Genomic DNA, 111,754 nt, shown 5'->3' on the forward strand with positions numbered 1-111,754 from the left:
TCGACTACATCCGCGGCCAGGGCGACGCCGAGGCCGAGGCCGACCGCTACGAGGCCGTGCTCCGCGAGGCGCCGCTGGACCTGGTCTGCATGGGGATCGGCGAGAACGGCCACCTCGCCTTCAACGAGCCGTACCAGGCCGACTTCGATGATCAACGCTGGGTGCGGATCATCACCCTGACCGAGGAGTCACGTCGGCAGCAGGTCGGTGAGGGGCACTTCCCGGACATCGCCAGCGTGCCGGCGACCGCGATCTCGCTCACCGTCCCGGCCCTGCTCGCCGCGACCCGGGTCCAGATCTGCGCCCCCGAGTCGCGCAAGGCCGACGCCGTGCACGCGACCCTGACGGCCCCGATCTCCAACGCCTGCCCGGCCACGATCCTCCGCCGGACGGCCCACGCCACCCTCTTCCTCGACCCCGACTCCGCCAGCCGCCTCCCCTGAACCCCGAGTTGTCAGAACCAGGGCACGCCAGAGCGTCCCCTAGTTCTGACAAGTCGGGGTTTGGGGTCAGGTGGGGGCGGGGCCGGTGGAGCTGCGGACGACCAGGCGGGTTTCCAGGCGTACGACCTCGCCGGGGTCGGCGCCGTCGATCAGGGCCAGCAGGGCGTCGACGGCTGCGCTGCCGGCCTCCGCGCCCGGCACGTGGACGGTCGTCAGAGTCGGGTACGCCATCGCCGACATCGGGCTGTCGTCGACGCCGATCACGCTCACGTCCTGCCCGGTCCGGACGCCGCGCTCGGTCAGCCGGGCGATCACGCCGAGGGCGATCAGGTCGTCGTAGGCGATCACTCCGGTCGCCTCGCCGGCCAGCACCAGGTCGGCCGCGTGCACCCCGGACTGGATCTGCGGCTCGAACGGTCCGAACTCGATCATGCTGATGCCGTGCCGCCGGCAGGCCAGCTTGATCGCCTTCTGTCGCTGGGTGTTCGACCAGGACCGGCGGGGCCCGTTGAGGTAGGCAATGGTCCGGTGGCCGAGCGCTGCCAGATGATCAACGGCCTGGTCCATGCCGTCGGCCGAGTCGATGATCACGCTGGTGCCGCCGGGCACCTCGCGGTTCAGGAAGACGACCGGCTGCAGTGCGACCAGGTCGGCCAACCGCTCCTGCGGGGTCCGGGCCGAGGCGATCAGCAGGCCGTCCGACCGCTTGCGCATCACCCGGGCCCGCTGCAGTTCGTCCGCCGGCCGCTCGTCGATGTCGGCGATCAGCACCGTCTTGCCCTTGGCCAAGGCGCGCGCCTGCACCGCCTTGATGATCGGCGGGAAGAACGGGTTGGCGATGTCGGGCACGAGCAGGCCGATCAGGTCGGTCCGGCCGGCGGTCAGCGACCGGGCCGACTGGTTGGGCTCGTAGCCCATCTCCTGCGCGATCTTCAGCACCCGGTCCCGGGTGGCCGGGTTGACCTTGTCGGGATCGGACAGGGCGCGGGACACCGTCGAGCCGGAAAGCCCCGCCGCCGCGGCGACGTCTGCGAGCCTCACGGCCATCTCGATTCCTCCTGCGTCCGGGGTTGCAGCAAACGTTTGCAGCACCCACGGTAGCGGTCCCGGCCCGTCCGGTCGCGGCTCAACGGGGCCGCGGCCGGGTCATTTCCGCGGTCCGACGTTCACCTCACCGGCGCGGGCCGACCGCCACAGGTCGACGCCACCGTCGGCCGCGTACTCGTCGATCGCCTCGATCTCGTCGTCGGACAGCGCCAGGTTGTCCAGCACCGCGACGTTCTCGTCCAACTGCTCGACCGAGGAGGCGCCGATCACCAGCGACGTGACCCGCTCGTCCCGGAGTGCCCAGGCCAGGGCCAGCTGGGCCAGGGTCTGGCCGCGCCGGCCGGCGAGATCGTTCAGCCCGTTCAGCCGGCGCAACATCTCGTCCGACAGCCAGTCCGGATCGAACGACTTGCCCTGGGTGGCGCGCGAATCGGCCGGAATGCCGTTCAGATAACGGCCGGTGAGCAGGCCCTGGGCCAGCGCGGTGAAGCCGATCACGCCGAAGCCCAGCTCGCCGGCCGCGTCCAGCAGGCCCTCGTTCTCGATCCAGCGGTTCAGCATCGAGTAGGACGGCTGATGGATCAGCAGCGGCGTACCAAGATCATTCAGGATCTGCACCGCCTGCCGGCTCCGCTCCGCGTCGTAGGAGGAGATGCCGACATAGAGCGCCTTGCCCTGCCGGACCGCGGTGTCCAGCGCGCCCATCGTCTCCTCCAGCGGCGTGGTCGAGTCCAGCCGGTGGGAGTAGAAGATGTCGACGTAGTCCAGATTCATCCGGCGCAGCGACTGATCCAGCGAGGCGAGGACATACTTCCGCGACCCGCCGCCCTGACCGTACGGGCCGGGCCACATGTCCCAGCCGGCCTTGGTCGAGATGATCATCTCGTCCCGGTACGGCGCGAAGTCCTGCCGCATCAGCCGGCCGAAGTTGATCTCCGCCGAGCCGTAGGGCGGGCCGTAGTTGTTGGCCAGATCATGGTGGGTGATGCCGACGTCGAACGCGCGCCGGGCGATCGCCCGCTGGGTTTCGAACGGCCGGTCGTCGCCGAAGTTGTGCCAGTAGCCGAGCGACAGGACGGGCAGATCGAGGCCGGATCGCCCGGTCCGTCGATATTGCATCGATCCGTCGTAGCGCTCGGGGGCGGCGACATAGCTCATGTACGGGATCCTCTCCGGGGCAACCGTGCTGACCTGAATGCGGTCGTGGTTACGCTACCCCGGTGACAGATCCAGGCCCGCAGCTGATCGGAACCGTCGTCCCCGCGCTCGACACCGAGCGGCTGCGGCTGCGGCCGCTGACGACGGATGATCTTGACCCGGTCCACGGCTATCTCTCCCGTCCCGACGTCTGCCGGTTTCTGCTGCACGAGCCGCGATCCCGCGAGCAGGTGGCGGAAAGCCTGGCCCGCGCCGTCGCCCGGACGGCGCTCGCGGCCGACGGCGACGGTGTCCGGCTGGCGGTGATCCGCCGCGACGATGATCAATTCCTGGGTGAGGTCGTGCTGATGGTCGAGTCGGCGGCCGGTGCCGGTGCCGAGATCGGCTGGGTCTTCCATCCCGATCATGCCGGCCGCGGCTATGCCACCGAAGCCGCCCGAACTCTGCTCGACTTCGCCTTCGAGGCCCTGAACGCCCACCGAGTGATCGCCCGGTTGCACCCGGACAACGAGGCTTCGATCCGGCTCTGCCGCCGGCTCGGCCTGCGCCAGGAGGCCCATCACGTCGGCAACTGCTGGATCCCCGACCGCGGTGTCTGGGAGGACACCGGCGTCTTCGCGATCCTGCGCCGGGAGTGGGCCGGCGGCTGATCTTCAGGCCCGGGCCAGCCGCGCCAGCGCCGCGATCCGGCCGGCCGCGAACGGGTCCATGATCACTCCCATCCCGGCGGTGACCAGAGTGCCCTCGTGCAGCAGCATCAGGTCGCCGGCCACTGCCGCCGGATCTTCGGCACCGGCGTCGTCGGCGATCACCCGGAACAGTTCGAGCATCCAGCGCTTCTGCCCGACGATCACCGGGTACGCCGGGTGGGCCGGGTCGCTGATCTCGGCGTGGGCGTTGATCATGACGCAGCCCTTGCCGCCCCGTTCGGCGGTCCAGTCGGCCGCGGCGTCGAAGATCACCGCCAGTCGTGCCGCCGGATCGTCGCCGGCCGCGGCCAGTCGCTCCTCCAGGTAGACCCGCCACTGCCGGTCCCGCTCGGTCAGGTAGGCCACCACCAACCGCTCCTTCGACCCGAACCGGTCGTACAGCGTCTTCTTCGTCACCCCGGCCCGCTCGGCGACCGCCTCCACCCCGACCGCATGGATCCCGTGCGCGTAGAAGAGCTCGGTGGCGGCGCCCAGGATCGCTCGCGCCTTGGGCGTCCAGTCGATCGTCTCCGTCATGGTGGCCATAGTACACCGATCGGTATAGTCTGCGGAGATGATGACTATACCGATCGGTGTACTTTTGGGCCGGCGCGGTCTCGTGGTGGCGGGGTTGTCCGTGGTCTTCGTGCTCTGCTGGTCGTCGGGATTCATCGGCGCCAAGCTCGGGTCGGCGGACGCGTCGGTGCTCACGATCCTGATGTGGCGGTTCCTGCCGCTGGCCCTGGTGCTCAGCCCCCTCCTCCTCCGGGTGCCGGCCGGACCGGGCTCATCCCGGACGGCCGGGGTGCTGCGGCAGGTCGCCGTCGGCGCGCTGTCCCAGACCGGGTACGTGCTCACGGTCTACTGGGCGATCGGGCTGGGTGTCAGCACCGGGACCACGGCCCTGGTCGACGGCATCCAGCCGCTGGTGGTGGCCGCGCTGGCCGGCCCACTGCTCGGCGCGGTTGTCACCGGGCGGCAGTGGTTGGGTCTCGGGCTCGGCCTGGTCGGCGTCCTCGTGGTCACCCTGGCCGACGCGTTCGCGCCGGGTTCGAGGGCGCCAGGCTGGTCGTACCTGCTGCCCTTCGTCGGCATGCTCTGCCTGGTCGCGGCAACCTTCCTCGAGCGCCGGGCCCGGGTGGTGATGCCGCCGCTGCGGGTGCTGGCCATCCACTGCCTCACCTCCGGGGTGATCTTCACCGGCCTGGCCGTCGCCGCCGGGCAGGTGGTGCCGCCGCTGACGCCGGGCTTCTGGATCGCCCTCGCCTGGCTGATCGTGCTGCCGACCTTCGGTGGCTACGGCCTCTACTGGCTGCTGCTGCGACGGCTCGGCGTCACCGCCGTGAACACGCTGATGTTCCTGGTGCCACCCGTCACCGCGCTCTGGGGTGCCGCCCTGTTCGCCGAACCGCTGACGCCGCTGACGATCTCGGGTTTCGTCGTGGCCCTGGCGGCCACCGCCCTGGTGACCGTACCGTCATCGGATCGGCGCCGAGCTCCGGCGACCTGCTCGGGCGTGACCGGGTCGACGGTGGCGTGCCACCGGAGTTAGGGCGCGTGCCCCCGATGGGATTCGAACCCATACTTGGGCGGGTTTAAGCCGCCTGCCTCTGCCGATTGGGCTACGGGGGCCGGTCGCGCCGATCCTAATCGGGTTTCCCACCAGGTCCGGGACGGTTTTCGTTCCCCGGTCCGCAACCCGCTTGCGCAGGTGGAATGCCACAGCCTAGGATGGTAAGCGTTTTCCAGTATGTCCACGGCGAAGGATCTCGATGGCGACGCGCAGCTACACAGTGATCATGAACGGGGTGACCGGCCGGATGGGGTATCGGCAGCACCTCCTCCGCTCCATCCTTGCCCTGCGGGACGAGGGCGGCGTCGTGCTGCCGGACGGTGACCGGATCACCGTCGAGCCGGTGCTCGTCGGCCGGAGCACCGAGAAGCTGGCCCGGATCGCCAAGGAGCACGGCGTCGAGCGCTACACCACCGACCTCGACTCGGTGCTGGCCGACCCGACGGCGACGATCTACTTCGACGCCCAGGTGACCAGCGAGCGGGTGAAGTCGATCTTGAAGGCGGTGCAGGCGGGCAAGCACGTCTACACCGAGAAGCCGATCGCCGAGACCGTCGCCGAGGGCACCGAACTGGTCCGCGCGGCCGAGTCCGCCGGCGTGATCAACGGCGTCGTGCACGACAAGCTCTATCTGCCCGGCCTGCTCAAGCTGAAGCGGCTGATCGACGCCGGCTTCTTCGGCCGGATCCTGTCGGTCCGCGGCGAGTTCGGCTACTGGGTCTTCGAGGGCGACCTGATCCCGGCGCAACGGCCGAGCTGGAACTACCGCGCCGAGGACGGCGGCGGCATGGTGCTGGACATGTTCTGCCACTGGAACTACGTGCTGGAGAACCTGTTCGGCAAGGTCCAGGCGGTGATGGCCAAGGCGGTCACCCACATCGATCAGCGCTGGGACGAGCAGGGCAAGCCCTATCAGGCGACGGCCGACGACGCGGCGTACGGGATCTTCGAGCTCGACGGCGGCATCATCGCCCAGATCAACTCCTCCTGGGCCGTCCGGGTGGACCGGCCCGAGCTGGTCGAGTTCCAGGTCGACGGCACCGAGGGGTCCGCCGTGGCGGGGCTGTTCGGCTGCCGGATCCAGCACCGGACCCAGACCCCCAAGCCGGTCTGGAATCCGGACCAGCCGACCGACCAGGACTTCCGCTCGCAATGGCAGCAGATCCCGGACAACGACGAGTTCGGCAACGGCTTCCGGGCCCAGTGGGAAGAGTTCTTGATCAACGTCGATGCCGGTCAGCCGCACCGCTACGACTTCGCGGCCGGGGTGCGCGGGCTGCGGCTGGCCGACGCCGGCTACGCCTCGTCCCGCGAGGGCCGACGGATCGAACTCGAGCCATGACCGTCGTGCGCGGTTCGTCCATCGCACTGCCGCAGGCCGGCGGCGGCTGGCGCGAGGTCGAGCTGAAGCCGCCGCGGCCGTGGGTTGATCATCCCGAGCCCTATCGCACCCGGGTCGCCTTCGCGGCGGCCCACGTGATCGCCGACCCGCGGGGCGAGAACGTCCCCGGCGCTCCGGCCGCGGTCGACTGGGATGCCACCCTGGCCTTCCGCCGGCACCTGTTCCGTTACGGGCTGGGCGTCGCCGAGGCGATGGACACGGCCCAGCGCAACATGGGCATCGACTGGCCGGCGGTGCAGGAGTTGATCACCCGCAGCGCGGCCCAGGCCCGCGAGCTCGGCGCCCGGATCGCCTCCGGCGCGGGCACCGATCACCGGCCGGACGCGGCGACGATCGACGACGTGATCGCCGCCTACACCGAGCAACTTGCTTTCGTCGAGAGCACCGGTTCGCAGGTGATCATCATGGCCTCCCGTCAGCTGGCCGCCGTCGCGGCAACGGCTGACGACTACCGCCGGGTGTACGACACGTTGCTGACCCAGGCTAGCGAGCCGGTGATCCTGCACTGGCTGGGGGAGGCGTTCGACCCGCAGCTGCGCGGCTACTGGGGATCGACCGACATCCCGACGGCGACCGCGACCTTCCTGGAGTTGATCAAGGACCACGCGACCAAGATCGACGGGGTCAAGGTGTCATTGTTGTCCGCTGATCATGAGCGGGGCCTGCGAGCGGCGCTGCCGGCCGGGGTGCGGCTCTACACCGGTGACGACTTCAACTACCCGGAGTTGATCAAGGGCGACGGGACGCACCACTCCGACGCGCTGCTCGGTGCCTTCGCGGCGATCGCTCCCGCCGCCTCGGCCGCGTTGTCGGCGCTGGACGACGGCGATGCGACGGGCTACGACGCGGCGATGCAGCCGACGCTGGAGCTGAGCCGGCACCTCTTCGCCCGGCCGACGTTCTACTACAAGACCGGGATCGCCTTCACCGCCTGGATTTCCGGCCTCCAGGAGGGATTCACCATGATCGGCGGACTGCAGTCGGCCCGGTCGCCGATCCATCTGGCCCGGATCGTCGAGCTGGCCAACGAAGCCCGGCTGCTGCCGGATCCCGACCTGGCCGCACACCGGCTCGGCCTGGTCCTCGACGCGGCGGGGCTGCACCGATGACCGCGCCGGACCGGCTGTCCCGGCTGTCGCTGAACCAGCGGACGATCGCCAACGCCGACCTGGCCGAGGCGATCGCCGCCGCCCGGGCCGCCGGGCTGTCCTCGATCGGGCTCTGGCGGGAACCGGTCGCCGCGGTCGGGCTCGACCAGGCCGAGGCGATGATCAAGGAATCCGGGCTGCGGGTCTCCTCGCTGTGCCGCGGCGGCTTCTTCACGGCCGCCGCTCCGGCCGACCTCGAACGGGCCCATCGCGACAACCGGGCGGCGATCGAGGAGACCGCCCGGCTCGGCGCCGCGACCCTGGTGCTGGTGCCCGGCGGCCTGCCGGCCGATGATCGTGATCTTGCCGCTGCCCGGGCCCGGGTGGTCGCCGCGATCGAGCGGCTGGTGCCGTATGCCCGGGAGCACGGGGTCACCCTCGGCCTCGAACCGATGAACCCGATCTACGCCGCCGACCGTGGCGTGATCTCCACCCTGGCCCAGGCCCTGGACATCGCCGAACGGTTCGAGCCGACCGACGTCGGGGTGATCGTCGACACCTTCCACCTGTGGTGGGAGCCCGGCATCGAGGCCCAGCTCGGCCGCGCCGGCGAGCGGATCCTCAGCTATCAGATCTCGGACTGGATCACGCCACTGCCGCCGGACACCCTGCTGGCCCGCGGCATGATGGGCGACGGCCACATCGACTTCGCCGCCTTCACCCGCGCCGTCGCCGCCACCGGCTACGCCGGCGACATCGAGGTCGAGATCTTCAACGCCGACGTCTGGGCCCAGCCCTTCGACGACGTGCTGCGCACGATGAGCGAGCGCTACCTCGAGCTGGTCGAGCCCCACCTGTCCTCGACTTGATCGACTTTCGGGTGTTTCGCTCCCTGAGCCGGTCGAAGGGCGAGCCAGACGGTGCCCGTTGCCGAGTTCTTCGGTGGTGTCGCCGATCTGACAACGGTTTGCCGAAACGGCCCGAAACCGGCCCGATCCGCAAACGAGTGTCAGATTTGCGACATCGTTCGCCGCACAGTCCGCACCACCCACGCGGCGTCCCAGGTGAGCTGATCCCAGGTGAGGTGGATGATGCGCCACCCCTGCGCGGTCAGGTCGCTCCACTTCCGGCGGTCCTTCTCGAACTGGTCGCGGTCGGAGTGGTAGGCGTAGCCGTCGATCTCGATCGCGAGCTTGAGTCGTCGCCAGGCGACGTCGATGAAGTAGACGGCACCAGGGCATCGCACTTCGACATTGGTCCGCCAGCCGGTGATGCCGCCGGACCGAAGTACCGCGTGACCGAGCCGTTCGGCGGCGGACCAGGGCTCGTCGCGCGAGTCGAACAGGAGCCGGCGGCGGGCGACATTGCCCGGCCGATTCGGAGTCAGATCGAGTGCCCGATGCAGCTCGGCCAGGGTGGCGGCGCGGGTGAGCAGCACCCGGTCGATCCCGTCCGCGCCGAGGTCGAGGGCGGTGAGAGCGGGCACGGTGATCGGGATGGAGGTGAACGGCGCCGGAGCGGGCGCGACCAACTCCGCCGGGATCCGCTCTCGACGAAGACTCATGCCGGGCACCGCTGACCGTGCGACCGGTCCGATCATGGCCACCGTGCCGATCTTGATCTCGGGCCAGAAGCTCAACCGGGCCGCGGCCGCACCGCTGACGACGCCGCCCGGCGCCCACTGCGCGGCCGCCTTGATCCGCAGCACCGGATCCTCCCGGTAAGCGGACGGGAGATAGATGCCAGGAGCCACGCAGGCGAGATGACCCCGCGCCGCGAGTCGCTGCAGCCGACGGGCCAGGGCCCGATCGGTGCCAGCCATCAGGACACCGCCGTGAGCTCGGGCGAGGGATTCGATCTCTTCCATGACGGGGAATCTGTGCGGCCCGGACCAATTGGTTCAGGGCCAGGAATATCTGTGGATGACCCAGAGCTGTAACACCTGGCTGTGGACATCGGCGCCGATCCGGACGACGATGGTTCTTAGCCGATTCCCAGGACCGAGCGATCGGACCCACAGACGGGGTTGCATAGACTGTGGTCTCGTTCAGTCCGGCGCCAGTAGCGCCGGGTAACAGGAGGAAAGCCAAGGATGTTGCGTAGTTCGAACCCTGTTCTGTCTCGGCAGGACGCGTTCACCCCGGGGTCACCGCAGGGCTACGGACAGGCGGGCGGTTCGCCCGAACCGCAGGGCTACCACGGCTATGGCGGCGGCGTGCAGTCGCCGACGAGCACCGAAGGTCGGATGTCCTTCGACGACGTCATCACCAAGTCTGTGATCACGATCGGCCTGGTCATCGTCACCGCCGCGGCGTTCATGTTCGGTCTGATGACCGGCGTGATCCCGGGCGCGTTCTTGCTGCCGGCTCTGGTCGTCTCCGGCCTGGTCGGGTTCGGCGTGGTGCTGCTGGTGGTCTTCAAGCGGAAGGTGTCGCCGCCGCTGGTGCTGGCCTACTCGGTGATCGAGGGCGTCTTCGTCGGCGCGCTGAGCTTCATCTTCGAGATGAACTACCCGGGCATCGTCGTGCAGGCCGTGCTCGGCACGTTCATGGCGGCCGGAATCACCCTGGCCGCGTACAAGATCTTCAACATCCGGGTCACGCCGAAGTTCCAGAAGATCGTCATCCTGGCGACCCTCGGCTTCGCGGCCGCCCTGTTGTTGAACTTCGTGTTGTCGATCTTCGGCATCAACCTGGGCATGCGCTCCGGTGTCACCGGCGAGGTCAGCTTCCTCGCGATCGGCATCTCGCTGCTCGGCGTGGTGCTGGGAGTGCTCAACCTGGTGCTGGACTTCGACTACATCGAGAAGGGCGTCGCGATGGGCGCTCCCGCCAGCGAGTCGTGGCGCGGTGCGTTCGGTCTGACCGTTACCATGGTCTGGCTCTACATCGAGATCCTGCGCCTCCTGTCCTATTTCCGACGGTAGCCATCGCGCACGTCTCCCCCCTGCTTGAGGGTCGTTACTCCGACGGGAGTGGCGGCCCTCGCCAATTTTCCGGATAGATTGCCGCCCGTGGAGTACGTGAACTCGCTGATCGACTTGGTCGGCAACACCCCCTTGCTGAAGCTGTCGACGGTGACCGAGGGGCTGCGGCCGTTGGTGCTGGCCAAGGTCGAGTACCTCAATCCGGGCGGCTCGGTGAAGGACCGGATCGCGGTCAAGATGATCGAGGCGGCCGAGGCCGAGGGCAAGCTCCGGGCCGGCGGCACCATCGTCGAACCGACCAGCGGCAACACCGGGGTCGGGCTGGCCATCGTCGCGCAGTCCAAGGGTTACCGCTGCGTCTTCGTCTGCCCGGACAAGGTCAGCGAGGACAAGCGGAACGTGCTCGCGGCGTACGGGGCCGAGGTGGTGGTCTGCCCGACCGCGGTCGAGCCCGATCATCCCGATTCCTACTACTCGGTGTCGGATCGGCTGGTCCGCGAGATCGAGGGCGCCTGGAAGCCGGACCAGTACAGCAACCCGAACAACCCGGCCAGCCACTACGAGAGCACCGGCCCCGAGCTGTGGCGGCAGACCGAGGGCAAGATCACCCACTTCGTGGCGGGCATCGGCACCGGCGGCACGATCAGCGGCACCGGGCGTTACCTCAAGGAGGTCTCCGGCGGTCGGGTCCAGGTGGTCGGGGCCGACCCGGCCGGCTCGGTCTACTCCGGCGGCAGCGGCCGGCCCTACCTGGTGGAGGGCGTCGGCGAGGACTTCTGGCCGGCCAACTACGACCGGACCGTCTGTGACCGGGTGATCGAGATCTCCGACGGTGACTCGTTCGAGCTGACCCGGCGGCTGGCTCGGGAGGAGGCGCTGCTGGTCGGCGGTTCCGCCGGTATGGCGGTGGCCGCCGCGCTCAAGCTGGCCGCGGACGTGGACGACCCGGACGCGGTGATCGTGGTGCTGCTGCCGGATTCCGGCCGCGGCTACCTGACGAAGGTGTTCAGCGACGAATGGCTGACCCGGTACGGGTTCGGGCCGCGACCGGAGAACGGCCGGGTGGTCGGTGACGTGCTGCGGGAGAAGACCGGCGCGCTGCCGTCCCTGGTGCACACGCACCCGGGCGAGACGATCGCCGAGGCGGTCGAGATCCTGCGTGAGTACGGCGTCTCGCAGATGCCGGTGGTCCGGGCCGAGCCGCCGGTGATGGCGGCCGAAGTGGTCGGCTCGGTCAGCGAACGCGGCCTGCTGGAGCAGTTGTTCACCCACCAGGCCGGGCCGGCCGACGCGGTGGAGTCCGTCCTGGAACCGGCGCTGGTGACCCTCGGCGCCTCCGAACCGGTTGCGGCCGCGGTCGACCTGCTGGTGGAACACGACGCGCTGCTGGTGCTGGACGACGGCAAGCCCGTCGGCGTACTGACCCGGCAGGACCTGCTCGGCGACATCCGCTGAAGCCGACTTGTCAGAACTGAGTTGTGCCCTGGGGCTCCTCAGTTCTGACAACTCGGTGAGGGGAGGGGGTTACTGGCCGACTCGGCCGTCGATGCGCTCCCGGAGCAGGTCGGCGTGTCCGATGTGCCGGGCGTACTCCTCGATCAGGTGCACCAGGACGTCGCGCAGCGGGTCGCCCTTGACCCCGGTGTGCCCCAGGTCCGAGACCTGCTCCAGGTAGGCGTCGCCGTAGGCCACCTCGTCCCGCCACTTCTGCCAGGCCTCCTCGACCAGGGCCGGGTCGGCGGCGGCGTCGTTGAAGTCGGCGTCGGGCTCGTCGCCGTACAGCTGCGGAGCTCCCTCGCCGGCCAGCCTGTTGCGGAACCAGTCCCGTTCCACCTGGCCGAGGTGACGGATCAGGCCGAGCAGCGACATCGTGGACGGCGGCACGGACCGGCGGGCGAGTTGCTCGGCGTCCAGCCCGGACGTCTTCAGTTGCAGGGTGATCCGGTAGTTGCGGAGATAGCCGACCAGGGTCGCCCGCTCGCCGACGAACGGGCCATCCTCCCGGGGGTCGTCGTCGGGGCCGACCCACATGTCCCACCAGCCGAAGGATCGTTCCGGCAACGTCTCGTTCGTCTCCGTCATGGGCCAAGTCTTCGGGCCCGCAGGGATGCGTCGCAACCCGGTTTCGGTCAAGATCGACCTGTGGCATTCACAACGGTGTGGCTGGATCCGTCCGACCCGAGCGAACCGTTCCAGGGCTGGGGGACCGCCCTGGCCTGGTTCGGGCATGCCACCGGCGGCTGGCCGGAGCCGGTGCGCGGCCGGCTCGCCGATCTGCTGTACGGCCGCGACGGGCTCGGCTTCACCATCGCCCGCTACAACATCGGCGGCGGCGACGGCCGGGAGACCGAGCGGTATCTGCGGCCGGGCGCCGATGTGCCCGGCTGGTGGCGCCGGCCGGCCGGCGTCGGGCCGGTGCCCGAGGACCCATGGCCGAAGAGCGGTGCGCCGCACCACGGCCTCGCCGCGCCGACGAACCCCGGCCGGCCGGGCCCGGATTACCGGGACTGGTGGGATCCGGCGGAGGCGATGCACTGGGACCCGGCGGCGGACCCGAATCAGCGGTGGTGGCTGCGGGCCGCCCGGGATCGCGGCGCCGACCTGTTCGAGGCGTTCTCCAACTCGCCGCCGTACTTCATGACCGCCAGCGGCGTCGTCTCCGGTCACGCGGACGGCAATCACAACAACCTGCGGTCCGATCAATATCGCGCCTTCGCCCGCTATCTGGTCGGCGTGACCCGGCGGTTGATCGAGACCGACGGCATCCCGATCCGGACCCTGTCGCCGACGAACGAGCCCAACACCCCCTACTGGCATGCCTTCAACCGGCAGGAGGGCTGCCACTGGGATCCGCGGGCCCAGTCCAAGATCATCACCGTGCTGGCCGAGGAACTGCGGGCGGCCGGACTGGACCGGGTGATCATCGCCGGCCCGGACGAGACGAACCCGGTCGGCTTCGCCGCGGATTGGGCGGGGTGGACGCCGGAGGCGCGGGCGGTGGTCGGCCAGTTGAACACGCACACGTACGACATCCACGGGCGCCGGGCCGTCCGTCGGATCGCTGCCGAGGCGGGGAAACCGCTGTGGATGTCCGAGGTTGATCTTGGACCGGCCGGCCTGCCTCGGGACGACGACGACATCCGGGCCGGGCTGGCCCTGGCTCGCCAGGTGGTCGGCGACCTGACCGAGCTCCGGCCGCGGGCGTGGGTGTTCTGGCAGGCGATCGAGGACCGCCGGAACATGATCGAATCCGACCAGAACTGGGGGCTGATCCAGGTCGACTTCGCCACCGTGGATCCGGCTGCGGAGCCGATCAAGCCGAACATGAAGTACTGGGCGCTGGCCCAGTTCTCCCGGTTCATCCGGCCGGGGGCGGAGTTGATCACCACCCGCAGCGACACCGGCGCCGAGGACACCGTGGCCGCGCTCGGCCCGGAGCCGGATCGGCTGGTCGTCGTGCATGTCAACAGCCGGCCCGAGACGGCGACGCTCCGGCTGGACCTGTCCGGCTTCCCGCGGCTCGCCGCGACCGCGTCGGCCCGGCGATGGACCACGGCAGCTGGGCGGCGGGTCGAGGAAGATCATCCGGTGCGGGTGACGGCGACCGAGACCGAGATCCCGGTCGCGGCCCGTTCGGTGACGACCGTCGAGCTGACCGGGATCAGCGCGGACCTGCTGTCCCATCGATGATCAACTCGTAGCGGACCGGCGAGGTCGTCAGGGCGCCACGATCGGTCGGTGTTTGCGTTAACCCCAGCGCTAGACTCCCTCCGAGTTCGGAGGTGTGCGGATGGTCGCCAGACGACCCTCGATGGCCGACGTGGCCCGGCGGGCGGCCGTGTCCGCGCAGACCGTGTCCCGGGTCGCGAACGGGCGGACCAACGTCGACGCGTCGACCCGGAGCCGGGTGCAGCAGGCGATGGCGGAGCTCGGCTATCGGCCGAACCGGGCGGCTCGCGCACTCAAGGCCGGGCGCTTCCATGCCATCGGCGTGATCACCTCCTATCTGACCTCGTACGGCATGATGCGCACCCTGGACGAGATCGTGCTCGCCGCGACCGCGGCGCAGTATTCGATCACCCTGTTGCCGATCACCGCCACCCGCGGCGGCGTGTCCGGAGCGATCGACCGGCTGAGCGAGCAGGCGGTGGACGGGATCATCGTCACCATCGAGCCGCACCTGCTGGTCGGGGCGGAGGTGACGCTGCCGGACGACGTACCGATCGTCGTGGTCAACTCGGGCTCCGGCGAGGCGCTGAGCCAGATCGACTCCGATCAGGCCGGCGGCGCACGCCTCGCCACCCGGCACCTGCTCGACCTGGGGCACCGCTCCGTCTGGCACCTGGCCGGGCCGGCGGAGTCTGCCTCGGCGGCCGACCGGACCCGCGGCTGGGCCGAGACCCTGCGCGCCGCCGGCCTCGAACCGCCGCCGGTGCTGGTCGGCGACTGGACCGCCGAATCGGGTTATCGGCAGGGCGCCGCGCTGGCGGAGCGGGACGACGTGACGGCCGTGTTCGCGGCCAACGACCAGCTGGCGCTCGGCCTGATCCAGGCGCTGCACGAGGCGGGCCGCTCGGTGCCCGGCGAGATCAGCGTGGTCGGCTTCGACGACCTGCCCGAGTCGGCCTACTTCTGGCCGCCGCTGACCACCGTCGCCCAGGACTTCGCCGAGATCGGCCGCAACGCCGTCGCCCTGCTGCTGGATCGAATCGAGAGCCCGGCCGGCGGCGCGCTGGGCGAGCGGGTGATCGAGACCCGGCTCGTGCTCCGGCAGAGCACCGCGCCTCCGGCTGGGTGAAAGTCTGGGTCGCGATCTCGGCAGGGCGGTGCTGGGTGCCGCGGGGTTTGCGGTCGTCGATCGGAGGCCGTTGGCAGCGAGGGGAGGTTCCGGTGTGGGCCGGGATGCGCCTAGCGGTGGGACCGGACGGGGGCCAGCACGGACCTGATCAGCGCGGCCCAGCGGGGTGCCCAGGGCACGTCGGTCCACCGGTCCAGCGGCAGCCAGCGGGCAGCCGAGGTGGTGCCGTCCAGGTCGTGGATCACCGGGTCGATCGGGTCGGGGCAGCTTCCGCGATAGATGAGTCGGACCGTGTGCAGGTCTTCCAGTTCGCCCTGTCTCGTCACTCCGAGCCGGCGACCGCTGCCGACCGCGATCAACTCCGCCACGTCGACTCGCTGGCCGGTCTCTTCGTAGGCCTCCCGCGCGACCGCGGCTGACGGTTGCTCGTCATCCTCGATGCCGCCGCCGGCCAGTCCCCATTGGCCGGGGACGCCGGTCAGGTGGGAGAACTCGGTCGCCAGCAGGCCGCGGGTCGACGTGATCAGACCGTACGCGGCGACGCGGCGCCGGACCACCGGTGGGCCGGCGATCTGTTCCGGACGGGCGTCCTGCTGAGCCGGCTCGGGCCGGGCCGGCTCGGCCGGAGGTGCCGGGGTGACGGCGAGGTCAAGTTCGAATTCGCCGTCCGGGGCGCGGCGGGCGGCGAGTGGCCGGGCCGTTGCGTAGCCGTGGGCTCGGGGAAGGCCGAGGGGGTCGACGCCGTGGTCGAGTTCGCTGCGGAACGCGACCCGGTGGTTGTCGTACCCGATGATCCGCACCGGGCGATCCTACGAGGCGCCGCCGGCCCCCGGGTGGCGGCCGTTGGAGCGGCCGTTGGGCGATCGGCGGTCGACCGCGTGGCCGTTGACCGAATGTCCGTTGATCGGCCGGCCGACCAGGGGTTGGAGGACCGAGGGGAGGAGGGTGTCCCAGCCGCGGCGCCAGGGGAGGGTCGGCCAGTCGGCCAGGGGGAGCCAGCGGGCGGCGGAGGTGGTGCCGTCGACGTCGTGCACGACCGGTTCGTCCGGGTCGGCGCAGTGGCCGCGGAAGACGAGCCGGACGGCGTGGAAGTCTTCCAGCCGTCCGTGTGGCGACCGGCCGATCCACTGGGAGCTGTGCACCAGGATCATGGCGTCGACCTTGACCCGCTGACCGGTCTCCTCGAACGTCTCGCGGATCACCGCCTCGATCGGCTCCTCGCCGTCCTTGATGCCGCCGCCCGGCAGGCCCCAGTCGCCCGCGGCGTTGGTCCGGTGCGAGTACTCGGTGACCAGCAGCCCGCGGTCGGAGGTGATCAGCCCGTAGCCTGCGACCCGCTGCCGGGCCACCGGCAACTCGCCGTTGCGAGCCAGGTGATCGAGGTCCAGGCCGGGGTCGATCGGCGTCGGCCCGGCCGACCGCGGCCCGGCCACCGGGGTGGGGGTGACGCTGAGCTCGAGCTCCAGGTCGCCGTCGTCGGCTCGCCGCGCATCGATCGGCCGGAGCGTGGCGTACCCGTGGGCCAGGCCTGCGGTGAGCGGATCGGAACCGTGTCCGAGAGGGGTGCGGAAAGCGAGCGTCCCGTCGTCGTACCCGATGATCCGCATGGGGCACCAGCCTACCGGCGCGACCCGACAATGTCCGCCGGGTAGCCTGCTGCCCGAGACAAGGAGGCGCCGCGGATGATCGCCGTGTTGGCCGGGATCGTGATCGGGCTGGGCCTGGTCGGCACCGGCTGGGGAGTCACCACACTGGCCCTGAAGAAGCCGGTCGGGCGGGCGCAACTGATCGCGAACGGCGTCCTCGAGCTCGCCGCGCTGACCCAGGCGGTGATCGCGGCGGTCCTGCTCACCCAGGGCTATCGGCCGGTCGAGTTCGGCACGACCGTCGGCTATCTGATCGCTTCGGTGATCGTGGTGCCGCTGGGTCTGGCCTGGGCCATCAGTGATCGGAGCCGGTTCGCCGGCGGCGTGCTCGCGGTGGCCGGGTTCGCGGTGCTGGCAATGACCCTGCGGCTGCTGCAGTTGTGGAGCGGGCAGTGACCGAGCCGGAGACCGAACATCGGCCGAGGAGCACCCGCTCCGGGCCGGGCCGGATCCTGGTCGCGGTGTACGGCCTGTTCGCGCTGTCCGCCGGCGCCCGGGCCGGCCTGCAGCTGGTGACCCGGTTCGACGAGGCGCCGCTGGCGTACCTGCTGTCGGCGGCGGCCGCCGCGATCTACCTGGTCGCGACCATCACCCTGGCCCTCGGCTCGCGCGCCTCGCGGCGGATCGCCTGGATCGCGGTCGGCACCGAACTGCTCGGCGTCCTCACCATCGGCACCCTCAGCCTGGTCGACCCGGCCGCCTTCCCGCACGCCACCGTCTGGTCCGGCTTCGGCATCGGCTACGCCTTCGTCCCGCTCATCCTCCCCATCCTCGGCCTCCTCTGGCTCCGCCACACCCGCCCCTAAACCCCGACTTGTCAGAACTAGGGGAGGCTCTGGCGTCCCCTAGTTCTGACAAGTCGGGGTTGGGTGGTGGGTCAGTCGCGGCGGTGGAGGAGGCGTTCGAAGGGGACGGGGGAGTCGTACGGGTCGGGGTCGGCCGGTGGGGTCGCGCCGGTGATCATCGCCGCCAGCTCGCCCGCGGCGCGCTCGATCCGCTCGGTCAGGTGCTGGTCGGTGCCGGCCGCGGCACCGCGGACCTGACCCCAGTCGTCCGTCGCGGCGAAGACAGCGGTCGGCGCCGTCGGCGCGCGCAGGTAGCTGAACAGCGGGCGGACCGCGAATTCCAGCGCCAGCGAGTGCCGCGCGGTGCCGCCGGTGGCCCCGATCAGCACCGGCTTGCCGGCCAGCCGATCCGGATCGACGATGTCGAAGAACGACTTGAACAACCCCGAGTACGAGGCGCTGAAGATCGGCGTGACCGCGATCAGGGCGTCGGCCTCGGCCAGTTCGTCCAGCACCGCCTTCAGGTTCGGGCCGGCGAATCCGGTCAGCAGGTGATCGGTGATCTCGTGCGCGTACTCGCGCAGGTCGATCGCCTCGAGCCTGACGTCGTGATCACCGAGCGCCCGCCGGGTGGCGTCACCGAGCCGGTCGGCCAGCAGCCGGGTCGACGACGGCTGGCTCAGGCCGGCCGAGATCACCATGATCTTGTCCGTCATGCGGGGCTCGTCTCCGTCTCCGGGGTCGTCGTGGTCGTCGTCTGATCGGTCGCCTGCTGATCATGATCGGCGGCGGCGAGCCGGGCCGCGTGGGTGGGGCCGTCCGGCACGTGCGCCGGTCGGAGCGCGTCGAATTCCTTGCGCAGCACGGGAACCACCTCTTCGCCGAGGATATCCAGTTGCTCGAGTACGGTCTTCAGCGGCAGCCCGGCATGATCGGCCAGGAACAGCTGCCGTTGGTAATCGCCGAAGTGTTCCCGGAACGTCAGCGTCCGCTCGATCACCTGCTGTGGACTGCCGACGGTCAGCGGGGTCTGGGCCATGAAATCCTCCAGCGACGGTCCGTGGCCGTAGACCGGGGCATTGTCGAAGTACGGCCGGTATTCGCGGATCGCGTCCTGCGAGTTGGGCCGCATGAACACCTGGCCGCCGAGCCCGACGATCGCCTGATCCGCCTTCCCGTGCCCGTAGTGCTCGAACCGGCGGCGGTAGAGCTCGATCAGCCGCTGGAAGTGATCGGTCGGCCAGAAGATGTGGTTGGCGAAGAAGCCGTCGCCGTAGTAGGCGGCCTGCTCCGCGATCTCCGGGCTGCGGATCGAGCCGTGCCAGACGAACGGCGGCACCCCGTCCAGCGGCCGCGGGGTCGCGGTGAAGGACTGCAGCGGCGTCCGGAACTCGCCCTCCCAGTCGACGACGTCCTCCCGCCACAGCCGGTGCAGCAGGTGGTAGTTCTCGATCGCCAGCGGGATCCCGTTGCGGATGTCGGCCCCGAACCAGGGGTAGACGGGGCCGGTGTTGCCGCGGCCCATCATCAGGTCCACCCGGCCGTCGGCCAGGTGCTGCAGCATCGCGTAGTCCTCGGCGATCTTGACCGGATCGTTGGTGGTGATCAAGGTCGTCGCCGTGGACAGGATGATCCGCTCGGTCTGCGCGGCGATGAAGCCGAGCATCGTGGTCGGCGAGGACGGCACGAACGGGGGATTGTGATGCTCCCCGGTCGCGAACACGTCCAACCCGACCTCCTCCGCCTTGAGCGCGACCCGGACCATCGTCTTGATCCGCTCCGCCTCCGACGGCGTACGCCCGTTGGTCGGATCGGTGGTGACATCACCGACACTGAAGATCCCGAACTGCATCTCGTCTCCTCACGACCCATTTAGTTTACCATTCAACAACCTACGCCCTCCCCAACGCCCCAACCCCACCCCCTATTCCGCCGACCCGTCACATCCGCGGCCCTTTGGCGGCGTGTCGAAGCGGAGGTGACGGGTCGCCGGGGCGACAGCGGCTCCGAACGCCCGGGTTCTCGGGGAGAAGGTACGGGGCGGGGTCCGCGTTCGGGTCGGGATCGGGGTTCGGGCGGGACTGCGTCCATCGGCCCAGGCTCGGTGGGCAGCACACCGAAGGGGTGCTCACCTGCCGATCAGTCGTCACGGCAACTCCAGTTGACGCGGCGGTCGCGCATGCTCCTGGTGCCCGGTCGGCTCGCACTCCGCGTCCTCTCGTCCGGATTCCCCTCGGCCTTGCGGCGCCACCAGCCGCGGCCGAGGTCATCAGACCCCGCCGCGCATGTCGTGCCACCCGGTCCGCCTGCGAGGTCGTGCCACTGGTCCGCCCGGAACGTCGTGCCACCAGACCCCCGACTCCGTGCGCCGGTCCGCTCGAGCTTCTCCGGGAACCGGGCCGACTTGTCGGGGCCCAATCCGCCGCCGGTCTGTGCGCTGACGTCGTGCCACAAGTCCCGCCAGAAGCCCGCGACCCGTCACATCCGCTGCGACACGCCGCCAATAGGGCCGCGGATGTGACGGGTCGGCGGACTTAGGGGAGGGGGACGGTGGTGATGGTGAGGTTGTGGGGGGCGATCCGGGCGAGGGTGTCGGTGGGGGCGCGGTCGGTGACGATCAGCTCGTCGATCATGTCCCAGCCGCAGACCCGGTGCAGCGAGGCGTCGGCGAACTTGGTGCTGTCGACCAGCAGCACCCGGTGCCGGGCCGAGCGGAGCATCTCCAGCTTGAGTGCGACCACCGACTCCTCCTGGTGATAGATGCCGTCGGCGTCGACGCTGGTGGTGGAGATGAACAGGGAGTCGGCGCGCAGGGCGCGGATGGCCTCGACGGTGCCGACACCGAGGAAGGATTCGTGGCTCGGGTCGTACTGGCCGCCGAGGGCGGTGATGATCACTCCCGGCTCGCCGGCCAGCTTGTTGATCACAGTCAGCGAGTTGGTGATCACTCGCAGTTCTTCCAACCCGGACAGCAAGGACGCGATCGGCTCGACCGTGGTGGAGTCGTCCATCATGATCGTTTGATTCGGCTGGATCCGCGGCGCGGTGAACCGGCTGAGCGCCTGCTTCTCCTCGACGGCGAGCCGGCGCCGGATGGCGGCGGAGATCTCGTGGCTGCGGGTCCGGACGACGGTGGCGCCGCCGTGGAACTTGCGGACCGCGCCGCGGCGCTCCAGCTCGTCCAGGTCGCGGTGCACGGTCATCACCGACACCTCGAACTCGTCGGCCAACTCCCGGGCCTGCGCCGTGCCGCGCACGGCGAGCCGGTCGAGGATGGCTTCCAGGCGACGTCGCCGGTGGTTGGGCATGGCGCTCCTTCGGGTCCGCCACCATGGTCACCCGGCGGACGAATTCACACCGGGATTTGTGAAGAATAACAGTTGTCGAACAGGTGAACTCTCGTCGTCAGACGTCAATCCCGAAGCGGTCAGATCGGCTCGACCAGGGTTGAATGCCCGTGATTCAAGGGAAATCCGGGGTCAGGTGATCAATGAACCCGAAAACACCGGCCGAGGGAACCTGTTGACCAGCTTCACACTCAGGTGTGAAGATACCGCCGTGACCGCCACAGCGCCGCCGCTCGGCCGGAGCCAGGGCTCGCCCGCCGAGCCGTCCCGGATCGCCTCCCGTAGGCGTCTCCGGTGGCGCGGCTACGGCTTGTTCGCCCTCTTCGCCTTCCCCAATCTGATCTTGATCGCCGTGTTCGCGTACGCGCCGGTGCTGGGCAACCTGTACCTCAGCCTGACCAGGTGGGACATGATCTCGCCGCAGCCCACGTTCGTCGCGCTGGAGAACTACACGGACCTGTTCACCGACGCCAACTTCGGCCGGGTCGCCATGGTCACGCTGATCTGGGTGGTCACCATGGTGCTCGGCTGCGGCGCGATCGGGCTGGCCTTCGCGGTCCTGTTCTCGGCCCGGCTGCGTGGCGGCGGGGTGGTGACCACAGTGGCGTTCGCGCCGCACGTGCTGTCCGGGGCCGCGATCGCGGCCATCTGGCTGTTCATCTTCGATCCGAACTACGGCCTGCCCCGCGCCGCCTTCGAGCTGGTCGGCGCGACCTCGCCGGCCTGGACGACGTCGACCACCTGGGCCCTGCCGGCACTGTTGATCGTGTCGGTCTGGAAGAGCGTCGGCTTCGTCGCGCTGATCTATCTCGCGGCCCTGCAGGGGATCCCGCACGAGGTGCGCGAGGCCGCGCTGCTGGACGGCGCCGGCCCGTGGCGCGGCTTCTGGCACGTGATCTTCCCGCTGCTGTCGCCGACCACCTTCTTCGTCACGGTGACCACGATCATCAGCGCGTTCCAGTCCTTCGACGTGATCGCGATGATGACCGGCGGCGGCCCCGGCGGCGCAACCACCACGCTGAGCTGGTTCATCTACGACCAGGGCTTCCGCAACTTCGACGCCGGTTACGCGGCCGCCGGCGGCATGGTGATGTTCCTGATCCTGTTGGTGGTGACCGCCGTGCAACTGCGGTTCGTGGAGCGAAGGGTGCACTACTGATGGCCACGCGAACCGAAGTGCCCGGGCTCGCCGACCCGACCGCCACCCCGCCCGAGGCCGGATCCGCTCCGGCCGGCGGGCGTCGCCGCGTCACGCCGGGCCGGGTGATCAACTACATCCTGCTGGTCATCGTCGGTCTGATCTTCCTGATCCCGCTGTACTGGCTGCTGACCGCCGCCCTCAAGCCGAGTGCCGACATCTACAGCTGGCCGCTGACCTTCTTCCCGCGGGCGCTGGAGCTGGGCAACTTCGCCCAGGCCTGGGCCTCGGCGCCGTTCGGGCGCTATCTGCTCAACTCGGCGATCATCACCCTCGGCGGCGCCGCCCTCAAACTGGTGCTGGCCGTGCTCACCGCGTACGCCTTCGCCTACCTCCCGTTCCCGGGCAAGAAGGTGCTGTTCCTGCTGATGCTCGGCGCGTTGATGGTGCCGGGCCACGTCACCCTGTTGATCAACTTCATCACCGTCGGCCGGCTCGGCCTGGTCAACTCCTACCTCGGCATCATCCTGCCCGGCGTCGCCTCCGCCTTCGGCACCTTCCTGCTGCGGCAGCACTTCCTCACCCTGCCGCGGGAGGTGCTCGAGGCGGCTGAGCTGGACGGGGCCGGGCACCTGCGCCGGTTGATCAACTTCGTCATTCCGATGGCCCGGCCCGGGGTGATCACGGTGGCCCTGCTGGCCCTGATCGACGAGTGGAACGGCTTCATCTGGCCGTTGATCGCCACCAACTCCGACGAGATGCGGACCCTGACGATCGGGCTGCTGTTCCTGAAGGCCAACGAGGGTGTGGACAACTGGGGCGCGATCATGGCGGGCACGATCTTCGTGGTGACGCCGATGCTGATCCTGTTCCTGATCGCCCGGCGCTACATCGTGTCGGGCCTGGCCGGAGCGTCGATCTCGCGATGAGGACGGACATGATCACACAGCGTTCGACCGTCACACCGGGCTCGACCCAGGCGGCGGCGATGGGCCGGCGCGGATTCCTGGCCGGGATGGGCGCGCTGGCGGCGGTCCCGCTGGTCGGCTGCACCCAGCTCGGGGTCGGCTACTCCCAGCCCAGCGGCAGCATCCCGGGCGAGTTCGCCAACCGGCTGCGGATCGTCTTCTGGAGTGCGTTCACCGCGGACAACCTGCCGATCCTCGCCGGCCTGATCGACCGCTTCAACCGGAGCCAGACCGACATCTACGCCGAGGTGCAGACCTTCGACAGCTATGACGGCGTCGATCAGAAGCTGGCAGCCGGCCTGCAGGCACGACAGATCCCGGACCTGGTGATCTTGTCCGACATCTCCTGGAACCGTTACTTCCTCAACGACACGCTGGAGCCGTTGAACGACTACTTCGACGACTCCTTCGGGCCGGAGGCGTTCCATGATCGACTGATGGCCGAGGGCATCGTCGACGACGTGATCTACTGGACGCCGTTCGCCCGGTCGACCCCGCTGCTCTACGTCAACCCGGAGATCCTGGCCGCGGCCGGGCTGCCGGAGCGGGCGCCGAAGACCTGGGACGAGTTCCGGGGCTGGGGCCAGCAGTTGGCCGGGGTGACCTATCGCGGTGGCACACCGCGGATGCGGGCCTTCACCGGCGGTGACGACTGGTATTTCCAGGGCCAGGTGTGGAGCTTCGGCGGCGGCATCTCCGACGGCTTCGAGATCGTGCTGGACTCGCCGGAATCCCTGGCCGCGGCGCGCTTCGACCACGACCTGATCCACGTGGACAAGTCCGGCTACCTGGCCCAGAGCCACGTGAACGACTTCACCAGCGGGATGGTGGCCTGCATCGAGGGTTCGACCGGCACCCTGGCCAAGATCACCAAGGCGTCGCCGTTTCCGGTGCTGGCCGGCTTCCTGCCGCAACAGACCCAGATCGGCGTGCCGTCCGGCGGCTCCGGCCTGGCGATCATGAAATACGCCGAGCCGGAGCGCAAGCAGGCTGCTTTCGAGCTGATCAAGTTCCTGGCCGCCGAGGAGCAGTCGTCGGAGTGGACGGTCGGCACCGGATACATGCCGGTGACCAAGGCGGCGATGGGTTCGGCCGCGATCTCGAAGATCGTCGCGGAGAACCCGAACTACGCGGTCGCCGTGCGGCAGTTGGAGATCGCGACCGGCCCGGACACCGTACGCAAGTACGTCCAGACAGCGATCCAGAAGATGAAGACGGCGATCCAGCGGATCTACGGCAGCCCGGAGGACCCGGACGTGATCATGAGGGGCACCGCCAACGATCTGCGACGCAGCACCGACCGTATCCTGAAGCAGTATCCGAACAAGATCTCCCGCTGATCGATGATGGAAGCGAGCTGTTCACGGTGAACCCGATCACGGTCACCGGCCATCGCGGTGCGATGGCCCACGCCCCGGAAAACACGGCACCGAGCCTGGCCCTGGCCCAGCAGCACGGCGCCGACGAGATCGAGCTGGACATCCGGCTCAGTTCCGACGGCGTGCCGGTGGTGATCCACGACGCCACGCTGGCCCGGGTCACCGACGAGGCCCGGTCAGATCTGGTGGCCGACCTGACCTGGGCCGAGCTGGGGGCGGTCGAGCTGGCCGGGGGAGCCCGGTTGCTGCGGTTCGAGGAGGTGCTGGAGCAGACCGAGCTGCCGCTGCAGGTCGAGCTCAAGGCCCCGGGCGCGGCCGAGGTGGTGGGTACGGTGCTCGATGAGCGGACCGCGGATCGGGACCGGTGCCTGCTGACCAGCTTCCACCTCGACTACTTGATCAAGGTCGGCGAGGTGATGCCGTGGGCGAACCGGGGCTTCATCGTCTTCGACTACACCGAGGAGGCGCTGGCGCAGGCGGTCGAGCTCGGCGCACAGACCCTGTTCTCCGGCTGGCCCGGACTGACCGCCGAGGCGGTCGAGCGGATCCATGATCAAGGCCTGCGCGCTGGGGGCTGGCTGCTGGACGACGAGCCCCGGGCCCGGCTGGCGGTCGAGGTCGGCGTGGACGCGGTCACCGCCGACGATCCGCGAGCGGCTCGGGCGTGGCTGGACGCTGCTCGAGCGGAAGCAGCGGCGTAGCTTCCACAGCATGCCGGGCCTGCCGTTCGACGGCGACGACGGTGAGTGCCGCGGCGATGAAGACGACCTGCAGCATCGTCCGCGGGATCGGCTGACTGAGCGGATCGGTCGCGATCCCGGCGAAGGTCGCGTACAGGTTGGCCGGCAACATCACGATCAGCAGGGCCGCCAGACAGCCGGCGGCCAGTGGTGCGGTCCGCCGCAGCAACAGCCCGGCCGCGCCGGCCAGCTCGAGCACGCCGGTGATCGTCACCAGCAGTGCCGGCTCCGGCAGCATCGGCGGCACGTACGTGATCAGTTCCTGCCGCATGCCGACGAAGTGGGCGACGCCGGTCAGCGTGAACATGGCGGCGAGGCCGCCGCGCAGCGGCACCGGCCAGCGGCGCAGCGGCCGGACGCCGGCCCGGCCGAGTCCGTACAGGATGGCCGTCACGACGACCAGGGCGATCAAGGGTTCCATGGTGACTCCTCGGGTCGAAGCTGATCAGTGGGTCGGGCGGCCGGCGGTCGCTCGAGTGCTGCCACCGCCCAGTCGCTGCCGGGCCGTGTTTCCCTTGCTGAGCACGGGAATGCGGCGGGTCGCGCGGGCGAGGCCGAGCTCCGGCGTGTCGCTGTAGACCGACTCGGCCCGCTCGACGATGAAGGTCTCGTGCCAGACCCCGACGGCACCGGGCGCCTTGCGAGCCCGGGTGTTGAACGCCGTCCAGGCCGGCCGGTGGCGCGCGTCGGAGTCGGTGGCGTAGGCGTACAACTTGTCCAACGAACTCCAGTACTGGATCAGCGTCGGATGGATGCCTTCCAGGGTCAGTCGGTAGCCGAGCATGCCGGACTCCGGATCGGTGGCCAGCTCGCGCAGCATGCCCGGCATCGCCCGGAACACCGGAGCCCAGAGGTCCGGCCGCCACGGCTTGTTGATCGTCATGCCGATCAGGAACACCACGAGTTCGCCGTCGTAGGAATGGGTGGCCCGCCCGGTGAGTGCCTTCGACATCGTTGAGCCTCTCTCGCTTACACCCCACGAAGTTCTTCTCCTCCGCTGCGCTCCCCTGAACAACTTCGCGGGGGCCCCGGGGTAATATTGGATACTGCTACTCTCCAATATTAGAGAGTAGAGCTATCCAATGCAAGGGGCATGCCGATGCGGATCTCGGAACTGAGCCGGTCCAGTGGGGTCGCCGTGGCGACGATCAAGTACTACCTGCGCGAAGGGCTGCTGCACGAGGGGGAGCGGACCTCGGCCACCCAGGCCCGCTACGACGACTCACACCTGGCTCGGCTCGGCCTGGTCCGGGCCCTGCTCGGGGTCGGCGGCCTGTCGATCGCGGCGACCAAGAACGTGTTGGCCGAGCTTGATCATCCGCCGGAGTCGATGCACGAGCTGCTCGGCTCGGTGACCCATCAGTTGGTGCCGGAGATCAAGGAAGAGCTCGATCTGGCCGAGGCCAGGACGCTGGTCGACGAGCTCGGCTGGTGGTTCGAACCCGATCATGACGACCAGTTGCGACCTCTGGCGGCCGCCCTGGCCGGGATGCGCGCGGCGGGCTTCGAGCTGTCCGATCTGGAGTTGATCAACTACGGCCGGGCGATGCACGAGATCGCGGCGGACGAGGTGGCCCGGGTGCCGACCGACTCCCAGGAAGCGGCGGTCCGGTACGTGACTCTCGGCATCGTCCTGGTCGAGCCACTACTCCTGGCCTTGCGCCGGCTGGCCCAGGTCGACGTCTCGGCGCGCCGCTTCGAGAAGGGTCAGGCCACGTCGGGCTGATCGCTCATCGGGATGATCCGGGCCGACAGGTCGGGATCGTACGGCGCGGTGTCGAACGGATACATCGGCCGGCTGATCCGGTGGTGCCCGAGCCGGACCAGGTCCTGATCGACGCCGCCCGGGGTCAGGGCCAGCATCCACCCCCGGGCCAGCGCGAACAGCTCCGGCTCCAGGTAGCCGATCTTGACGATGATCAGATCGGTGGCTCGCGGGTCGATGCCGTTGCGGGTGAAGTCGGCTTCGTGGTGGTACGGCTTGCGCCGTTCGGTGATGATCACGTCCAGGCCGCCGACCCGGAGCACCACCTCGGTGATCGCATCCGGATCCTCGGTCGCGATGTGCCGCACCTCGCCGGTCAGCTCCACCGGCCCGGCCGGCCCGGCGTCGACCTGGGCCCCGACCTGGACCGTCACCGTGGCGCCGACGCCGGCCGCGACGCAGGCCCGGATCGCTTCCGGGTCGGGGATCGAGGCATAGGTGGCGCTCACCCGGCCGGCGGCGATCTCCTCGCGGCGCAGCAGTTGATCAAGGGTCCAGGTGACATCGCCGGCGCCGCCGGCGGTCGGGTTGTCGCCCGAGTCGGAGATGAAGTACGGCCGCTCGGGGCCCGCGATCGCCGTGTCCAGGCAGGCGGCAAGATCATCGGCCGGCGCGACGAAGGCGAACTCGTCGTGCCGTTCCCAGATCGCGGCGGCGAGCTGCTCGGCCTCCCGGCTGATCACTTCCTGATCATCGCCGGTCACCATCACGACGCACTGGTTCCGCGGCTCGTCGGCCCAGGCATAGCCGATCCAGATCGCGGCATCGAGCACCCCGTCCTTGGCCTCGATCTCCGGGACCTTGGCGTACAGGCTCTTGGCCGGCTCGATCCGGGTGCTGGTCTTCTCGCCGGGCAACAGGATCGGCACCGGGATCCAGGCCTTGAGCGGTCGCCGTCGCTCGGCCGGCAGGGCCAGCCGGGTGATCAGGTTGCGGACCGCACGCTCCTTGGTGTCCAGCGCATCCTCGTGCGGCGCCATCCGGTAACAGGTGAGCAGGTCCAGCGTGTGCGCCAGCCGGCGGGACACGTTGCCGTGCAGGTCCATGCCGGTGCTGATCACGACGTCGGGCCCGACCGCCTCCCGGACCGCGACGGCCAGATCGCCCTCGGCGTCGTCCAGTCCGATCACGCTCATCGCGCCGTGGATGTCGAACACGAGGCCGTCCAGCGGTCCCGCGGCACGCAGTCCGGCCAGGATCTCCTGTTTCAGCTGCCGATAGTCCTCGGCCGGCACCGGTCCGCCGGGAATCGCCCGGCCCTGCAGGATCGGCACCCACTCGGCGGCCTCGGCCAGTGACCCGCCGGCCGACCAGAACGGCCGGGTCTGGAGGATCTCGGCGCCGCGCTTGGGCCGGAAGGACTCGACGGTCGTCCGGGCCGGGGAGAAGGTCGACGACTCGACGGCGAGCCCGGCGATGGCGATCCGGGGGAGACGGGCGGGCGACTCGGGCATCGGGCACTCCTGGCGATCGGCGGCGGTCCCTCATGATTTCATCCGTGGTCCGGGTGCCTCCGGCCCACCTCCCGCTCGGGCGTAGCATCGCGCCGATGACGGCCTTCACCGGTTTCAGCACCGAAGCCCTGGACTTCTACGACGATCTCGAGCTGGACAACACGCGGTCGTACTGGACCCGGCACAAGGCCGTCTATGACGAGCAGGTACGCGTTCCGATGGCCGCCCTGATGGCCCTGCTGGAGCAGGAGTTCGGGCCGGCGAAGATCTTCCGGCCCTACCGCGACGTCCGATTCGCCAAGGACAAGACGCCGTACAAGACCCACCAGGGGGCCTTCGTGCGGACCGCCGAGGCCACCGGTTGGTACGCCGACGTGAGCGCGGCCGGGGTCCGGGTCGGGGCCGGCTTCTATTCGGCGGGCCCGGATGCTCTGGCCCGGTTCCGGCGGGCGGTCGGCGACGGCGTGCACGGCCCGGCGCTCGAACGGCTGCTGGCCAAGCTGCGCCGGGCCGGCTGGGAGATCGGCGGCGATCAGCTGAAGACCTCGCCCCGGGGATTCACCGGTGATCATCCCCGGATCGAGTTGCTCCGGCATCGTTCGCTGGTGATCAACAAGTCGTACGGGTTCGAGCCGGTCATCCATTCCGCCGAACTGGCGGACCGGATCCGCCGGGACTGGCGGCAGGCCCGGCCGCTGGTCGACTGGGTGGCCGCCAACGCGACCGGCTGAGCACCCGGGGAATACACCGGGCCGCTCCCGCATTTAGCTTGGCATCGAACTACTTGATGGCAAGCTGATTGGAGTGATCGAGATGTCCCAGTACGACGAAGCCTTCCTCTTCCTGGCACCGGAATCGACCGGGGTGGTGCGCAAGGAGTTGCGGCACAGCGGTGGGGTGACCGGCCTGATCTGGATCCCGGACGGCACGGCGGCCGCCGGGGTGGCCGCGGAGCTGGCGGCGGACGGCACCCGGCTGTTCGAGCTCTACCGCGGCTTCGACCTCGCCGCAGCCGCGCAGGTGATCGAGGCGGTCGACGGCCGGGCCCCGGTGGGGGTGCCGCTCGGGGCGCCGCCGGTCCGGCACTCGGTGACGATCTTCGGCGACGAGGGTGCCGACCCGGCCACGGATCGGTTGGTCCACCAGCATGCCGACGGTGGCACCACGACGGTGATCGGCGCCCCCAACGCCGACGTGATCGCCGTCGCGGAGCGCGAGGTGGCGGCCGGCGCCGAGCTGATCCAGGTCTGCGGCGGGGAGTCGCTGACCACGGCCGCCCGCGTCGCCGCGGCGGTCGGTGACCGGGTCCCGGTGACGCTGACCAGCTGGCCGTTCGAGTCGATCACCGGTGCCGCCGCGTACAAGGCCGCCTACGAGAAGGCCAACCCCGCCTGACTCCCCGGCTCAGGACTCGAGCGGGAGAACAATTCGCTTGAGGGTGGCGGCGAGGGCCGTGCGCTGGCGCTCGGAGAGCGGAGCGAGGATCTCCTCGTCGACGGCCAGGACGGCGTCCAGGGCTTCGGTCGCGAGCCGCTCACCCTTGCGGGTCAGGCTGATCCGGATCGCCCGCCGGTCGTCGGCATCGGCCCGGCGCCGGACCAGGCCGCGGTCCAGCAGTCGATCGAGCCGGGCGGTCATCGCGCCGGAGGTGACCAGGGCCGATCGGGCCAGGTCGCGGGGGTGCGTGCCGCCATGATCGTTTCGCCGCCGCAGGGTGTTGATCACGTCGAAGTCGGCGTAGGACAGGCCGAGCGGCGCCAGGGCGGCGGTCAGCCGTTGTTCGGTCCGTTCGGCGCCGCGCAGCAGCCGGCCGATCACCTGCAGCACGGAGACGTCCAACTCGGGAGCGGCCTCGGCCCACTCGGCCACCATGCGATCGACTTGATCATCCGGCACGGTCCGAGGGTAGCGCTGTTCGTTCCCTGAGCCTGTCGAAGGGCAGGTCGGGTTGTGGTTCCGGAGCGGGGGGATGGGCAGTGAACGGGCTTGCCCCCTTCGACAGGCTCAGGACATGCTTCGACAGGCTCAGGGAACGGAACAAGCGGCCCTGCGACAGGCTCAGGGAACGGAACGGCGGCTCAGCGTTGGGGCGGGCCGGTCCTGATGCGGCGGAGCAGGTCGGCCGGGGTGACCTCTGAGCCGTCCTGCAGCCACCAGGTGACGCCGACCTCTTCGTACGCCTCGGCGCGGGCCGCATCCGGTGCCCAGGCGGGATTCGGCGACCAGATCACGAAGTCGGCGCCCGGGCGGCCGCCGTCGCGTTCGAAGTCGGCCCGGATGGTGATCAACTCCTCCGGGGTGGGGATCCGGAAGTCGTCGGCGGCGTCCCGGATCTGCGGAAACAGCCCGTCCGCGCCGGCGGCACCGCGGACCGGACCCTTGCGCGGCCAGAAACCACTGGTCCAGATCGGCACCGTTGTCGGCGGGAATCGCACGTCGGTCACCTGGAAATGATCACCGCTGTGCTCGACCGGCTCACCGGACAGCAGCCGAGCCAGCACCGGCGCACCCTCGTCCAGTCGGGCGGCCAGCACCGAGCGCTTCGCCGGCTCGCCCCAGCGGGAGTAGTCCCAGCCCACGCCGGTGCCCAGGCCGAGGATGAGCCGGCCGCCGGACAGCGACTGCAGGGTGCTCGCCTGCAACGCCAGGGTGCCCAGCCTGCGCCGGGGCAGCGGCGTCACCAGCGGTCCGAGCTTGATCGCGGTGGTCGTCTGCGCGATCGCGGCCAGCACCACCCACGGATCGGCGAACGGCGGTTCGTAGGTGTCCGGGGTGACCAGGTCCCACATGAAGAAGCCGTCCCAGCCGGCGTCCTCGGCGGCGACCGCGAGCTCACGCAGCGTGGCCGGGTCGCCGTACGGGCCATAGGACGGTACGTACACTCCATAGCGCATGCGGTAGGCAGCGCTCGGCACCGCCGGGTTATTCCAGGTCACCCGGGAGGCGTGGTGCCGAACGATCATTTCGACCTCCGAAGCAATAGTCGGCGCTGGGACTGGACTTCAAGTGCGTTTGAAGTTCTACAGTCGGTGCCATGTCGAACCAGACCATGATCAACAACCAGGGCACCTGGCGGGAGCTGCTCACCGGGCCGTTGGCTCCGATCGCCGCCGTCCTGGCCGGCGGCGTGCTGATCGAAGCCAGCAACGTCTACCTGACCACCAGCCTGCTCCCGACCATCGTCGAACAGATCGGCGGGATCGAGTTCTACGCCTGGACCATGACGGCCTTCCTGGTCGCCTCGGTGATCATGGCGATGCTGGTCGGTCGGCTGCTCACCACCCAGGGGGCGGTCCGGTCCTACCTGCTGGCCCTCGGCCTGTTCGCGGTCGGGTCGCTGATCAGTGCGGCCGCCGTCGCGATGCCGATGCTGCTGGTGGGGCGGGCTGTCCAGGGCCTGGGTGGCGGTCTGCTGGCCGGTCTCGGCTACGCGTTGATCCAACGAACCCTGCCGGAACGGCTGTGGACCCGAGCGGCGGCCCTGGTGTCGGCGATGTGGGGCATCGGCAACATCATCGGTCCGGTCGTCGGTGGCCTGTTCGGTCAGTTCGGTGCCTGGCGGGCGGCGTTCATCGTGCTCGCCGCGATCTCGGTCGCGCTGGCCGGCGTGGTGCTCAGGTCGATGCCTCGGACCGAGCGTTCGGCGTCCAAGGAGGCGGTGCCGGTGGGGTCGCTGGTGCTGCTGACGACGGCGGTCGCCGCGGTCAGCGTCGCCAGCATCCTGCCCAGCCTGGTCGCGACGGTGGTCGTCGTCCTGATCGGCGCCGGCCTCACCGTGGCCTTCCTGGCCTGGGAACGGCGGTCCCGGTCGGCGGTGCTGCCCAAGCTGGTCTTCGAGGCCCGGTCGCCGCTGAAATGGGTCTATCTGGCGGTCGCGGTGCTGGCCTTCGGGATCGGGACCGAGGCCTTCCTGCCGCTGTTCGGCCAAGAGATCGGCGGCCTCGATCCGTTGATCGCCGGACTGCTCGGTGCCGCCCTCTCCTTCGGCTGGTCGCTGACCCAGATGATCAGCGCCGGCGCCCGGACCGGCCGGGTGCGGCTCTTGATCACCGCGGGTCCGCTGCTGCTGGCCACCGGTCTGCTGGCGTACGGGCTGCTGCAGCGGGAGGACGCCGGTGCCGTGTTGATCGCGGGCTGGTTCGTCACCCTGTTCGCGGCCGGGGCCGGCATCGGCATGGCCTTCCCGCACCTGACCGTCGCCGCCCTGGGCAGCACCTCCGACGAGGAGCAGGGAGCCAAGGCGGCCGCGGCGATCAACACGGTGTTGATCATCGCCAACGCGTTCAGTGCCGCTCTCGCCGGTGTGCTGGTCAACCTGGGATCGCCGTCGATCATCCGTTCGGCCCAGCTGCTGATGATCGTTTTCGCGGTGATCATCGCCATCGGGGCCATCCCGGCGCGGCGCGCCGTCCGCCCGGCCGAGGTGGCCTCCGGCTCCGACTAGCCTGGGTCCGGACCGCTGCGGGCCGGCCGGGCGGGTGAAGGAGGTCGGGAACCAGATGGCGAAGACTTACCGGATGGACGGCACCCAGCGGGTGATCAACGGGATCTACCGCTGGTTGACCGACCGTGGGCTCGGCGCGGAGTTCCGGCAGATCCTGACCGTTCGCGGCCGCCGCTCCGGTGAGCCGCGGTCGCTGCCGGTCGACGTGCTCGAGGTCGACGGATCCTCCTGGCTGGTCTCGCCGTACGGGCTCGTCAACTGGGTGCACAACGTCCGCGCGGCCGAGACCCTCACCCTGCGCCGGGCCGGCGCCGAGACCTCCTGGCGGGCGAGCGAGGTGACCGGCGCCGAGGCGGTGCCGGTGATCCGCGCCTACCTGCACGCGGTGCCGGTGACCCATCCGTACTGGGACGTCACCGAGGCCTCGAGCGACGCCGAGCTCACCGCCGCCCTGCCGAAACACCCGGTCTTCCGGCTCACCCCCGAGCCCTGATCCGGGGAGGTCGTAGGGCCCGTCGCGGGTGACCGCCAGGCTGCCGAGCCCCCGGACCTGCAACAACGCTGATCGCCGTTCCCCTACGATCACCGGCCATGACCACTGCGGACTCTTCTGAGCCATCGGCGCGCCCCCGGCCTCCGGGGGCACCGACGATGTTCAACGGCTCCACCAGCCACGGCTTCTTCGGACAGCGGCGGATTCGTCATCCGAGCGAGACCAAGCTGTTGGTGATCGGCCTCCTGATCGGACTGATCGGCTTGGCGATCGTCGCCACCACGGCCGCCGCCGCACCAGCGGGCGGCGTCTGGGATGCGATCCCGGAGCCCTTCGGCACTCCGCTGTCGCTCGCCCTCCTGGCCCCGATCCCGATCTGGGTGTTTCGGGCCCTGGAGTACGGGAAGCTGCGGACACAGGCGGTCCGGATGACTCCGAGTCAGTTTCCCGAGGGCTATCGGATGGTCGCCGAGGCAGCGCGGACGTTCGGCCTGCGGCGGGTGCCGGATGCCTATGTGACTCTCGGCAACGGCACGATCAACGCCTTCGCCGTCGGTCATGGCTTCCGGCGGTTCGTCGCCGTGAATTCGGACCTGTTCGAGGTCGGCGGCCAGGCTCGCGACCCGGAGGCCCTCCGGTTCGTGATCGGGCACGAGGTCGGGCACATCGCGGCCGGCCATACCTCCTATTTCCGGCTGGTGTTCACCACCCTGTTGCGTCAGCTTCCGATTCTGGGCCCGGCGTTCTCCCGGGCCCAGGAGTACACGGCGGACAACTTCGGCTACCTCGCTGCGGCGCCCGGGGCTCCCGGCGTGATGGGTACGCTCGCGGCGGGCAAATACCTGAACGCGCACGTGAACTTCCACGAGTTGTGCGACCGGGCCGCGACCGAGAAGGGCCTGTGGGTCCACGTGGTGAACTGGCAACTCAGTCACCCGCCGAGCACCTGGCGCGCGAACGCCCTGCGAGACCGGTCCCGTCCCGGGCGGATATGGTTCCGGCCCGGGTTCGGCGGTGGCCGCAAGACGCAGTTCGTCGCGGCTCTCCCGGCCGGAGGTGCCCGGTCCGGCCGCTACCCGACGCCGGACGAGGCGATCGCGTTGCTCGACCGGGCGGCCGCCGACGGCACCGTGCGCGAGCAGCAGTTCGGCCGCTTCCCCGGCGTCGACTACTCCCAACTGCCGGGGATCCGGGACCTGCAACTGGCCCAGCCCGCGCTGTCCCGGAGCGCCGACGCCGGACCCGTGCCCAGCGATCCGGGAGCCGCCTAGGCGGCCCCCTGATCCGCGCGGTTCGCCGATAGTAGTTGCGGAAGCTACTACGGTGCCCTAAGCTCGTCGTACGTGATCGAACGACTGGCCGAGCTCGGCTTCTCCAGCCAAGAGGCTCGGGTCTACCTGGCGCTGCTGCAACATCCGTCCGCCACCGGTTACGAGGTGGCCAAGAGTGCCGGGCTGCAGCGGGCCAACGTCTATCAAGTGCTGTCCGGGCTGACCGACCGCGGCGTCGTCGACCGGGTCAGCGACGGCACCCCGGCCCGGTTCGTGGCCCATCCGCCGGCCGCCGTGCTGGGCCGGATCAAGCGGCAGACCGCCGAACGGGCGGACAGCCTGATCGCCGATCTCGCCGCCGTGGCCGCGCCGCGGGAACAGGCCGGCTTCTTCAGCCTGCGCGACCGGGAGACGGTGATCGACCGCGCCGCCTCGCTGGTCGCCGACGCGCGCTCCCGGGTCGCCGTCTGCGCCTGGGCCGATGATCTTGAATGGCTCGCCCCCGGCCTGCGGGCCGCGGCCCAGTCCGGCCGCCAGGTGGTGATCAACGTCTTCGGCGAGACCGAGATCGACTTCGCCGAGGTGTATCGGCACGAGGCCCCGGACCGGACCGTGGGCGGGCAGCTGTTGATGTTGGCCGTCGACTTCGGCACCGCGTTGGTCGCGTCGCTGGACGAGCCGGTCGGCGCCGTGGTCACCGAGCACCCGGCGCTGGTCGGCCTGGTGGAGAAGGTGATCCGGGACGAGGCCTACCTGGCGGCCATCTACGAGCGGTTCGGTGATCAACTCGAGGACGAGTTCGGCGCCCACCTGGTCCGGCTGCGGACCCGGCTGCTGCCGCCCGACCGGGCCGAGGAATTGATCTCCCTTGTGGGGTTCGGCGCCACCGACGACGCGGTGGCGGACATCTTGTCAACCGAGGAGCAAGCATGAGTGCAACGATCATCGTAGACGCCCTGTGGGGCGATTCGGGCAAGGGCAAGGTCTGTGCCCAGCAGTCGATCCGGCACGACGCCGAGCTGGCCGTCCGGGCCGGGGTCGGCACCAACGCCGGCGCCAGCGTGACCACCGACGACGGCCGGTTGATCAAGGCCCGGCAGCTGCCCACCGGCTGGCTCAACCCGGGCACCCGGGTCGCGGTCGGCTCCGGCGTGCTGGTCGACCCGGAGGTGTTCGCCGGCGAGCTGGACCGCTTCGACCTGGCCGACCGGGTGCTGGTCGACCGTCGCTGCGCCGTGATCACGCCGGAGCACATCGCCGCCGAACGGGCCGACGCGCACCTGATGGCCACCGTCGGCTCCACCGGCACCGGCAACGGCCCCGCCCGCGCCGACTTCGTGCTCCGCCGGGCCGGCCAGGCCGGTGATCATCCGGAGCTGGCACCGTATGCCGGCGACGTCGCGGTCGAGGTCAACCGGGTCGCCGCCAGCGACCGGCTGGTGATCATCGAGGGATCGCAGGGAACGTTGCTGTCGCTCGCCTTCTCCGCCGACTATCCCTGCGCCACCTCCGACAACTGCACCAGCGCCGCCGCGATGGACGACGTCGGCCTGAACTGGCGACTGGCCACCGACGTGATCATGGTGGTGAAGGCGATGCCGTCCCGGGTCGGTGAGGGGCCGCTGCCGTACGAGATCAGTGCGGCGGAGGCGCAGCGCCGGGGGATCGCCGAGCACGGCGTCGTCACCGGCCGGCCGCGGCGCAAGGCCGACCGGCTCGACCTGGAGCTGCTGGCGTACGCGACGATGCTGAATGGGCCGACCAAGATCGCGCTGACCTTCATCGACCACTTCGACCCGTCGATGCGCGGCGCCCGGGACGCCGCGGCGATCACCCCGGAAGTCAGGCAGCTGATCGGCCGGGTCGAAGCGGTGACCGGCGCCCCGGTCACGCTGCTCGACACCGGGCACCGGCTCGGCGACGTGATCGAACTCGCCGCCTGACCTGCGACTAGTCGAGCAGGAAGCCGCGGAGCTGCTCGGCGACCGGCTCCGGAGCGAGCCAGAACGCACCGTGATCCTGGCCGGCGAGCGTCAGCACCGTGACGTTCGGCAGCAGGGCGGCCAGGGCGTCGGCGCAGACCCGGAAGTAGGGCTCGCTGTTGCCGCCGACGGCCACCGCGATCGGGGCGTCGATCGACCACCGGTCGGTCGGCAGCGGCTTGCCGTCCAGCAGCCCGCGGAGGATCCGACCCTCGTAGGCATAGGTGTGGGCGTAGCGGGCCATCTCGTCCCAGGACGGGTCCTGCTTCATCGGCTCGAGATATTCGGCGGGAACGCCGATCAGCTCGGTCATCATGTACTCGACGGCATCGCTGCGCCGGTCGGCCGCGACCAGCTCCGACACGTGCTCGACGTAGGCGGCGGGCGCCGGCGGCCGGGAGTCGTCGACGATGAACGGCGGATCGTAGAGGTAGACGCCGGTCACCCGATCGCCGAGCGCGCTCGCCGCATCGAGGGTGATCGCGCAACCGCCGGAACCACTGGTCAGGGCCGCGGACCCGCCCGCGATCTCAACCAGGGCAGCGATGTCCTCGAGTTCACGGGCCGGGTCGTAGGGCTGCGGGTCGCCGCTGCCGCCGCGGCCACGACGGTCGAAGGTGATCACCGTGAAGTCCTCGGCCAGGATCTTCGCCAGGCCGGCGACCCCGGTGTGATCTTCGGCGACGTTGCTGATCACGATGATCGCCGGGCCGGAGCCGGTCTTCTCGTAGGCGATCGTGGTGCCGTCGGCGGAGGTGATGGTCTGCATGATCGTTTGTCCTTTGGTCGGGTCGAGCAGGTCGTCGAGTCGGTCGAGAGCCTCGGCATAGCCGTCGGCCATCTGCAGCTCGACCGCTCGCCGCAGGGCCCGGCCGTCGGGGAAGGTCGTCAGGACCTCGACCCGGCAGCCGGTGCCGGCGACGGCGAAGGTGACCGTGGTGGGGAAGGTGCCGGTCCCGTCGGGTTGCCAGGCCTCGTCGGCGAAACTGTCCTCGTAGGCCAGTTCGGTGTCGGGGACGACGCGGCCGTAGGTGGCGACGCCGCGGACCGGTTCGGCCGATCCGTCCGCCGGTGCGATCTGGAACCGCCACCGGCCGCCCGGTCGCACCTCCATTTCGTACACGGTCGCGGCCCAGCCCGCGGGCCCCCACCACTGCGCGATCGCGTCGGCGTCGGTCCAGGCCCACCATGCCCGCTGCACCGGAGCGGCGTAGCGGCGGCTGACCTGGATGGTGTTGCGTGACCGGTCGATCACGATGCCGTCTTCCGGCATGTCTGAACTCCTCACTGTTCCGGCTCGTCGAGGAAGGAGCCGAGGCGGTCCATCCGGTCCGACCACAGGCCGGCGAATCGCTGCGTCCAGTCGCTCAGCTCACGCATCGCTTCCGGGCGTAGCCGGTAGATCCGTTGCTGGGCCTGCTTGGTGGCCTCGACGACGTCCGCCTCGCCGAGCAGCCGCAGGTGCCGGGACACCTGTGGCTGGCCCAGCTCCAGGGCGTCGACGATGCCGCCGACCGACTGCGGGCCGTCCCGGAGCAACTCGACGATCCGGAACCGGGTCGGCTCCGAGATCGCCGTCAATCGCCGTTGCAGGTGGTCGACCATGACGAGAACATACACTCATCTGTATATACATACAAACGCATATACGATGGGCGGTCCTAGGATCTCCGGTCCCCTCGACCGGACCGGCCGGCGCCTGGCAAGATCACGACGTGAACGCGATTCTGACCACCGGTCGGCTGTCGTTCGAACCCATCACCCGGTCCGACATCGACATCCTCACCGAGCTGGACTCCGACCCCGAGGTGATGCGGTTCATCGACCGCTTGCCCACCCCGCGGAAGGCGATCGCGTCACAGGTCGAGGGGATCCTGGCCGAATACGAGCGGACTCCCGGCTTCGGCCAGTGGGTCGCGCGCAACCGGGACAGCGGCGACTTCCTCGGCTGGTTCGCCCTCCGGATCGGCGACGAGCCGGGCCACGGGACCCTCGGCTACCGGCTCCGGCGCACCGCCTGGGGCCGGGGGCTCGCGTCGGAGGGCGGCCGGGGGTTGATCGATTACGGGTTCGCCGATCGCGGCCTGGACCGGATCACGGCCGACACGATGTCGGTCAACGAGCGGTCCCGCCGGGTGATGGCCGCGGTCGGGATGCGGTATCTGCGTACGTACCACGAGCAGTTCGACGATCCGCTGCCCGGCACCGAGCTGGGCGAGGTCGAGTATCAGATCACCCGGGCGGAGTGGCAATCCCGGCGATCACCGTCAACTACCCTCGGCTGATGGAGCTGCGCGCCGTCGACCTCGGATCCGGTACGGCCGACGCGCAGGCGGTCCAGGAGTTGATCGACGAGCTGGAGCAGCGTCCCTGGGTCGAGCTGGCGGCGGAGTGGCATCTGGAGTCCCGGGTGCTCGCGGCCTTCGCCGAGCAGGGTCCGGCCGTCGGCCTGCTGCGGTACGTGATCCAGCCGATCGGGCCCGATCAGAGCTGCCAGCTGTCGATCATCGACGGCGACACCCTGACCGAGGCCAGGATCCTGGCCTTCGGCACGCGTCCCGATCACCGGCGGCAGGGGATCGGCCTGGCCCTGCAGCGGCGGGCGATCGCCGAGGCCAGGGCGGCCGGCTGCTGGCAGGTGCGTTCGCACAGCGCCGGCGGCTATCGGGCCAACCACCGGCTGAAGTTCCGGCTCGGCTTCGCGTTCCAGCCGGAGGTCCGTGGTGGTGACGACCGCGGCGGCTACTTCATCCTGCCGCTGCAGCACCGCTGACGGACCGACGAGAAATTCTCCGAGGTCGTTGTCGATCCGGCGGCCGTCCCGTTCGACCTGGGGGAGAAAGGGTCGAAGAACCGGCCCGGAACCCTCGAGAGGATCGACATCATGGGCAAGCTGATCAGCACCTTCTTCATCTCCCTGGACGGCGTGGTCGAGGCCCCGGAGACCTGGCACATGTCGTACTTCAACGACGAGATGGGGGAGATCATCGGCGCCGGAATGGCGCAGAACAAGGCCTTCCTGTTCGGCCGGGCCGGCTACGACGGCGGCGCCGCCTACTGGCCGACCAGCACCGACGAGTACGCCGACTACTTCAACAAGATCCGCAAGTACGTGATCTCCTCCTCGCTGCAGGATCCGACCTGGAACAACACGGTCGTGGTCCCGGGCGACGCGGCGGCCGTGCAGCAGGTGAAGGACGACACCGACGGTGTGATCTGCATGAACGGCAGCGCGATCACCACCCGCTGGTTGCTGGCCGAGGGCCTGATCGACGAGCTGTGGCTGCTGCTGCACCCGGTCACCGTCGGCCAGGGCCAGCGGCTGTTCGAGGGCGACGCCCCGGCGCACCGGTTGGAGCTGGCCGAGAGCAAGGCCCTCTCCACCGGCGTCACCTTCCTGAAGTACCGCCCGACCCGGTGATCATCGCCGGTCCTCGGGGTGCTCGACCATGATCACCGTCGTACGTGATCATCAACGGCCGAACAGTCGGCGGGCGTTGCCGTGCCTGATCCGGGACTTCTCCTCGGCCGTCAGGTCCAGCCGGTCGAGCGCCTCGAGGGTCCGGGCCAAGGTGAACTGGGGATGGTCCGAGCCCAGCAGCACCCGGTCGATGCCGACGTTGCGCAGGGTCCAGACGAACTCCGCCTCGATCGGTGAACCCGCCGCGAGGACCACGGTCGCCGAGAGGTCGAAGTAGAGCGTGTCCGGGAGCAGATCATCGGCCGTGCGGGCCAGCGCCAGGACGTTCCAGAAGCGGAAGTTCAGGCCGCCGAGGTGGGCGAAGATGAAGATCGTCTTCGGTGCCTGCAGGGCCAGATTGAACAGCCGCTCGCTGTCCCCCGGCAGGATGCCGGCATTGTCGAACAACACCGTCAGCCCGAGTTCGCCGGCCGCGCGGACCAGGGTCAGCACCCGCGGATCGGCTGCGTCGAACCGCTGGGTGTGCGGGTGCAGCTTGAGCACCGTGATGCCGCGGCCCGCCACCCGGGTCAATTCGTCGGTCGCGGACGCGTCGTAGGGGTGGACGGTGGCGGCCGGCACCAGGTCAGGATGTCCGGCCGCGAGGGTGATCATGCCGTCGTTGCCCGTCCGCAACTGCGCCGGTTCGCCGGCCAGCGCCTGGTGCGGGCCGCCGAACCACAGGCCGCACAAGCCGATCAGTTCGATCCCGGACGACGCGACGTCGGCCCGGTAGGCCTGCAACGAAGTCTCCCCGTCAGGGAGATGGACATGGCAGTCGAAGACCGGGGTCGGGCTGAGATCGGAGATCGCGCCGGTGCGAGGTGAGGACACGATCGCCAGGATAGGCACCGGAGCCGGGTCGGGTGCGCAGTCGGGCACTGATCAGCCCGCGACCGCCGGCCCTGGTCGAGGCCAGCACCAGTGCAGAATGTCAGCAAGAACCCCGTGACAGAAGGCAGATCGGCGTTCCTGCATTCTGTTGACATGGAAGTGCAGGACCAGGTGGTGAGCTCTCAGACGGGGCTTGTCGTCGAGCACCGTGCATCGGAGTCGCCGTACATCGAGCGGGTCTGGCGCAGTCGCAGCCACGACGTGGGACAGATGCTCGCCGTCGCCAATCCGCGCGTGGGGTTGGTGAGCTGGTGTCACCGCGGGAAGCTCAGCGTTTCGATCACCGGCCCCGAGTCGGGCGGCAGCCGGGCCGAGGTGCCCGAGGACGCGACCTTCTTCGGGATCGACTTCGCCCTCGGCGCGTTCCTGCCGCACCTGTCGGGGACCAGGCTGCTGGACCGCGAGATCTCGATCCCCGACGTCTCCGACCGGTCGTTCCACCTGGCCGGTAGTCATTGGCAACATCCTGATTTCGACACTGCGGAACTCTTCGTCCAGCGGCTCGTCCGGGAGGAGATCCTGGGTCGCGACCGACTGATCACCGACATCGCCCGAGGTGCCACGCCGGATCTGTCGGCTCGCACGGTGCAACGACGGTTCCTCGCCGCCACCGGTGTCACCCGCGGGGCGGCTCGGCAGATGGATCGAGCCCGTGCCGCGGCGATCATGCTGGGTGACGGCGCGGCCCCGGCCGAGGTGATCATCGAACTCGGCTTCCATGACAATCCGCATCTGCACCGGTCGCTGCGCCGCTACATCGGCCGCACCGCGACCGAGCTGAGCAGCGACGCCGCGGTGCCGCTGTCGCTTCTGTACACGACAGACCATTCCCGCTGATCTACGCTCCCTTTCGACGTGGGAGGAACCGTCCTCACGCACTCCTGGGAGGAACCCGAATTGAGCAAGATCGTGATCAGTCTTTTCTCCAGCGCTGATGGAGTCGTCGAGGCGCCGGACAAGTTCATGCGCAACTGGGACGACGACATGGCCGCGGATCTCCAAGATCAGATGTCGACCTGGGAGGCCTGCCTGCTCGGCCGCGGACAGTACAACGACTGGGGTGCCTACTGGCCCACGTACCAGGGCGAGGGCGACGCCGCCTTCGCGCGCAAGATCAACTCCATGCCCAAGTACGTGATCACCTCGACGCCGCTCGATCTCGAATGGGACCGGGCCGAAGTGCTGGGCGAACCCGGTGCCCCGCTGGCCGACCGGATCGGACTGCTCCGCTCCGCCGGCATCGAGGGCGACATCATGGTCGGCGGCAGCATGAAGCTGGCGACCTCGATGCTGGCCGAGGGTCTGGTCGACGAGGTCAGACTGTTGATCACGCCGTACGTCGTCGGCACCGGGCACCGGCTCTTCGACGGCGTCACCGGTCAGGCGCTCGAACTGATCTCGGCCAAGACCACACCGACCGGGGCGCTGTTGGTCCGGTATCGGACCGTGGCGGGCTAGCGCGCGCACACGCCCTACGCCGGGCCGACCCGGCGGTCCGCGACCGGTGCCCGCAGCGCCCGCCGATAGAGGTCGGCCCAGGCCTGCGGGTCCGGCGCGTCCGCCTCCCGGTGGATCTCCAGGCTGATGCCGCGCTCCGGCGGGTGGTGGTTGGTCAGGCTGAAGTCCCACAGGTGTTGCATCCGGGCGAAATGCAGCACCCGGCCGGACGGCCAGACCATGGACAGCACGTGCCGCGGCTCCGGCAGATCGTACGGCGGCTCCATCCGGAAACGATCAAGGGCCGCCTCGTCGACGGTCACGCCGAGCCCGGGCCCGGTCGGCACCGTGACCTCGCCGTCGCTGATCACCAGCGGATCGGTGATCAGATCGTCGGCGTAGTTGTTGAGGGCGGTGACCGCCGGCCAGCGGGCGTGGGTCAGCACCGCGCCGAGATGGGTGTTGAAGGCGGTGGTCAGGCCGAGTCCGACGTTCTGCAGCCAGAAGTCCTTGTTGAACTCGGCGGCCAGGATTCCTTGTCGCAGCACGTGTTCGGCGCCGCCGGAGACCACGTAGCCGTCGACGGCGTCGAGCCCGGGGATGAATTGCGCGGCGTTCCAGTGTACGGCGAGCGGCGTGTTGATCTTGGACCGGAGTTGCCGGTAACCGTCGTAGTCCGACTGCGGGATCGGCGCCTCGAAGATCGCCGTCTGCGGATAGCCGTCGAGAGCCTGCAGCAATGGCGCGGCCGCGCCGGCGGTGAGCAGCATCTGGTTCCAGTCGATGTCCAGCCGGTACGAGTCGGGGGTGACCGCGGCGATCTGCTCGACCTGGTCGATCGCATCGATCCACGGCCGCGCCTTGAACTTGTGCGTGGTGTAGCCCTGGGCCACCGCTTCGGTCGCCTCGGCGGCCAGTTGGGTCGGCGGCATCTTCGTGTTCCACCAGGCGATCGGACACCGTTCCCGCACCTGCCGGCCGGACAGCAGCGCGTGCACCGGGACGCCGAGGGCCTGGCCGACGACGTCGTACAGGGCGATCTGCAGCCCCGCACCGATCGAGTCGTCGCCGAGGAACTCCGCCGCCGACCGGCCCCGGACCCGTTCGACGGTGGCATCGGTCAGGCCGCCGCCCCAGCCGTAGTGCAACAACGCCTCACCCCAGCCGACCAGTCCGCTGTCGGTTTCGACCCGGACCACCTCGACGATGCCCCACTTCCAGACCAGCAGCGAGTTCCAGATCTGACAGCGCGGAGTGAAGGGGACATTCAGCGTGATCCGGTCGATGGCCGCGATGCGTACGCTCACACCACGGCAGCTAACCTTCCGGTGCGGGCCCGGTCAAGGCCTCGAGCGAAGGAGTCCGAATGCGACTGCTGGTGATCGGCGGATCGGGGCTGGTCGGGTCCCTGATCATTCCGCGGTTGGCCCAAGATCACGAGGTCGTCGTGTACGACCTCCATCCGCCCGCTGAGGGTCCGGAGGTAGAGTTCCGGTCCGGGAGCGTCGAGGACTTCGACGGCCTGCGGGCGGCCGCGGCCGGGGTCGAGGCGGTCGTCTATCTGGTCATGAATCCCAAGCGGGACTGGGATTCCGTCGGCACCGCCGCGCTGGCGTTCGACGTCAACGTGAAAGGTCTCTACCTGGCCTGGTGGGCTGCCGCCGGGGCCGGCGTGCGGCACGGCGTCCACGCCAGCACCCTCAGCGTCTTCGAGGAGCCGCGCGACCGCTACCCGGACGAGACGGTGACGCCCGACTCGACCGGCTTCTACGGCTTCACCAAGACGCTCGGCGAGCAGGTCTGCCGGCACGCGGTCGAGGCCCGCGGCCTGACGATCAACTCGCTGCGGCTCTGCCACCCCACCCCGGATCAGGACTGGCCCCCGCCGGGCGACAGCGTCCAGTCCATGATCAGCACCCGCGGCACTGACGTCGCCACCGCCTTCGAGGCCGCCCTGCACCTACGGGACGGACATCAGGTGATCACGATCAGCGGCGACGCGGAGGAGCGGCACACCTCCCTCGCCAAGGCGGCCCGCCTGCTCAACTGGCACCCGACCCCTCGCTAGCCTTCGTTCCCTGAGCCTGTCGAAGGGCAGACCACATTCCCCACTCCCTCCGGCAACCCAGGAACCACACCTCGATCCGATCAGCTCCAACTCGTCGCTGACGCTGCTCATGGGTTCTTGAAGACCTCGTCATCACCAACTCGTCGCCATCGCACCCGAAGCTCCTCATCGACCGTGATCAACTCGAAAGTGGCCCGCCCGTCCGGGCTGGCGAAAGACCAGGTCATCTCCAGCACTCCGGACGTTCCACGCACGGACTTCACCCCGAGCGAGGCGGGCCATGATGTCGCCGGGTCGGCAGCGTAGGCGTCGCAGGCGGCGATGAACTTCTCCCGGACCACGTCCTGAACTCGGCAACATGCTCCGGCTCGAGTCGGCGGTAGTCGTTGTCGAACGCCGGCGTGGTTTCGAACTTCACCTGTCGGCGTCGAGGTCGTCGAGGTGGGACAGGAAGTCCTCGGCGTTCTCGTGCACGGTGACCCGGCCGGCGTCGACGTGCTCGTCGACCTCGCGCTCGCGACGCTGCCAGTGCTCGGTCCAGAACCACGCCTGGTCGGCCGGCACGGGCAGGGCTGCCCGAAGCTCGATCACGCCGTCGGCACGTTCGGTGATCTCCATCTGCGCACCGGGCTCGTCCAGGTGCAGGCGCTGGCGCAGGTCGGCCGGCAGCGCGATCACGCCGCGTCGCTGCACGCTGACGTAGCCGTGGAAACCGTGGGGCTCAGCACTCATACACCCATGGTGCCAAGAAGCCGCAGAACGGCAATGCCGCTTAACGGCCAGCTTTGATCGGTGAGGAGCGTGGCCAAGGATGTCAAAGCCGCTGAAAAACCATGCGGGCCACCCGGACGATCACCCTAGGGTGGGCGGATGCCCGACGACTTCCTCCCCGCTCTCGCCGATCGGCTGGCCGCGCTCCCCGGCGTGACCGCGGTCGCACTCGGTGGCTCCCGAGCTCAAGATCAGCACGCGCCCGACGCCGACTACGACCTCGGCCTCTACTACGGCGGCCGGTTCGATCCGCAGGACCTCCGCGACTGCGGCTGGCCGGGCGAGGTCAGCGAGCTGGGCGGCTGGGGCGGCGGCCTGTTCAACGGCGGCGGCTGGCTGACGGTCGACGGGCGCCGGGTGGACGTGCATTATCGCGATCTCGACGTGATCGAGTCGATCATGGCCGAGGCGGAGCAGGGCCGGTTCACCATCGAGCCGCTGCTGTTCCACCTGGCCGGGATCCCGAGCTATCTGCTGCTGGCCGAGCTGGCGATCAACCGGACCCTGGTCGGTGACCTGCCGCGGCCGACCTTTCCGGCAGCGCTGCGCGAATCGGCGCCGCGGGACTGGTGGGGCCGGGCTCAGTTGATCTTGGGGTACGCGATCGACGGTGCCGCCCGCGCCGGTCGCTCCACGTTGGCGATCGGGCTGACTGCGCAGGCGATCACCTGTGCGGCGCACGCGATCGTCGCGGCGCGGGGCCGCTGGGTCACCAACGAGAAGCGGCTGCTTTCGGCCGCCGGTCTGACCGACGTCGACCGGATGATCACCGACCTGTCCCCGGATCCGGCGACGGCCGTCAGCATGATCGAACGGATCCGCGACCGCTGCGCGGCCGAGCTGGCCGTTAGTTCCGTTCCCTGAGCCTGTCGAAGGGCAAGCCCGATCATCTCCCCAGCCCCTTCGACAAGCTGAGGGAACGGAACAAGCACCTCGACCCGCGCTTCCCGGTACAGACACTGATCCCGGTACGATCCGTCCGTGACGGCGACACCCGGTGGTCGCAGATTCCACGAGTTGTTCGACGAGACGGTGCCGTTGATCATCGAGCAACGACACCATCGCGAACGGCCGCCGGTCGAGGGCGGACGCTGGCCGGTCAGCGTGGTGATCTTCCCCGATCGCGACCTCGGTGACCGACTCGACACGATCACCCGGGAGTTGATCAAGCTGGCCGGCCCGGGCCACTTCCACACCGGCATCCTGGGGTCGGCCCACCTGACGGTCCGGGCACTGGAGCGCTTCCGTTCCGAGATCCCCGAAGCTGACGCCGCCGTCGCCCGCTACGCCCGGGCCACCCGCGCCGTCGCCTCCCGTACTGCGGGCTTCCCGGTGACGATCACCGGGCTGACGATCACCCCGTCGGCGGTGCTGGCCGGCGTGCCACCGGCCGGGAGCGGGTCGACGAACTGACCGCGACCCTGGCCGACGAGCTCGGCTCCGACGACTGGCTGGAGCGCGATTACGTCCGCACCTTCCGGCACCTCAGTCTGCTGCACTTCGGCGCCGATCTCGCCCGGCCGCGGGAGCTGATCGACTGGGTCGCCGACCGGCGCGGACTGACCTTCGGGTCGATGGCGGTGACCGCGCTGGAGCTGATCCGCAGCCGCCACCGACTGCTGTCCGGCGGGCAACTGATGCAACCCGAGCGGCTGATCCCGTCCGTTAGGATGTGCGAATAGCGGACGAACAATTCTATATAGCGGAAATGGGGATCTCGCCGATGGACGCCGACAACCAAGAACCGTGGTACCGCCGAGCCCTGCGTTGGGGGCAGACCAACCTCACCGAGATCGACCCGGCCCGTTACGACGCGGACTGGTGGCGCGGCTACTGGCGCCGGACCAGGGTCCAGGGCGTGATCATCAACGCCGGCGGGATCGTCACCTACTACCCGAGCCGGTACGAGCTGCAGCACCGGGCCGAGCACCTGGCCGATCGTGATCTCTACGGCGAGATCGTCACCGCGGCCCGCGAAGAGGGGCTGGCGGTGCTGGCCCGGATGGACTCCAACCGGGCGCACGAGCCGTTCTACGTCGAGCATCCGGACTGGTTCGCGGTCGACGCCGACGGTCGTCCGTACCGCGCCGGTGATCTCTACGTCGCCTGCGTCAACAGCCCGTACTACCAGGACTATCTGCCCGACGTGCTGACCGAGATCATCGAGCGCAGCCAACCGGACGGCTTCGCCGACAACAGTTGGAGCGGGCTGCCGAACACCTCGATCTGCTACTGCGGCTTCTGCCGAACCGGCTTTCGTGCCGCGGCGGGGGAGTCGCTGCCGGCGCGGCGGGACTGGGACGATCCCGCCTTCCGGCAGTGGATCAAGTGGAACTACGCCCGCCGGGTGGAGATCTGGGACCTGAACAACCGCACCACCCAGGCGGCCGGTGGCGAGCACTGCCTCTGGCTCGGGATGAACGGTGGCCACGTCGAGCACCAGGCGCGCGCCTTCCGCGACTTCCGGGCCATCGGCGAGCGCAGCCCGATCGTGATGCTTGATCATCAGGGGCGGCGCGACGGCGGCAGCTTCTCGGCGAATTCCGAAGCCGGCAAGCTGATCCACGGCCTGGTCGGCTGGCGCACGCTGATCCCGGAGAGCACCGCGCTGTACGGCAACGGCCGGCCGACCTTCCGGCTCGGCAGCAAGCCCGAGGCGGAGGCTCGGCTGTGGGCGCTGGAGGGTTTCGCCGCCGGCATCCAGCCCTGGTGGCACCACATCGGCGCCTTCCACGAGGACCGCCGGCAGTATCAGACCGCGGAGCCGCTCTTCAGCTGGCACGAGGCCAACCAGGACTATCTGGTCGACCGGGAGCCGATCGCGACCGTCGGCGTGCTGTGGAGTCAGGACTGCGTCGACTTCTTCGGCCGGGACTCGGCCTCGACCAAGATCACGTTGCCGCGAGAAGGGGTGGTGCAAGCGCTGATCCGGGCGCGGATCCCGTACCGGCCGGTGCATGTCGATGATCTTGCCCGCGAGGCCGCGGCCCTGGACGCGATCGTGGTGCCCAACCTCGGTGCCCTGTCCGACGCCCAGTGCGCGGCGATCCGCGACTTCACCGCCGCGGGCGGCGGGCTGGTGATCACCGGCGAGTCCAGCCGGTTCGACGAATGGGGCGATCCGCGCCCGGACTTCGGGCTGGCCGACGTGATCGGTGCGCACGCCACCGGCAGCCATCACGGCACCGATGACGTCGCCGCCGCCAGCTGGGAGACCTGGGCCGAGCACACCTACCTCCGGCTGCCTCCCGCGCCGCGGTCCGACGACGCCGGCCCGCGGCCGCAGGAGCCGGTCGTGCCGGTCGAGCGGCATCCGGTGCTGGCCGGGTTCGAGGGGACCGACGTGCTGCCGTTCGCCGGCCGGATCGAGGTGGTCACCGTCGACGACGGCGCCGAAATCCCGATCACCCTGGTCCCGCCGTTCCCGATCTATCCGCCGGAGACCTCGTGGATGCGCCGGCCGAGCAGCGGCGTGCCCGGCCTGGTGCTGCGCGACCACGGTGCCGGCCGGGTGGCCTATCTGGCGGCCGATCTGGATCGCTGCTTCGGCCGGGACGGCCAACCCGATCATGGTCGGCTGCTGGCCAACCTGGTCCGGTGGTCGGCGCGTGATCAACTGCCGATCACGGTCGAGGGGACCGGCACCCTGGACGTCCAGCTCTACCGGCAGGACGACCGGCTGATCTGTCACCTGGTCAATCTGACCGCGACCGGCACCGGCCGCGCACCGGTGCACGAGTTCATCCCGGTCGGACCGTTCCGACTGACGGTCCGGACCCCGGCCCGCGCCGGCCGGGTCCGCTCACTGGTGACCGGGGCCGAGCTCGCCGCCGAGATCGAGGACGGCCAGGTCGCGTTCGGCCTCGACCGTGTTGTTGATCATGAGGTGCTGGTGATCGAGACCGCGTGATCACGACCGAGCGTCGACGTGACCCACAGGGCACGTCGACGCTCGGCGACTTGATCGGTCAGCGACTCAGCGCTTCGGCTTCCCGCTCGGATCGGGGCCGTCCGCCTGCTCCTTCTGCTTCCGATCCTTCTCAGAGACCTCGCCATCACCGGCCGGTTGCTTCTCCGGCAGAAGGTCGGCGATCTGCTGCCACTTCGGGTCGGTGAGCAACTCGATCGCCTCCTTGTCGGACAACGGGAGTTCCTCGCGGGTCACCGGGCCGTTGCCCTCGAACGCGTTGCGTTGCCCGAACCAGACCCCGGTGCCGTCGGACCCCCGGAACCAATACCAGGTCCCGTCGCCGACCTTCTCGGTGTCCCGGCTGATCTGCAGCACACCACCGTCGATCTCGGTCTCCGTACAACCGCCGGCCGGATCGCAGGGGACGTCGTCGTACCAACTGTTGCGGAAGACACCGCCACCGGCCCAGCCGTAACCGTCCTTCTTGTTGCCGAGCTCGAACACGATGTCGGTGTTGCCCTTCTCCTGCGTCGGCACGACCTCACGCATGGACAGTCCATCCGGCAAGTTGGACTTGATCACCTTGCTGAGCTCAGCGACGCTCGGCAGGGTGCCGTCGTCGGCCGGCTTCGGGGCCGGCTGCGTTGGGGTCGGCTTCGTGGTGGGGACGGCCGCCGGCGACATCGGCACCCCCGGACCGCCGCCCAGGCTGAAGGCGGCGACGACGCCGACCGCGGCCAGGGTGGTGCCGAGGGCGCCGGCGACAGTCAGCCGGCGGGTGCGCAACTGGTGCTGGCCGCGGCGGATGCCTCCCTCGACCAGGGTGTCGACCGGCACCGGACGGTCGATCTCGTCGGCCTGCCGGAGCAGGGTGTTCAGTTCGTTGGTTTCCATGATCATCTCCTCGCTCTCAACTGACCAGGCTCGCCAGCGGGCCGGGTGAGCGTTGTAGGCGTTTGGTGGCGCGATGGGCGGTGGTGCGGACCCAGGACCTGGTCCGCTTGAGCATCGTGGCGACCTCTTCGACACTGAGGTCGTCCAGATAGCGGGCGACGACGACGAATCGCTCCTGCGGACTGAGCACATCGAGGGCCCGGATCAGGTCGAGCCGCAACTCATGATCACGACCCGGTTCCGGCCGATCCGGGACGACGTCGACCAGGGTCGCCTCGCCGGGCCGGCGCCGCCGGTCCGAGACGAACACGTGGAACAACGTCCGCATCGCGTAGCCGGCCGCATTCTGTTCCAGGTCCACGCGGTGCCAGTGCACATACAGCTTGGCCAGCGTCTCCTGGACCAGATCCTCCGCCCGATGCCAGTCCCCGGTCAGGATGAGCGCCCGGCGGAACAAACCCGGGGTCTGTTCGCCGGCCCAGTCGGCGAAGTCGCCTCTGCCTGCCATCCATCTCCTCCGCCCTTACCCCTTTGGTGCGGCAGCCGTTGTCGACCACCGTCACCCCATCTACGCCAGGAGGACCTCCGCACGTTACACCGCCCCCAACCCCGCCGACCCGTCACTTGTGCACCGGTTTTGGCGGCGTGTCGGTGCACAAGTGACGGGTCGGCGGGATCGGGGGTGGGGTCGGAGTGCGGGTCGGAACGACGTGGGAGGTGCAGTTCGTCGGCAGCTGCGTACCTCTGTCGGATGTGCGAACGGCGGAAGGGACAGGTCGCGGGTGGCTGCCGCGACTGGATCGCTGCCCAGCTCGTTGCGGCACGCGCTCAACCGGGTGTTGCCGCTCGACGAGGGATCAGCCCGAGGATGGCCGTCACGGGGGCGATTCGGCTCCAGCGGGCGGATACCCGATCCGGCAGGTCGGATCCCGATCGGCAGACCAACTTTGTCGAGCCGTGATCCCCGGTCCGATGGTCAGGGGGTGGCTGGGGCTGGTTCTGTCGGTCGGCGCGACGCCGCGCGGTCCCCTCGGCCGGGACGACGCCGCCCGGTCCCGTGGTCGAGGGCACGCCGCCGGCCCTCAACCGGTCGGGTGAGACGTCACTTGTGCACCGACACACCGCAAAACCCGGTGCACAAGTGACGGGTCGGCGGGTTAGAGGGCGGCGGCGCGGTGGACCAGGGGTTGGCTGGCTAGGACGGCGAGCATCACCAGGGTGACGGAGAGGACAATGGCGCCGCCGAAAAGCAGGGGGCCGGCCAGGCTGGCGCCGATCATCATCAGGCCGAACGGGGCGACGATCACCAGGGAGCAGGTGACGGCGATCGCCAGCGACGCGGCGAGCGGCAGCCAGGTCTCGCGGAGCCGGGCCGAGGTGAGCACCTCGATCGGGGTGCCGGCCAGCCGGAGCGTCCGGTACTGGTCGCGGTGATCGAGCACCTTCGCCGCCTGGTTGACGCCGCTGGAGACGGCGGCCAGGATCGCCGCGATCACGACGGTGACCAGGGCCCCGGTCAGCAGATCCTGCGGCAGATAGGCCAGGGTCGGCTCATCGGACTGGAACCCCTCGGCCATGGCCGGCGCGATGCTGAGCATCCCGGCGACGAACGTCGCCAGGGTGACCCCGGCGACCGAACGCCAGGCGCTCTTCGGGTCGTCGATCAGCCGGCGGGCGGCCAGCAGGGCCGGTACGTTCTTGGCCCCGCCGGCGGCGATCCGGCCGATCAGGCCGAGCACGAACGGGCCGACCAGATTGACCACCGCGAAGCAGATCACCAGGAACGTGCTCAGCACCGGGATGATCGCCTCGCCGCTGACCAGCTGGGACACGATCAGCCAGGCGATGAAGGCGACGACGAAGATCAGCACCCGGATCACCGACAGCTTCTTCGGGCTGACCCGGCGGGCCACGCCGAGCGGACTGATCACCACCGCGGCCAGGCTGGCCGCGGCCGAACCGATCGCCAGCAGCACGACGCCGAGCAGGGAGAGGGCCAGGATCCCCGGCCCGACCCAGAGCTCGGTCAGCTCGAAGGGACGGCCTTGGAACCGCAGTAGCGCCACCCCGGGCAGCGCGATCAGATAGAGCAGACCACCGGCGAGCACACCGATCACCGCCTGCATGGTCGCGTCGATCACGGCGATCGCGCCGACCTGGCCGCTGGTCGCGCCGGCCAGCCGGAGCGCGGCGAACCGTTCGTTGCGGCGGGACACCGACAGCCGGGCCGCCGCCCCGCCGAGCGTGATCACCGGGATGATCAAGATCGCGGTCGCCACCTGGGCGCACATCACGTAGACCTCGCTGTCCGGCCGGCCGAGGAAGGCACCCAGCCCGCCGAGCACGATCAGCACGGCCGCGGTGGTCACCGCGAACGCGATCACCGCGAGCGCGGTGATCAGGCGATGCGACTCCTGCCGCCGGGCGAGTCGCCACCACAGTTTGAACGCGATCATGAACGAACACTCCCGGTGGTCGATCCGGCGGGGAACTGGGCCGGCGGATGGGGCGGGGCCGGCGGGTACGACTGTGGCGGCACTTGTCCCGGCGCCGGATTGGGCCGCTGCGCCGGCTGGGCGCGGGGGACGGGTTGGTCGTACGGGAAGCCCGGTGCCGGTTGCGCGCCCGGCTGGGGCGGCGCGGTCTCGGCACTGACATCACGGCCGTCCCGCATCACGACGGTGCGCTGGCAGGCCGCGGCGACGCCCGGATCGTGGGTGACGACGACCAGGGCCGCACCGGCATGGGCACTGGCCTGGACCAGGATCTGCATCACCTGCTGGCCGGTCGCCTGATCCAGTGCGCCGGTCGGCTCGTCGGCGAACACGACGCTCGGCTGGGTGATCAACGCCCGCGCGATCGCGACCCGTTGCGCCTGCCCGCCGGACAGCTCGCCCGGCCGCCGGTTCTCCATCCCGGCCAGGCCGAGCCGGCCCAGCCATTCCCGGGCCGAGGCGATCGCGGTCTTGACCGGCTGGCCGTCCAACATCAACGGCAACGCGACGTTCTCGCTGGCCGGCAGCTCGGCCAGCAGTTGGCCGGACTGGAACAGGAAGCCGAAATCCTTGCGACGTAAGGCCGTCCGCTGCCGGTCCGACATCGCCGACAGTTGTTGATCACGGAACGTGACGGTGCCGCTGGTGGGACGGACGATGCCGGCCAGGCAGTGCAACAGAGTGGTCTTGCCCGAGCCGGACGGCCCCATGATCGCGAGCGATCCGGGCCGGAGGTCGAGGTCGACTCCGGCCAGGGCGTGCGTGGCCGACCCGCCGGTGCCGTACGTCATGACGAGATTGCGCGCGGAAATGAGCATGCCGTCGAGTGTTCCGGGCCGACCGGCGTACGCCATCGGGCCGAAGTCGCGTGATCATCTCCGGCCGCTCCGACCGGGGTCGTGCCGGCGTGGCCGGATCAGGGCCGCTGGTCGAGGAAACGGACCAGGAGATTGCGGATCCGGGCCGGATAGTCGTGTTCGCCGGCGCTGATCTCGAGGCCGGCGCTCGGAGCGTGCACGGTGAAGACGAACCCGTCGGCCACCTGGGCCGATGGTCGCGCCGACGGCCAGACCGTGGGATCGGCGAGCACCGAGCGCCACTCGCCGGCGTCCGGTTCGGGCAGCTCGGCCGGTGACCCGGTCCGCTCCAGCCTGATCCCGGCGAAGCCGCCGGACCGCACGACGGTGATCTGACCCGGGTCTGACGCCGGTGGGGCTTCCTCGCCGGGCACGCCGACCTCCTGCCAGGCCTCGGCGACCGCGCGCTGCTGGTCCGAATCGTCGCCGTACCGGGCCCCGGCAGCGGCCACGGTCAGCGCGGCGAAGCCGGCGAAGTCGGTCTCGGTGGTGATCTGATCACCGGTCAGCACGTCGTACCAGACCGGCCCGGCACCCTCCCAGCTGTTGCCGCCGATCTTGGTCGCCGCCAGATAGAAGGCGCGGTTCGGGATGCCGGAATTGAGGTGCACCCCGCCGTTGTCCTCGGTGGTGGCGATGAAGTCGTCCATATGCCCGGGCTGGGGGTCCTTGCCCAGCACGTCGTCGTCGTACGCGCTGCCGGGCTCCTTCATCGAGCGCAGGGCGTCGCCCTGCACCTGATCGGTGAACAGGCCGGCACCGATCAACCAGTCCGCGGCCTCCGCACTCTGCTCCGCCGCGAACTGTTTGGCCATGGCACCGAACACGTCGGAGACGCTCTCGTTCAGGGCGCCGGACTGCCCGGAGTAGGTGAGGTTCGCCGTGTATTGCGTGACCCCGTGGCTCAGCTCGTGGGCGATCACGTCGAGCGCCAGCGTGAACCGGTTGAACACGGTCCCGTCGCCGTCACCGAACATCATCCGGGTCCCGTCCCACTGCGCGTTGTCCCAGTCCTGCAGGTAGTGCACGGTCGCCAGCAACGGCAGGCCGGCGCCGTCGAGGCTGTCCCGGCCGAAGACGTCGTGGAACAGTCGCCAGGTCGTGCCGAGCCCGTCGTACGCCTCGTTCACGGCCGGGTCCTCGACCGCCGGCTCGCCTTCGGAGCGCACGATCCGGCCCGGCACCTCGGAGCCGTTCTGCGCGTCGCCGATCTCCCGCCGCGGCCCGGGCTCCTCCGCCACCGCCTCCGCCGGACGCGCCCGCGACTGGGCGGCCGGCGTCGCCGGCGGCCGGAAACGGCGCAGCTCGAGGTCGACATCGAGCGTCTGCCGGGCACATTCGGCGACGTGGGCGTCGGGATGCTCGCGCAGCCGCGCGATCAGGTAAGGCGGGACGATCGACGGATAGGGTGCGGCGTCGCAGCTCATCCCCCGACCATAATCCGAGTTGTCAGAACTGAGTCGCCCTCTGGCACAACTCAGTTCTGACAACTCGGTGCGGGGTGGCTGTTGATCAGGTTGAGGATGGCGGGGACGCCGGGGGCGGCGGCGATCTCGGTGCCGATCCGGGCACTGCCCTCGGCGTAGCGCGGGTCGGCCAGGATGGTCCGGGCGGCGGCGGCGATCCGGTCCGGCGCCGGGGTGTTGGTGGCGAGGTTGATCCCGACCCCGGTGTACGCGATCCGCGCGCCGACCTCGATCTTGTCCTCGGTGGTGCCGGCCACGATCAGCGGGACACCGTGCCGCAGTGCGGCATGGACGCCACCGTAGCCGCCGTTGGTGATCATCAGGTCCGCCTTGGGCAGCAGCTCGGCGAACGGCAGGAACTCGGCGGCCCGGACGTTGTCGGGCAGCGGCTGGGGAAGGGTGGCCACCGGCCGGCCGCCGGTGGTGACGACGACCAGCGCCTCAAGATCACGGAGGGCGGACAGGGCCGGGGCGATCAGTTGGCCGTAGTCCTGGTTGGCCACGGTGCCCTGGTTGACGATGATCACCGGGCGGTCCTGATCGAGCTCGGCCCACCAGCCGGGCCTGTCGGTCGGGTCGGTGGTGGGCAGGCTCAGTGGCCCGACGAAATGGACCTGCGGCGGCAGGTCGGACCGCGGGTATTCGAAGCCGGGCACGCTGAACTGGACGATCGCGTCCGCCTGGGTGGGCCAGTCCATCACGAAGGTCGACAGCGGCCGCCCGGTCAGCTCCCGGCTGAGCCGGTCCGCCGCGCGTTGGACCGGAGCAAAGATGATCTTCTCGGCGACGAGCTTGAGCACGGCGTTGCGGAGCCGGCCGATCGGGCCCGGCAGCGGCGGCAGCCCGAGACCGAACGGTGCCGTGTCCCGGCTGGAGACGCTGAGCGGCAGGGTGCCGGCGATGATCACCATCGGATCGGTCGCGGTCCGTTGCTGCAGGAAGGCGCAGCCGCCGACGAACAAGGGCTCGGTCAGCACCGCGTCGGTCGGTTCGGCGGCGACCGCCGCCTTGATCGCGCGGAGCTGGGCCGGCACCGGCTTGAGGAAGAGCTCGATCAGGTCGAAGCGCATCCGGGCCGCGCCGGAGAGCCGGACCCGCTCCGGATACCGCTGATCAAGATCACCGTCGACGAGGTCGGCCTCGGCCGGCAGGGGCAGGTGCTCGGCCCCGGTCCGCTCGACGGCGGCGCGGAAGGCCGATCCGGTCAGGAACCTGACCCGGACACCGGCGGCGACCAGCTCCGCCGCGATCGGCAACAGCGGTGCGACATGGCCGTGAGCGGAGGTGCTGCAGATCAACAACGAGGACATTCCGGGACTCCTGACGTGAGTGGCTTGCCTCTCGAAGTATTCATCACCCTGATAGGGTAGTCAATGTGACGGAGACTTCACGTCGGACGTACCGCTCGGAGCTGCGGACCGAGCAGGCGGCGGCGACCCGGCGGCGCATCCTCGACTCGGCCGGCGAGTGCTTCGCCGAGATCGGGTACGGGCGGACCACGCTGACCGCCATCGCCGACCGGGCCGGGGTCTCGGTGGAGTCGGTCAAGGCGCAGGGGGCCAAGCGGGCCCTGTTGTTGGCCGCCTTCGAGCAGACCTTCGCGGGCCAGGAGGGTGGCCGGCCACTGACCGAGCAAGATCAACTGGCGGCGGCGCTGGCGATCGAGGACGACGACGACTTCCTGGCCGCCGCGGCGGAGTTCATCGCTGCCGCCAACCGTCGCTCGTACGCGCTCTGGCGGGCGCTGAACAGCGCCGCCGACGCCGACTCCGACCTGGCGCCCGCCCTGCGAGAGATCCTGCTGGGTCGGCGTCAGGACATCGAGCGGACCGTGGGGCTGCTGCAGCGGCGGGGGATGGTCCCGGCCGGCCTCCGGCACCGGCGGCGGGTCGCGGCGGGGCTGTCGTTCCTGCTGTCGCCCGAGGGTTATCAGCAGCTGGTGGCCGAGTCGGGCTGGTCGCATGCCCGCTATCTGACCTGGATTCGTACCATGGTCCGGACGGTGCTGACGGATCCGGGAGGCGATAGTTGAAGATCATCGTGGACGACCTGTCCGGGCCGGCGATCGCCGCCCTGCTCACCGAGCATCTGGACGACATGCGGGCGACCTCGCCGCCGGAGAGCAAGCACGCCCTCGATCTCGATGATCTTCGTCGGCCGGAGGTGACCTTCTGGTCGGCCTTCGACGATGACGACCTGGTCGGCTGCGGCGCGATCAAGCGGCTGGACGCGACCCACGCCGAGATCAAGTCGATGCGCACCGCGCGATCACGTCAGGGTGCCGGCGTCGCGTCGGTGCTGCTGACCCACATCCTCGCCGAGGCACGCCGGATGGGGTTCCGCCGGGTCAGCCTGGAGACCGGTTCGGCCGAGTTCTTCGCACCGGCTCGCGGCCTCTACCGGAAGTTCGGCTTCGCCGACTGCGCCCCGTTCGCCGGCTACCGGCTCGACCCGAACAGCGTGTTCCTGACCCGCGAAATCTGAATCAGCGCAGGGTTCCGGCCAGGTGGGCCGCGGTGGCCAGGGTCGCCGCATACTGGGTCGCCACCAGTCTGCGGATCTCGATCGCCTGGTACGGCAGCGCGGCCGTGTCCTCGGCCAGCCACTCCTCGTACCGACGAGCCAAACGATCATGGACGGTGCGGATCGGCGCCCGGACGTTGCCGACCGCGAGCTCGCCCTTGACCGCTCGGAGCAGGATCCCGGCGAACCGGAGCCGGAACTGGTGCACCCCGGACGCCAACGAGGAGACCTCGGCCGCCGTCGCCGGGCGATCGGACTCCGGATCGTCGGCCCGCCGCCGAGCGGCGGTGGCGGCGTCGGTCATCGAGGTGGCGAAGAAGCGCGCGGCGCGCCAGAGCGGTGAGTCGCCGGCCAGCAGGTGGCCTTCGGTGGCGGCGATGCCGTCCCGGAGCAGATCACCCAGCTCGGTCAGGCCGGCGGCCCGGCGGGCCAGCGCCTCGCCGTACCCGATGGGTGAGGGGGTGGCGTCGGCGATGCTCGGATCGGTCCAGTACGGCAGCTCGCTGATCAAGGTCAGCGCACCGTACCGGCCGGCGTAGGACGCGGTGCTGTCGCCGCTGGTGGTGTGCCACGGCTCGCCCCGGTCCGCCGCGCGATCGTAGGCGGCGGTGATCGAGCCCGCCTGATAGATCCCGTCGGCCAACCGGACGATCTCCGGCGATTCCGGCTCGCCCCGATCGAGGCTCAACCCGAGCACGTCGGGCAGCTGCTGCAAGATCGGGTAGAGCTCCGGTTCGGACCGGCTCAGGTAGTAGTAGACGCCGCCGAGTTCGCTGTTGTGCAAGGAACAGACCAGCTCCGGCCGGTGACGATCGATCAGCCGCATCAGGGCCTGGGTCTCCGGGATCGAGGCGTCGAAGTAGGCGTCGCGATGGTTCAGCGGATAGGTCCACTCGACTTGATCATGGCCGGCCGGCCGGTAGAAGTTGCGGGCGTAGTGCTCCCGGGTGAACGGGCCTTTCAGCCAACCTTCGTTGAGTCGCAGGCCGTCCGGGTCGATGCAGGCGATGATCCGCCACCGGTGATCGAGCCGGCCCCGCAGCTCGGCATCCTCGACCAGTCGCCGGGCCAGGTGCAGGGCGGTCAGCCCGCCGATCGGTTCGTTCGGATGCGGCAGCCCGAATGCCAGCGCCTCGGCCGCCTCCGGCCGATCCGGCTCGATCGTCAGGCAGAGCAGAGGTTCACCCTGCTGCGACGTACCGACGCGTTCCAGCCGGGTCAGCTCGGGATGATCATCGGCGATCGTTCGCAGCCCGGCAACGAGCTCGTCGACGCCGGCGAAGCCGTCGTGATCGGGCACCGTCGCCAGCTCGTCGGTCAACCAGCTCGGCAGTTCCCCGTTCGCGATCATGGTCAGGAGTCTTCCCGTCCACCTCGTGGGCGGCAAATCGGCGTTCCGGCTCAGGGAACGCCGGTGCGCCAGGGAGCGAGGGCGACTTCCGTGGCAGTCCTGAGCGCCGCTTCGAGGACGGCGGGATCGCCGGGTTCCCCGGCCTCCTCCAGCAGGACCTCGAGGGCGCCGGTCACGCCGCCGATGAAGGCTCCGGTCAGCGCGCCGGCACTGACCCGGGTCAGCCGATCGGGGAAGGCCTCGGCCAGCCGCTCGGCGATCTCCCGCGCGGCCGCGAGCTGGACCTGCAGGGCCCGACCGCGGACGGCGGGGACGGTGTGGATCAGCCGCAGCCGGAGCCGGGCGAGCGGGCTGACGATCTCGTCGCTGGCCGCGGTCGCGGCGCCGAGCGCGGCCAGCAGGACGTCGACCGGGCCGTCGTCCGGGCCCCGCATGGCGATCGCGTCGACGGTCGCCTGGACCCGGGCGTCGGCCTCCGGAAACAGCAACTCCTCCTTGCTGGCGAAGTAGCTGAAGAACGTCCGGGCGCCGATCTCGGCCGCCTCGGCGATGTCGGCGACGGTGGTCTCCTGATAGCCGTTGCGCTCGAACAGCTCCGTCGCGGCGTCGACCAGGGCTTGCCGGGTCCGAGCCCGTTTGCGGTCGCGGAGGGACATGACGCGAGCCTATGGCAGCCGCTGCGGAAATGCATCGATATCAAAACTGCAGTCATTGCGAATCTGCAGTCAGTGCGGTTAACTGGATCGCATGACACCCTGCACCGTCCTGATCTCGGGCGCCGGCGTGGCCGGCTCGACCCTGGCCTACTGGCTGGCCCGGCGCGGATTCCGTCCCACGATCGTCGAGCGTTCGGCGGAGCTGCGGTCGAGCGGCAACCCGGTGGACGTACGCGGACCGGCCGTGCCCGTGGTCGAGGCGATGGGCGTGCTGCCGCGGCTGCGCGAGGTCGCGACCGTCGCGACCAGGATGCGACTGTTCGATGCTCGGGGCCGTCAGGTGGCCACGGTGCCGATGCCGGCGAGCCGCGGCGACGAGGTCGAGGTGCCGCGGGCCGACCTCGCGGCGGTGCTGTTCGGGGCGGCGCGGGACGAGACCGAGATCATCTTCGATGACACGATCACCGAATTGCAGCCGGACGAAGCCGGCGTCGACGTGAGCTTCGAGCGGGCGGCACCGCGGCGCTTCGACCTGGTGATCGGCGCGGACGGCCTGCACTCCGCCGTCCGGCGGATCGCCTTCGGCGCCGAGCACGAGTTCGTCCGGCCGACCGGGATGTACGTCGCCACGACAATGCTCGACGAACCCTCCGATCATCCGCGGGACGTCCTGATCTACAACGCGCCGGGCCGGCTGGCGGCGATCCATCCGGGCCGGGGCAAGTCGGGCGCGGCGTTCATCTTCCGTGCCACAGGTTTCGACGACCGGGACCCGGAGCGGCAGAAGGCGTTCGTCGCGGAGACCTATGCGGGTCTCGGCTGGCGGATCCCCGAGCTGCTCGGCCGGCTCGCGCGGGCCGACGACGTCTTCTTCGACGCGGTCAGCCTGGTCGACCTGCCGTCCTGGACCCGGGGCCGGATCTCGTTGCTCGGCGACGCCGCCACCTGCGTGTCGCTGCTCGGCGACGGGTCGAGCCTGGCGATCGCCGGGGCGTTCACGCTGGCCGGGGCGCTCGCCGAGGCCGCCGATCCGGCGACGGCGTTCGCCGGGTACGAGCGCACCCACCGACGGCTGGTCGGGTCGAAGCAGCGCGGTGTCGGGCGCTCCGCGGCGCTGTTGGTGCCGAAGACCCAGGTCGGCCTCACCGTCCGCAACCTCGCCGCCCGCCTGGTCCCCGGTGGAGCTCGATGATCGTGGTCGATTTGACCGCAGGACGCGGCTCAACTGACCACAATGACTGCGACTACCCGCGGACGGCGGTGATCTCGGCCTCGGACAGGCCGGCCTCGCGGAGCACTGCGGCGGTGTCGGCCCCGAGCCTGGGCGGCAGGGCAGGGGCAACAGCGGAGTCGGCCAGCCGGACCGGGCTCCGCGGGAAGCGGTAGCTGCCGGTCGCGTCGGTCAGCTCGACGAAGAACCCGACCTCGGCCAGGTGCGGATCGTGCTCCAGGTCTTCCAGCCGGTTCACCGGAGCGGCGGGCAGGTCGAGCCGCCGGCACAGCTCCAGCCAGTGTTCGGTCGTGTCGGTGGCGAGGATCCCGGCGATCAGGCCGTACAACTCGTCGACGTGCCGGGTCCGGGCGCCGAGGTCGGCCAGTCGCGGATCGGCGGCCAGCTCCGGATGGCCGGTCTCGACGAAGAAGGACGACCAGTGCCGATCGCTGTACGGCATCAGGCAGACGTGTCCGTCCAGCGTCGGGTACGGCCGCCGCCAGGGCGACAGGATCCGGGTGTAGCCGGCGGCCCGACCATGATCATTCTCATCCTGATCAGCGAAGTGCCGGGCATGGAAGTGTTCGGTGAGCAGGAACGAGGTCATCGCCTCGAACATCGGCACCTCGACCAGCTGCCCGCTGCCGGTCCGTTCCCGTTGGAACAGTGCTGCCAGGATCGCGTGCGCCGCGGTCAGCCCGCCGATCTTGTCGGCGATGATCGTCGGCAGATAGCGGGCCTCGCCGGTCTGGCGCCGCATCAGGTCGGCCGCGCCGGACAGGCCCTGCACGATGTCGTCGTACGCGGGCCGTTCCCGATAGGGTCCGCCGGCGCCGAAGCCGGCCAGTTCGGCGAAGATCAACCGCGGGTTGCGGGCCAGCACGGACTCGGGTTCGAGTCCGAGCGCCGCCATCTTGTGCGGCCGCATGCTGTGCATGATCACGTCCGCCCCGTCGGCCAGCCGCAGCAGCGCCTCCCGAGCCGCGTCGCGCTTCAGGTCGAGCACGACGCTGCGCTTGTTGCGATTGGACCCGAGGAACAGGGCCGCGTATCGCTCCTCGGCACCCGGCCCGGCCTCCCGGACCGGGTCACCGGCCGGTGATTCGATCTTGATCACCTCGGCGCCGTAGTCGGCCAGGATCAGCGACGCGTACGGGCCGAAGACGACCGTGGTCAGGTCGAGCACACGAATGCCCTCTAATGCGGTGCCCACGCGATCAGTCTTGCGCATCGCCACGAGTCCGCCGGTCGGTGGGGAGATTTCGGGTTGCCCTGACGACGTCGGCCCCGAGCCGGCTTGTCAGACTTGGAGTCGACGGTTACGGCTCGACACCCGATCCAGTGAGGCCATCATGAAGATCACCGGCTACCGGACGCTGACCACGACGCAGGCCTGGGGGCGGTCGATCGGCGATGCCAACGGCTTCATCGACGACGCGGTCACCGCGGTGCCGATCGTGATCGTCGAGACCGACGAGGGCATCGACGGGGTCGCGATCGGCTCCCACGCCGACCTCGATCGGGTGTTCCCGGCGATCCTGGGCCAGGATCCGCGATCTGTGTCGGCGTTGTACGACCGGATGCTGGCCCAGGTGTTCAAGGCCGGCCACGCCGGGCCGGCCTACGGCGGGATCGCCACCTTCGACGCGGCCCTGTGGGACCTCAAGGCCAAGGCCGCCGGCGAGCCGCTGTGGCGGCTGCTCGGGGCCCGGGACCGGTTCGTCCCCGGCTACGCCTCGGGCCTCGACATCGCCTTGGACGATGATCAACTGCACGCGTTCTACGCCGGCTTCGCCGAGCGCGGATTCGTCTCGGGCAAGCTCAAGGGTGGCCTCGATCTCGATGCCGATCTGCGCCGGCTCGGCGTGATCACCGACGCGCTCTCCGTTGGCTCCACTCGGCCGGGTCTGATGATCGACGCCAACGAATCCTGGCAACTCAAGCAGGCCGTACGCTATCTCGCGGCGCTGGAAGAACAGCACGACCTGACCTGGGTCGAGGAACCGTTACGGCGTTGGGATGGCGCCGGTCATGCCCGCCTCTCGGCGGCGATCAGGGCGGCCGTCGCCACCGGTGAGAACCTGACCGGCCTTGATCAGTTCCGTAGCCTGTTCGATGCCGGTGCGCCCGACATCGTGCAGACCGGCGCGGTGTGGGGGATCAGTCACTTCCTTCGGCTCGCCCACGCCGCGGCTTTCCATGATCTTCCGATCAGCATCGTCGGCCATGGTTCGAATCCGGCCGTCGCCGCGGCGGCGGCCGCCGTGCCCAATCACCTCACGACCGAGGTGCAGCACCTGCACCATGGCCGGGGGATCCAGGTCGACCAGGTGATCGCCGACGGCGGCATCGTGCTCGGTGATCAGCCGGGCTCGGGGATCAGCGTCGACGAAGCCGCCCTCGTCGAGCCGGCCGCGGAATCGGGTTGGAGCGATCCCGAAGGCCCGCACGTCCGGCCGGTCCGGGCCGGGCTGCGGATGATCTTGGACGGCGTCGAACGGTGATCCTGAGCCTGTCGAAGGGGGCAGGCCAGGGTCATGCCGTCAGCGGTCGGCCTCGGACGCCAGGTCGATGATCACCTTGAGGCGGTCGGGGGCGGCGCCGGCGCACAGGGTGTAGGCGTCGTTGACGGCGTCCGGGCCGAGGACGTGGGTGATCATGGGCGGCAGCAGGTCGCGATGTTCGGCGAGGTAGGCGGCGGCCTTGATCAGGGCGCCGTTCCAGTCCTGGGTGATGCCGAGATAGAGGGTGATCGCGCGGTCGAAGGCCTCGCGGAAGGGCAACGTGTATTCGAGATCGTCGGGCACGCCGAAGGCATACAGGTGACCGCGCAGGGCGGTGCCTCGGATCGCCTGCGGGATGGTCTCGGTCTGATGCCCGACCGCTTCAATGACGATCTCGGCCGGCTCGCCGGCCCTGTCGACCCAATCGGCGACGCTGCCGATGAACAGTTCGTCGACGCCGAAGGTCGAGGCGACGGCGGAACGGTCGACCGGATCGATCCCGGTGACCCGGGCGCCGCGCTGATGCAGGACGTGGGTGAACAGGAGTCCGATCGGGCCGAGGCCGATCACCGCAGCCGACCGGCCCCGGACGTCCGGCAGCCGGTCGAGCGCGTACAGGACGGTCGCCAGCGGTTGCACCACCACGGCCTCGCGCAGCGAGAGTCCGTCCGGCACCGGCACCACGGTGTCGGCCGGCACCCGGACCAGCTCGGCCAGGCCGCGTTGCCCCGGCATGCAGCCGCAGACGGCGTCACCTGGCTGGAAACGCGGATCTTCGCTCCGCATCACGGTCCCGGCGATCTCGTGCAGCGGGAAGCCCGGCCCCACCTCGTCCCGCGGCGATGATCGTTGCGCGGTCAGAAACTTCGGCAGATCGCTGCCGCAGATCCCGCCCGCCTCGACCCGGATCAGGACCTCGCCGGGGCCGGGATCGGTCTCCACCGGGACGTCTCGCCGGACCAGATGACCGGGTCGCTCGAGTTGGTAGGCCCACATCTGGCGCTGGCTGGTGATCGTCATCGGGGGACGGGATCTCCTATGACTATGAGGGTTCGTCCGGTTTCGCAGACCGCTCGCTGGTAGCAGGCGATCAAGACGCCGTCACGGTGGGCACGGATCGGTTCGAACCTGGCCGGGTGATGATCGACATCGTACAGGCGGCCCAGCAGGTCACCGGAGCGGACGTCGTTGCCCAGCGGAACGACCGGCTCCCAGATCCCGGAGCACGGTGCCGGCACGTAGTCGCTCAGGTCGTCGGCTCGCACGATCCGGCCAGTCCCGGGTTGCCGGCCGAGGATCGACTCCGGCTGCCCGGGCAGCAGGCCCTGGTGCCGCAGCACGTTGATCACGCCCTGGTAGACGTGCGCGACACCGGTCGGGCTGACCGTCTCGCCGCCGCCGAACTCGCCGCCGATGGCGAGCTTGCCCTGATCCTCGGCATAGTCGGTGAGCAGGCCGGTCGCCAGCTGCCGGGAATAGACGAAGACATACGGGGTCGCGAACAGCGAGGCCAGCTCCAGGGCTCGGTCGAAGCGGGCTTGATCCGGCAGCGGATGCAGCGAGGTGCACAGCGCGTAGGCGCACTCCCGGCCGCCGGCGTGCAGGTCGAGGATCACCTCGGCCTGCGGGATGATCATGGTGGAGACGAAGTGAGCGATCCGGTACGAGAGCGTGCCGTGCGGGTCGCCGGGAAAGGCCCGGTTCATGTTGACGCCGTCCTCGACCGCGGCCCGGGTGCCGTGCCGGCAGGCATCCTCGCTCAGCCGCGGCATGATGATCACCCGGCCGCCCAGCTCGTCGGGATCGAGGTCGGTGCAGAGTCGGGTCAGGGCCACCTGGCTCTCGTACTCGTTGCCGTGGGTGCCGCCGAAGACCGCCACCGTCGGGGCGTTGCCGGGGACGGGGCGGCTCGGGTTGATCACGGTCAGCGGCACCAGCGAGGATCCCCAGCTGCCGTCCAGCCCGAAGGACAGTCGGACGTGGGTCGAACCCGGTCGGTCCCAGTCAAGGGTGTCTGGCTGGATGATCATTCCGGTCCCGCCACGAATCGCCGTAACACCGTGTTGGTCAGCCTGGTCAGGGGTTCGTCGACCAGCAGGCTGGGAATGTAGGTCATCGAGCCGGCCGAGAAGACCGCGCCGCCGCTCGGAAGTTCGCGCATGATCAGATCGGCGCCGCCGTCGTCGGGATTGGTTCCTTGGGCCAGCAGTTCGACGTCGGCCGGGGCGCTCGCGGTGATCTTGTCCGTCTCGTGGCCGGAGGCGCCGCCGGGGATCCGTTCGCTCAGGCTGGTCCGGCCGATCAGATCACCCCGGCGGAGGCCGGAGCCGGCGAACGCCCAATGATCGGGATCGATCACCCGGTAGGGGGCTCCGGTGCCTTCGCCGGCGTGGGTGAAGGTGACGCCGAGCAGTTCGGCCTGCGGCCGGTGGCTCTGGTGGAACCGGCTCTCCAGGTGAGCCTGCTCGGGATCGTCCCGATCCGGCTGCTGGGTCAGGTAGGTCGCGGCGCTGCCGGCCTCGTCGAAGACGACCTCGCAGTCGATCCCGTTGCCGCCGAGGTAGGCGAGCCGGCCGCCCCGCTCGACCCAGGCTTTGGTCCTGTCGTACATCTCGCGGGACCAGTACTCCGGATGGCATTCCAAGATCAACACCCGGTAGCGATCAAGGTCGAGGACGCCGGAGTGCAGTTGGTGGTCGGCGTACACGTCGTGCGGCCAACCCTCCCGCTCCAGCCAGCCGAGCAGCCGCCAGAACCCCGGCGCGAGAGTGCCGGAGATCCGGCCGGCCAGCGGATCGGTGACCTCTTCGTCCGGACCGACTGCGCACTCCAGATCGGGCCGGTCGAAGGAGAGCGGGGGATAGCTGTCGTTCGGCGCGGTCTGGCTGATCTTGTTGCCGATCACATAACGGGCCAGGTCCTGCCGGGCACTGACCACCGGCGCTGCCGGCAGTCCGGCCTCGTTGATGTAGTTGCTTCGGCCGCCGAACCGGTTGTAGGCGTTCCAGTTGTTGGTGCCGGCCAGCACGGCGATGTCGGCCGCGGGCCGAGCCGGTGCCACGATCCAGGGGAACGAGGAGTGCCGGCCGGACGGTGTCTCGACCCGGAGGTAGTAGAGGCCGGACCGGTCGGGAGCGGTCAGCCGGCGGACGTGGCCGGGGCTGGTGAACCCGGTGCCGTTGAACCCGGCACCGGCGCCGGCAAGATCATGATCGGGCAGCACCTGCCGCATCGCCCGCGGTCCGTGCTCGTCGAACCAGCCGAGCAGCTCGATCGGTTCCCGGCGATAGCCGTACCGCCACAAGGTCGCACGATAGGGCTCGGGGGAGTGGATTCGCAGTTCCGCGGTGTCGCCGGCGGCGGACCACTTCGGCCAGACGTAGCCGTACAGGGTGTCCGACAGCATCCTGATCATGGTCGGCTGCCCGGTGATCACCCGGCTCCGCTTCGGCCCGTAGCCGTCGCGGGCCAGGATCAGCCGGTACGCGCCGGGCTCGAGCTCGGCGTGGATCGCGCCGGACGCGGTCGATCGGGTCGTGCCGAGATGGTTGCCGGTGTCGTCGGTGATCTCCACGGCAACGTCGTGCAGCGCTTGATAGAGCTCATCGCTCACGTGACCGAGCAGCACGGTTCTGTTCCTCCGCTGGTTGTTGATCAAGGTCTTCCGGCGGCTGCAGCACGCCGGGGAAGTGGCAGGCGACCTGGTGGCCGTCGGGCTGGGCGACGAGCGGCGGATCCTCGCTGGCACAGAGATCCTGGGCCGCCGGGCAGCGGGTCCGGAACCGGCAGCCGGACGGCGGCGAGATCGGGCTCGGCACGTCGCCGGTGAGGATGATCCGATCCCGGCGCTGCCCGGCCTTCGGGCTCGGGATGGCCGACATCAGCGCCACCGTGTACGGGTGCAGCGGCCCGGCGAAGAGCTGCTCGGAGGTGGCGAGCTCGACCACCCGGCCGAGGTACATCACCGCGATCCGATCGCTGATGTAGCCGACCACCGCCAGGTTGTGCGCGACGAAGACGTAGGTGAGGCCGAACTCGGTGCGCAGATCCACCAGCAGGTTGAGCACCTGGGACTGGATCGAAACGTCCAGGGCCGAGACCGGCTCGTCGGCGATCACCAGCCGCGGCTTCAGCACCAGGGCGCGGGCGATCCCGATCCGCTGCCGTTGCCCGCCGGAGAACTCGTGCGGGTAGCGGTTGATCGCGTCCGCGGTCAGGCCGACCCGCTCCAGCACCTCCAGGATCGCTTGTCGCCGCTCCGACCGCGGAACGATCTTGTGCACCGCGAGCCCCTCGGCGATGATCTCGCCGACCTTGAGCCGCGGATTGAGCGAGCCGACCGGATCCTGGAAGATCATCTGCAGGTCGCGCCGGAGTCGTTTCAGGCGACCGCCGCCGAGCCCGGCCAGCTCGACCCCGTCGAACGTGACGCTGCCCTCGGTCGGCTCGACCAGCCGGAGCATGGTGCGGGCCAGCGTCGACTTGCCGCAGCCCGATTCGCCGACCAGGCCGAGCGTCTCGCCCGGAGCGATCTCCAGATCGACACCGTCGACCGCCCGGACGAACTGGCCGCGCTGGCCGGACAGGGTGCCGCCGGCCGGGAAGTACGTCTTCAGGCCGCTGGTGGTCAGGATCGGTTCGGTCATGGCGATCCCACCCGTTCCGCGTACCGCTCGTCGTGCAGCCAGCAGGCGACGCGCTGATCATCGACCGGCTCGAGCGGGGGATAGCTCGCCCGGCACGGCTCGAAGGCGAAGTCGCAGCGATCGGCGAACCGGCAGCCGGTCGGCCACCGGCGCGGGCTGGGCACGGTGCCGGGGATCACCTTCAGCCGTTGATCGGAACGCATGCCGACCACGGGGATCGACGTCAACAACGCCTTGGTGTACGGATGCTTCGGCCGCTCGAACGTGTCGGCGACGCTGCCGTACTCGACGATCCGGCCGGCATACATCACCGCCACGTCGTCGGCCATCTCGGCGACCACCCCGAGATCATGGGTGATCAACAGGATCGCCATGCCGAGCCGCTCCTTCAGCTCCCGCATCAGGTCGAGGATCTGTGCCTGGATCGTCACGTCCAGCGCGGTCGTCGGCTCGTCGGCGATCAACAGCCGCGGATCGCAGCTCAGCGCCATCGCGATCATCACCCGCTGCCGCAGCCCGCCGGACAGCTGGTGCGGGAAGCTCATCGCCCGCCGGCCCGGATCGGGGACGCCGACCAGGGTCAGCATCTCGATCGCCCGTTCCATCGCCTGCGGCTTGGACACCTTGCGGTGCAGCAGCACGGCCTCGGCGATCTGGGCGCCGACCCGATGCGACGGGTTGAGCGACGACATCGGCTCCTGGAAGATCATCGAGATCTCGTTGCCGCGGAGCTGCCGCAGCACGGACTCCGACCGGGTGGTCAGCTCGTCGCCGCGATAGCGGACAGAACTGCCGTCGGCGAGGTGGCCGGGGTGGTCGACCAGGCCCATGATCGACAACGCGGTCTGGCTCTTGCCCGAGCCCGACTCGCCGACCAGACAGAGGGTGCGGCCCGACTCGATGATCAGGTCGATGCCGTCGACCACCCGTCGGATGCCGCTGCGCAGCCGGAACTCGGTGGTCAGGCCGCGCACTTCGAGCAGCGGCTCGGTCACGGTGCCTCCTCTCCGGGCTGCTCGGCGTCGCTGGCCCACCAGTAGCGGTAGGAGTCCACGGCGAAGCCCTGTTCGGGATAGAAGCGGTGGGCCGCCGCGCGCTCGGGGGCCAGGCCGCAGGTGAGCTCGATCCCGGTGCACCCGAGCCGCCGGGCGAGCTGCTTGGCCGAGATGATCAAGGCCTGTGCCGCTCCCTCCCGACGGCGCTCGGCGTCACAGATCAGGGCACTGATCCGCAGCATCGGCGCGGCGTGGCCGAACGGCAGGTCGGCCTTGGCCGCGACCAGCCCGGTCACGACGCCGTCGGGGCCGACGGCGACCAGGACCCGCTCCTCGCCCCGGCCCAGCCGGCGCCCGGCCTCGGCCGCATCGACCCCCGGCGCGCCGAGCTGGGTGAGCAGCTCCGCGACCCTCGCGGCGTCGGTCGCGACGGCATCGCGGATCATGATCGTTCCGGAGTCAGTTGGCATCGCGCATCCTCGGGTCGAGGACGTCGCGCAGGCCGTCGCCGAGGAAGTTCAGGCCGAGCACGACGATCATGATCGCCAGGCCGGGGAAGACGGCCAGCCAGGGCGCGATCTGCATGTAGGCCATCGAATCCTTGAGCATGCTGCCCCAGGACGGCTCCGGCGGCTGGGTGCCGAGGCCGAGGAAGCTCAGCGCGGCCTCGGTCAGGATGGCCGATGAGAGATAGATCGTGCACAGCACGATCACCGGGCCGAGCACGTTGCGCAGCACGTGCCGGGTCATGATCCCGAGGTGGGACACCCCGAGCGCCCGCGCCGCCTCGACGAACGGCAGCGCCATCACCGACAGTGACGAGCCGCGGATCACCCGGGCGAACGCCGGCACGTAGACGATGCCGATCGCGATCATGGCGTTGGTCCGGCTCGGCCCGAGCAGGCCGGCGATCAAGATCGCCAGCACCAGGCCCGGCACCGCGAACATGATGTCCGTGAGTCGCATCAGGATCAGGTCGAGCATGCCACCGAAGTACGCCGACGAGATGCCGATGATCAAGCCGCCGACCAGCGCGATCGCGACCGACACGGCCCCGACCTGGAGCGACACCTGGGAGCCGTGGATCACCCGGGACAGCACGTCGCGGCCGAGCTGGTCGGTGCCCATCGGCGTGCCGCCGCCCGGTGCCAGCAGCCGGCCGAGGTCCTGGGCCGAATACTCGACCCGCCACAGCAGCGGGCCGAGGACGGCGCAGAGCACGGTGAGCAGCAGGATCACCGCGCCGACCATCCCGAGCGGGTTGCGGCGCAGCTCGTCCAGCCGGGCGATCCATTGTGGAGCCGTGATCGTCGCCGGGGCGGGGGCGCCCGCGTCGATCGGATCGGTTGAGGTCGTCATCGTCGCTCGATTCGTGGGTCGAGGAATCCGTACACCAGGTCGACCACCAGGTTGATCACCACGAACACGGTCGCCAGGAAGACGGCGGTGACCTGGACCACCGGATAGTCCCGGTTGTAAGTGGCCTGGACCAGGGTGTTGCCGACTCCGGGCAGGCCGAAGATCACCTCGATCACCGTGGCGCCGCCCATCAGGTTGCCGACCTGCGCGCCGACCAGGGTGATCACCGGGATCAGGGCGTTGCGAACGGCGTGCCGGGTGATCACCCGGTGCAGCGGCGCACCCTTCGCTCGGGCAGTGCGGACGTAGTCCTCGCGGAGCACGTCCAGCACACTGGTGCGGGTCATCCGCATCACCGCCGCCAGCAGATAGAGCGACACCGCGAACGAGGGGATCGCCAGCTGTGCCAGGTTTCCGAGCGGGTCGGTCCAGATCGGGATCCAGGTCACCGACGGCACCCAGAAGAAGAAGGTCGAGGTGATCAACAGGGCGATCAGGGCGATCCAGAAGTTGGGCATGGACAGCCCGATCAGGCCGCCGAGCCGGGTGATCAGGTCGAGCACCGAGTTGCGGCGGACCGCCGAGATCACCCCGAGTGGCACGCCGACGACGACCGCGAACACGGTGGCCAGCAGGGTGATCTCCAGCGTGATCGGCAGCGCCCGGAGCAGCGTGTCGCTGACCGGCTGACCGCTCAGGAAGGACTGGCCGAGATCGCCGGTGAAGAAGCCGGAGACGAAATTCCAGTACTGCAGGGGGAGCGGGTCGGCCAGCCCGAGCTCGGTCAGCATGGCCTGCTGCCGCTCGGCACTGGCCCCGGCGTCGCCGCCGGTGAGCGTGTTGGACACGTCACCGGGCAGCAGCCGGACCAGCGCGAAGATCAACACCGACATCCCGATCAGCGTCGGGACCACCTGGAGCAGTCGACGCGCCAGGTAGCGGGTCATGGGTCACGCACCCTCACACCCGTCACTCGCTCACCCAGGCCTCGGGCAACCCGCGAAAGGAGTCCTCGACCGCGACGTACATGCCCTGGACCCGGGTCCGTTGGGCCTGGAACCGTTGGATCGCGACGATCGGCAGGGTCGGCCACTCGGTCAGCACGATCTCCTGCATCCGGGTGTAGATCTTGCGGCGCTCGGCCTCGTCGGTCTCGGCGATGCCCTGATTGATCAGTTGGGTCAGCTCGTCGTTGACGTAGCCGCCGGCGAACCAGGCCTTGTAGTTGGAGCCGGCCGGGTCGAAGTCGCTGAAGTAGCCACTGGGGTCGCCGCGCATGCCGCGCCCGGTCGACTGCCACTGGAAGTTGCCCTCGGCGTTGTTCTTGGCGAAGGTGCCGATCTCCAGCGGTTGCACCGTCACCTCGATGTTGATCTCGGCCAGCTGCTCCTTCATCATCTGGGCGACCTGGACGTAGTCGTCCGGCGTCGAGAGAGCTTCCAGGGTGACCTTGAAGCCGGCCTCGAGACCGGCCTCGCGCATCAGCGTCTTGGCCTGCTCCAGGTCGTGCTTCTCGTACTTCTCGGCCAGCTCGTCCTGCGAGATCGGCCAGTCGCCGTAGCTCGGTGGGATCTTGGAGGTCAGCTGAGCCTCACCGGCGTAGATGTTGGTGATCATCTTCTGCCGGTCGATGGCCAGGTTGATCGCTTGCCGGACGCGGACGTCGGCCCATGGCTCGCCCTTGCCCCGATTGGTGAACTGCACCTCGCGGAAGGCGGCGTTGAGCCGCTTCTGGACGACGACGTTGGGGTTGTTGGCCAGCGTCCGGGCGATGTCGGCGTTGAGGTTGCAGCCGTCGATCTGGCCGGAGATCAGGTTGGCCAGCCGGGCCTGGATGTCCGGCAGGATCTTCAGCGTGATCGCATCGAGGTAGGGCCGGCCCTCCTGCCAGTAGTCCTGGTGCCGGGTCAGCGCGACATGATCATTGGGCACGTACTGGTCGAGCTTGAACGGGCCGGTGCCGTTGGCCGCGTTGCGGGGATCGAGGTCGTCGTACAGACCCTTGCGGGCGATGAAGGAATACGTGAGCCAGGCGCAGTAGCCGAGCACCGTCCCGTCCGGCTGGCTCATGTTGAGCTTGATCGTGTGCGGGTCGACGATCTCGACCTCGGCGATCTTGGGGAAGAAGGACGTGACGGTGCCGGGTGGCGGCGGCTCCTTCTGCAGGTCGAAGGAGTACTTCACGTCCTCAGCGGTGAAATCGTCGCCGTTGTGGAACTTGACTCCCTGGCGCAACTTGAAGATGTACGTCTTCTCGTCCGGCACCTCCCAGTCTTCGGCCAGGGCGGGCAGCACGTTGAGATCCTTGTCCCAGGTGACCAGCGATTCGTAGATCAAATCCTTGACCTGGACCCCGGACTGGTTCGGTGTGCCGAACGGCGCGAGCGAGGCGGGATCGGCCTCGAGCGCCCAGGTGAGTGAGCCGCCCTGTCGCGGCGGACCGGTAACCGGCGGTTTCGCGGCCGGTCCCTGGTTCGGTGCGCAGGCGGACATGAACAGGGCGAACGCGGAGAGTCCGGCTCCGCCGAGAAGGGCGCGACGGCTGAGGTCGCTGGATGCGGGTAGGTCCATGATCGATTCCTGATGGCGCGAGGTCCGGCTGCGGTGACTGCGATGGCACTGCCTGAGAACAACGTTCCCGTATTTTGAATATATCTTCGACACCCTGGGTGAAGACCGATGTTAATCCCGCGTCCGCCGGATCCGCAAGGGTTTCGCCGATCGCTGTCTCACGACTGTTACCTGGAGACAACGACGCGTGCCCGGCCATCAGGCCGGGCACGCGCGTTGTTGATCTTCGATCGGGTCAGGGTCCAGGGTCAGCCGCTGTAGCCGCCGGAGTCTCCGGACTCGGAGTCGCCGCCGCTGTAGCCTCCGGAGTCTCCGCCACCGTAGCTACCGCCGGCATCTCCGCCGCCGGAGTCGTCGCCACCGCCGTAGCCGCCACCTGAGTCTCCGCCGCCGGCATCTCCGCCGCTGGAGTCCTCGCCGCCGCCGTAGCCGCCGCCCGAGTCTCCGCCGCCGGAGTCGCCGGAATCTCCGCCTCCGCCGTAGCCGCCGGAATCGCCCCCGCCTGAGTCTCCGCCGCCGGAGTCGCCGGAATCTCCGCCTCCGCCGTAGCCGCCGGAATCGCCCCCGCCTGAGTCTCCGCCGCCGGAGTCGCCGGAATCTCCGCCTCCGCCGTAGCCGCCGGAATCGCCCCCGCCTGAGTCTCCGCCGCCGGAGTCGCCGGAATCTCCGCCTCCGCCGTAGCCGCCGGAATCGCCCCCGCCCGAGTCTCCGCCGCCGTAGTTGTCGGAGTCGCCGCCGCCCGAGTCCCCTCCGCCGGAGAAGTCCTCGGATGCACCGCCGGATTGACTGTCACCGGACCCGTATTGTTCGTCTCTTTCTTCGCCCCCGCCGAAGCTCTCCTCGCTCATGCATCCTCCGTTCGTCCTAGCCATCAACTGGCCGGTCGTCACGAGCCGGATGGCGTCGCCCTATTACAGTTATCGCGAATTCGAATTTCTGGCTAGGGGTTCCGGATGAATTTGTGAGAATTTCGTCCTCAGGTGATGCGCTGTCGCCGTTAATTCATGATCATCAATGGTGGAGTTGATCATGAACCGCAGTGGAGAGGATCTCGACGTGACCACGGTGACCAGGACCCGGTGCATCCGGACCAGGCGGGACGGAAGTTGGACGATCGTCATGGTCGAGACCGACCAGCCCGGGTTGTACGGCCTCGGATCGGCCAGTGATCGCTACAACCCGGCAGCCGTGGTGCAGGTGATCGACCAGCTCTACGGCCCGATGGTGCAAGGTCGGGAGGTAGGTGACATCGAGGACATCTGGCAGTCCCTCTACACGGCCGGCTACTGGCGGAACGGGGCGGTGACCAACACGGCACTGGCCGCGATCGACGTCGCCCTGTGGGACATCAAGGGCAAGGAGGCAGGCCTTCCGGTCCACCAGCTCCTCGGTGGCAAGGCCCGGTCGGCGGTGCCCTGTTACGCCCACGCGTCGGGCGGATCCATCGACGAGTTGATCGACGACGTCGAGCGCTATGTCGCCGACGGTTGGCCGGTGATTCGCTGCCAGGTCGGGCCATACGGCGGTGGAGGTTTCCTCGAAGGTTCGGCGGCACGGCTGCCGCGAAACCCGTGGGACAGCCGGCCCTTCGACGAGGAGGCGTACCTCTCGTCGACGCCGGCGATGTTCGAGGCGCTGCGGGAGCGGTTCGGGCCGGAGCTCAAGCTCACCCACGACGTGCACTCGCATCTGTCGCCGCAGAACGCGGTGCAGTTGGCCCGGCTGCTGGAGCCGTACCGGCTGTTCTTCGTCGAGGACATCCTGCCGCCGGAACAGATCGGTTGGTATCGCAATCTGCGGCAGGTGACCTCGACGCCGCAAGCCGTCGGGGAGCTGTTCGTCCATCCCCACGAGTGGCGATCGTTGATCAGTGAGCAGTTGATCGACTTCGTTCGGACCCGGATCTCGAAGATCGGCGGCATCACCGCCGCGATCAAGATCGCGCACCTGGCCGAGGCGTTCGGTGTTCGCACGGCGTGGCAGGAGGGCGGCGACAACGACCCGGTGAATCTCGCCGCCGCCCTGCAGGTCGATCTGTCCTGTTGGAATTTCGGCATCCAGGAGGAGAACAATTTCCGGCCCGAGGAATTGGCGGCCTTTCCCGGGGCCCCGGTGATTGAAAACGGTTACTGGTATCCGACAAATTCGCCGGGACTCGGCATCGATATCGATGAAGTCAAGGCCGCCGCTCTGCTCGGTGATATCGATCTCGCCGGCTATCACGCACCGTACGGAACGGATCGCAAGGCCGACGGCACCGCCGTCCGCCCCTGACCCGTCTCCCGGCAACCGGTCCCGCAGTTGTCGCCGCCACCCGACCTCGTCGATCGGGCTCAGGTGATCAATGGGACTTGGTGGATCCGGGCCAGGATGCGGTTGTTGATCATGGGTGTCTGGTCCGGGTCGAGGTAGCGGGGTGGGATCCATTCCGGCAGACCATCATCGTTCAGTCGGACCTGCCAGCCGCAGTCGAGGAAGTGGCGGTGGTGGTAGGAACACAGCAGGGTCAGATTGCGCAGGTTGGTGAGACCGTTCTGGTGCCAGGGCAGGATGTGGTGACGTTCGCACCATTCGGGTGGGTGCTGGCAGCCGGGGAAGGAGCAGCCGCCGTCGCGGGCGATCAACGCCAGGGTCTGGTGCTTGTTCGCGACCCGGCGGGTGCGGCCGAAGTCGACCAGCTTGCCGTGGGTGGTGAGGACGACGGGATAGATCTCGGCTTCGCCGGCCAGCCGGAGCAGTTCGGGCACGGTGAGGTGGATGCCGTGGCTGGTGATGCCGTGTCTCGGTCGGGACCGTCGGACCCGCCCCGGCTGTCCGGGGTGCGTGTGTTCGTTCCCTGAGCTCGTCGAAGGGCAAGCCGGATGATCTTCGGTTCTCGATCTTTTCGAAGGGGCGGGATCATCGGGCCTGCCCTTCGACAGGCTCAGGGAACGAACAGGCGCCTCCTCCCGCACTCCCCGCTCTCCCTGCTCCTGCTCGCCCTGCTCGGCCTGCTCCTGCTCGCCCTGCTCCTGCTCGCCCTGCTCGGCCCGCTCCTGCTCGCCCTGCTCGGCCCGCTCCTGCTCGCCCTGCTCGGCCCGCTCCTGTCTTCCCGGCGCCCGCTCTTGCTCTAGGTCCCGAGCTGCCTGATCTGGCTGCAGGTCTTGCGACCGCGCCACCGGATCACGCTGCTGACCTTGCTTCCGCTCCTGATCTTGCGCACGGGTCTGGGTCTGGTTGGGGTCGTGATCACCGGCTCCAAACGGCGCGGTCTGCGACGGTTCGGGTTGGTGGCCGCAGGTCGGGCACGTGCCGCTGAACGGGGCCCCGAACCCGGCTGTGGCGTTGGTGGGTTTGAACAGGCCGGCTTCGGCGAGGTCGTTGAGTAGGTCGATCTGGTCGATGGTGACGATCACCGTTGCCGGGGTGCCGCCAGAGTCGGGCAGGCCACCGGCTCGCAGCAGGCGGGAGCAGAGGTCGTCGAACGCGTCGTGCATGCGTTGTCCGTGGCTGCGGGGGTCCTTGGCGACCTTGCCGCCGGCGGTGGTGTTGGCGGTGCGGCTGGTGGTGTCGGCGCGGAGGTCGGCCAGGGAGGAGAAGATCGCCTGGGCCTTCGCCCCGGTTTCCGGGGTCAACCGGAACTCCCCGACGACGGCTCCGGACGGGGTGACGTGCATCCGCCACGACCGCCGTTCGGCGTTGCGCTGCTCGTTCGGTTCCGGCCCGTCGGGGTCGTAGGTGTCGAGGTATTTCTGGCAGAGCTGTTTCAGTTCCTTCGGCCCGTACTGACGGCAGTGCTCGACGAGTTCGGTCTCGACTTGCCCGACCAGGTCGGGATCGATCCCGGCCTGGTCGAGTTGTTCGAGGGTGTCGCTGACCAGCGCGACCTGCTGGGCCGCGATCGCCCCGGCCACCATTGCGGCACCGACCTGATCCCGCAGTCGGGGCAGCGGCATCCCGGTCGGCGTTTCCCGCGGCCCGACCGCCTCGGCCGCCTTCACCCGCTGCCGGGCCTCGCCGGGGTTGATCAGACAGCGCCGTTCCAGGACTTTCGCCATGGATCGTTGGCATTCCCGTTCCGCGATCCCCCGGTCCCGACAGACCGCCAGGATCTCGGCGTCGACGGCCTGCCACTGCTTCCGCACCGTCTCGGCCCGATCCAGCAGCATCAGCAGCCCGGCCTGATCATGATGATCAAGCCCACCCTGCCGCAGCACGGTGATCAACTCGGCCACCGCGACCTCCACACTGCCGAGCGCATGCTCGACCGGCGTGGTGTCTGTGGTGGTCCCCGAGTCCATGATCACATCATATTCGAACACACAGACGAATACCAGAGAACCCCTTATTTTCATGGAAAATCCGCCCAGCACCCGAGTTGTCAGAACTGAGTTGTGCTATGACGCAACTCAGTTCTGACAACTCGGTGCCAGGGCGGTCTCAGCGATCGCGTACGCCTCGAGTGGTGACGTTGATCAGAACCGCACCGGCGGCGAAGATCAACCCGGCGACGGCGAAGGGTGCGGGCAGTCCCAGGCCGGTCGCCAAGGGTCCCGCGATGGCGGCGCCGATCACCAGGCCGACCAGCGCGGAGAGCTTGAACAGGCTGTTGATCCGGCCCCGGATGGCCTCGGGCACGCTGCGTTGCCGGAGCGCTACGCCGCAGACATTCCAGACGGTGGCGTGCAGGATGTAGCCGGCCAGCAGGGCACCGGCCAGGAAGGGATTGTCGGTGAGAAAGAGTCCGAGCATGGTTGCGGAGCCGAGGGCCAGGCTGCCGGTCAGGATCCAGCGGTAGCCGATCAGCTGCCGCAGCGGTGCGGCGACGACGGAGCCGACCAGGCCGCCGAGGGCCGAGACGGCGAGCAGCACGCCGTAGCCGGTCGGATCGAGTCGCAGCACCGTGCCGGCGTAGAGCACCAGCAGGGAGAATGTTGCCAGGTAGGCGACGCTGGCCAACCCGTTCATGATCGCAAGACTGAGCAGCTGTCGATGACCGCGCAGCCAGGTCGCACCCTCGATCGCGTCCCGCCAGAATCTGGTTCGCGAAGACCTCGACTCCTCGACGACTCGGGCCCGTCGTCTCGGGAGAGCGAGGAAGAACATCCCGGCGGCCGCGTACAGACCACCGGTGACCGCGATCGGCGCAGCCACGGCGATCCCGAACAGCAGGCCGCCGAGGGGCGGGCCGACGAACTCGTCGGCCACCAGCTGGGTGGTCGCGATCCGACCGTTCGCCCGATCCAGATCGTCGGCCGGGACGATCGACGGCAGGACGGAGAGGCCGGCGTTGTCCGCCGCGGTCTCGAGGATCCCGACGACCGCGAAGACGAAGTAGAGCAGGGGAATGGACCCGTGGCCGGAGGCGAAGATCGCCGCCAGGCCGACGAGCAGCGCACCCCGCGCCAGGTTGGCGATCAACATCAGCCGACGGTGATCGATCCGGTCGACCAGGACACCGATCGGCACCACCAGGACCATCCGGACCAGTGAATACGCCAGACTCAGACCAGCGATCAGCGTCGGGTCCGTCGTCAGGGTCGTGGCGACCAGCGGAATGGCGACGAAGGTGATCCCGTCGGCGAGATTGGCCGAGGCGTTGCCCGACAGTAACCAACGAAAGCTGCGTCCCAGCGGCACCCAGGCACCCTAATGCGCCGCCGTCCGAGAATCACGTGAGTTAAGCCTCGACCTCAGCTCGGTCGGCGCAGGGCGAATCTGACTCCTTGATCATCGGTGCAGACAGCGAATCGCCCGAACCCCTCGTCCTCGACCACCGGGCCGTGCACCTGACCGCCGAGCTCGGCGACCCGACCGATGGCGGCGTCGAGATCATCGACGTCGAGGAACACCAGCAAGCCGGGCTGCGGATCCTCGCCGTGCAGGCCGATGTCGAGGGTTGGCGTGCTGACGGATCCTGGGCCCGCGGCGCCGGAGGGCCGCCAGCCGAGGAGGGCGCCGTAGAAGGTCCGAGCGGCGTCGGCGTCGGGTACGCCGAGTTCGATGTAGCTGGGTTGTCCGTTCATGGTGTTTCTCCTTCGCTCGCAGGGCTGTGGAAGCACCAGGGATGTCCGTCAAGATCAATTACGGTCAGTTCCCAAACGCCATAGGAGGTCGGGTACGGACCGCGGACCTGAGCCTCATTGCAGTCACGTAGGCGGTCGGCGATCGTCGAGACATCGTCGACTGTGACCACGACCATCGCTGAGGCGGTGCCGGATCGGGCCGGAGGTTGCAGGCCGGTGGTCGCCTGATGCAGTTGGATCAAGCCCCGGCTGGTCACGACCGAGGCGACTCTCGGGTTGATGTCCGGTCGAGCTGTCGAAGCTCTCGGACCGGGCTCCAGTCCGAACTTCTCGATCAGCCAGCGCTGGGCTGCGGCGACGTCAGAGGAGGCCAGCAGGGCGACCGCCTGCTCGGCACCGTACGGCTGATCGGTGAGTCGGGCGGCACGCGACAACAGGGCGAGCGGATCGGCACCGTCGTCGTCTCCGACCAGGTTCGTCGCTTCCTCGGACTCCACGGATCCACCCTAGAACCTGACGTGGCGTCGGATTCAAGACTCTCGCCTCGCTCGCTGCCCGGCCTTGCCTTCGAGCGCGGGCGAAGGTCTAGCGTGCGGGACATGACCACTACCTTGATCACCGGCGCGAACAAGGGCCTCGGCTTCGAGACGGCACGCCAGCTCATCGCCGCTGGTCACGTCGTCTACCTCGGCAGCCGGGACGAGGAGCGGGGCCGGCGGGCCGCCGCTGAGCTCGGTGCCCGCGCGATCCGGATCGACGTGACGGATGACGCGTCGGTGCTCAGCGCCGCCAAGATCATCGAGCGGGACGGTGGCCTCGATGTGTTGATCAACAACGCCGGCATTGCGCCCGAGTGGGGAGATGACGGCACGGTGATCGGAGCGGCCGAGCTCACCGCCGAGCTGATGCGCGAAACCTTCGACACCAACGCGTTCGGTCCGGTCCGGATGCTGCGCGCCTTCCTTCCGCTGCTCCAGCGATCCGCGGCGCCCGTCGTGGTGAACGTGAGCAGCAGCCTGGCCTCACTGTCCCGGGTCGCGACCCCGGGCCGTCCCGGGCACGACTATCCGGGTGTCGCCTATCCGGCGTCGAAGGCGGTCGTCAACATGATCACCATTCAGTACGCGAAGGCGTTCCCGGGCATCCGGATCAATGCCGTCGAGCCCGGCTTCACCAGCACCGATCTCAATCGGAACGCCGGCCGGCAGACCGTCGCGGAAGGTGCCGCGATCATCGCCCGGATGGCGCAGACTCCGCCCGACGGCCCGACCGGGACCTACGTCGACGCCACGGGATCGCTGCCCTGGTGATCATCCCGCCAGCTCGCGGCCGCCCGGATGCGGGCGGCGAAGGCGTGTTGCTCAGCCAGCTCGACCGGACGGAGCCGGTGCTCGCCGCGGTTGAACGCGTCGCCGTCCCACCGCGGAATCACGTGCAGGTGCAGGTGCCAAACGTCCTGACTGCCCGCCGGTTCGTTGTGCTGACGTAACGACGTGCCGTCGCACCCGTCGACCTCGACCAGGGCGCGGGCGGCTCGGCGGCAGGTCGCGAGCAGTGGCCCGGTCAGCCGGTCGGGCAGTTGGTAGAGATTCTCGACATGATCAACCGGAATGACCAGGAGGGTGCCGGGATTGGCCTCCCACCAGTGCGCCGAGACGATCACCGCTGTCGCCTCATCCCGGTAGACCAGGTTGTCCTGGGTGCTGATCGGCGTCGATCCACCGGACAGCAGGCGACAGAACGGGCAGTCATAGCCGACCGGCTCGTGCGATCTCCACATCCTTCGGAATCTAGTGCCCTGCGCCCGAAGTTCGCTACATAATTCAGCGCGCTGAAGTGGCGATCTGCCGCGTTCTCCTCCGTCGCGGTACGACCCGGTAGCACTCCATCGTCGGCCTTGCAGCTCACCACTTCATCCCACTGACTTATGCACCGAACTTCGGGCGCAGGGCACTACCTCCGCTGCTGATCATGGTCAGTGTGGTCTTGGTCACAGAAGTCGTGCATTGAGGTCCGGTTCCGTGGTGAGCTTCGCCCGATCAGAAGGGAGTGCTCGATGGAATCACGCGACGAGCTGGACGCGGTGCTGGCGGAATGGCGGACGCTGTTGGGTGATCATCCGACGGCGGAGAAGGTCCCGCACCGGGGCCTGTGGTGGGTCACGGCCGCCGACGATCGCCGCTACGTACTCAAACGGCTGGGCCCCTGGCGCAATCTCCCGCTCGCCGACGAGGCCCGGGTCCTGCGGCACCTGTCCACGAGCGGAGTGCTGGTGGCGGAGTTCTTGATCACCGAGCGGGCGGCTCTGCTGGCCCACCCGGCGGAGCACCCGTACGTTCTGATGCCGCTCCTGCCGAACGACCCCTTCACCGCGACCGAACTCGTGGACCTGGAGGAGCGCATCGGCGCCGCCGTCGCCCACCTGCATCGGGCCCTGGCGAGCTATCCGTGGCCGGCCAACTCCTATCGGGAGCGGCTGATCGAGACCGTCCAGGGTGAGCTGAGGCTGCCGACCGAGCTGCACCGGTCCTTCGCCCGCTGCCGCGAGGCCTTGGTCGCAGTGCTGGCGGAGGTCCCGCTTCAACTCGTGCACGGTGATCTGACGCCGGGCAATGTGCTGGTGCGACGCCCGGGTCAGGTGTCCGGCTTCATCGACTTCGATCACCTGCCGCTGGCGCCGCGGGTCTGGGATCTCGGCAAGTATCTGTCCCGCCGATTCCGGCGCACCGGTCGCGAGGCGGCGTTCACCCCAGCCGAAGGGCTGCGGCATGTCGTCGGGTTCCTGCGCGGCTACCAGAAGATCAGCCCGCTCTCCGCGGCCGAACTGGCGGCGGTCCCGCTGACCATGATCGCCGGGAACGTGATCGAGGCCAGCTACTTCCAGCAGATCCTCTCCGGTGAGCTCGACCGGCGCCGGCTACCCGATCATGAGGAGGTGCTCCGGGACAGTCTCGAAGCGGCCCGATGGCAGCTCGCTGAACTGGCGGCCATCCGCTCGGCCGTGATCGGCGACGATCCGGAACCAGCTGTCGAGTTTTGACGTTGCATGCCTTGGTCGCTGACCAAAAGTTCCACTTCTCTTGACATGCAAACATCAATCGCCACAGGATGTACAACGTTACACAGATTTCGGGTGCCGCTTCGGATCGGGTGAGCTGGCAGCTGCGGATGAGCGCAACGAGGTGCGTCGCCGTCGGCCGCCCGACCGAGGCTGGACCGACCGAGATGGACTCGGGGGACAGGGTTGTCGCCAGGTGTGCAGCGCTCCTCCCGTCGTCCGGCAGAGCTGTTCCTCTTCCAGACCAAGGAGACGCTTCGATGAGATCCTCACAGTTGCGGCGGTTGGTGATCATGATGGCGATCGTGCTGGTCGGTGGGCTCGCCCTGCCGGTCGGCTCGGCCTCCGCCAACACCATCGGCGATTCGCTCTACACGACCAACGGCGACGGCGTGACCTATGCCCGGGTGATCCGGCTCGCGGACTCGGGATCCGCCAACGGACGACTGCTGGCCACGTTCGAGTACGCGCCGGCCGGCGGCGGGGCGGCCAACGTCCCGATCCGGGAGAGCCGGGACGACGGCAAGACCTGGACGACGATCGCCGAGGTGCCGGACGGCATGACCGGCACCGGCCATCCGGCGATCAGCGTCTACCAACCGATGCTGTACGAGCTGCCGCAGCAGGTCGGCGACTACCCGGCGGGCACCCTGCTGCTGACCGCGAACATGATCGGCAGCGACAACTCGACCAACTTCCAGCTCTGGCGCAGCAGTGATCACGGCGTCACCTGGGACTACGTCAGCATGTACCAGTACGCCCGCAACGCCGACCAGGGCGGCAACGATCCCGGCATCTGGGAGCCGTTCCTGAGCCTGAACGGAGACGGCGATCTGGTCGCCTACTTCGCCGATGAACGGCAGCGATCTTCGTACTCGCAGTTCGTCGGTCACATCGTCTCCAACGACGGCGGCGACACCTGGAGCGCCAACCCGGACGGCAGCACCAACTACGCGCCCGGGCTGGTCAAGGACGTCGCGACCACGGCGACCCAGCGACCCGGGATGCCCACTGTGACCCAGTTGCCGGACGGCACCTTCGTGCTCGGCTACGAGATCTGCGCGTCCAGCCGGGGTGCCTGCGAGGCGTACATCAAGAAGTCCACCGACGGCGGCAAGACCTGGGGTTCGGGTCCGGCCGACCCCGGCACGTTCGTCACGACGACCGACGGCCGCTATCTGGGCTCGAGCCCATACGTCGTCTGGAGTCCCGGCGGCGGACCGAACGGGCAGTTGTTGATGGCCGGCATGCGGACCCGGTTCGTCAACGGCAACGCCTTCGCCCCCGAGGACTACGAGTCGGTCTTCGTCAACACCAACAACGGCGACGGGCCGTGGTCCTGGTTCCCGGCACCGCTGCGGATCCAGGCGCCGGCCGGGCCCGACAACGGACTGGCCAACTACAGCCCGAGTCTGCTGCCGTCGGTCGACGGCACCGAGGTCCGCTACACGGCGCCGTCCTACACCAACCCGAAATCGGAACGGACGCACAGCGCCAACGCCGGAGTGCTGCCGTACGCCGCACCGTGGGCCCAGTCGGAGTCGGGCTGGAAGCACTACGGCGGGATCTGGCAGCTCGCCGACGGGGCGCTGACCGAGAGCTCCGCCGGTGCCGGCAACAAGTCGATCGCCGGTTCCACCGGCTGGAAGAATTACGTCCTCCAGGCCGACGTCCGCCTCGCCACCACCAACGGACACGCCGGGCTTCTCTTCCGGGTCAGCGATCCCGCGGTCGGCACGGACGCGCTGAAGGGCTACTTCGTCGCGATCGGCGGCGGTCTGCAGTTGGGCCGGATGAATCACAACTGGACCTCGTTGGCGACCGCACCGATCGCGGGCGGCGTGCCGGCGGGGGCCTGGTTCCGGGTCCGGGTCGAAGCCGAGGGCTGTACGTTCACGATCACCGCGACCCCGGTGGCCGGTGGCGCACCGACCACCCTCACCCATACCGACAGTGGTTGTCATGCGGCCGGCGCGGTGGGCCTGCGGAACTTCGGCACCGCGGCCTCCTGGCGCAACCTGACCGTCCAGCCGCTCTGACCAACCGCCCGTGACCGCGCCGAACCGGAGGACATCATGATCAACAATCTGCTGGACCGACGGCGGTTCTTGATCTTGACCGGTGGCGTGGTCGCGGCCGCGGTCGGTGCCCAAGCCCTGTGGCAGCAGCGGGCGGCCGCACTGAGCCTGGACGAGGCGCCGTTCACGCTGGGTGTCGCCTCGGCCGACCCGGACGCCGGCAGTGTCGCGCTCTGGACCCGGCTCGCCGTCGACCCGGCCGCGGCCGACGGCGGCATGCCGGACCAGGTGATCGACGTCGGCTGGGAGGTCGCGGCCGATGAGGACTTCACCGAGGTCGTCCGCAGCGGACAGGTGCCGGCGCGGCCCGAGCAGGTCCACTCGGTGCATGTCCTGGTCGACGGCCTGTCGGCGAACACCTGGTACTGGTACCGATTCACCGCCGACGCCGGGACCAGTCGGGTGGGCCGGACCCGGACCCTTCCCGCGGCGCAGCAGGACGTGGACCGGCTCCGGTTCGCCTTCGTGTCCTGCGCGGCGTGGACCGGCACCGGCCGCTACTCGGCCTACCGGGATCTGGCCGAGCAGGACCTTGATCTGGTGCTGCACCTCGGCGACTACATCTATGAGACGGCCCCGGGCAGCCTGGCCGAGTTCCGTCGGCTGCATGCCTTGTACAAGTCCTCGCCGGACCTGCGGGACGCGCACGCCAGGTTCCCGTTCATCACGGTCTGGGACGACCATGAGGTGCTGAACAACTGGGCCGATGATCATCAGGCCAGCCCGGACGGGCTGCCCTGGGCCGAGCGGCAGGCCAACGCGTTCCAGGCCTACTACGAGCATCTGCCGATGCGGACCCAGCCGAAGGGCGCGGACTGGCAGATCTACCAGCGGTTCCGGTGGGGCGGGTTGGCCGAGTTCTCGGTGCTGGACACGCGGCAGTATCGCAGTGATCAGGCCTGCGGCGACGGGATGAATACGCCGCCCTGCGATGCGATGTACGACGAGGCGCGGACGATGACCGGTCCGGAGCAGGAGCGGTGGCTGCTGGAGGGGGTGGCGACGTCGACGGCGAAGTGGAACGTGATCGCGCAGCAGACGATCTTGGCCAAGTTCGACTACGATCTCGGGCCGGGACTGGCGTACAACCTTGATCAATGGGACGGCTATCCGGCGGCGCGGCAGCGGATCATCGACGCGATCGCCACCCATCGGCCGTCTAATCCGGTGATCATCGGCGGTGACTGGCACTCGGCCTGGGTCAACGACGTCTTGATCGACTTCGACGATCCCGGGTCGGAGGTGGTGGCGACCGAATTCGTCACGACCTCGATCTCGTCCGGGATCGGCTGGGACGCCGCGGTCCGGCAGGGCCTGCCGGCCAACCCGCACGTGCAGTTCTACGAGGGCGGCTATCGCGGCTACACCCTGTGCGAGGTGACGCCGGAGCGTTGGACGTCGAAGCTGCGGATCGTGATCAACGCCGGTGACGGCGCGTCACCGGCCTCGACCGAGGCGACCTACGAGGTGCGCGACGGCGTGCCCGGGGCGGTCCGGGTCGGCGGCAGCGACGGCGTCGCCGGCGTGGTCAGCTCCGGCGATCAAGCGTTGTTGAACGCCGAGATCCTGGTCCGCCGCGCCGACGGATCGATCCTGGCTCGGGTCCCGACCGACGGCAGCGGCCGGTGGCACCAGTTCCTACCGGCCGGCGACTACGTGCTCGGAGCGCACGCGGTCGGCTACGAGTCGGCTGACGATCGCCCGATCACGATCGAGCCGGGCGGCACCGTCGACGGCGATTTCGCGCTGGCCCGGATCGAGGGCTCGTTCGCCGCGGCCGGTCGATCCCTGCCGGGCCCGTACGCGGAGGGGACGGCTGCCGACCTCATGATCGGCAACGGCGAACTGGCGCTGACCGTCGCCCGGGAGTTCGCCGATCCACAGTTGCCCAACGCGACTACGGGTCAGCCGATCAACCTGGCGGCCGTGCGCCATCTTGATCAACTCGACTGGATCAATCTCGGCCTGGTCGCGAGCAGCAAGCCGGAAGGTACGGAGGCCTGGCAACGCGGGCTGGTCCGCTGCGACACCGTGACCGTGGCCGACGCCGCGGGCGTGATCAACACCTCCGGGGTGGCCGCCGAGCTGACCGGGGTCAGCGTCGCCACCAGCTATTCGATCACCGCCGGCCAGGCCTGGATCACCGTCGCCAGCCGCTACACCAACCAAGGCTCCGCCCCGGTCACGGTATGGGTCGGCGACGCCATCGACCATGACGGCCCCGGCCAGCGCAGCGGCATCCCCGGCCACGGCACGATCACCAAGCCGTACGGCGAACCGGCGGCCTATCAACCGGCGCGGCCTTGGATCGGGATGACCGGCTCGGACCGCCAGGTCTACGGCATCATCTACGACGACGCCGACTTCACCGGCTACGGCAACGGCAACTGGATCATGAGCCAACGCCAGGTGACCCTCCAACCCGGCCAGGCCTGGACCTTGCAGCGCCGGATCGCCGCCCTGGACAGCGGCGATGATCCCGACGCCTGGGCCGTCCTTGATCAACTGCTGGCCTGATCGGGCTTGCCCCCTTCGACAGGCTCAGGACATGCTTCGACAGGCTCAGGGAACGGAAAGTCATGCGGGGCTCAGGGAACGGACAAGCGCGAGTCAGTCCCGGCCGAAGAGGTCGCGGGTGTAGACCTTGTCGGTGACGTGGTCGAGCTCGGGGGAGCGGCGGTTGGCGACGATCAGATCGGAGCGGGTGGTGAAGGCCGTCAGGTCGCGGACGATCTCGGTGCCGAGGAAGTCGTCGGACTCGAGGGCCGGCTCGTAGATCACCACGGAGACCCCCTTGGCCAGGATCCGCTCCATCACGCCGACGATGCTGGATTCGCGGAAGTTGTCCGAGCCCTCCTTCATCACCAGCCGGTAGAGGCCGACCACCTGCGGCTGCCGGCGCAGGATGTCTTCGGCGATGAAGTCCATCCGGGTCGCGTTGGAGTCGACGATGGCCTTGATCAACGTCTGCGGCACGTCGCGGTAGTTGGCCAGCAGTTGCTTGGTGTCCTTGGGCAGGCAGTAGCCGCCGTAGCCGAACGACGGGTTGTTGTAGTGCGCGCCGATCCGCGGATCGTGGCCGACGCCGTCGATCACGGCCCGCGGGTCGATGCCGTGCGACAAGGCGTAGGTGTCCAGCTCGTTGAAGAAGGAGACCCGCATCGCCAGATAGGTGTTGGCGAACAGCTTGATCGCCTCGGCCTCGGTCGCACCCGTGATCAACACCGGCACGTCGGGCTCGAGAGATCCTTCGACCAGCAGGTCGGCGAACCGCCGGGCCGGCTCGGGATCGCCGCCGACCACGATCCGGCTGGGATGCAGGATGTCGTGCAGGGCCCGGCCCTCGCGGAGGAACTCGGGTGAGAACAGGACCGTCAGCTCGGGGTGCTCGGCCGTCATCCGGGCGATGAAGCCGACCGGGATCGTCGACTTGACCACCACGACAGCGGCCGGGGCCAGCTCGGCCACCGCGGTGATCACCGACTCGACCGACGAGGTGTCGAAGAAGTCGCGGTCCGGGTCGTAGTTGGTCGGCGTACCGATCACCACCACCTCGGCGCCGTCGTAGGCCTCGGCCGGGTCCAGGGTGGCGATCAGATCAAGATCACGATCGGCCAGGTAGCCGTCGAGCAGCGAGTCCATGATGGGCGATCGGCCACGGTTCACCGGATCGACCCGGGCGGGCTCGACGTCGAGTGCTCGGACCCGGTGCCGGGCGGCGAACATCACGGCATAGGAGAGTCCCACGTAACCCAAGCCCACAACGGCGATTCGCATGCCGCTCAGCGTACTCAACCCCTTCGATCATCGCTGCGGAGTGGTGCCGGGGGGCAAGTGTCTGTTCGTTCCTGAGCTTGTCGAAGGGCTCGGGTGATGTGGCCTGCCCTTCGACAAGCTCAGGGAACGGAACGGGCGGATCAGCCGGGACCGAGCAGTTCCAGCTCGGCGAGAGCGGCGGGCGCGTCCCCCACCGCCGCGGTGACGGCCAGCCGGTAGTGCGCGAACGCGCCGGGCTCGGTGATCGAGAACACGCGGGTCTGCCGGCGCCAGGGGAAGGATTCACCGTCGCGTCGATCGATGGTCACCCAGGCGGCGCCGTCGGGCGAGGCCTGGAGTTCCCAGGCCGACGGATCGCCGCCGGAGCGCGCCGAGGTGAGGGTGTAGGAGTGAGCCGTACGGGCGGCGCCGTCGGTGAACCGCCAGGTCACCGTCGGCCGATCACCGGCCAAGATCAATTCGGTGTCGGAGGTGTCGTCGAAGAGGGCATCGGCCGGCGCGCCGTCCGGGCCGGTGGCGTCGCCGTTGTCGAGCCGGGTGAGGTCTCGCATCGGCGCGGGCGGCTGATCACCGACGGTGATCGACTCCGGCTCGGCGGCCGGACCGGTGGCCCAGCCGGACGGCTCCGGCCCGAGGTCGAACCGCAGGTTGGCGCCGTCGGTCAGCACCGACTGCGCCACCTCGGTCCGGTCGTAGGGCTCACCGTTGATCCGAAGCCCTTGCACATAGACGTTCTGCGGGCTGTTGTCCGACGCCTCGATGACGATCTTGTTGCCACCGGTCAGGTTCACGGTGGCGGACCGGAAGAGCGGCGAGCCGATCACGAAGGTCGGCGTGCCGACCCGCAACGGATAGAGCCCGAGTGCGTTCAGCACGAACCAGGCCGACATCGAGCCGGTGTCCTCGTCACCGGCATAGCCCTGACCGATGTCGCCGCCGACGAAGAGCCGGGCCAGGCCTTCCCTGATCTTGGCCTGCGCCTGATCCGGCCGGCCGGTGAAGTTGTACATGTGCGGGATGTGGAAGGCCGGCTGATTGCTCAACCCCCATTGGCCCAGCTGCACATTCGCGGCCTCGCGCTGCTCGTGGATGATGCCGCCGTACGAACCGTAGTCCTGCATCCGTTCCGGCGTGGTGAAGAACTCGTCCAGCTTGGCGCGCAGCGCGTCCCGGCCGCCGAGCAGATTGGCCAGCCCTTGTCCGTCGTGCGGCACGGCGAACGCCATCCCCCAGCCGTTGGTCTCGGTGTAGTCGTAGCCCCAGGTCTTGGGGTCGAACTCGTCCGGTCCGAGCCGGCGGCGCCCGTCCGCCGTCCGCCCCTGGAAGAAGCCGGTGGCGGGATCGAAGAGGTAGCCGTAGCCCAGTGATCGATTCAGGAAGTAGTGGTGCTCATCCAGATAACGCTGAGTGCCGGTCCGCTCGTGCAGGGCCCGGGCCAGCCTGGCGATGCCGAAGTCGTTGAGGAAGTTCTCCAGCGCCTCGGCGGCGCCCTCGTCCGGCGTCCCACCCTGCCGGGCGCCCATCGCCGACAGCGCCGTGTAGCCGAGGAAGATCGAACTGGCCAGCCCGGGCCGGCCCAGCCGTTTGTCGTCGGAGACCACGGTCGCGTTCTTGATCGCCGACTCGTACGCGCCCTCGATGTCGAAGTCGGTGGCGCCGCGGAGATAGGCGTCGGCCAGCGCGACGTCGGAACTGGTGCCGACCATGCCGATGCCGAGCCGCCCGGACTCGCGATAGGAGGTGACGATCCCGTCCAGCAGCCGGGCCGTCTTGGCCGGGTAGAGGAGCGCGAGCGCCGGCCAGGTCGTCCGATAGGTGTCCCAGAATCCGGTGCTGCGGTAGAGAATTCCTGGCAGCACCTCGGCCCCGGTGTGGGTCGCGGTGCTGTCGCCCTCGTCCGTCGGTCCGGCGCTGACGTGCTGATAGACCGGCCGGTCGGCGGTGCCGGCGTTCTCGAAGCGGGAGTTCTGATACAGGCTCATCCGGTAGAGGCAGGAGTAGAGCGTGGTGAGCTGCTCGGGCGTCGCGCCCTGCACGTCGGTGATCACGCCGAGGGTCGCGTCCCATTCCGTCTGCGCGCGTTCGCGGACCGAGTCGAACGTGTCGTCGGCGCCGAGCTCCAGTTCCAGGTTGTGCTCGGCCTGGTCCAGGCTGATCCGCGAGGTGGCGATCTTCATGATCACGGCCCGGGATTCCGTTGTGGCGAAGCGGAAGTAGCCCATCCCCCCGCGTTCGCCCTGCAGCGAACCGCCGCGTACCACCGGCCGGTCGAAGGTGGCGACCAGGAACATTCGGCCCTCACCCTGCCCGGTGTGCCCGCTGAGCCGGCCGCCTTCGGCGTCGAGCCGCAGGCTGCCGGAGTACCGCTCGAGATTGTCGAAGATCAGATTCGCGTCGTCGCCGGGAAAGGTGAACCGGAAGATCGCGGCGTGATCGGTCGGGGCGACCTCGGCCCGCAGCCCGTTGGCGCACGTGACGGAGTAGTAGTGGGCGTGGGCGATCTCGTCCTCGTGCCGGAACGGGAGCGCCCGCTCGGCATGATCAGGATTGGGCACTCCGGCGTCGGTCGAGGGCATGATCTGGAAGGTGCCATGATCAACTCCCCACGGATAGGCGATGTGGCTCAGCGACAGCGCCTGCAGGGTCGGCCGGTTGAGGGCGTCGTTGTGCTGCTGGTATTCGTACAGCCATTTCCGCGAGCCGGCGTTGGTCACCGGGGTCCAGAAGTTGAAGCCGTGCGGGACGGCGACCGCCGGGATCGTGCCGCCGCGGGAGAAGGCGCCGTTGGAGTTCGTGCCGCGTCGGGTGTCGACCCACTCCGACAGCCGGGCCCGGACCGCCGGCTCGGGCGTCGCGGTGATCACCAGGTCGTCGACCCAGCCGGCAAAGGATCGTTCGTCGCCGGTCCGGTCGTAGCTGAGCAGGATCCGGGTGATCGTCTTGCCGGCCGCCACCCGGCCGATGTCGGAGCGGACCGAGTTCCACTGGTTGGCCAGCAGCACTCGGGCCCCGCCCTGGTCGGCCGCCGTCAACCCGAAGCCGTGTTGATCGGTGGCGCCGAGCTGATGCAGATAGCTGCCGTCGGAGAAGGCCAGATCGACCGCGACGAAGGAACCGGGCGCCGGCAGCTCGGTGCCGTCACTCGGGTCGGCCGGGATGATCTTGTACGACAGCTGCGTCGTCGCGGTCACCTCGAGTCGCACCGCGAACAGCTCGTTGATCGAGTACGCCCGCCCCGCTGACCGGTGCCGACCGGCGTAGGCCAGCGACCTGACCCCGCTGAAGCCGACGTGCCGCTTGGCGGTGTAACCGCTGCTCGGTCCGTCGGCGGTGTCGGTGCCCATGCCGGGGGTCGGGTCCGTCGCGCTCAGCGTCACCCCGGCACTGTCCTCGACCGCGTCCGGCCGGCTCCCCGGCGGATCGCCCGCCTCCCACGAGGTGCTGAACTCGGTGCCGACGATCTTCGACTGGGCGGTCCCGGTCGCTGCTGCCATGGATGGATTCCTCCGCTGGAACGGGTCGGGGTCGAGGTCGATTCTCGCCGCTGCCCGCCGGGCGGCGACCGGTGGGGTGGCCGATTGATCACGATTCGAGAGGTCACAACCGGAGATTCTGGCTAGCGTGGCCCCCATGGACATCAGCATTCACACGAGTTTCCTGCCGCACGTGGATCCGGAGGCCTCGCTGGGCTTCTACCGCGACGCCCTCGGCTTCGAGGTCCGCGCCGACGTCGGCCAGGGCACGATGCGCTGGATCACGGTCGGGCCGGCGGACCAGCCCGGCACGTCCATCCTGCTCGGGCCGCCGGCCGTCGGCAACGACACCACCGACGACGAGCGCCGGACGATCTCGGAGATGATGGCCAAGGGCAGTTTCGGCTGGATCCTGTTGGCCACCAAGGATCTCGACGGCACCTTCGCCAAGGTGCAGGCCGGCGACGCCGAGGTCGTGCAGGAGCCGACCGAGCAGCCGTACGGGATCCGCGACTGCGCCTTCCGCGACCCGGCCGGCAACCTGATCCGGATCCAGGAGGTGTCCTGACCTTGGCGACGACCCAGAGCCAACGCGACGCCTTCGACGAGTCCGCTCCGGTCTACCAGTCCGCCCGGCCCGCCTACCCGAGCGAACTCTTCGACGAGTTGATCACGCTGACCAAGATCACCCCGGCGGCCGAGATCCTGGAGATCGGCGCCGGGCCCGGCCTGGCCACCGTCGACCTGGCCCGACGCGGTTTCAAGATCACCGCATTGGAGCCGGGCGAGCGGCTCGCCGAGCAGGCCCGGCACAACCTGGCCGCCCATCCGGCGGTCTCGGTGATCACCAGCGGCTTCGAGCCGTGGCAGTCGCCGGCCGGAGCAACGTACGACCTCGTCTTCGCCGCGAACGCCTGGCAATGGGTCGACCGCGAACTGCGCTGGGCCAAGGCCGCCCGGCTGCTCACGCCCGGCGGTCACCTGGCGATCTTCGGCGCCCACCATGCCTTTCCCGACGGATTCGATCCGTTCTTCACGGAGATCCACCAGGTCTACGTCGAGCTCGGCGAGGCGGTCGGCGACTGGCCGCCACCGCCGCCCCGATTGGTCAACGGAGACCTGATCGACGAGGGGATCGCCTCCGGCCACTTCCGGCGGGTGGCGCAGCGGATGTTCGTCTGGCCGGTCCGCTACACGGTGGACAGCTATCTCGCCTTGCTCGACACGTTCGCCAACCACATCGTGATGGAGCCCGCGAAGCGGCAGCAGCTCTACGCCGAGGTGCGGCGCCTGCTGGCCCAGCGGCCCGACGGGCAGGTGACCCGGCACTGGATCTCCCAGCTCGCGGTCCTGCAACACGTACCGGGTGAAGCTCAGAAGTAGGTCGGCTGCCGCGGGACGTACGGCTGCTCCAGGGCGGTGATCTCGTCCTCGGTCAGCTCGAGGTCGAGCGCTGCGACCGCATCGGCGAGATGGTGCGGCTTCGTCGCGCCGACGATCGGTGCGGCGACCACCGGATTCTTCAGCACCCAGGCCATCGCGACCTGCGCCATCGACACCCCGCGGGCCGCCGCGATCCGCTGCACGGCGTCGACGATCGCCTCGTCGGAGGGCAGGAACAGGGGCCGCCCGAACATGTCGACCTCAGGGTTGGCCGCCGACCGCTCGGTGCCGCTCTCGCCCCAGGGCCGGGCGACCCGGCCGGCGGCGAGCGGACTCCACGGGATGCTGCCGACCCCTTGGTGGGCGAGCAGGCCGAACATCTCCCGCTCCTCCTCTCGATGGATCAGGCTGTATTGATCCTGCATCGAGACGAACCGGGTCCAGCCGTGCAGGTCGGCCGCGTGCTGCATGGTCGCGAACTGCCAGGCCCACATCGACGAGGCACCGAGGTAGCGCACCTTGCCCGCCTTCACCACGTCGTGCAGCGCCTCCATCGTCTCCTCGATCGGCGTCTGCCGGTCGAAGCGGTGGATCTGGTAGAGATCGATGTAGTCGGTGCCGAGCCGGGTGAGCGACGCGTCGATCTGCTCCAGCACCGCCCGGCGGGAGAGCCCGGCACCGCCCGGCCCGTCGCCCATCGGTTGATAGAGCTTGGTCGCCAGCACGATGTCGTCGCGGCGGGTGTAGCGCTGCAGCGCGCGGCCGACGATCTCCTCGGAGGTGCCGTGGCCGTAGATGTTGGCCGTGTCCCAGAAGGTGATGCCCAGCTCCAGCGCCTGCCGGAAGATCGGCTCCGCCCGTTCGTCGTCCAGGGCCCACCGCGCTCGCGTACCGTCGCCGAAACTCATGCACCCCAACGCGATCCGGCTGACCTTCAACCCGGACGATCCCAATCGCACCTGCTGCATCTGCACCCTTCCTCACGACGGCCCTGCGGCCAGTCAACCGCGCCGACCCGGGGCGTGCCAGGGCCTGTCGAGCCAGGCACTGGCAGGGCCTGTCAGCCGGTCCGACCGGCTCAGATCCGGGACTTGCGCAGCGAGTGCCAGACGGCACCGGCCAACGCGCGGGCCGAGCGGGGGACCGAGAGGTGCTCGTGCTCGCGATAGAGCGCCCAGTTGTGCGGGACGAGGGCCAGCTTGTTGGACGACAGCGAGCCGGCGCGCTGGGACCGATAGACCGCCAGCGGCTCGCGCAGCCCCTTGGCCCGGGTGCCGTCGCGCATGATCGACAGCCACAGCGCGTAGTCCTGGCGCTTCGGCATGTCCGGCATCAGCCGGGTGCCGAGCACGGTGCGGTCGTACATCGCGGTCAGCGCGCCGATGTGATCTTGAGTGAGCATCGCGTTGTAGTCGACCTCGTCGCGGGCCCAGACGACGCGCCCGTTCGGGGTGAAGTCGGCCGCCTCGCCGTCGTACTCGGCGTGCATCTTGTAATAGGACGTGTACGTCAGCGGCGCGCCGGCCGTGGCCGCGAAGGCGAGCTGCTGCTCCAGCTTGGCCGGCAACCAGAGATCGTCACTGTCCAGGAAGGCGACATAGTCGCCGCGGGCCCGGGCGATGGCCAGGTTGCGGGCGCGGGCCGCACCGCCGCGCTCCGGCGCCGGCTCGGGCAGCACCCGTTCGTCCTGCCGGGCGAACTCGGCGAGCTGTTCCATCGAGCCGTCGGTCGAGCCGTCGTCGGTCGCCAGCAGCTCCACCTCGGCGTGGCTCTGGGCCAGCACCGAACGGACCGAGGCCCCCAGGGTGTCGGCGGAGTTGTACACCGGCATGATCACCGACACGAGTGGCACGAATCTCCCTTTCCGCAGTCGGGCTCGGACCGGGTGGCTCGAGCACGCCGACATCGTAGTCGCGGCAGAGGGGCCCTGGCTCAACCTCCCATCCGGGCGGTGGATCCGCTGAACTGGGCGTCGAACGTATCGAGCGAGGAGCACACCGTGATCGAACGAAATCTTGGCAGCAGCGGCCTGACCGTGTCCGCGATCGGGCTGGGCTGCATGGGCCTGAGCCACGGCTATGGTCCGCCGGTCACCGACGAGGACGGCATCGCGCTGATCCGGCGGGCGGTCGACCTCGGCGTCACCTTCTTCGACACCGCGCAGGTGTACGGGCCGTTCACCAACGAGACGCTGGTCGGCCGGGCCCTGGCGCCGGTCCGGGACAGGGTGGTGATCGCCACCAAGTTCGGCTTCGCGTTCGAGGGCGGCGGCCGGTCCGGGCTGAACAGCCGGCCCGAGCAGATCAGGGCCACGGTGGAGGATTCGCTGCGCCGGTTGGATCTGGAGCGGATCGACCTGCTCTATCAGCACCGGGTCGATCCGGAGGTGCCGATCGAGGACGTGGCCGGCACGGTGCGGGAGTTGATCACGGCCGGCAAGGTGGCGCACTTCGGGCTGTCCGAGGCCGGGGTCGACGTGATCAAGCGGGCCCATGCGGTGCAGCCGGTGGCGGCGCTGCAGAGCGAGTATTCGCTGTGGTGGCGCGAACCGGAGCGGGAGATCCTGCCTGCGCTGCTCGAGCTCGGCATCGGATTCGTACCGTTCAGCCCACTGGGCAAGGGATTCCTGACCGGAGCGATCACCAGCTCGACCTCGTTCGCGGACGGTGACCTGCGGGGCCGGCTGCCCCGGTTCACCGAGCAGGCGCGGACGGCGAACCAGGGTCTGGTTGATCTTGTGGCGGCGGTGGCGCAGCGTCGGGACGCGACGGCCGCGCAGGTCGCGCTGGCCTGGGTGCTCGCGCAGCACCCGACGATCGTGCCGATCCCCGGCACCACCAAGCTCAACCGGCTGGAGGAGAACACCGCCGCCGCCCGGGTCGAACTGACCGCCCAGGATCTGGATGACCTCACCGAGGCCTCGGCGGGGATCGATCTCGAGGTCGACCGCTATCCCGAGCAGATGCAGCGCTGGATCAACCGCTGACCGCGCGCCCTGATGTCCGGAATCGACCCGACGTCGAGAAATACCGGCCGATTCGGGCCGTTTCGACGCACGTCGGGTCGATTCCGGACAGAGCCGGGCGATCACCGCTCCGACGGTGCCGGGTCGGCGAGGCTGGCCGACCAGCTGGCGAGCAGGTCGAGGGCGTCCTGCGATTTCGAGCCCGCGTCCGCGGTGTAGATGATCAAGGTCAGTTGCGGGTCGGCGGTCAGCTGCATCGCCTCGAAGTTGAGGTCGAGGGCGCCGACGACGGGATGGTGCAGCCGCTTCTCGCCGGCCCGGTGGGCGAAGACGTCGTGCCGGGCCCAGCGGGCGGCGAAGTCGGGGCTGCGCATGCACAGCTCGCCGACCAGGTCGGTCAGGCCGCGGTCGAGCGGGTTCCGGCCCGCCTCGGCGCGGAGCCGCGCGGCGATGTTGTCGGCCGTCTGCTCCCACCCGACGTAGAAGTCACGAGCCCGGGGATCGAGGAACGCGAACCGAGCCGTGTTGGCCGGCCGGACCGGGTCGTCGAAGACCGGCGCGTAGAGGGCGGACCCGAGCTGGTTGGTCGCCAGCACATCGGCCCGGGCGTTGCGGACGACCGCTGGCGCCATGATCGCGTCCAGCATCCGTTGCACCTCCGGCCGTACCCGGGCCGACCGCGACCGGGGCAGCCGCCGACCGGTCGCGTCCCGCCCGGCCTGCGCGAGGTCGAACAGGTGGCCCCGTTCGGTCTCGTCCAGCCGCAGCGCGCGGGCCAGCGCGTCGATCACCGCCGGCGAGGCGCCGGACAGGCCACCGCGCTCGAGCCGGATGTAGTAGTCGGGGCTGACCCCGGCCAACAGCGCCACCTCTTCCCGGCGCAACCCCTTGACCCGGCGAGTCCCGTGCGTCGGCAGCCCCACCTGCGCGGGCGTGAGCCGGGCCCGGCGCGAAGCAAGGAACTCGCGAATCTCGGCCCGGGAATCCATGCCGACGACGCTAGCCGCCGGGGCACCCGGAAACCAGGCACCGGCAGTACCTGCCATGACGGCGATCAGACGCGCGGCACCAGCCGGCCGACATGTCGCGCCGCCACCACCGCACCACCCTCGCGGACGAACTCGCCCTGCAGACCCTCGAACGGCCCGCCGATGACCCGGAACCGTTCCTCGGCCAGCATGCCGATCGGGAATTCGAGGGTCTCGCCGGGACCGTCGCCGTCGGACACGGTGCCGTGGATGATCAGTCCGGTGCCGCCCACGACGACCCGCAGCTCGATGCCGTCGGTGCGATAGATCCCGACGTAGGGAGCCAGCTCGTCGGGACCGAGCCGCAGCTGTTCGGGCGGCCGTTCGACCAGGCCGAGCCGCGTCTCCAGGACCCGGCGCAGGATCCGTTCCGCCAGCTCGCGGCCGTTCGGGGTGGCGTTGGTCAGCACGACGATCGCGAAGTCGCGCTCGGGCAGCACGGTGACCGAGGAGTGCTGGCCGGCGACGTCGCCGTGATGCTCGACCAGCCGTACGCCCTCGATCGCACGCAGCATCCAACCGATCCCGACCCCCACGCCCGGCAGGATCTCGTGACTCGTCGTCGGGTGGTGCATCGACCGCAGCCGGTCCGCGGCGAGCAGCCGGGTGCCGGCGGCCGACCGCCCGTCGCCGAGCTGGAACCGGGCCCAGCTCAGTTGATCACCGAGGCTCGACGCGAACCGGGCGCCGGCCGGGATGTAGCCCCGCGGATCGCTCCAGGGCCGGGTCACCGACACCTGTCCGTCGGTCGCCCCGTTGGCCCGATGGCCGGCGGCGAACGGCTCGGTCATGATCGAATTCAGCGAGGTCAGCGTCCGGGTCAACCCGAGCGGGTTCAGGATCAACTCGGCCAACGCTCGCTCGAACGTCGTGCCGGTCACCTTCTCCACCACGCGACCGGCGAGCACGAAGGCGGCGTTGTTGTACGAGGCTCCCGTACCCGGGGCGAACTGCTGCGGCAGGTCGGCCAGCAGCGCGGCGGCCCGTTCGAGCGCATCGTCGCCCTCGCCCGTGTCGACCCAGGTGTCGCCGCCGTCCCAGCCCGCGGTGTGGTTGAGCAGGTGTCCGACGGTCAGCGTCTCGGCCGTGCCGTGGTCCTGCAGTCGCAGCTCGGGAACGTAACGGCGGACCGGCTGGTCGAGCTCGACCCGGCCCTGCTCGACCAACACCATGATCGCCGTCGCCGTGAAGGTCTTGGCCGTCGACCCGATCTGGAACAACGTCGCCTCGTCGACCGGCTGACCATGATCGACACTGGTCACGCCGTAGGTGACGATCTCGCGCTCGCCACCATGATCGATTCCGACCGCGACCCCGGGCACCCCCAGCTCGCGTGCCGCCTCCGCCACCTCGTCCTCGAGGATCCCTTGCTGAGCTCGCATGAGGGGACTCTACGTCGACCTCACTCGATCAGGTCCGGGTCGAACATGAACTTGCGGACGTCCTGCGCACAACGACACGCGACGGCGATCTTGGCCGCCCACTTCAGGGCCTCTTCCCGGGTGGGCACCTCGACGATCGTCACGCCGCCGATCAGCTCCTTGGTCTCCGGATACGGCCCGTCGGTGATCGTCCCGTCGATCGCCACCGCCGCGTACTCGACGTCGTTGTCCTCGTAGTCCAGCCCACCGCCGAACAGGAACACCCCCGCGTCCTTGGCCTCCTGGATCACCGCGTGGGCCGCCCGGCCCACCTCGGGGAAGTCGGCCTCCGAAATGTGGTCCATCGACCCCTTCTCGAACGAAATCATGTAGCGCGCCATGGCATCACTCCCTGGTCCCGGCGGCAGCCCTCCGACCACCGCTCACCCCTGCTACGAACGCCGCCGCCCGGATCGGACAGCCGTCTGCAGAATTCTGTCGGAACCTGGTCGGAGTTTGGCGGAGACGGATGCCGCGATCAGGGCGTTGTTGGACGGAGTGCCCACCATCCGGCGACCGACGCGATGATCAACAGCGGCACGCCGAAGAGGAACGGAGCCTGGAGCCCGAGCTGTTCGGCGGTCACGCCGCCCAGGAGGGCGCCGAGAATCGAGGCGGCCGTGATGACGGTGCCGTTGATGCTGGCCACCCGGCCCAGCAGTTCAGTGGGTGTCCGGCGTTGGATCAGGGTCCGAGCGGCGACATTCCAGACAGCGAAGACGAGGCTGCTGCTGGCCAGAACCAGGGCGGTGATGACCGTGCTGCTGGTGGTGCCGAGCGCAAGCTGTCCGGCCGCGGCTACGACGAGACAACCCACGATCGTCCAGCGCAGTCCGATCGCACGGCCGATCCGAGCTGCCACCAGACCGCCGGCCAAGCCGCCGACCGCACCGATCGCCAGCATCGCGCCGAACCAGATTCCGGGCAGGTTCAGGACGTCGCGGAGGTAGAGCACCAGCAGGGTGAACCAGGCACTGTCGGTCATCGCCAACGCAACGCTGGTGGCCGGCACGGCTAGAACGTCCCGCCGGCGGATCAACCAGCGCAGACCGTCGCGCAGGTCGGTGAGCAGCCTCGCCCGCGACGGCCCCGCCGGTGCGGCGGCCGGCTGGAGCATTGCGGGGAGGGACGCGACCAGAGCGGCGGCGATCGCCATCGTGCCGCCGTTGACCGCGAACGGCAGCGCGACCGCGATACCGAACAGGTATCCGCCGAGCGGCGGCCCGACGAACTCGTTGCCGGCAATCTCTGCCGTGACCATCCGGCCGTTGGCTCGGTCGAGTTGATCTTTGCCCACGATCGATGGCAGCAGTGTCCCGGCCGTGGTGTCGCGCAGCACCGAGGCCAGGCCGGAGACGAAGACCACGCCGTAGACCACCCAGATGGTGGCAGCACCGGTCGCGATCAACACCACCAGCCCGGCCAGCAGAACGGTTCGGATGATGTCCGTGGTCAGGACCAGGCTGCGCCGGTTGAACCGGTCGGCCGCCACACCGGCCACCAACCCGAACAAGAGTCCCGGGAGCTGCCCGACAACGGCGACCCCCGTGATCAGGACCGGGCTGGAGGTCAGCCCGGCCGCCAGCAACGGAAACGCCGCAGCTCGGATCCCGTCGCCGAGGTTCGACAGCGCCGTAGCCGACCACAATCGGACAAAGACCGGTCCGAGCGGCACCGCCGACATGATGCCCCCTGGTTAGCACTCGCCGATGAGGAGTGCTAACTCTAGCCTGCTGATTCTTGAGGATTCCGACGACGCCGGCGGACGGAACTCGCTCAGCGGTCGACCGCTGACTCCCGCTCGGCGGGAAATGCCGTGCTGAGGACCTGCCGGTCGCCGCGGAACTCGCCCGAAGCCAGGGCCTGGTCGATCGTGAGCCCACCCGCCGCGAGCCCGACGACGACCTCCGGGGCGGCGGACAACACCGTGGAGGGCTGCCGGTCGGGCCGGATCATGGCACTGGGCCCGTCCTGGTCGATGCGCAGGACCAGGGCGAACCCGTTCGTTTCGATCCCGAGCTCCACCGGCGGGTTCGCGGTCACGCCGCGGAGCAGCCCGGGGAGAGCGAGCGCCAGCCAGCGCGGTTGGAACGCGTCGTCACCCCGGCCGGTCTCGAGCAGCGGCGCACCCCACCGGCCGAGCGCCTCCATCGGCTCGTGCAGCTCCGCACCCCAGGGCGTCAGGGCGTAGCTGACCCCCGACTGCTCGAGTCGACGTTCGACGACGCCGTTAGCCTCCAGCGACCGCAGCCGCTCGGCCAACAGATTGGTCGCGATCCCGGCCAGCGAGGTCTTGAGCTCGGTGTAGCGCATCGGCCCGGGGAGCAACTCGCGCACGATCAGGAGCGTCCAGCGCTCACCGACAACGTCCAGGGCCCGCGCGAAGGCGCAGAACTGCCCGTAGGAGCGAGGAGTCCGTACTGTCTGCTTGACTTTTTCCATCACGGTTGATTCTATCAACTTCCCGTCGAGCAGGGAGGATCTGCATGGAACTGAGCTTCAGTTGGCTGGCTGTCGTGGTCGCGACCGCAGTCGGAATGGCGATCTCGGGAGTCTGGTACGGATGGGCCTTCGTCGGGGTCTGGCGGAAGCTGACCGGAGTGACCCAGGAGGACTCGAAGCGAGCCGGCAAGACCCCGTTCGCGTTTCTCCTGGCTTCGATCCTCGTCACGGCGCTGGCCCTGGCCGCTGGGTGCGCCGTCACCGCCGGCTTCTTCGGCAGCGACCCGCTGTGGCTCGACCTGGCCGTCGGCCTCGCAACCTGGCTCGGCTTCTCGATCACGACCTTGGTGCAACACAACGCCTTCGAGCAGAAGCCGGGGCGGCTCACCATGATCAACAGCGCGTACCAACTGGTCCTGTTCTTGGGCATGGCCCTCGCCATCGGGCTGCTGCAGTAACAACCGTCGCGTGAATCTGCGGAGAATGGTGCTTCAGCTCGAGGGGATTGCCGTCGATCCCCTCATCGGTCGTGGCGCCATCCCGGAGGTGCCGAATCAGTTGGATCCAGCACCGAAGCCCTCCGCTCGACGACGAGGCTCGGAGGCAATCGACTCAGTTCAGCTGTGCGTCCCGGTCGGCCAGCCAGTGACAGGTGCGGATCAGCCCGGTCACGTACGAGCTGGAGTCGTCGCCCTGGCCCAGGCTCCACTCCGCTGCGTTCAGCTCGTTGATCAACAGGGCCGGCCCCAGCGCGTCCCGTTCCTGCCTCGACAGGCGGCTCACGGCATCGAAGCCTGAGAGCAGTGCTTGGACCATGGTCAGGAAGGCGGGCCAGCGTTCGCGGGGGGCGGCCATCGCGCCGAGCACTCGGTTCCCGAGCCACCGATTGACGTCGCATATCCGCGGGGCGGTGGACAGATGATCGAGATCGATGAATCCGACGACGTGGCCCTCACGGATGAGGATGTTGCCGTCGTGACAGTCACCGTGGGTCAGCTGCCGGGGCAACCCGGCGGTCGCGGCGGCGAGCCTGGGGGACAGGCGGTCGAGCTGGCGGGCGAGATCCGGGTCGGCTGCGCGTAACAGGGGAAATGCGGCCGGGCCGACGCGCTCATCGAGGACGACTTCGTACGAGCCACTGGGGTAGGGGCAGTCGGCGAGCGCGAGCAGCATCCGGGCGATGGCTTCGCCGACTCGGCGATAGATCTCCCTGGCGTCCGGTCGCTGCTCCAGATCGTCGATGTCGAAGGGAATCCGGGGAAGCAGCAGGTAGAACTCGCCGTCGCGTTCGGTGCAGATGCAGCCGTCGTCGGTGATCACCGGTAGCGCGACAGGGACCCGTGCTCCCTGCAGCACGGACAGGATCCGGAACTCGCGGGCCAGCCGCAGCCGGGGCGCCTCGGGATCCCACACCATAGGCCGCTTGAGGACGTACTCGCGGCCGTCCTCGGCCGTGACCTGTCGGACCCGGCCGTCCGGCTCGGCCACGATGGGGTCGGATCCGAGCACACTGGCCCATGCTTCGAGCGGCATGCGGGCACCGTACGGTGGCGAGGCCTTTTGCGGATCAACCACGGCTTCCTCTTGGTCGGAGTCGATCGAAGCTGCAACGGGAAGCAGATCGGAATCAATCCCGCCTGATCAGGCTCAAGTCAAGGGTTGCAGGTGACCCCGGTTGCGTGGATAGGGCAGTAGCCGTTCGGATTTTTACCCTCCGACAAGTACTGCTGGTGGTAGTCCTCCGCGTAGAAGAACTCCCCGGCGGGGCGGATGGCGGTGGTGATTTCGCCGTAGCCGGACTTGGTGAACTCGGCCTGGAATTCGTCGCGGACCCGGATGGCGTCGGCGGCCTGCTCGTCGTCGGTGGTGTAGATCGCGGACCGGTACTGGGTGCCGACGTCGTTGCCCTGGCGCATCCCCTGGGTCGGGTCGTGGTTCTCGAAGAAGATCTTGAGCAGGCCGGCGAAGGTGATCTTGGTCGGGTCGTAGGTCACCCGGACGACCTCGGCGTGGGCGGTGCCGCCGCTGCAGACCTCTTCGTAGGTGGGGTTCGGGGTGAAGCCGCCCTGGTAGCCGGCGGCGGTGTTGGTCACGCCCGGCGTCTGCCAGTACAGCTTCTCGGCGCCCCAGAAGCAGCCGAGAGCCAGATACGCGACTTCGGAGCCGGCCGGGGTGCTCTGCACCGGGATGCCGTAGATCTCGTGGAAGGTCGGGTTCTCGAGCACGGCGCGGTCCCGGCCGGGGAGGGCGGAGCCCTCGTCGATCATGGTGGTCTTCTGGCGCAGGAACATGGTCACAGTCTGCCTCTCTCCCGCAACCGGCGACACCGGCCGCCGGCATCGACAACGTCGGCCGTGGTTCGGCGATTACGCCCGGTAGCCTCTCCGGGTGACCACGGACCGACCCGCCGATTCAGCCGGCTTCGCCACTCGCGCGATCCATGCCGGGCAGGCCCCGGACCCCACCACGGGGGCCGTGGTGCCGCCCATCTACGCCACCTCGACGTACGCCCAGGACGGCGTCGGCGGACTGCGCAACGGGTACGAATACTCCCGGTCCGGCAACCCGACCCGGACCGCGCTGGAGGAGTGCCTGGCCTCGCTCGAGGGCGGCAGTCACGGCTTCGCGTTCGCCAGCGGCCTGGCCGCCGAGGACACGGTGCTCCGGGCCCTCTGCCGGTCCGGCGACCACCTGGTGGTCCCGCACGACGCATACGGCGGCACGTTCCGGCTGTTCGACCGGGTGCACGCGCAGTGGGGCATCACCGCGACGCCGGTCGATCTGACTGACCTGGCCGCAGTCGAGGCCGCGATCCAGCCGGGCAAGACGACCATGCTGTGGTTGGAGACGCCGACCAACCCGCTGCTCGCTATCGCGGACATCGCGGCGCTGGCCGAGCTGGCCGGCTGGCACGGAATCACGACCGTGGTCGACAACACGTTCGCCTCGCCCTATCTGCAGCAGCCGCTGGCCCTCGGCGCCGACGTCGTCGTGCACTCGACCACCAAATACTGCGGCGGCCATTCCGACGTCGTCGGCGGGGCCGTGGTCGTCGGCGACGCCGAGCTGGCGGACAAGGTCCGGTTCCACCAGAACGCGATGGGCGCCGTCGCCGGCCCGTTCGACGCCTGGCTGGTGCTGCGCGGCCTGAAGACCCTGGCGCTGCGGATGGAGCGGCACAGCGACAACGCCGAAGCGATCGCCCGCTTCCTGGCCGAACACCCGAGTGTCAGCGAGACGATCTATCCGGGCCTGACCAGCCATTCCGGCCATGACGTGGCCCGGCGCCAGATGCGGCGGTTCGGCGGCATGGTCAGCTTCCGGGTGGCGGCGGGGGAGCAGGCGGCGGTCGAGCTGTGCGCCCGGACCAAGGTCTTCACGCTGGGCGAGTCGCTCGGCGGAGTCGAGTCGCTGATCGAGCATCCCGGCCGGATGACCCACGCCTCGGTCGCCGGTACGGCCCTCGAGGTGCCCGCCGACCTGGTCCGGCTGAGCGTCGGGATCGAGGAAGTTAACGATTTGCTCGAAGATCTTGACCAGGCGCTGGGCACAACCGGATCCGTTCGGTAGCGTTGCGGCCCAAGACGGTTTGCGGGGAAAGTCGTCCGATCGGCGGACAGAGTGGTCTGCCGGTCGGCGCTGCGGAATCCGTCGCCCTCACCCCAAGCCATAGGTGTCAGGCGATTTGCCCTTCGACAGGCTCAGGGAACGGAACAAGCCCTCGTGGTTGATCAGGTCGAGGTGTTCAGATCCCAGTCGACCGGTTGACCACCGGCCGCGACCAACAGTTCGTTGGCCCGGCTGAACGGGCGGGAACCGAAGAAGCCGGAGCGGGCCGACAGCGGCGACGGGTGCGCGCTGGCGAGATGGGGGACCGAGCCGAGCATCGGGATCAACGACTGGGCGTCGCGGCCCCACAAGATCGCGACCAGCGGGCCACCGCGCGCGACCAGGGCCTCGATCGCGACCTGGGTCACCCGCTCCCATCCTTTGCCCCGATGCGAGGCGGAGCGGCCGGGCTGCACGGTGAGGACCCGGTTCAGCAACAGCACGCCCTGCTCGAACCACGGCGTCAGGTCTCCGGTCTGGGCCGGCGGCACGCCCAGATCGTCGCGCAACTCGGTGTAGATGTTGATCAAGCTCTTCGGCAGCGGCCGGACGTCCGGTGCGACCGAGAAGCACAGCCCGACCGGATGCCCCGGCGTCGGGTACGGATCCTGGCCGACGATCAGCACCTTGACCTCCGACAGCGGTCGGCTGAACGCACGCAGCACATGATCACCGGCCGGGAGATAGCCGCGGCCGGCCGCCAGTTCCGCCCGCAGGAAGCCGCCCATCGTCGCGATGTCGGCCTCCACCGGAGCCAGCGCCTCGGCCCAGTCAGCGGCGACCAGCTCACTCAGCGGACGCGCCGGCATGGCGTCGCCCTCCTCGGGTTCGTCATGATCATGCGGCAGTCCTCGTCGTCGATGCTGTCAACTCCCGGTCTGGCGTTACGGTACAAGTGCCGGCCGTGGCTGTCCGGCGGGGCATCGCTCCGCTACGGTTGGCCCTACGTAATCTGCGGGGCGAATCTGCGGGGTCGGCGGTGGAGGTGTCATGGCGGTGGGTAAGCGAGTCCGGTCCGGGGCGGAACCGGACGAACCACGCTCGGGGAAGCGCGTGGCCGCGAACAACGACTCGACCACAACCGATCCGTTCGAAGATCATCCGCGACGTGCCGACCCGTTAGGGCGCGACGACTCCGAGGCATCCGACTGGGGGGATGCGGTCGACGCCGAGGAGCCGGCCAAGCCGACCGCCCCGACCGTCCCGACGACGCCGACAGCGGCCGCTGCCGCTGTGCCGCCAGCTTCGGTCGACGAGCCGGGGCCGGCCGACGCCGAGCCCCAGGTCGTCGCCGACGTCGCGGTCGAGCCGCCGGTCCGAGGTCATGATCAGTTGGTCGTCACCGACGGGGTGCCGCGCGGCGTGAAGATCGCGGCCGGGTGGGCCTGGCGGGTGCTGCTGATCGCGGGTCTGCTGCTCGGGCTCGGGCTCCTGCTCCGGTTCCTGTCCGAGGTGACCATCCCCATTGCGATCGCCACGCTGCTGGCGGCGCTCCTGTCGCCGGTCGCGTCCCGGTTGCGGAAGTGGCGCTTCCCCAAGGCCCTGGCCGCGGCGATCTCGGTGGTCGGTGGGCTGGCCATCCTGGCCGGCGTGCTGACCTTCATCGTGCAACAGATCGTCAGCCAGTCCGGTGAGCTGGCCGCCAAGGCCGTGCAGGGCTATCAGCAGTTGCTGACCTGGGTCGCCGGGCCGCCGCTCATGATCGACAACCGGCAATTAGCCGACTACGGCAACCAGGTGCTGGCCTGGCTGCAGACGATCGACCTGGCGGCGATCCTGCCCGGGTATGCGGCCAACGTCGGGTCCGGCGTCGGCCACTTCCTGGCCGGCTTCGCGATCGCCCTGTTCGCGCTGTTCTACTTCCTCTACGACGGTCGCAGCATCTTCTCCGCGCTGCTCCGGTTCGTGCCGCGAGCGGCCCGGGCCAAGGCCGACGCGGCGGCCCGCAACGGCTGGAACTCGCTCGTCTCCTATGTGCGGGCGACGATCATCGTCGCGTTCGTCGATGCGATCGGCGTCCTGATCATCGCCCTGATCCTGCAGATCCCGCTGGCCATCCCGCTGGCGGCGCTGGTCTTCCTCGCCGCCTTCATCCCGCTGGTCGGAGCGCTGGTCTCCGGATTCGTCGCGGTCGCCGTCGCCCTCGTGGCCGTCGGCCCGATCCAGGCGTTGATCATGCTGGTCGGCACCATCGTCGTGATGCAGGTGGAGAGCCACGTGCTGCAGCCGTTCCTGCTCGGCCGGGCGGTCAAGCTGCATCCGCTCGCCGTCCTGCTGGCGATCGCCATCGGCGTCATCCTCGGCGGGATCGTCGGCGCCCTGCTGGCCGTACCGCTGCTGGCGTTCGCCAACTCCTACATCGCCTCACTGGCCGCGGGCGCTGAACCGCTCGAACCGGTGGTCGAAGCGAAGTGATCATGGCCTGAGCCGGCAGCAGGGCAGCGGTTGATCATGCTTGCCCTTCCACCGGCTCAGGGAACGGTGGGGATCAGAGAGCCGAGCCCTGCTGATACTTGGCCCAATCCATGTCCCAGTCGGTCCAGCCGTTGCCCTTCTCGAGCTCCCGGCCGCTGCCGGTGGTGATCACCGGGTCGCCGACTCTGACCTTGCTGAACAGCCAGGCGGCGTCCTTGGTGCTCATCCCGGTGCAGCCGTGGCTGGCGTTCTCCTTGCCGAGGTAGCCCTGGTTCCAGGGTGCGGCGTGCACGAATTCGCCGCTCTGGGTGATCCGCATCGCCCACTTCACCTGCATGTCGTAGCCCTCGCTGGAGTTCTCGGCGATGCCGACGGTCTCCGAGGCCATCCGCGTCTGCTCCAGCTTCTCCATGATCAGCTTGGTGCCGCTGCGGGTGATGAAGCCCTTCTTGCCGGCGCTGATCTTGATCGTCCGCGCCTTCTTTCCGTTGATCTCGACGATCGCCTGCTTCTTCTTCAGGTCGACCTTGGTGACCACCGAGTCGCCGACGGAGTAGGTCTTGGTGGAGGAGTTCTGGCCGTAGATCCCGTTGCCGGCGTTGATCCCGTTCAGGTTGGCGGTGACGGTGATCTTGGTGCCGGGCTTCCAGTACGCCTTCGGCCGGAAGTGGACCTCCTTGGCCGAGAACCAGTGCCAGCTGCCCTCCTGGGCCGGAGTCGTGGTCACCTTCAGCTGCTTCTCGAACGCGGCCTTGTCCTTGATCGCCACATCGAAGGTGAGCACCGCCGGCATCCCGACGCCGACCGTCTGATCATCCTTGGGGAAGATGTTGACGAAGGTCTGGTCGGACCGGTCGACGAACCTGGTGCCGAATTTCAGCGTCTCCGTCTTCTCCTCGCCGGCCGCGTTCTTTCCGGTCAGCTGCAAGGTGTACGACGCCGACGGGTCCAGCGCGCTGTCCGCGGTCCAGGAGCTCTTGTCGTCGTTGAGGGAGCCGGAGACTTCACGGACGTCCATCTTCGGCGAGCCGGTGCCCTTGTGCGTCAGCGACACCTTGGTCAGCGTCCCGTACTTCGCGGTCGCCTTGATCACCGTGTCGACCTTGACGTTGTCGGCGCCGTCATCGACGTTGGCGCTCAACTCGACGGGACCGCCGGGCGCCTCCGACTCCGGCGGCTTCGACTCGCCCGGCTTCGACGGATCGTCGGCCGGCTTGGACGCCCCCGGCGTCGGCTGGGACGAACCGTTGGGCGCGGCCGGCTCGGTCGGCGACTGTGGCACCGCCCCGCAGGCGGTGACGACAAGGCCGGCCAACAGACTGACCGCCAGCCAGCGGACGCTGGTGACTACACGCTTGGACATCGATGTATTTCCCCCTAGCACGAGCGCGGACCCGCCCGCGCTTGTCAAGCCTCTCACCCGGATCGGCCAGGGCAAACCTAGGCGCGGTCCGGCTACCAAACCGTGACTTGGGAGTGGCGGTCGGTGGAGAACCCCGAGCCGACCCTGGTTCTTGACTCCCAACCTTCCAAACTGGAAAGTCGGGGTTTAGATTTTCGAACATGACTTCACCTGAGATCACCGCGATCCTCGAGGAACTGGCTGCGGGGCGGATCGATGCCGCCGAAGCCGCGCGCCGGATCGATGCGCAGAAGGGCACGCCGGCGTCGTCCGGCGCCGAGCCCTCGAACGAGGAGCTCGCCGCCAAGTCGGCCGGCTCCGGAACGACCGAGGAGGGGGCCTGGGCGGCCGCCACCGACCGGCCCCAGTTCGCCTCGTACAACAAGGAGCGGGTCAGCTCCTCCGAGTCGGACGACTCCGACGACACCGAGCCGGAGCCGCCGAAGCGGCCCAAGCCGGTCAACACCCAGGGTGTGGAGCGGCTCTCGGTCCGCGCCGTCGGGCGCCGGGTCCGGATCGTCGGCGAGACGTCGGTGGCGACCGTGTCGGCCGACGGCCCGCACGTGCTGCGACGCAACGGGTCGGTGCTCGAGGTCTCCAGCGACGGCGAGATGGGTTCGTCGCTGGACGGGTTCTCGATCCTGCGGGCGCCGCGCAACCTGGACGACATCCGGTCGCTGGGGCTGGGCAAGGAATTGTTCCTGCGGGTCAATCCGAATCTGATCGTCGACGTCGAGGTGACCGCCGGCAGCCTGAACACCGAGCGGGTGCCGCACCTGGGCAAGGTCCGGGTCACCGCCGGCGGCGCCAAGCTGCTCGACGTGGCCGAGATCAACGACGCGCTGATCCAGGCCGGGCAGGCCACCATCAAGGGCGCCATCGTGACCGGACGGTCGCGGGTCCGGGCCGAGTCCGGCTCGCTGTCGCTGCACCTGGCCGACGAGTCCAACGTGACGGTCAAGGGCGATGCCCAGCTGGGCAAGGTCAGCTGGACCGGTGGACACTCCGGGCCGGGCGACGAGGTCGTGATGGGCAACGGCAGCGCCAAGCTCGACATCGAGGTGGTGATGGGCCACGCGATGGTCCGGGTCGGCTCCGACGGCGACTCCTGGACCAACGGCTGATGGCCGATCGACCGCGGCAGGCCGTCCGGGCTCCGGGGAGCCGGACCCATGATCACCGCGCGCCGGACGCCTGTCCGGTGTGCGGTGATCACCTGGCGGTGACCCGGCTCGGCTGCGGTTCCTGCGGCACCGAGCTGGCCGGGATCTTCCGGCAGTGCGAGTTCTGCGCCCTGAGTGATGCCGAGATCGAGTTGCTCCGGGTCTTCCTGGCCTCCCGGGGCAACCTGCGCGAGGTCGAGCGGTTCCTCGGCGTCTCGTACCCGACAGCCCGGCTGCGGTACGCCGACCTGCTCCGCAAGCTCGGCCTCGGCGACGAGCCGGAACCCGAATCCCTGACCCGCGACCAGGTCCTGGCCGAGGTCGCCGCCGGCGCCCTCACCCCCGACGAGGCCACCCGCCTCCTCGCCTCTCTCCCCTGACGCCCTGTCGCTCCGTGCCGAGGCGGAGAGGTCAGCTCGGGTAGGAACCGATGGCGATGACGGTGACGTTCACCGACTTGCCGTTCGGGGTCAGATAGCTGGCGCTGTCGCCCTTCTTCTTGCCCAGAATGGCGGTGCCCAGCGGCGACTGCGGGCTGTAGACGTTGACGCTCTCGTCCAGCCCGAGCAACTCCCGCGAGCCGAGCACGAACGTGTCGGTGTCGGACTCGTCGCCGTCGAAGGCGATGGTCACCTGATTGCCCGGGGCGACGGTCCCGTCGCCGGCCGGCGCCTCGCCGACCTTGGCCTTACGCAGCATGTCTTCCAACTGGCGGATCCGGGCCTCCTGCTGACCCTGCTCCTCGCGAGCCGCGTGGTAACCGCCGTTCTCCTTCAGGTCACCCTCTTCGCGGGCCATGGCGATCCGCGCGGAAACCTCTTGGCGGCCCTCGCCTTTCAGATGCTCCAGCTCTTCGGCCAGCATGTCGCGGGCCTCAGTGGTCAGCCAGATCACCTGTTCCGTGTTTTCAGACATCGGAGAAGCTTAGCAAGGCGGACCGACATCATCAGATCTTCCGACAGCTGTCCACCGAGGCCGAGATCGCTCGACGCAGGGTCTTGATGGTGACCGGCAGGTCGACCAGCTGATGCTGGCTCGGCGGCACGACCACCTCGATCTCGCCGACCCGCTCGTAGTCGATCGCCTGGGCGATGACCAGGCATTGCGCGGCAACGGAGGGGTCGGGCCGATCGACGGTCAGGGTCACCTCGGTCGCGGCGTCGCTGACCACGCGGAAGCCGGCCAGCTGGCCGCTGACCGCGGGCTGGGAATTGATGGTGGCGACCCAGATCAACCAGCCGAGGCCGGCCAGCGCGACGATGCCGACGAGCGCGATCACCAGGGGTCGGGGGATCCGCGACCGCGGATAGCGGTTCCGGATCCGCTCCGCCGCCTCGGCGTCGTCCAGTTGCGGGACCGGGTCGGGCATGCCGGCATTCTCCCAGCCCGGACCCGGGCCGCGGAAATCGGTGGGCGCACTCTTGCGGCGGCCGGGAACTGCTGGTTACGATTTTCATGACTTGGAAGTAATCTTCGGAATCTCGAAACTTTGACTTCGGATGATCATGCTCTCCGGAGTACGGAAGCAGGTCCACGACGTGATCGATTTCCACTGCCATCCGCCGGGCTGGCGGCGCACCCGGACCGCGTACTGGCGGGCGCCGTCGCCGCGGGACTACCTCCGCTATCTGCGCCGGGCCGGACTGCGGGGCGCCGCACTGCTGGCGCACGACGGGCTGCACCGGGCCACGCCGGACAGCAACGACGACCTGGCCGCCTTCGCGGCCGAACATCCCGATCGGTTCTTCGGCTTCGGCACCGTTTACGCGCCGCACCCGCACGCCGCCGCCGAGGCCCGGCGCTGTCTGACCGACCTCGGCCTGCGCGGGATCAAGTTGCATCCCTGGCTGCAAGGGGTGCCGATGCACCACGCCGGCCTGGACGCGGTGCTGGCGGTGGTGGCCGAGTTGCGCGGGATCGTGCTGGTGCACGACGGGACGCCGCCGTACGCGACCGCCGGCCAGATCGCCGCCGCCGCCCGCCGGCATCCCACGCTGCCGGTGGTGCTCGGCCACGGCGGTCTGCACGACACCTGGCGCGAGGCCTTGGCGCTGACCGCGACCACGCCGAACCTCTACCTCTGTCTCTGCGGCACTCCGCCCTATGCCGCGCGGACCATCGTCCGACAGGCGCCGCCGGAGAAGGTGTTGTTCGGTACGGACGCCGGGCTGGCACCGGGCCCGGCGCAGGAATACGCGGTGGCCCGGGTCCGCGAGATCTCCGACTGGGGCGTCGCCGACGCCGATCGGGTCCGGATCCTGAGCGCCAACCCGGCCCGACTGCTGGGCATCGACCCGCTGCCGCCGATCACGGCCGAGGAGGCCGGCGACCATGATCATTGACGCCCACCTGCGCCTCGGCGCCCAGCGTGACGTGACCCTCGAGCCCGACGAGCTGATCATGATCATGGACCGGACCGGTGTCGATCATGCTCTGGTGGCACCGTCGGAGGCCCAGATCGCGTTCGACAACCGGGCCGGCAACGAGGCGATCGCCAAGATCACCGCGGCGTCGCGGGGTCGGCTGCTCGGCTACGCCGTGGCGAGCCCGTGGAACCAGGCCCACGCCCTGAGCGAGCTCCGCTACGCCCATGATCACGGAGCGGTCGCGCTGGCCGTCGACGCGGCGTTGCAGGGTTTCGATCTGCTGGACGGGCAGGTCGAGCCGCTGCTCGAATTCGCCGGCGAGGTCGGCTGGCCGGTCTACGTCCGCACCGGCACGCCACCGACCGCCTTGCCGCTGCCGTTGGCATCGCTGGCGCTGCGCTTCCCGGAGATCGCGTTCATCATGGGCCGCAGCGGCGCCACCGACTTCTGGCTGGACGCCATCCCGGCCCTCGAATACGCGCCGAATCTCTACGCGGACACCGCCTACGGCCCGTGGGACACGATCTTGACCTCGTTCGCCGAGCATCCCGCCGTCGGCACCG

At 69.3% G+C, this 111,754-nt stretch carries 110 protein-coding genes, 1 tRNA gene and 1 pseudogene (2 of these 112 cut by a window edge); 52 read left to right on the top strand and 60 right to left on the bottom strand.

Annotated elements, in window-relative coordinates:
- Positions 1-443 carry the 3' portion of a glucosamine-6-phosphate deaminase gene (locus FNH24_RS00485; protein WP_217427975.1) on the top strand. The gene continues 322 nt to the left of window position 1, outside the view, so the window shows 443 of its 765 coding nt (coding positions 323-765); its start codon lies beyond the left edge, outside the window; it ends in the stop codon at positions 441-443.
- Between the two features lie 66 nt (positions 444-509).
- Here the strand turns inward: FNH24_RS00485 and FNH24_RS00490 are convergent, their stop codons facing one another.
- Complete coding sequence (locus FNH24_RS00490; protein WP_152360173.1) at positions 510-1,490, bottom strand: LacI family DNA-binding transcriptional regulator; 981 nt, start codon at positions 1,488-1,490, stop codon at positions 510-512.
- Positions 1,491-1,589: 99 nt separating this feature from the next.
- The gene (mgrA, locus tag FNH24_RS00495) at positions 1,590-2,648 is read right to left on the bottom strand and encodes an L-glyceraldehyde 3-phosphate reductase (protein WP_152360174.1); all 1,059 of its coding nucleotides are present in this window, start codon (positions 2,646-2,648) and stop codon (positions 1,590-1,592) included.
- Between the two features lie 62 nt (positions 2,649-2,710).
- Between mgrA and FNH24_RS00500 the strand changes: the two genes are divergently transcribed.
- Positions 2,711-3,298: a GNAT family N-acetyltransferase gene (locus FNH24_RS00500; protein WP_152360175.1), complete on the top strand. Its 588-nt coding sequence runs from the start codon at positions 2,711-2,713 to the stop codon at positions 3,296-3,298.
- 3 nt (positions 3,299-3,301) lie between these two features.
- Here FNH24_RS00500 and FNH24_RS00505 read toward each other — a convergent pair whose 3' ends face one another.
- Positions 3,302-3,874 carry a TetR/AcrR family transcriptional regulator gene (locus FNH24_RS00505; protein ID WP_152360176.1) on the bottom strand — a complete coding sequence of 191 codons (573 nt, stop codon included), beginning with the start codon at positions 3,872-3,874 and terminating at the stop codon, positions 3,302-3,304.
- An 85-nt stretch (positions 3,875-3,959) separates the two neighbouring features.
- Here FNH24_RS00505 and FNH24_RS00510 point away from each other — a divergent pair, with 85 nt between their 5' ends.
- Positions 3,960-4,889 (top strand): DMT family transporter, encoded by a 930-nt coding sequence (locus FNH24_RS00510; protein ID WP_217427976.1) that lies wholly within the window; start codon positions 3,960-3,962, stop codon positions 4,887-4,889.
- A gap of 6 nt (positions 4,890-4,895) precedes the next feature.
- Here the strand turns inward: FNH24_RS00510 and FNH24_RS00515 are convergent.
- Positions 4,896-4,969: transfer RNA gene (locus FNH24_RS00515), tRNA-Leu, on the bottom strand.
- Between the two features lie 140 nt (positions 4,970-5,109).
- On the opposite strand from FNH24_RS00515, the gene FNH24_RS00520 reads away from it, so the two are divergent.
- From FNH24_RS00520 to FNH24_RS00530, 3 genes are read left to right on the top strand one after another with little or no spacing between them, the layout of a single operon-like run.
- Positions 5,110-6,252 (top strand): Gfo/Idh/MocA family protein, encoded by a 1,143-nt coding sequence (locus FNH24_RS00520; RefSeq protein WP_175047852.1) that lies wholly within the window; start codon positions 5,110-5,112, stop codon positions 6,250-6,252.
- Entirely contained in the window at positions 6,249-7,421 is a 1,173-nt protein-coding gene (locus tag FNH24_RS00525) for a dihydrodipicolinate synthase family protein (RefSeq protein WP_152360177.1), read from the top strand. The genes FNH24_RS00520 and FNH24_RS00525 overlap by 4 nt, the downstream gene beginning before the upstream one ends.
- A complete protein-coding gene (locus tag FNH24_RS00530) occupies positions 7,418-8,269 on the top strand; it encodes a sugar phosphate isomerase/epimerase family protein (RefSeq protein WP_152360178.1) in 852 nt (283 codons plus the stop codon). The genes FNH24_RS00525 and FNH24_RS00530 overlap by 4 nt, the downstream gene beginning before the upstream one ends.
- A 140-nt stretch (positions 8,270-8,409) precedes the next feature.
- On the opposite strand, the gene FNH24_RS00535 is transcribed toward FNH24_RS00530, so the two are convergent.
- Positions 8,410-9,222 carry an endonuclease domain-containing protein gene (locus FNH24_RS00535; RefSeq protein WP_161605940.1) on the bottom strand — a complete coding sequence of 271 codons (813 nt, stop codon included), beginning with the start codon at positions 9,220-9,222 and terminating at the stop codon, positions 8,410-8,412.
- A 270-nt stretch (positions 9,223-9,492) separates the two neighbouring features.
- Between FNH24_RS00535 and FNH24_RS00540 the strand changes: the two genes are divergently transcribed.
- Complete coding sequence (locus tag FNH24_RS00540; RefSeq protein WP_152360180.1) at positions 9,493-10,326, top strand: Bax inhibitor-1/YccA family protein; 834 nt, start codon at positions 9,493-9,495, stop codon at positions 10,324-10,326.
- Positions 10,327-10,413: 87 nt separating this feature from the next.
- The gene (locus tag FNH24_RS00545) at positions 10,414-11,781 is read left to right on the top strand and encodes a cystathionine beta-synthase (RefSeq protein ID WP_152360181.1); all 1,368 of its coding nucleotides are present in this window, start codon (positions 10,414-10,416) and stop codon (positions 11,779-11,781) included.
- A 69-nt stretch (positions 11,782-11,850) separates the two neighbouring features.
- Here FNH24_RS00545 and FNH24_RS00550 read toward each other — a convergent pair whose 3' ends face one another.
- Positions 11,851-12,408, bottom strand: a complete 558-nt coding sequence (locus FNH24_RS00550) for a DinB family protein (RefSeq protein ID WP_152360182.1) — start codon at positions 12,406-12,408, stop codon at positions 11,851-11,853.
- Positions 12,409-12,468: 60 nt separating this feature from the next.
- On the opposite strand from FNH24_RS00550, the gene FNH24_RS00555 reads away from it, so the two are divergent.
- Both FNH24_RS00555 and FNH24_RS00560 read left to right on the top strand, forming a co-directional pair.
- Positions 12,469-14,016 carry a glycoside hydrolase family 30 protein gene (locus FNH24_RS00555; protein WP_217427977.1) on the top strand — a complete coding sequence of 516 codons (1,548 nt, stop codon included), beginning with the start codon at positions 12,469-12,471 and terminating at the stop codon, positions 14,014-14,016.
- 100 nt (positions 14,017-14,116) lie between these two features.
- Positions 14,117-15,124 carry a LacI family DNA-binding transcriptional regulator gene (locus FNH24_RS00560; RefSeq protein ID WP_152360183.1) on the top strand — a complete coding sequence of 336 codons (1,008 nt, stop codon included), beginning with the start codon at positions 14,117-14,119 and terminating at the stop codon, positions 15,122-15,124.
- A gap of 110 nt (positions 15,125-15,234) precedes the next feature.
- Here the strand turns inward: FNH24_RS00560 and FNH24_RS00565 are convergent, their stop codons facing one another.
- Both FNH24_RS00565 and FNH24_RS00570 read right to left on the bottom strand, forming a co-directional pair.
- Positions 15,235-15,924 (bottom strand): NUDIX hydrolase, encoded by a 690-nt coding sequence (locus tag FNH24_RS00565; protein WP_152360184.1) that lies wholly within the window; start codon positions 15,922-15,924, stop codon positions 15,235-15,237.
- Positions 15,925-15,933: 9 nt separating this feature from the next.
- The gene (locus tag FNH24_RS00570) at positions 15,934-16,731 is read right to left on the bottom strand and encodes an NUDIX hydrolase (protein ID WP_152360185.1); all 798 of its coding nucleotides are present in this window, start codon (positions 16,729-16,731) and stop codon (positions 15,934-15,936) included.
- Between the two features lie 75 nt (positions 16,732-16,806).
- On the opposite strand from FNH24_RS00570, the gene FNH24_RS00575 reads away from it, so the two are divergent.
- Together FNH24_RS00575 and FNH24_RS00580 are read left to right on the top strand one after the other, a co-directional pair.
- Positions 16,807-17,166 carry a hypothetical protein gene (locus FNH24_RS00575; protein ID WP_152360186.1) on the top strand — a complete coding sequence of 120 codons (360 nt, stop codon included), beginning with the start codon at positions 16,807-16,809 and terminating at the stop codon, positions 17,164-17,166.
- Positions 17,163-17,576 (top strand): hypothetical protein, encoded by a 414-nt coding sequence (locus FNH24_RS00580; protein ID WP_152360187.1) that lies wholly within the window; start codon positions 17,163-17,165, stop codon positions 17,574-17,576. The genes FNH24_RS00575 and FNH24_RS00580 overlap by 4 nt, the downstream gene beginning before the upstream one ends.
- A gap of 71 nt (positions 17,577-17,647) precedes the next feature.
- Here the strand turns inward: FNH24_RS00580 and FNH24_RS00585 are convergent, their stop codons facing one another.
- From FNH24_RS00585 to FNH24_RS00595, 3 genes are all read right to left on the bottom strand, one after another.
- A complete protein-coding gene (locus FNH24_RS00585) occupies positions 17,648-18,271 on the bottom strand; it encodes an FMN reductase (protein WP_152360188.1) in 624 nt (207 codons plus the stop codon).
- The gene (locus tag FNH24_RS00590) at positions 18,268-19,407 is read right to left on the bottom strand and encodes an LLM class flavin-dependent oxidoreductase (RefSeq protein WP_152360189.1); all 1,140 of its coding nucleotides are present in this window, start codon (positions 19,405-19,407) and stop codon (positions 18,268-18,270) included. The genes FNH24_RS00585 and FNH24_RS00590 overlap by 4 nt, the downstream gene beginning before the upstream one ends.
- A 682-nt stretch (positions 19,408-20,089) precedes the next feature.
- Positions 20,090-20,863 (bottom strand): DeoR/GlpR family DNA-binding transcription regulator, encoded by a 774-nt coding sequence (locus FNH24_RS00595; RefSeq protein WP_152360190.1) that lies wholly within the window; start codon positions 20,861-20,863, stop codon positions 20,090-20,092.
- A gap of 250 nt (positions 20,864-21,113) precedes the next feature.
- Between FNH24_RS00595 and FNH24_RS00600 the strand changes: the two genes are divergently transcribed.
- From FNH24_RS00600 to FNH24_RS00615, 4 genes are read left to right on the top strand one after another with little or no spacing between them, the layout of a single operon-like run.
- A complete protein-coding gene (locus FNH24_RS00600; protein WP_246186684.1) occupies positions 21,114-22,061 on the top strand; it encodes a carbohydrate ABC transporter permease in 948 nt (315 codons plus the stop codon).
- On the top strand, positions 22,061-22,969 hold the full coding sequence (locus tag FNH24_RS00605) for a carbohydrate ABC transporter permease (RefSeq protein WP_152360192.1): 909 nt from the start codon (positions 22,061-22,063) through the stop codon (positions 22,967-22,969). The genes FNH24_RS00600 and FNH24_RS00605 overlap by 1 nt, the downstream gene beginning before the upstream one ends.
- Before the next feature lie 8 nt (positions 22,970-22,977).
- Positions 22,978-24,348: an ABC transporter substrate-binding protein gene (locus FNH24_RS00610; protein ID WP_152360193.1), complete on the top strand. Its 1,371-nt coding sequence runs from the start codon at positions 22,978-22,980 to the stop codon at positions 24,346-24,348.
- A gap of 26 nt (positions 24,349-24,374) precedes the next feature.
- Positions 24,375-25,088, top strand: a complete 714-nt coding sequence (locus tag FNH24_RS00615) for a glycerophosphodiester phosphodiesterase (protein WP_152360194.1) — start codon at positions 24,375-24,377, stop codon at positions 25,086-25,088.
- On the opposite strand, the gene FNH24_RS00620 is transcribed toward FNH24_RS00615, so the two are convergent.
- Together FNH24_RS00620 and FNH24_RS00625 are read right to left on the bottom strand one after the other, a co-directional pair.
- Positions 25,021-25,548, bottom strand: a complete 528-nt coding sequence (locus FNH24_RS00620; protein WP_152360195.1) for a DoxX family protein — start codon at positions 25,546-25,548, stop codon at positions 25,021-25,023. The genes FNH24_RS00615 and FNH24_RS00620 overlap by 68 nt on opposite strands.
- A 24-nt stretch (positions 25,549-25,572) precedes the next feature.
- Positions 25,573-26,079, bottom strand: coding sequence for a DUF4188 domain-containing protein (locus FNH24_RS00625; protein ID WP_152360196.1), 507 nt, complete (start codon positions 26,077-26,079; stop codon positions 25,573-25,575).
- A gap of 147 nt (positions 26,080-26,226) precedes the next feature.
- On the opposite strand from FNH24_RS00625, the gene FNH24_RS00630 reads away from it, so the two are divergent.
- Positions 26,227-26,853 (top strand): MerR family transcriptional regulator, encoded by a 627-nt coding sequence (locus FNH24_RS00630; RefSeq protein WP_152360197.1) that lies wholly within the window; start codon positions 26,227-26,229, stop codon positions 26,851-26,853.
- Here FNH24_RS00630 and FNH24_RS00635 read toward each other — a convergent pair.
- The gene (locus FNH24_RS00635; RefSeq protein ID WP_152360198.1) at positions 26,835-28,346 is read right to left on the bottom strand and encodes a M81 family metallopeptidase; all 1,512 of its coding nucleotides are present in this window, start codon (positions 28,344-28,346) and stop codon (positions 26,835-26,837) included. The genes FNH24_RS00630 and FNH24_RS00635 overlap by 19 nt on opposite strands.
- 95 nt (positions 28,347-28,441) lie before the next feature.
- Between FNH24_RS00635 and FNH24_RS00640 the strand changes: the two genes are divergently transcribed.
- A complete protein-coding gene (locus FNH24_RS00640; protein ID WP_152360199.1) occupies positions 28,442-29,077 on the top strand; it encodes a DUF2461 domain-containing protein in 636 nt (211 codons plus the stop codon).
- Positions 29,078-29,159: 82 nt separating this feature from the next.
- A complete protein-coding gene (locus FNH24_RS00645) occupies positions 29,160-29,741 on the top strand; it encodes a DUF6506 family protein (RefSeq protein WP_246186719.1) in 582 nt (193 codons plus the stop codon).
- 9 nt (positions 29,742-29,750) lie between these two features.
- Here the strand turns inward: FNH24_RS00645 and FNH24_RS00650 are convergent, their stop codons facing one another.
- Together FNH24_RS00650 and FNH24_RS00655 are read right to left on the bottom strand one after the other, a co-directional pair.
- The gene (locus tag FNH24_RS00650; RefSeq protein WP_246186685.1) at positions 29,751-30,242 is read right to left on the bottom strand and encodes a MarR family winged helix-turn-helix transcriptional regulator; all 492 of its coding nucleotides are present in this window, start codon (positions 30,240-30,242) and stop codon (positions 29,751-29,753) included.
- 182 nt (positions 30,243-30,424) lie between these two features.
- Complete coding sequence (locus tag FNH24_RS00655; protein ID WP_152360201.1) at positions 30,425-31,309, bottom strand: LLM class flavin-dependent oxidoreductase; 885 nt, start codon at positions 31,307-31,309, stop codon at positions 30,425-30,427.
- Between the two features lie 71 nt (positions 31,310-31,380).
- Between FNH24_RS00655 and FNH24_RS00660 the strand changes: the two genes are divergently transcribed.
- From FNH24_RS00660 to FNH24_RS00680, 5 genes are all read left to right on the top strand, one after another.
- Positions 31,381-32,790 carry an MFS transporter gene (locus FNH24_RS00660; protein WP_217427978.1) on the top strand — a complete coding sequence of 470 codons (1,410 nt, stop codon included), beginning with the start codon at positions 31,381-31,383 and terminating at the stop codon, positions 32,788-32,790.
- Between the two features lie 55 nt (positions 32,791-32,845).
- Entirely contained in the window at positions 32,846-33,283 is a 438-nt protein-coding gene (locus tag FNH24_RS00665) for a nitroreductase family deazaflavin-dependent oxidoreductase (RefSeq protein WP_152360202.1), read from the top strand.
- A 158-nt stretch (positions 33,284-33,441) separates the two neighbouring features.
- Positions 33,442-34,554 (top strand): M48 family metallopeptidase, encoded by a 1,113-nt coding sequence (locus FNH24_RS00670; protein WP_217427979.1) that lies wholly within the window; start codon positions 33,442-33,444, stop codon positions 34,552-34,554.
- 72 nt (positions 34,555-34,626) lie between these two features.
- Positions 34,627-35,487, top strand: a complete 861-nt coding sequence (locus tag FNH24_RS00675) for a TrmB family transcriptional regulator (RefSeq protein WP_152360204.1) — start codon at positions 34,627-34,629, stop codon at positions 35,485-35,487.
- Positions 35,484-36,497, top strand: coding sequence for an adenylosuccinate synthetase (locus FNH24_RS00680; RefSeq protein ID WP_152360205.1), 1,014 nt, complete (start codon positions 35,484-35,486; stop codon positions 36,495-36,497). The genes FNH24_RS00675 and FNH24_RS00680 overlap by 4 nt, the downstream gene beginning before the upstream one ends.
- Before the next feature lie 7 nt (positions 36,498-36,504).
- Here FNH24_RS00680 and FNH24_RS00685 read toward each other — a convergent pair whose 3' ends face one another.
- Both FNH24_RS00685 and FNH24_RS00690 read right to left on the bottom strand, forming a co-directional pair.
- Positions 36,505-37,809 carry an alpha/beta fold hydrolase gene (locus FNH24_RS00685; RefSeq protein WP_152360206.1) on the bottom strand — a complete coding sequence of 435 codons (1,305 nt, stop codon included), beginning with the start codon at positions 37,807-37,809 and terminating at the stop codon, positions 36,505-36,507.
- Between the two features lie 11 nt (positions 37,810-37,820).
- Positions 37,821-38,141, bottom strand: a complete 321-nt coding sequence (locus tag FNH24_RS00690; RefSeq protein WP_152360207.1) for an ArsR/SmtB family transcription factor — start codon at positions 38,139-38,141, stop codon at positions 37,821-37,823.
- A gap of 110 nt (positions 38,142-38,251) precedes the next feature.
- On the opposite strand from FNH24_RS00690, the gene FNH24_RS00695 reads away from it, so the two are divergent.
- The 3 genes from FNH24_RS00695 (at position 38,252) to FNH24_RS00705 (ending at position 39,957) form a co-directional block, all read left to right on the top strand.
- A complete protein-coding gene (locus tag FNH24_RS00695) occupies positions 38,252-38,821 on the top strand; it encodes a GNAT family N-acetyltransferase (protein ID WP_170304461.1) in 570 nt (189 codons plus the stop codon).
- Positions 38,821-39,309, top strand: a complete 489-nt coding sequence (locus FNH24_RS00700; RefSeq protein ID WP_152360208.1) for a GNAT family N-acetyltransferase — start codon at positions 38,821-38,823, stop codon at positions 39,307-39,309. The genes FNH24_RS00695 and FNH24_RS00700 overlap by 1 nt, the downstream gene beginning before the upstream one ends.
- 111 nt (positions 39,310-39,420) lie before the next feature.
- Positions 39,421-39,957: a dihydrofolate reductase family protein gene (locus FNH24_RS00705; RefSeq protein ID WP_152360209.1), complete on the top strand. Its 537-nt coding sequence runs from the start codon at positions 39,421-39,423 to the stop codon at positions 39,955-39,957.
- 51 nt (positions 39,958-40,008) lie between these two features.
- Here the strand turns inward: FNH24_RS00705 and FNH24_RS00710 are convergent, their stop codons facing one another.
- Positions 40,009-40,830: an amidohydrolase family protein gene (locus FNH24_RS00710; RefSeq protein ID WP_217427980.1), complete on the bottom strand. Its 822-nt coding sequence runs from the start codon at positions 40,828-40,830 to the stop codon at positions 40,009-40,011.
- A gap of 174 nt (positions 40,831-41,004) precedes the next feature.
- Here FNH24_RS00710 and FNH24_RS00715 point away from each other — a divergent pair, with 174 nt between their 5' ends.
- Positions 41,005-41,727: a helix-turn-helix domain-containing protein gene (locus FNH24_RS00715; RefSeq protein ID WP_246186686.1), complete on the top strand. Its 723-nt coding sequence runs from the start codon at positions 41,005-41,007 to the stop codon at positions 41,725-41,727.
- Positions 41,728-41,745: 18 nt separating this feature from the next.
- Entirely contained in the window at positions 41,746-42,348 is a 603-nt protein-coding gene (locus tag FNH24_RS00720) for a dihydrofolate reductase family protein (RefSeq protein WP_152360211.1), read from the top strand.
- Positions 42,349-42,362: 14 nt separating this feature from the next.
- On the opposite strand, the gene FNH24_RS00725 is transcribed toward FNH24_RS00720, so the two are convergent.
- Entirely contained in the window at positions 42,363-43,634 is a 1,272-nt protein-coding gene (locus tag FNH24_RS00725; RefSeq protein WP_152360212.1) for a mandelate racemase/muconate lactonizing enzyme family protein, read from the bottom strand.
- 59 nt (positions 43,635-43,693) lie between these two features.
- On the opposite strand from FNH24_RS00725, the gene FNH24_RS00730 reads away from it, so the two are divergent.
- Positions 43,694-44,395 carry an NAD-dependent epimerase/dehydratase family protein gene (locus tag FNH24_RS00730; protein WP_152360213.1) on the top strand — a complete coding sequence of 234 codons (702 nt, stop codon included), beginning with the start codon at positions 43,694-43,696 and terminating at the stop codon, positions 44,393-44,395.
- A 414-nt stretch (positions 44,396-44,809) separates the two neighbouring features.
- Here FNH24_RS00730 and FNH24_RS00740 read toward each other — a convergent pair whose 3' ends face one another.
- Positions 44,810-45,127, bottom strand: a complete 318-nt coding sequence (locus tag FNH24_RS00740) for an AbrB/MazE/SpoVT family DNA-binding domain-containing protein (protein ID WP_152360214.1) — start codon at positions 45,125-45,127, stop codon at positions 44,810-44,812.
- A 138-nt stretch (positions 45,128-45,265) separates the two neighbouring features.
- Between FNH24_RS00740 and FNH24_RS00745 the strand changes: the two genes are divergently transcribed.
- The 3 genes from FNH24_RS00745 to FNH24_RS00755 all read left to right on the top strand — a co-directional run bounded on the left by FNH24_RS00745 (position 45,266) and on the right by FNH24_RS00755 (position 49,076).
- On the top strand, positions 45,266-46,030 hold the full coding sequence (locus FNH24_RS00745; RefSeq protein WP_152360215.1) for a nucleotidyltransferase domain-containing protein: 765 nt from the start codon (positions 45,266-45,268) through the stop codon (positions 46,028-46,030).
- A gap of 117 nt (positions 46,031-46,147) precedes the next feature.
- A complete protein-coding gene (locus tag FNH24_RS00750) occupies positions 46,148-46,579 on the top strand; it encodes a hypothetical protein (protein WP_152360216.1) in 432 nt (143 codons plus the stop codon).
- Positions 46,580-46,889: 310 nt separating this feature from the next.
- A complete protein-coding gene (locus FNH24_RS00755) occupies positions 46,890-49,076 on the top strand; it encodes a Tat pathway signal protein (protein ID WP_246186687.1) in 2,187 nt (728 codons plus the stop codon).
- A 66-nt stretch (positions 49,077-49,142) separates the two neighbouring features.
- Here FNH24_RS00755 and FNH24_RS00760 read toward each other — a convergent pair whose 3' ends face one another.
- From FNH24_RS00760 to FNH24_RS00785, 6 genes and pseudogenes are all read right to left on the bottom strand, one after another.
- Positions 49,143-49,970: a hypothetical protein gene (locus tag FNH24_RS00760; RefSeq protein ID WP_152360218.1), complete on the bottom strand. Its 828-nt coding sequence runs from the start codon at positions 49,968-49,970 to the stop codon at positions 49,143-49,145.
- A gap of 16 nt (positions 49,971-49,986) precedes the next feature.
- Positions 49,987-50,478 carry a sigma-70 family RNA polymerase sigma factor gene (locus FNH24_RS00765; protein WP_152360219.1) on the bottom strand — a complete coding sequence of 164 codons (492 nt, stop codon included), beginning with the start codon at positions 50,476-50,478 and terminating at the stop codon, positions 49,987-49,989.
- Positions 50,479-51,127: 649 nt separating this feature from the next.
- Positions 51,128-52,426 carry an ABC transporter permease family protein gene (locus tag FNH24_RS00770; protein WP_152360220.1) on the bottom strand — a complete coding sequence of 433 codons (1,299 nt, stop codon included), beginning with the start codon at positions 52,424-52,426 and terminating at the stop codon, positions 51,128-51,130.
- A 188-nt stretch (positions 52,427-52,614) separates the two neighbouring features.
- Positions 52,615-53,319 (bottom strand): annotated as a pseudogene (locus tag FNH24_RS00775) (ABC transporter ATP-binding protein); the annotation flags it as partial.
- A gap of 62 nt (positions 53,320-53,381) precedes the next feature.
- Complete coding sequence (locus FNH24_RS00780; RefSeq protein WP_152360222.1) at positions 53,382-54,749, bottom strand: protealysin inhibitor emfourin; 1,368 nt, start codon at positions 54,747-54,749, stop codon at positions 53,382-53,384.
- Between the two features lie 50 nt (positions 54,750-54,799).
- The gene (locus FNH24_RS00785; protein ID WP_152360223.1) at positions 54,800-56,098 is read right to left on the bottom strand and encodes a glycosyltransferase; all 1,299 of its coding nucleotides are present in this window, start codon (positions 56,096-56,098) and stop codon (positions 54,800-54,802) included.
- A 65-nt stretch (positions 56,099-56,163) separates the two neighbouring features.
- Between FNH24_RS00785 and FNH24_RS00790 the strand changes: the two genes are divergently transcribed.
- Together FNH24_RS00790 and FNH24_RS00795 are read left to right on the top strand one after the other, a co-directional pair.
- Positions 56,164-56,820, top strand: a complete 657-nt coding sequence (locus FNH24_RS00790) for a TetR/AcrR family transcriptional regulator (protein ID WP_152360224.1) — start codon at positions 56,164-56,166, stop codon at positions 56,818-56,820.
- On the top strand, positions 56,817-57,272 hold the full coding sequence (locus tag FNH24_RS00795; RefSeq protein ID WP_152360225.1) for a GNAT family N-acetyltransferase: 456 nt from the start codon (positions 56,817-56,819) through the stop codon (positions 57,270-57,272). Before FNH24_RS00790 ends, FNH24_RS00795 begins: the two co-directional genes overlap by 4 nt.
- A gap of 1 nt (position 57,273) precedes the next feature.
- Here FNH24_RS00795 and FNH24_RS00800 read toward each other — a convergent pair whose 3' ends face one another.
- On the bottom strand, positions 57,274-58,662 hold the full coding sequence (locus FNH24_RS00800) for a M14 family zinc carboxypeptidase (protein WP_152360226.1): 1,389 nt from the start codon (positions 58,660-58,662) through the stop codon (positions 57,274-57,276).
- A 50-nt stretch (positions 58,663-58,712) separates the two neighbouring features.
- Entirely contained in the window at positions 58,713-59,318 is a 606-nt protein-coding gene (locus FNH24_RS00805; protein WP_152360227.1) for a TetR/AcrR family transcriptional regulator, read from the bottom strand.
- 91 nt (positions 59,319-59,409) lie between these two features.
- Between FNH24_RS00805 and FNH24_RS00810 the strand changes: the two genes are divergently transcribed.
- The gene (locus tag FNH24_RS00810; RefSeq protein WP_152360228.1) at positions 59,410-60,510 is read left to right on the top strand and encodes an FAD-dependent monooxygenase; all 1,101 of its coding nucleotides are present in this window, start codon (positions 59,410-59,412) and stop codon (positions 60,508-60,510) included.
- Positions 60,511-60,562: 52 nt separating this feature from the next.
- On the opposite strand, the gene FNH24_RS00815 is transcribed toward FNH24_RS00810, so the two are convergent.
- Entirely contained in the window at positions 60,563-61,744 is a 1,182-nt protein-coding gene (locus FNH24_RS00815) for a CaiB/BaiF CoA transferase family protein (protein ID WP_217427982.1), read from the bottom strand.
- A 139-nt stretch (positions 61,745-61,883) separates the two neighbouring features.
- Between FNH24_RS00815 and FNH24_RS00820 the strand changes: the two genes are divergently transcribed.
- On the top strand, positions 61,884-63,035 hold the full coding sequence (locus FNH24_RS00820) for a mandelate racemase/muconate lactonizing enzyme family protein (protein ID WP_152360230.1): 1,152 nt from the start codon (positions 61,884-61,886) through the stop codon (positions 63,033-63,035).
- Positions 63,036-63,074: 39 nt separating this feature from the next.
- On the opposite strand, the gene FNH24_RS00825 is transcribed toward FNH24_RS00820, so the two are convergent.
- The 10 genes from FNH24_RS00825 to FNH24_RS00870 form a co-directional block, all read right to left on the bottom strand.
- Positions 63,075-64,055 (bottom strand): zinc-dependent alcohol dehydrogenase, encoded by a 981-nt coding sequence (locus FNH24_RS00825; RefSeq protein ID WP_152360231.1) that lies wholly within the window; start codon positions 64,053-64,055, stop codon positions 63,075-63,077.
- Positions 64,052-65,065, bottom strand: a complete 1,014-nt coding sequence (locus FNH24_RS00830; protein ID WP_152360232.1) for a M14 family metallopeptidase — start codon at positions 65,063-65,065, stop codon at positions 64,052-64,054. The genes FNH24_RS00825 and FNH24_RS00830 overlap by 4 nt, the downstream gene beginning before the upstream one ends.
- Positions 65,062-66,663, bottom strand: a complete 1,602-nt coding sequence (locus tag FNH24_RS00835) for a carboxypeptidase-like regulatory domain-containing protein (protein WP_152360233.1) — start codon at positions 66,661-66,663, stop codon at positions 65,062-65,064. The genes FNH24_RS00830 and FNH24_RS00835 overlap by 4 nt, the downstream gene beginning before the upstream one ends.
- A complete protein-coding gene (locus tag FNH24_RS00840; RefSeq protein ID WP_152360234.1) occupies positions 66,638-67,681 on the bottom strand; it encodes an ABC transporter ATP-binding protein in 1,044 nt (347 codons plus the stop codon). The genes FNH24_RS00835 and FNH24_RS00840 overlap by 26 nt, the downstream gene beginning before the upstream one ends.
- Positions 67,678-68,676: an ABC transporter ATP-binding protein gene (locus tag FNH24_RS00845; RefSeq protein ID WP_152360235.1), complete on the bottom strand. Its 999-nt coding sequence runs from the start codon at positions 68,674-68,676 to the stop codon at positions 67,678-67,680. Before FNH24_RS00845 ends, FNH24_RS00840 begins: the two co-directional genes overlap by 4 nt.
- On the bottom strand, positions 68,673-69,146 hold the full coding sequence (locus FNH24_RS00850) for a GNAT family N-acetyltransferase (RefSeq protein WP_152360236.1): 474 nt from the start codon (positions 69,144-69,146) through the stop codon (positions 68,673-68,675). The genes FNH24_RS00845 and FNH24_RS00850 overlap by 4 nt, the downstream gene beginning before the upstream one ends.
- Positions 69,136-70,035, bottom strand: a complete 900-nt coding sequence (locus tag FNH24_RS00855; protein WP_152360237.1) for an ABC transporter permease — start codon at positions 70,033-70,035, stop codon at positions 69,136-69,138. The genes FNH24_RS00850 and FNH24_RS00855 overlap by 11 nt, the downstream gene beginning before the upstream one ends.
- Positions 70,032-70,982, bottom strand: a complete 951-nt coding sequence (locus FNH24_RS00860; protein ID WP_152360238.1) for an ABC transporter permease — start codon at positions 70,980-70,982, stop codon at positions 70,032-70,034. The genes FNH24_RS00855 and FNH24_RS00860 overlap by 4 nt, the downstream gene beginning before the upstream one ends.
- 22 nt (positions 70,983-71,004) lie before the next feature.
- Positions 71,005-72,606 (bottom strand): ABC transporter substrate-binding protein, encoded by a 1,602-nt coding sequence (locus FNH24_RS00865; RefSeq protein ID WP_152360239.1) that lies wholly within the window; start codon positions 72,604-72,606, stop codon positions 71,005-71,007.
- Between the two features lie 248 nt (positions 72,607-72,854).
- Positions 72,855-73,454, bottom strand: a complete 600-nt coding sequence (locus FNH24_RS00870) for a hypothetical protein (protein ID WP_152360240.1) — start codon at positions 73,452-73,454, stop codon at positions 72,855-72,857.
- Positions 73,455-73,635: 181 nt separating this feature from the next.
- Here FNH24_RS00870 and FNH24_RS00875 point away from each other — a divergent pair, with 181 nt between their 5' ends.
- The gene (locus tag FNH24_RS00875) at positions 73,636-74,880 is read left to right on the top strand and encodes an enolase C-terminal domain-like protein (RefSeq protein WP_152360241.1); all 1,245 of its coding nucleotides are present in this window, start codon (positions 73,636-73,638) and stop codon (positions 74,878-74,880) included.
- Positions 74,881-74,939: 59 nt separating this feature from the next.
- Here the strand turns inward: FNH24_RS00875 and FNH24_RS00880 are convergent, their stop codons facing one another.
- The 4 genes from FNH24_RS00880 to FNH24_RS00895 all read right to left on the bottom strand — a co-directional run bounded on the left by FNH24_RS00880 (position 74,940) and on the right by FNH24_RS00895 (position 79,108).
- A complete protein-coding gene (locus tag FNH24_RS00880; protein ID WP_161605941.1) occupies positions 74,940-76,886 on the bottom strand; it encodes an HNH endonuclease signature motif containing protein in 1,947 nt (648 codons plus the stop codon).
- A gap of 139 nt (positions 76,887-77,025) precedes the next feature.
- Positions 77,026-78,225 (bottom strand): MFS transporter, encoded by a 1,200-nt coding sequence (locus tag FNH24_RS00885; protein ID WP_152360243.1) that lies wholly within the window; start codon positions 78,223-78,225, stop codon positions 77,026-77,028.
- Positions 78,226-78,278: 53 nt separating this feature from the next.
- Positions 78,279-78,611 carry a VOC family protein gene (locus FNH24_RS00890; RefSeq protein WP_152360244.1) on the bottom strand — a complete coding sequence of 111 codons (333 nt, stop codon included), beginning with the start codon at positions 78,609-78,611 and terminating at the stop codon, positions 78,279-78,281.
- The gene (locus FNH24_RS00895; RefSeq protein WP_152360245.1) at positions 78,608-79,108 is read right to left on the bottom strand and encodes a hypothetical protein; all 501 of its coding nucleotides are present in this window, start codon (positions 79,106-79,108) and stop codon (positions 78,608-78,610) included. The genes FNH24_RS00890 and FNH24_RS00895 overlap by 4 nt, the downstream gene beginning before the upstream one ends.
- Positions 79,109-79,210: 102 nt before the next feature.
- On the opposite strand from FNH24_RS00895, the gene FNH24_RS00900 reads away from it, so the two are divergent.
- Complete coding sequence (locus FNH24_RS00900; protein WP_152360246.1) at positions 79,211-79,921, top strand: SDR family NAD(P)-dependent oxidoreductase; 711 nt, start codon at positions 79,211-79,213, stop codon at positions 79,919-79,921.
- Here the strand turns inward: FNH24_RS00900 and FNH24_RS00905 are convergent.
- Positions 79,888-80,391, bottom strand: a complete 504-nt coding sequence (locus tag FNH24_RS00905) for an HIT family protein (RefSeq protein ID WP_152360247.1) — start codon at positions 80,389-80,391, stop codon at positions 79,888-79,890. The genes FNH24_RS00900 and FNH24_RS00905 overlap by 34 nt on opposite strands.
- Before the next feature lie 276 nt (positions 80,392-80,667).
- Here FNH24_RS00905 and FNH24_RS00910 point away from each other — a divergent pair, with 276 nt between their 5' ends.
- The 3 genes from FNH24_RS00910 to FNH24_RS31300 all read left to right on the top strand — a co-directional run bounded on the left by FNH24_RS00910 (position 80,668) and on the right by FNH24_RS31300 (position 86,264).
- The gene (locus FNH24_RS00910) at positions 80,668-81,651 is read left to right on the top strand and encodes a phosphotransferase enzyme family protein (protein WP_152360248.1); all 984 of its coding nucleotides are present in this window, start codon (positions 80,668-80,670) and stop codon (positions 81,649-81,651) included.
- A gap of 278 nt (positions 81,652-81,929) precedes the next feature.
- Positions 81,930-83,708 (top strand): exo-alpha-sialidase, encoded by a 1,779-nt coding sequence (locus FNH24_RS00915; protein WP_152360249.1) that lies wholly within the window; start codon positions 81,930-81,932, stop codon positions 83,706-83,708.
- A 36-nt stretch (positions 83,709-83,744) separates the two neighbouring features.
- Positions 83,745-86,264: an alkaline phosphatase D family protein gene (locus FNH24_RS31300; RefSeq protein WP_161605942.1), complete on the top strand. Its 2,520-nt coding sequence runs from the start codon at positions 83,745-83,747 to the stop codon at positions 86,262-86,264.
- A gap of 93 nt (positions 86,265-86,357) precedes the next feature.
- Here the strand turns inward: FNH24_RS31300 and FNH24_RS00925 are convergent, their stop codons facing one another.
- Together FNH24_RS00925 and FNH24_RS00930 are read right to left on the bottom strand one after the other, a co-directional pair.
- The gene (locus FNH24_RS00925) at positions 86,358-87,524 is read right to left on the bottom strand and encodes a nucleotide sugar dehydrogenase (protein ID WP_152360250.1); all 1,167 of its coding nucleotides are present in this window, start codon (positions 87,522-87,524) and stop codon (positions 86,358-86,360) included.
- A gap of 140 nt (positions 87,525-87,664) precedes the next feature.
- Complete coding sequence (locus FNH24_RS00930) at positions 87,665-91,018, bottom strand: GH92 family glycosyl hydrolase (RefSeq protein WP_217427983.1); 3,354 nt, start codon at positions 91,016-91,018, stop codon at positions 87,665-87,667.
- Between the two features lie 136 nt (positions 91,019-91,154).
- Here FNH24_RS00930 and FNH24_RS00935 point away from each other — a divergent pair, with 136 nt between their 5' ends.
- Entirely contained in the window at positions 91,155-91,565 is a 411-nt protein-coding gene (locus FNH24_RS00935; RefSeq protein ID WP_152360251.1) for a VOC family protein, read from the top strand.
- Between the two features lie 2 nt (positions 91,566-91,567).
- A complete protein-coding gene (locus FNH24_RS00940) occupies positions 91,568-92,380 on the top strand; it encodes a class I SAM-dependent methyltransferase (protein WP_152360252.1) in 813 nt (270 codons plus the stop codon).
- On the opposite strand, the gene FNH24_RS00945 is transcribed toward FNH24_RS00940, so the two are convergent.
- Entirely contained in the window at positions 92,371-93,348 is a 978-nt protein-coding gene (locus FNH24_RS00945; protein WP_152360253.1) for an aldo/keto reductase, read from the bottom strand. The genes FNH24_RS00940 and FNH24_RS00945 overlap by 10 nt on opposite strands.
- Positions 93,349-93,458: 110 nt before the next feature.
- A complete protein-coding gene (locus FNH24_RS00950; RefSeq protein WP_152360254.1) occupies positions 93,459-94,232 on the bottom strand; it encodes a glycosyltransferase family 2 protein in 774 nt (257 codons plus the stop codon).
- A gap of 147 nt (positions 94,233-94,379) precedes the next feature.
- Here FNH24_RS00950 and FNH24_RS00955 point away from each other — a divergent pair, with 147 nt between their 5' ends.
- Complete coding sequence (locus FNH24_RS00955) at positions 94,380-95,366, top strand: aldo/keto reductase (protein ID WP_152360255.1); 987 nt, start codon at positions 94,380-94,382, stop codon at positions 95,364-95,366.
- Between the two features lie 101 nt (positions 95,367-95,467).
- On the opposite strand, the gene FNH24_RS00960 is transcribed toward FNH24_RS00955, so the two are convergent.
- The 5 genes from FNH24_RS00960 to FNH24_RS00980 form a co-directional block, all read right to left on the bottom strand.
- On the bottom strand, positions 95,468-96,334 hold the full coding sequence (locus tag FNH24_RS00960; RefSeq protein ID WP_152360256.1) for a helix-turn-helix domain-containing protein: 867 nt from the start codon (positions 96,332-96,334) through the stop codon (positions 95,468-95,470).
- A 65-nt stretch (positions 96,335-96,399) separates the two neighbouring features.
- A complete protein-coding gene (locus tag FNH24_RS00965) occupies positions 96,400-97,755 on the bottom strand; it encodes a serine hydrolase domain-containing protein (RefSeq protein ID WP_152360257.1) in 1,356 nt (451 codons plus the stop codon).
- A 20-nt stretch (positions 97,756-97,775) separates the two neighbouring features.
- Positions 97,776-98,099, bottom strand: a complete 324-nt coding sequence (locus tag FNH24_RS00970) for a YciI family protein (RefSeq protein ID WP_246186688.1) — start codon at positions 98,097-98,099, stop codon at positions 97,776-97,778.
- 173 nt (positions 98,100-98,272) lie between these two features.
- Entirely contained in the window at positions 98,273-99,478 is a 1,206-nt protein-coding gene (locus FNH24_RS00975) for an MFS transporter (protein WP_152360259.1), read from the bottom strand.
- 92 nt (positions 99,479-99,570) lie between these two features.
- Positions 99,571-100,236, bottom strand: coding sequence for a winged helix-turn-helix transcriptional regulator (locus FNH24_RS00980; RefSeq protein ID WP_152360260.1), 666 nt, complete (start codon positions 100,234-100,236; stop codon positions 99,571-99,573).
- 44 nt (positions 100,237-100,280) lie between these two features.
- On the opposite strand from FNH24_RS00980, the gene FNH24_RS00985 reads away from it, so the two are divergent.
- On the top strand, positions 100,281-100,694 hold the full coding sequence (locus tag FNH24_RS00985) for a DUF1761 domain-containing protein (RefSeq protein ID WP_152360261.1): 414 nt from the start codon (positions 100,281-100,283) through the stop codon (positions 100,692-100,694).
- Between the two features lie 154 nt (positions 100,695-100,848).
- Here the strand turns inward: FNH24_RS00985 and FNH24_RS00990 are convergent, their stop codons facing one another.
- Positions 100,849-101,769, bottom strand: coding sequence for a phosphotransferase enzyme family protein (locus FNH24_RS00990; protein WP_152360262.1), 921 nt, complete (start codon positions 101,767-101,769; stop codon positions 100,849-100,851).
- 119 nt (positions 101,770-101,888) lie between these two features.
- Entirely contained in the window at positions 101,889-102,527 is a 639-nt protein-coding gene (msrA, locus tag FNH24_RS00995; RefSeq protein WP_152360263.1) for a peptide-methionine (S)-S-oxide reductase MsrA, read from the bottom strand.
- A gap of 97 nt (positions 102,528-102,624) precedes the next feature.
- Between msrA and FNH24_RS01000 the strand changes: the two genes are divergently transcribed.
- Complete coding sequence (locus FNH24_RS01000; protein ID WP_152360264.1) at positions 102,625-103,806, top strand: cystathionine gamma-synthase; 1,182 nt, start codon at positions 102,625-102,627, stop codon at positions 103,804-103,806.
- 161 nt (positions 103,807-103,967) lie between these two features.
- On the opposite strand, the gene FNH24_RS01005 is transcribed toward FNH24_RS01000, so the two are convergent.
- The gene (locus tag FNH24_RS01005) at positions 103,968-104,654 is read right to left on the bottom strand and encodes a uracil-DNA glycosylase (protein ID WP_152360265.1); all 687 of its coding nucleotides are present in this window, start codon (positions 104,652-104,654) and stop codon (positions 103,968-103,970) included.
- Positions 104,655-104,898: 244 nt separating this feature from the next.
- On the opposite strand from FNH24_RS01005, the gene FNH24_RS01010 reads away from it, so the two are divergent.
- Entirely contained in the window at positions 104,899-106,260 is a 1,362-nt protein-coding gene (locus tag FNH24_RS01010) for an AI-2E family transporter (protein WP_161605943.1), read from the top strand.
- A gap of 73 nt (positions 106,261-106,333) precedes the next feature.
- Here the strand turns inward: FNH24_RS01010 and FNH24_RS01015 are convergent, their stop codons facing one another.
- Entirely contained in the window at positions 106,334-107,623 is a 1,290-nt protein-coding gene (locus FNH24_RS01015; RefSeq protein ID WP_152360267.1) for a L,D-transpeptidase, read from the bottom strand.
- Between the two features lie 200 nt (positions 107,624-107,823).
- On the opposite strand from FNH24_RS01015, the gene FNH24_RS01020 reads away from it, so the two are divergent.
- Together FNH24_RS01020 and FNH24_RS01025 are read left to right on the top strand one after the other, a co-directional pair.
- Positions 107,824-108,786 (top strand): hypothetical protein, encoded by a 963-nt coding sequence (locus FNH24_RS01020; protein ID WP_246186689.1) that lies wholly within the window; start codon positions 107,824-107,826, stop codon positions 108,784-108,786.
- Positions 108,786-109,205 (top strand): DUF2089 domain-containing protein, encoded by a 420-nt coding sequence (locus FNH24_RS01025; protein WP_152360268.1) that lies wholly within the window; start codon positions 108,786-108,788, stop codon positions 109,203-109,205. The genes FNH24_RS01020 and FNH24_RS01025 overlap by 1 nt, the downstream gene beginning before the upstream one ends.
- 31 nt (positions 109,206-109,236) lie before the next feature.
- On the opposite strand, the gene greA is transcribed toward FNH24_RS01025, so the two are convergent.
- Positions 109,237-109,740, bottom strand: a complete 504-nt coding sequence (gene greA, locus FNH24_RS01030; protein ID WP_152360269.1) for a transcription elongation factor GreA — start codon at positions 109,738-109,740, stop codon at positions 109,237-109,239.
- Between the two features lie 31 nt (positions 109,741-109,771).
- Positions 109,772-110,194, bottom strand: coding sequence for a DUF4307 domain-containing protein (locus FNH24_RS01035; protein WP_152360270.1), 423 nt, complete (start codon positions 110,192-110,194; stop codon positions 109,772-109,774).
- 130 nt (positions 110,195-110,324) lie between these two features.
- On the opposite strand from FNH24_RS01035, the gene FNH24_RS01040 reads away from it, so the two are divergent.
- Together FNH24_RS01040 and FNH24_RS01045 are read left to right on the top strand one after the other, a co-directional pair.
- Positions 110,325-111,167 (top strand): amidohydrolase family protein, encoded by an 843-nt coding sequence (locus FNH24_RS01040; protein WP_246186690.1) that lies wholly within the window; start codon positions 110,325-110,327, stop codon positions 111,165-111,167.
- On the top strand, positions 111,157-111,754 hold the 5' portion of the coding sequence (locus FNH24_RS01045; RefSeq protein ID WP_152360271.1) for an amidohydrolase family protein. The gene runs 149 nt beyond the window's last position; the window shows 598 of its 747 coding nt (coding positions 1-598); its start codon is at positions 111,157-111,159; its stop codon lies beyond the right edge, outside the window. The genes FNH24_RS01040 and FNH24_RS01045 overlap by 11 nt, the downstream gene beginning before the upstream one ends.

The sequence above is a fragment of the Microlunatus speluncae genome (genome assembly GCF_009299835.1).
Classification (GTDB): domain Bacteria; phylum Actinomycetota; class Actinomycetes; order Propionibacteriales; family Propionibacteriaceae; genus Microlunatus; species Microlunatus speluncae.

Coding starts and splice junctions, on each gene's coding strand:
- FNH24_RS00490 (WP_152360173.1), bottom strand. CDS start 1,490: ATGGCCGTGAGGCTCGCAGACGTCGCCGCGGCGGCGGGGCTTTCCGGC.
- mgrA (WP_152360174.1), bottom strand. CDS start 2,648: ATGAGCTATGTCGCCGCCCCCGAGCGCTACGACGGATCGATGCAATAT.
- FNH24_RS00505 (WP_152360176.1), bottom strand. CDS start 3,874: ATGACGGAGACGATCGACTGGACGCCCAAGGCGCGAGCGATCCTGGGC.
- FNH24_RS00520 (WP_175047852.1), top strand. CDS start 5,110: ATGGCGACGCGCAGCTACACAGTGATCATGAACGGGGTGACCGGCCGG.
- FNH24_RS00525 (WP_152360177.1), top strand. CDS start 6,249: ATGACCGTCGTGCGCGGTTCGTCCATCGCACTGCCGCAGGCCGGCGGC.
- FNH24_RS00530 (WP_152360178.1), top strand. CDS start 7,418: ATGACCGCGCCGGACCGGCTGTCCCGGCTGTCGCTGAACCAGCGGACG.
- FNH24_RS00535 (WP_161605940.1), bottom strand. CDS start 9,222: ATGGCTGGCACCGATCGGGCCCTGGCCCGTCGGCTGCAGCGACTCGCG.
- FNH24_RS00540 (WP_152360180.1), top strand. CDS start 9,493: ATGTTGCGTAGTTCGAACCCTGTTCTGTCTCGGCAGGACGCGTTCACC.
- FNH24_RS00550 (WP_152360182.1), bottom strand. CDS start 12,408: ATGACGGAGACGAACGAGACGTTGCCGGAACGATCCTTCGGCTGGTGG.
- FNH24_RS00560 (WP_152360183.1), top strand. CDS start 14,117: ATGGTCGCCAGACGACCCTCGATGGCCGACGTGGCCCGGCGGGCGGCC.
- FNH24_RS00570 (WP_152360185.1), bottom strand. CDS start 16,731: ATGCGGATCATCGGGTACGACGACGGGACGCTCGCTTTCCGCACCCCT.
- FNH24_RS00575 (WP_152360186.1), top strand. CDS start 16,807: ATGATCGCCGTGTTGGCCGGGATCGTGATCGGGCTGGGCCTGGTCGGC.
- FNH24_RS00585 (WP_152360188.1), bottom strand. CDS start 18,271: ATGACGGACAAGATCATGGTGATCTCGGCCGGCCTGAGCCAGCCGTCG.
- FNH24_RS00590 (WP_152360189.1), bottom strand. CDS start 19,407: ATGCAGTTCGGGATCTTCAGTGTCGGTGATGTCACCACCGATCCGACC.
- FNH24_RS00595 (WP_152360190.1), bottom strand. CDS start 20,863: ATGCCCAACCACCGGCGACGTCGCCTGGAAGCCATCCTCGACCGGCTC.
- FNH24_RS00605 (WP_152360192.1), top strand. CDS start 22,061: ATGGCCACGCGAACCGAAGTGCCCGGGCTCGCCGACCCGACCGCCACC.
- FNH24_RS00610 (WP_152360193.1), top strand. CDS start 22,978: ATGATCACACAGCGTTCGACCGTCACACCGGGCTCGACCCAGGCGGCG.
- FNH24_RS00620 (WP_152360195.1), bottom strand. CDS start 25,548: ATGGAACCCTTGATCGCCCTGGTCGTCGTGACGGCCATCCTGTACGGA.
- FNH24_RS00625 (WP_152360196.1), bottom strand. CDS start 26,079: ATGTCGAAGGCACTCACCGGGCGGGCCACCCATTCCTACGACGGCGAA.
- FNH24_RS00630 (WP_152360197.1), top strand. CDS start 26,227: ATGCGGATCTCGGAACTGAGCCGGTCCAGTGGGGTCGCCGTGGCGACG.
- FNH24_RS00635 (WP_152360198.1), bottom strand. CDS start 28,346: ATGCCCGAGTCGCCCGCCCGTCTCCCCCGGATCGCCATCGCCGGGCTC.
- FNH24_RS00640 (WP_152360199.1), top strand. CDS start 28,442: ATGACGGCCTTCACCGGTTTCAGCACCGAAGCCCTGGACTTCTACGAC.
- FNH24_RS00645 (WP_246186719.1), top strand. CDS start 29,160: ATGTCCCAGTACGACGAAGCCTTCCTCTTCCTGGCACCGGAATCGACC.
- FNH24_RS00655 (WP_152360201.1), bottom strand. CDS start 31,309: ATGATCGTTCGGCACCACGCCTCCCGGGTGACCTGGAATAACCCGGCG.
- FNH24_RS00660 (WP_217427978.1), top strand. CDS start 31,381: ATGTCGAACCAGACCATGATCAACAACCAGGGCACCTGGCGGGAGCTG.
- FNH24_RS00665 (WP_152360202.1), top strand. CDS start 32,846: ATGGCGAAGACTTACCGGATGGACGGCACCCAGCGGGTGATCAACGGG.
- FNH24_RS00670 (WP_217427979.1), top strand. CDS start 33,442: ATGTTCAACGGCTCCACCAGCCACGGCTTCTTCGGACAGCGGCGGATT.
- FNH24_RS00680 (WP_152360205.1), top strand. CDS start 35,484: ATGAGTGCAACGATCATCGTAGACGCCCTGTGGGGCGATTCGGGCAAG.
- FNH24_RS00685 (WP_152360206.1), bottom strand. CDS start 37,809: ATGCCGGAAGACGGCATCGTGATCGACCGGTCACGCAACACCATCCAG.
- FNH24_RS00690 (WP_152360207.1), bottom strand. CDS start 38,141: ATGGTCGACCACCTGCAACGGCGATTGACGGCGATCTCGGAGCCGACC.
- FNH24_RS00700 (WP_152360208.1), top strand. CDS start 38,821: ATGGAGCTGCGCGCCGTCGACCTCGGATCCGGTACGGCCGACGCGCAG.
- FNH24_RS00705 (WP_152360209.1), top strand. CDS start 39,421: ATGGGCAAGCTGATCAGCACCTTCTTCATCTCCCTGGACGGCGTGGTC.
- FNH24_RS00730 (WP_152360213.1), top strand. CDS start 43,694: ATGCGACTGCTGGTGATCGGCGGATCGGGGCTGGTCGGGTCCCTGATC.
- FNH24_RS00740 (WP_152360214.1), bottom strand. CDS start 45,127: ATGAGTGCTGAGCCCCACGGTTTCCACGGCTACGTCAGCGTGCAGCGA.
- FNH24_RS00745 (WP_152360215.1), top strand. CDS start 45,266: ATGCCCGACGACTTCCTCCCCGCTCTCGCCGATCGGCTGGCCGCGCTC.
- FNH24_RS00755 (WP_246186687.1), top strand. CDS start 46,890: ATGGACGCCGACAACCAAGAACCGTGGTACCGCCGAGCCCTGCGTTGG.
- FNH24_RS00760 (WP_152360218.1), bottom strand. CDS start 49,970: ATGGAAACCAACGAACTGAACACCCTGCTCCGGCAGGCCGACGAGATC.
- FNH24_RS00765 (WP_152360219.1), bottom strand. CDS start 50,478: ATGGCAGGCAGAGGCGACTTCGCCGACTGGGCCGGCGAACAGACCCCG.
- FNH24_RS00770 (WP_152360220.1), bottom strand. CDS start 52,426: ATGATCGCGTTCAAACTGTGGTGGCGACTCGCCCGGCGGCAGGAGTCG.
- FNH24_RS00780 (WP_152360222.1), bottom strand. CDS start 54,749: ATGAGCTGCGACGCCGCACCCTATCCGTCGATCGTCCCGCCTTACCTG.
- FNH24_RS00785 (WP_152360223.1), bottom strand. CDS start 56,098: ATGTCCTCGTTGTTGATCTGCAGCACCTCCGCTCACGGCCATGTCGCA.
- FNH24_RS00800 (WP_152360226.1), bottom strand. CDS start 58,662: ATGATCGCGAACGGGGAACTGCCGAGCTGGTTGACCGACGAGCTGGCG.
- FNH24_RS00805 (WP_152360227.1), bottom strand. CDS start 59,318: ATGTCCCTCCGCGACCGCAAACGGGCTCGGACCCGGCAAGCCCTGGTC.
- FNH24_RS00810 (WP_152360228.1), top strand. CDS start 59,410: ATGACACCCTGCACCGTCCTGATCTCGGGCGCCGGCGTGGCCGGCTCG.
- FNH24_RS00820 (WP_152360230.1), top strand. CDS start 61,884: ATGAAGATCACCGGCTACCGGACGCTGACCACGACGCAGGCCTGGGGG.
- FNH24_RS00825 (WP_152360231.1), bottom strand. CDS start 64,055: ATGACGATCACCAGCCAGCGCCAGATGTGGGCCTACCAACTCGAGCGA.
- FNH24_RS00830 (WP_152360232.1), bottom strand. CDS start 65,065: ATGATCATCCAGCCAGACACCCTTGACTGGGACCGACCGGGTTCGACC.
- FNH24_RS00840 (WP_152360234.1), bottom strand. CDS start 67,681: ATGACCGAACCGATCCTGACCACCAGCGGCCTGAAGACGTACTTCCCG.
- FNH24_RS00850 (WP_152360236.1), bottom strand. CDS start 69,146: ATGCCAACTGACTCCGGAACGATCATGATCCGCGATGCCGTCGCGACC.
- FNH24_RS00855 (WP_152360237.1), bottom strand. CDS start 70,035: ATGACGACCTCAACCGATCCGATCGACGCGGGCGCCCCCGCCCCGGCG.
- FNH24_RS00860 (WP_152360238.1), bottom strand. CDS start 70,982: ATGACCCGCTACCTGGCGCGTCGACTGCTCCAGGTGGTCCCGACGCTG.
- FNH24_RS00865 (WP_152360239.1), bottom strand. CDS start 72,606: ATGGACCTACCCGCATCCAGCGACCTCAGCCGTCGCGCCCTTCTCGGC.
- FNH24_RS00870 (WP_152360240.1), bottom strand. CDS start 73,454: ATGAGCGAGGAGAGCTTCGGCGGGGGCGAAGAAAGAGACGAACAATAC.
- FNH24_RS00875 (WP_152360241.1), top strand. CDS start 73,636: ATGAACCGCAGTGGAGAGGATCTCGACGTGACCACGGTGACCAGGACC.
- FNH24_RS00880 (WP_161605941.1), bottom strand. CDS start 76,886: ATGGACTCGGGGACCACCACAGACACCACGCCGGTCGAGCATGCGCTC.
- FNH24_RS00890 (WP_152360244.1), bottom strand. CDS start 78,611: ATGAACGGACAACCCAGCTACATCGAACTCGGCGTACCCGACGCCGAC.
- FNH24_RS00900 (WP_152360246.1), top strand. CDS start 79,211: ATGACCACTACCTTGATCACCGGCGCGAACAAGGGCCTCGGCTTCGAG.
- FNH24_RS00905 (WP_152360247.1), bottom strand. CDS start 80,391: ATGTGGAGATCGCACGAGCCGGTCGGCTATGACTGCCCGTTCTGTCGC.
- FNH24_RS00910 (WP_152360248.1), top strand. CDS start 80,668: ATGGAATCACGCGACGAGCTGGACGCGGTGCTGGCGGAATGGCGGACG.
- FNH24_RS00915 (WP_152360249.1), top strand. CDS start 81,930: ATGAGATCCTCACAGTTGCGGCGGTTGGTGATCATGATGGCGATCGTG.
- FNH24_RS31300 (WP_161605942.1), top strand. CDS start 83,745: ATGATCAACAATCTGCTGGACCGACGGCGGTTCTTGATCTTGACCGGT.
- FNH24_RS00925 (WP_152360250.1), bottom strand. CDS start 87,524: ATGCGAATCGCCGTTGTGGGCTTGGGTTACGTGGGACTCTCCTATGCC.
- FNH24_RS00930 (WP_217427983.1), bottom strand. CDS start 91,018: ATGGCAGCAGCGACCGGGACCGCCCAGTCGAAGATCGTCGGCACCGAG.
- FNH24_RS00935 (WP_152360251.1), top strand. CDS start 91,155: ATGGACATCAGCATTCACACGAGTTTCCTGCCGCACGTGGATCCGGAG.
- FNH24_RS00945 (WP_152360253.1), bottom strand. CDS start 93,348: ATGCAGCAGGTGCGATTGGGATCGTCCGGGTTGAAGGTCAGCCGGATC.
- FNH24_RS00960 (WP_152360256.1), bottom strand. CDS start 96,334: ATGGATTCCCGGGCCGAGATTCGCGAGTTCCTTGCTTCGCGCCGGGCC.
- FNH24_RS00965 (WP_152360257.1), bottom strand. CDS start 97,755: ATGCGAGCTCAGCAAGGGATCCTCGAGGACGAGGTGGCGGAGGCGGCA.
- FNH24_RS00970 (WP_246186688.1), bottom strand. CDS start 98,099: ATGGACCACATTTCGGAGGCCGACTTCCCCGAGGTGGGCCGGGCGGCC.
- FNH24_RS00975 (WP_152360259.1), bottom strand. CDS start 99,478: ATGTCGGCGGTGCCGCTCGGACCGGTCTTTGTCCGATTGTGGTCGGCT.
- FNH24_RS00980 (WP_152360260.1), bottom strand. CDS start 100,236: ATGGAAAAAGTCAAGCAGACAGTACGGACTCCTCGCTCCTACGGGCAG.
- FNH24_RS00985 (WP_152360261.1), top strand. CDS start 100,281: ATGGAACTGAGCTTCAGTTGGCTGGCTGTCGTGGTCGCGACCGCAGTC.
- FNH24_RS00990 (WP_152360262.1), bottom strand. CDS start 101,769: ATGCCGCTCGAAGCATGGGCCAGTGTGCTCGGATCCGACCCCATCGTG.
- msrA (WP_152360263.1), bottom strand. CDS start 102,527: ATGTTCCTGCGCCAGAAGACCACCATGATCGACGAGGGCTCCGCCCTC.
- FNH24_RS01005 (WP_152360265.1), bottom strand. CDS start 104,654: ATGCCGGCGCGTCCGCTGAGTGAGCTGGTCGCCGCTGACTGGGCCGAG.
- FNH24_RS01015 (WP_152360267.1), bottom strand. CDS start 107,623: ATGTCCAAGCGTGTAGTCACCAGCGTCCGCTGGCTGGCGGTCAGTCTG.
- FNH24_RS01020 (WP_246186689.1), top strand. CDS start 107,824: ATGACTTCACCTGAGATCACCGCGATCCTCGAGGAACTGGCTGCGGGG.
- FNH24_RS01025 (WP_152360268.1), top strand. CDS start 108,786: ATGGCCGATCGACCGCGGCAGGCCGTCCGGGCTCCGGGGAGCCGGACC.
- greA (WP_152360269.1), bottom strand. CDS start 109,740: ATGTCTGAAAACACGGAACAGGTGATCTGGCTGACCACTGAGGCCCGC.
- FNH24_RS01035 (WP_152360270.1), bottom strand. CDS start 110,194: ATGCCCGACCCGGTCCCGCAACTGGACGACGCCGAGGCGGCGGAGCGG.
- FNH24_RS01040 (WP_246186690.1), top strand. CDS start 110,325: ATGATCATGCTCTCCGGAGTACGGAAGCAGGTCCACGACGTGATCGAT.